Here is a 115343-nt window from a genome sequence, read left to right as displayed (position 1 = left end):
AATATCATCGATAAGCAGCGCATCTACCGAGCGGTAATAACGCTTAAATTCTTCTATAGCATTGTTTTGTAACGCTTTTACCATATCCTGTACAAAACGCTCGGAGTGCATGTAAATCACTTTAGCGTCCGGCTTCTTCGCCAGGATGCCGTTACCTACCGCATGTAATAAGTGGGTTTTACCTAAACCGGTGCCACCGTAGATAAACAGCGGGTTATAAGCGGTACCGGGATTATCGGCTACCTGACTGGCGGCAGCGCGGGCCAGTTGGTTTGACTTACCTTCAACAAAGTTAGTAAAGGTGTAGTTGGCGCGCACATTACTCGTAACGATGGTTTTCGGCGCCGGCTCCGGCGCTTCTCTTGGTACAGGCGCGGCCTGAGGCACGGCGGCTAAGGCCGGTGCCGGCGTAGTAGATCTGGCTTTATTGCTTTGACTGGAACCAACGTCAAACTTCAGCCTGGGGGCATCATCGCCACAGTAATCCTGGATCAGCTCTAAGATCCGGCTCAGGTATTTTTCGCGTACCCAATCCAGCACAAAGCGGTTTGGCGCGTACAAGGTCAGCCCTGTGTCAGAACTGTCGGCTTGCAACGGGCGGATCCACATACTGAAATGCTGCGCGGGCAATTCGGCTTGCAGCGCTTGCAGGCAATTTTGCCAAACGGACTGATACACCATATCTCCTGAAGCCTTAGTTATTCTGATTAAAAAGGCTGGCGTAAGTTAACGAAGCGCACATTATGGTACTATCTTATCCACAACTTCAATATTGACTTTTTCAAATTAGCACTCGGCGCAAAGAAATAGCCATAAGCAACTGTTTAAAATCAATATATTTCTCTTATACCATTTCATAATACCGCTGCTTTTTGCCCGACAAATTTGAACTAAAAGTAAAATAACCCACACTTTATTCAGTTAAACCACAGCGCCCTGTGGAAAACTTTAGCAAAAACAGGATCGGCAATGATCGCTGTACAATAAAACGCAGGATCAGATTGACTTTAGGCCGCAGACTACTTAAAATTCGCGCTCATTTTTGTCAGCTGCGTTTTGGTATATTTACTAAAACACAGAAACCTTTAGTAAATATTTCGACCGGACGGATGAGATTATGAGTAAAAGAACTTTTCAACCAAGCGTATTAAAGCGCAAGCGTAACCACGGTTTCCGTGCTCGTATGGCTACCAAAGGTGGTCGTCAGGTATTAGCGCGTCGCCGTGCTAAAGGCCGTCAGCGTTTATCTGCTTAATCAGCGGTTAGCCGCTGAGTTGGTCAGCTTGAAATTCGGCAGGGAGTTACGTCTGTTAACTCCCGGTCAATTCGATAACGTCTTCAAACTCCCTTTTCGGGTTTCTTCTCCTCTGTTCACCATTTTAGCCAAAGCCAATCAACTGCCTCATCCCCGATTAGGCCTTACTATCGCGAAAAAACGTGTTAAATTAGCCGTGCAACGCAACCGTATTAAGCGCTGCGTGCGTAACAGCTTTCGTTTGCATCAACATGAGTTGCCCGGTGTCGATTTGGTACTGATGGTAAAAGGTGATATTAGCAACACTGCTAATGATGAGTTACAACGGCAACTGGAAAAGTTATGGCGCAAGATCGCTCGCCAGTACACCGCTTCGCTGTCAGCATAGCGCTAACGCTGCTGCGCGGGTACCAGAGACTGATTAGTCCGCTGTTTGGACCAAGCTGCCGTTTTAATCCAACCTGCTCACATTATGCGATCACTGCGATAGAACGCTTTGGCGTGCTGAAAGGCTGTTGGTTAGCAGCGAAACGTATACTGAAATGTCACCCCTTACATGCTGGCGGTGATGATCCTGTTCCTGAAAAGCACAATGAGAAAAGCTAAGCCATGGAATCACAACGTAGTTTATTAGTTATTGGTCTGGCACTGGTCAGTTTTTTACTTTGGCAGCAGTGGAATATTGACACTGCCCCCAAACCGGCCACACCGGTAACCCAGCAAAGCAGCAACAATGCCGGCGGTTCTGCCGATTTACAGCTGACCACCGCCGATGCCGAGCAACCGGCACAGGTAGCCGCAACCGGCAATCGCACTATCAGTGTAAAAACTGATGTGCTGGATTTAGAAATCAGCACGCGGGGCGGCGATATCGTGGCGCTGCAATTACCGGCGTTCGAACTGAACAAAGGTGCCGGTGATGCCTATCCGTTAATGCGCCGCTTACCCGCTTTTGAGTATGTTGCACAGTCCGGCTTAATTGGCCGTGATGGCCCGGACGACAGCCGCAACGCGCGCCCGGTGTATAGCAGCACGCAAGAAAGCTATGCATTAGCAGAGGGCACTGAAAAATTAGTGGTGCCGTTACTGTTTAACCATAACGGTCTGCAAATTGAAAAACGCTTTACCTTTACTGCCGGCCAATATGATGTCCGGGTAGAATATTTTGTGCAAAACCAAAGCGGCGAAGTAAAAACTGTACAGCCTTATCAGCACCTGGTGCAAACCATCGATAACGGTGAAAGCAGCAGCATGATGATGCCGATATACCGTGGCGCAGCCTTTGGTACCAGCTCAGAGCGCTACAGCAAGTACGCCTTTGATGATATGGCGGAGAAAAATTTGCTGGAAGCCACCAACGGCGGCTGGGTGGCTATGCTGGAACACTACTTTGTGTCAGCTTGGGTGCCTGATGTACAAACAGATAATCAGCTTTATAGTTTAGTTCGCAATGGCCAGGGTGTAATTGGCGCGAAAGGCCCGGCAGTGAATATTGAACCGGGCAGCACTGTTACCTTAGGCAGTACTTTTTACGCCGGGCCGAAAACCCAGGACAATCTGGCCAAACTGGCTAATGGTTTAGACTTAACCGTAGATTACGGCTTCCTGTGGTTTATCTCGCAACCATTGTTCTGGTTACTCACCACCATTCAGGGCTTTGTGGTGAACTGGGGTCTGGCTATTATCTGTATCACGCTGATTGTTAAAGGCGCCATGTACCCGCTGACCAAAGTGCAGTACGAGTCTATGGCCAAGATGCGTAACTTAAAGCCGAAGATTGAAGAGCTGCAGGCACGCTACAAAGACGACAAGCAGAAGATGGGCCCGGCGATGATGGAACTGTATCGCAAAGAGAAAGTGAACCCTATGGGTGGCTGCTTGCCGATGCTGATCCAGATGCCGATTTTCCTTGCGCTGTACTGGGTATTTGTTGAAAGCGTTGAATTACGGCATGCTCCCTTTATGTTGTGGATTAACGACTTATCTGCGTTGGATCCGTACTATGTATTGCCGGTGTTGTTCGGTGCCAGCATGTTCTTAATGCAAAAGCTGACGCCAATGCAGGTTACCGACCCTATGCAGCAGAAGATTATGATGTGGATGCCGGTGGCGTTCTCGGTATTCTTCCTTTGGTTCCCAAGTGGCCTGGTACTGTACTGGTTTGTCAGTAACCTTATTTCACTGGCGCAGATGCTGTATATCTACCGCGGTATGGAAAAGAAAGGTTTGCATACTAAGAAGGCTTGACACCTGTACAACCAGGCAGGAACCGGGTGTTCCTGCGTAGCAGCGGCAGGGATGCCGCGCAGGCTGAGACAGTACAGGGATGTACTGTTGAAGGCGGCGAAGCAGGAATTTCCCGGTTCTGGCCAATAGCAACACCATCAGCCTGTCAGCATAGCGCGACAGGCTTTTTCAATTAAGAGGCAACAGCATGTTTACTACCGACACCATCGCCGCTTTAGCCACCGCCCCCGGCCGCGCCGGTGTCGGTATTATCCGCATATCCGGCCCCGACACCAAAGCCGTAGCTCAGGCGATACTGCATAAGCTGCCTAAACCACGCTACGCCGAGTATTTACCGTTTTTCGATAGCCAGGCCAAGGTACTGGACCAGGGCATAGCTCTGCTCTTCCCTGGGCCAAATTCCTTTACCGGCGAAGATGTACTGGAGCTGCAGGGCCACGGCGGCCCGGTATTACTCGATATGCTGTTAAAGCAGGTACTGGCGCTACCCAATGTGCGTATAGCCCGGCCAGGGGAGTTCTCAGAGCGCGCCTTTTTAAACGACAAGCTCGATTTAGCCCAGGCCGAAGCCATTGCCGACTTAATAGACGCCAGCAGCGAACAAGCTGCGCGCAGCGCCATGCAATCACTGCAGGGCGAGTTCTCAAACCGCATTCACCAGCTGGTCGAAAAAGTCATTCACCTGCGCATGTACGTTGAAGCGGCGATAGATTTCCCCGATGAGGAAATCGACTTTTTATCTGACGGCAAAGTCGCTGCTGATCTGGCTGAGATTATTGATTACCTGGCCACCGTTAAAAAACAGGCTACCCAGGGCAGCATTCTGCGCGAAGGCATGAAGGTAGTAATAGCCGGCCGGCCTAACGCCGGCAAATCCAGCTTATTAAATGCGTTGGCCGGGCGTGAAGCCGCTATTGTCACCGAAATAGCCGGCACCACCCGCGATGTGCTGCGCGAGCATATTCATATCGACGGCATGCCGCTGCATATTATCGACACCGCCGGTTTACGCGATGCTACCGATCAGGTCGAGCAAATTGGTATAGCCCGCGCCTGGCAGGAAATAGAGCAAGCTGACCGCGTATTATTTATGGTCGACGGCACCACCACTAACGCCACCGATCCACACGATATCTGGCCGGACTTTATTGACCGCTTACCGGCTAATCTTGGCGTAACGGTTATTCGCAATAAAGCCGATATTACCGGCGAGATGCTCACTCCAGAGTCGAGCGCAGACTTAAGCCAGAAAGCGCCGGTATACCGTTTATCGGCCAAAACCGGTGCCGGTATCGATGCGCTGCGCGAGCATTTAAAACAATGTATCGGCTTTGACGCCAGTACCGAGGGCAGCTTCCTCGCCCGCCGCCGCCATTTAGACGCGCTGGACCGTGCAGCAGAACACCTCAGCATCGGCCAAGAGCAACTGCACAGCTATATCGCCGGCGAAATACTCGCTGAGGAGCTGCGGCTAACCCAGCAGCACCTGAACGAAATAACCGGCGAGTTTAGCTCTGATGACTTACTCGGTAAGATTTTCAGCTCGTTTTGTATCGGGAAGTAATTACTTCAGCGCATCCAACTGCTGTGCAGTATTATCCATTGCTATTAACACTGCTATCAACAAAGCTCCCAGCGCAACAAAGCCGGCGGCCAGATATAAGCCAATATCATAGTGGCCGCTCACTTCCGCCAGATAGCCGGTTAATGCCGGGGCAAACACCTGAGCGCTGCCGTAAGCCAGAGTCATCTTACCCATTAATTTCGCCGGTTTACTCGGGTACAGGCGCCCTGCCATGGTTAATACCAAACTGACTACGCCGACAAAGGTCGCACCAAACAAGGCTGCGCTTAGCAACACCGGCGTTAACGAGCTAAACCACAACGGCAGTAAAATAGCGGCACTTTGCGCCAGTAACGCCAGCATAATGGCTTTCAGGTAGCCGGTTTTACGCGCGATTAAGTCCCACAACAATACCGCCGGCGCGGCCGCTAAGCCTAAAACGATAAAACTCAGATTACCGCTACCGCTTAAACCCGGCATCCGCTCAACAATGGTAACGATAAAGGTCGCGCTGATAACATAGCCATAACCGGCGCAAAAGTAGCTGGCCAGCATCAGGCGGTAAAAGCGTACAGACGGTGGGGTATCAGCTGAGCGGCTATGTGCGGCAGTGGTAACGGCTGCCGGCCGAGGCAGCCAGCGCCAGGCCGGAACAGCTAACAACACGCCGAACAAGGCTAAGTAGTGCCACTGCGCACGCCAATCCAGCTGCAGGCTTAACATTAGCTCTACCAATAATGCCGACATCGCAATACCCAAGCCCAGACCGGCAAAATGAATGCCCAGCTCGGCACGCTGTTTATGGCTTAACAGCCAATGCATAATCAGGCCGGAGGCTATCAACATAGAGCCGGCACTGCTTAAGCCTGCGACAAAGCGCCACAACGACCACAGCCAAACGTTAGTGGTTAACGCCATACCAAGGGTGCTCAGCACCGCTAAAATCAAGCCAAGCCGGTACAGGGTATCTTTTAGTTTAAGGTTGCTCAGGCTGGCTGCCAGCAAAGCCCCGGCCATATAGCCCAGATAGTTAACAGCAGCCAGATAACCACCACTGGCGTCATCCAGCACGCTTTGTTGCTGCATCAGCGGCAACAGCGGTGTATAGGCAAAGCGGGCCACACCCAGGCAGAGTAACTGGCTGAAAAACCCGGCCAGCAAGACATAGAAACGTGGCGACATAATATTAGCTGTGGTTGTCAGAGTAATAACCCCGCAAGGCAAAAGCTTAGCTTAGCGCAAGTAAAAAGGCCGCGGTATGCGGCCTTAGTCTGATGTACCTTTTTTAATGCTTAACGGGCATAAGTTGCTGTTAACGTGGCTTTGCCCAGCGCCATGGCATTCAGCATAAAGCCCACCACCGCCGCGCTTGCGCCATCAGCAACGGGTAGTGTTTCTTCCGCTAAGGCCCAGACAGTAAACTGATAACGGTGCATACCATGCCCCTCCGGCGGGCAGGCACCGCCAAAGTCTTTACTGCCGTAATCATTGTTAAAACTGCGGCTGCCCGGCGGCAAGCTGCCTTTACCGGCACCACGTGCCAGGCCTTTAGCGTCCTGCGGAATATCGGTTACCAGCCAGTGCCAGAAGCCTGAGCAAGTCGGTGCATCCGGGTCAAATACGGTAACAGCAAAGCTTTTTGTCCCCGCAGGGGCGTTAACCCAGTTCAGCTCGGGCGATATATTATTGCCGCTACAACCAAAGCCATCAAACTCGTGATCTTTGGCCATAAAATGGCCTTCTTTAATATCCGGGCTGCTAAGCGTAAAAACCTTAGTTGTCATAATGCCTCCGCATGTAAGTGAATGCTTACTTATTACTTGATAACCATTGATAAAAGGCTTGCTTGGGTAAAGCTCCTGCTTGTTGTGCGACAACATTACCCCGTTTAAACAGCATTAAAGTAGGAATAGAGCGGATATTAAACTGCGCCGCCAACTGCTGCTGTTGCTCAGTATTGATTTTACCAAAGCGGAAATCCGGTTCTAATTCCCGTGCTGCCAGGCTGAATATAGGTGCAAAACTCTGACAGGGGCCACACCAACTGGCCCAAAAATCCACCACCAGCGGCAGCTCAGCTTTTTGCGCATGAGCGGCAAAATTCGCTGCCGTTAGCTCTAAAGGTTGGCCAGCAAACAATGTCTGCTTACATTTACCACAACGCGCTTCAAGTGCCGGCTTATCAGCCGGCAAGCGGTTAAGACCATTACAATTCGGGCAGGCAACAATCATGACAAACTCCACACTATGGCTATAGCCTGCTATATGGCGGCGGTTCAGTTATATTTAAAGCCGGCGTTAAAAACTCAGCTGTTGCCAGCCGGTTTTATTGTCAAAGCTTAAGCTTTTAACCTCACCACGGCCCTCAATATTGACGGTATTTACCTGTGCCGGCCACAACGCCTGCAAAGCGCTGTGCTTAATGCGTAAGCCCTGCAGCTCCGGTGGGATCGGCGCTTCCTGATACACCCAGAAGAACCGGCCCTCCAGTTGCCCGCCAATCAACGTCAGGTCGATGGCGTCACCGCTTAGTGAGGTTAGGGCAAAATGCTCGCTAACATAGCGGCTGAAGGTTTGTTGGGTTTTCTCGCTGTTGAGTAAGTCAGCGCTTTTATCAAACAGTTGCTTTACGCCGTGCTCGGCGTCATGCACATAAAAGCGGTGCATCACTTCGATATTGCCACTGCGCTGGTTAAATACCAGCTTAGTCAGCGCAGCTTTCATTTCATGTGCCGCTAACTGGCCGCTGCATGCGGCCAGAAATATCACATACGCCAACAGCCGCATCAATTATTGCCCTTTTTTTCGCTGTCCGGCTTTTTCGCCGGATCTTTCAGCTCAGTTTTGCTGTCCTGCATAATATCGCGGCTGACTTTCGCTTTGCTCTTATCGGCTTTGTAGGCTTCAATGCGTGACGGAATAATACGGCGCGGATAAAAGTTATTTTCAATATCCACATCCGCCGTTTCCCACTTCGGATCTACCACCACATCCTGCAGTACCTTATCTTTGGCAGTAACAATCAGCTTATTCACCGCTTTGGGGCTACGGCGCCAAATCTCGGCCGGAATATACTGTTGCTCGCTGCTGCCGTCGGCATAGTTCAGCTGCAGCAAAATCGGCATTACCAGGCCGCCCTTGTTGCTAAACTGGAGTACGTAGTAATTTTTATCTTCTGCCACTGCGCGCTCAAAGGCCTTACGCTCCCACGGCTCTAACTCATGCACAAATTTGGTGTAGGCATTGCGCTCTTTATTGGTAACGGTAAAGCGATCGTTGTCGTCATAGAAATCACGCACATCCGGATTCTTGTCTATCCACAACACTTTGCCTTCAGCTTTGTTACGCTCAACAAACAGCGGCATCGGTTTATCCTGCTCCTGCTGGCGCTGACGCTCGAAATCAATGTCCGGGTTCTTGGTGTCTAAACGCAGCTGAAACACTTTATCCAGCGAGATATCGACATGATCGGTGCTGTAAAACCAGCCACGCCAGAACCAGTCCAGATCAACGCCACTGGCCTCTTCCATAGTACGGAAAAAGTCTGCCGGCGTTGGCCGCTTAAACTTCCAGCGCGTGGCATATTCTTTAAAGGCGAAATCGAACAGTTCACGGCCTAAAATCACTTCGCGCAGAATATTCAGCGCCGCCGCCGGCTTGGTATACGCATTAGGGCCCAGTTTTAATACGCTGTCAGACTGCGTCATAATAGGTACCTGCACGTCTGACTTCATATAGTCGACAATATCGCGCGGCTCTACGCCCCATGGAATGGTTGGGTCCCATTCGCGGCCGGCCACACCATCTAAAAAGCTGTTTAAGCCCTCATCCATCCAGGTCCATTGCCGCTCGTCGGAATTGACCACCATCGGAAAGTAAATATGACCAATTTCGTGGATCACCACGCCGATTAAAAAGCGCTTTTCCGCTTGGGAATAGGTGCGGCTGCCATCGTCCTGCAACTTAGTACGCGGGCCGTTAAAGGTGATCATCGGGTATTCCATGCCGCCTACCGGGCCATTAACCGACTGTGCCACCGGATACGGATAGTCAAACGAGAAGCGTGAATACACTTCCATGGTATGCACTATGGCTTCGGTGGAATATTTCTGCCACAGCTCACCGCCTTCTTTCGGGTAGAAAGACATTGCCATCACAAACGGCTGCTCGCTACCGCCCTGCTGATAGCCTTTGGCATCCCAGATAAATTTACGCGATGAAGCCCAGGCAAAATCGCGCACATTTTTTGCTTTAAAATGCCAGGTTTTGCTGCGGTCAGTGCCGTGTTTCTCGTTTTCCAGCGCTTCCTGTTCGGTAACTACAAACACCGGCCGTTTGGCGGTTTTTGCCTGCTCCAGCCGGGCTAATTGTTGTTTAGTCAGCACCTTGCTGCTGTTTTGTAACTCACCGGTGGACGATACGATATGGTCATCAGGGACTGTTAATTTGACATCGTAATCACCAAACTCCAGCGTAAACTCGCCGCGGCCTAAAAACTCTTTGTTGGTCCAGGCTTCGTAATCGGTGTAGGCCACCAGCCGTGGAAACCACTGCGCTAATAAGAAAATATCGTTACCGCCTTCGCGCGCGTCTTTCGGGAAGTGCTCATAACCGGAGCGGGCCGATACTGCGTCCTCTTCCACAATATTAAAGGCAAAATCGAGGCTGAAATCTGTGGCCTGGCCAGGCTTTAACGGCTTATCCAGATCGATACGCATTAAAGTACCCACCAGCGTTACCGGCAGCGCTTTGCCACTGCTGTTTTTTACGTTGCTGATCTCAAAGCCTAACTCGTTGTCGGCCATAAACTGCTGCCGGCGCAGCTCTTCCAGGCTTAGGCGCGCGGTAATGTCGCCATCACCAATTGATGTGGCAGGGCCGCGGCGGCCAATACCGCCAAAGTCGGTAGTCATTTCCGCCATTGAATCGTTTTTAAAGATGTTTTGATCCAGATGTAACCACAGGTACTTCAGCGTATAGGGTGAATTATTCTTGTAATGGATTTGCTGGTTGGTGCTAAGCCGGCGCCTGGTTTCATCCAGCACCACGTCCATTTTATAGTTAACCTGTTGCTGCCAGTATTGCTGGCCCGGTTCACCGGCGGCGTTACGATATACGTTCGGCGTCGGCAGCACTTCGTCTAATTGGCGAAACTTATCTTCAAAGTCACCTTTGGTTTGGCGAATAGCATCAGCATTTACAACCGTACTGCACAGCAGCGCTGTCAGCAGGCTAAACAACGGCAGGGGGTGGGAAAAAATGGTCGGCATAATCAGCTGCTCTCTTATTATTTTCAGTGTGTTAAGCAAGCCTTCTACAATAAGAAACTTCCGCTTGTCAGACAAGCGCTGTTTAACACGTGCAGTGGTTAATCTGTCGCCAATAAAAAACCCTGCCGTAGCAGGGTTTTCTCAGAACAGGCGAAACTTAGTCGCGCGGCTTGCGTGGTGCACGTGGTGCAGCACCCGGACGCGGGCCAGGTCCGTTAGACGGACGACGATCGCCTGATGGTGCAGCAACGGCACCGCTGTCTACGGTGATATTCAGCTTTTGCTTACGCACATACACCTTTTTCAGGTGCTGGAAAATTTCATTCGGAATCGTTGCCGGCAACTCTACCGTGCTGAAATGATCAAACAGCTTAATATTACCGATAAACTGGCTGTCAATATTAGCTTCGTTAGCAATGGCACCAACGATATCACCGGCACGTACGCCATGCTCTTTACCTACTTCAATACGATAAGTCTGGTAATCGCCTTTCATTTCACGCTTCACACGTGGACCGCGATCCGGACGCTCACCACTGCGTTCAGGGCGATCACTGCGCTCACGACGCGGGCGTTCTTCACGCTCACCACGGGCATGCGGCTCACGGATTTCCGGGAACTGGCTGGCCACGTTTAACGGCTGGTCTTTCTGCGCTAAAAACAGTAAAGCCGCAGCCAGATCATTCTCTGTAGTTTCAATCTTCTCGCGCCAATCGTTAATTAACGTTTGGAAGAAGCTTAAATCCTGCGTTTCAATGGTTTGCGCTAACTGCTCACGGAACGATTCAATACGACGCTGTTCAATCACACGACCGGTAGGCAGAGACATCTGCTCAATAGGCTGCTTGGTCGCATGTTCAATAGTGCGCAGTAAACGGCGCTCACGTGGCGAGACGAATAAAATCGCTTTACCTTCGCGACCGGCACGACCGGTGCGGCCGATACGGTGGACATAGGCTTCGCTGTCGTACGGAATGTCGTAGTTTACTACCAGGCTGATACGCTCTACGTCCAGACCCCGGGCCGCAACGTCGGTCGCCACAATAATATCCAGCTGATTAGCCTTCATTTTGCGGATAGTCAGTTCGCGGTGCGCCTGGTTCATATCACCGTTTAAGCAAGCCACGGCATAACCACGTGCGCCCAGTTTCTCGGCAATTTCTTCAGTGGCGCTTTTGGTGCGGACGAACACGATAGTGGCATCGTACTCTTCGCCTTCCAGTAAGCGGGTTAACGCATCCAGTTTCTGGTTGCCGTCTAACATCACATAACGTTGGGTAATACGCTCAACGGTGCTGGTTTTAGAGGCAATTTTAATTTCTTCAGCATTTTTTAAATGCTTCTGGGCAATAGCGCGGATAGGCGCAGGCATAGTGGCTGAGAACATGGCGACCTGACGGCCCGGCGGCGTAGCATCCATAATGGTTTGCACGTCGTCGATAAAACCCATACGCAGCATTTCGTCGGCTTCATCCAGCACGATAGCGCGCAGCTTATCCAGCTTTAAAGTGCCACGGTCTAAGTGATCAAGAATACGGCCCGGTGTACCAACAATAATCTGAGAACCACGCTTCAGTGATTTCAGCTGGTTGGTATAGCTCTGGCCACCGTATAACGGCAGTACATGAAACGCCGGCATATAACGGGCATAAGCCTGGAAGGCTTCAGCAACCTGAATCGCCAGTTCACGGGTTGGTGCCAATACCAGAATTTGTGGATCATTTTGCGCAGGGTCAAGCCGTGCTAACAAAGGCAGCGCGAAAGCACCGGTTTTACCGGTACCGGTTTGCGCCTGGCCTAATACATCCTCGCCAGCTAATAGTTTGGGGATAGCAGCAGCCTGGATAGGCGACGGCGTTTCATAGCCAAGTTCAGTAACAGCACGAACAATAGCTTCAGGCAGCATTAGCTGGGAAAATGACACAGTGTCAGACATACGTTGTTTAAACCTCAATAACACGCAGGCGTAGTGGTAGTGCTATTGTTGTTTTTACTTAGCCTGCAGAGCAGTAAAAACACGTAAATCAGACCAAAACATAGCTTTGACTGATTTTATTCCAGTAGTATAGCCAAACATTCTTATGACAAGAGGCATATCATGATAGACATCCTCGTTGGCAGCCAAATGGGCGCAGCGGAATATGTGGCAGAACAAGTTGCTGAAACACTGGTACAAGCGGGCTATGAAGCAACACTTCATCTGAAACCCGAACTGGATCACCTTAACCCTTCCGGGGTTTGGTTAGTGATCACATCCACCTATGGCGCAGGAGATCTGCCTGATAATATTCAACCCTTTGCGGATCAATTAGCACAAGATCGGTGTGATCTTACCACACTTTATTATGCCGTGATCACTTTAGGTGACTCCGAATACGATACTTTTTGTCAGGCCGGCCGAAAACTGGCCGCTTTGCTGTCTGCAAGGGGGGCTGTCAGCCTGCTTAATGCGTTGGAAATTGATGCGCAGCAACCTGAACTGCCGGAAGATATCGCTCTGGCCTGGTTGCCGCAGCTGATAAAAGTGCTGCCATAAAAAAAGCGGGTGGCAAACACCACCCGCAAACACAAGTATATCTCAGGAAGAACAGGATAACGTTAGTCTCTCCCGGGTTGGCCTCAGCAATAAAACCAACTTGCCGCTAATCTACTGCGACAACCGTAAATAGTCTTTATATCAGCATGATAAAGCGATGATAAAACTGCGATAACAGGTTAAACAGGGTTAATACCAACTTATACACATTAAACCAATATGTGGATGACTAATGTGTATAACTACAACTTTAACCGGTGATTAAGCTGTAGTTATCCTTAATATAAAAAATATTTTTTCTGGCCTTGTGGATAAAGTGGCACTTTGATCACTGGTTCAACCCCGATAGATCCTGGCTTGATCACAGGATCCGATCCTTCCTAAGCTTATGATCCTCATTTAAAAGATCCGCTTATGCACTGAAAACCCTCTGCTTAGTAGTAAACATAATAAAAAGATCTCTAAAAAGATCTTATTTAATTTAGAAGATCCTCAGGCGGCTGCAGCATTCCACTTGCATCCGGATCGCGCTACAATACGCACCCTGTTCGCATTTACCCGATTAACCTGAGGCAACTATGCTGTACCAAGAGATATTTGACGTAATCGTTGTCGGTGGTGGCCATGCCGGTACTGAAGCCGCACTGGCTGCTGCCCGTATGGGACGAAACACGTTATTACTTACGCATAATGTTGAAACCTTAGGCCAGATGTCTTGTAACCCTGCGATAGGTGGTATTGGCAAAGGCCATTTGGTTAAAGAAATTGATGCCTTAGGCGGTGCTATGGCAATAGCTGCTGACAAAGGTGGTATTCAGTTCAGAACACTGAACAGCTCCAAAGGGCCTGCGGTACGTGCTACCCGTGCTCAGGCTGACAGACAGCTGTATCGTGCCGCTATACGACAAATATTGGAAAACCAGCCGAATTTAAGTATTTTTCAGCAAGCCTGTGATGACCTGATTGTTGAAAATGATCAAGTCACCGGGGTAGTAACCCAGATGGGACTGAAATTTAAAGCTAAGTCGGTGGTACTTACCGTAGGCACTTTTTTAGGTGGCCAAATTCATATTGGTTTACAAAGCCATTCCGGTGGCCGCGCCGGCGATCCGCCCTCCATTGCATTGGCAAAACGCTTGCGTGAATTACCGTTTCGGGTAGACAGATTAAAAACCGGTACACCACCGCGTATTGATGCCCGCACTATCGATTTTTCGCTGATGCAGGCACAGCCTGGTGACAACCCCACACCGGTATTTTCGTTTATGGGCAAACAAGCTGATCACCCACAACAGATCGCCTGTTACATTACCTATACCAATGAAAACACCCATGAAGTGATCCGTAATAATCTGGACAGATCACCGATGTATACGGGGGTAATTGAAGGCATAGGCCCACGCTATTGTCCGTCTATTGAAGATAAAATTACCCGCTTCGCCGATAAAGACAAACATCAGATCTTTATTGAACCTGAGGGTTTAACCACGCATGAAGTATATCCGAACGGTATATCAACCAGTCTGCCGTTTGATGTACAGCTAAGCATAGTGCGCTCGATTAAAGGCATGGAAAATGCGCATATTACCCGGCCTGGTTATGCCATCGAGTATGACTTCTTTGATCCACGCGATCTGAAAAACAGCCTGGAAACCAAATTTATTAAGGGCTTGTTCTTTGCCGGCCAGATTAACGGCACTACAGGCTATGAAGAAGCCGGTGCTCAGGGCCTGTTAGCAGGCTTAAACGCCGCGCTGTTTAGTCAGGACAAAGACAGCTGGTCACCAGGTCGCGAACAAGCTTACCTTGGCGTTTTGGTCGACGACTTAACCACTATGGGCACCAAAGAGCCGTACCGCATGTTTACCAGCCGCGCTGAGTACCGTTTAATGCTGCGCGAAGACAACGCCGACTCGCGTTTAACTGAAAAAGGCCGTGAATTCGGTTTGGTTGACGATGCGCGCTGGGCCGCATTTAACGAAAAAATGGAACAGATTGCCATTGAGCGCCAACGCTTAAAGCAAAGCTGGATCCACCCGCAACATGGCGCACTGACAGCGGTTAATGCCTTGGTTAAAACGCCACTGAGCAAAGAAGCCAGCCTGGAAGAATTAGTACGCCGGCCGGAAGTTAGCTATGCACAGCTGATGCAAATTAGTGAATTGGGCCCGGGCCTTAACGATCAGGCTGCTGCCGAACAAGTCGAAATTCAGATTAAGTACGAAGGCTATATTCACCGCCAGCAAGATGAAATTGCCAAGCAGCAACGTAACGAACAAACCTTATTACCACAACAGTTTGATTATAAATCAGTTAAAGGTTTATCAAACGAAGTGATCGTTAAACTGAACCAAACCCAACCGCAAACTGTGGGCCAGGCATCGCGTATTTCCGGTATTACGCCGGCAGCGATTTCATTGTTACTGGTTTACTTAAAGAAACAAGGGTTACTGCGAAAATCAGCGTAAGCCAGTTTAAGGATCAACATGTTAGAACAATTACGGGCACTGGTAGCGCAAACCGGCCTGACGCTGTCAGAGCAGCAATTACAGCAGTGTATCGCCTATGTGCAGTTACTGGATAAATGGAACAGTGCTTATAACCTGACATCCGTACGCGATCCGAACGAGATGCTGATCAAACACGTGATGGACTCTTTGGTAATAGCGCCGTTTTTAACCGGCCAGCGTTTTATTGATGTCGGCACCGGCCCGGGTTTACCCGGCGTGCTGCTGGCGATTTATTACCCGGATAAACACTTCACTTTGCTCGACAGCCTGGGCAAACGGATCCGCTTTTTAAATCAGGTAAAGCTGCAATTGAAGCTGGATAATATTCAGCCGCTGCAAAGCCGGGTAGAAGATCACCAACCTGAACACGGCTATGACGGTGTAATAAGCCGCGCTTTTGCCTCAATCAATGATATGCTCAGCTGGTGCAAACACTTACCCGCAGAGAAAGGCCGCTTTTTCGCCATGAAGGGTGCTGCGGTACAAGAAGAAATTGCAGCTTTACCTGATTTTGTTAAAGTAGCCGCCGTGCAGCCACTTGTTGTGCCACAGTTGCAAGCACAACGGCATTTGGTAATACTGGACCCCTGCTAACTGATATCGAGGACATCTTGTGGCGAAAGTCATCGCAATAGCTAACCAGAAAGGTGGTGTTGGTAAAACCACTACAGCAGTGAATTTAGCTGCTTCGCTGGCAGCAACCAAACGCAAGGTGCTACTGATCGATTTGGATCCGCAAGGCAATGCCACTATGGGTAGCGGTGTCGATAAGTATGATTTACCGGCAACCGCCTATGAGCTGTTAGTCGACGAAAAACCTTTAGTCGATGTGGTGGTAAAAGAAACCAGCGGTGGTTATCACCTGGTGGCAGCAAATTCTGATCTGACGGCCGCTGAAGTGCGCTTAATGAACGTATTTGCCCGCGAGCTTCGTTTACGTAATGCCTTAAAAGATTACCGCAACAGCTACGATTTTATCTTTATCGATTGTCCGCCATCACTGAATATGCTCACCGTGAATGCTATGGCCGCCGCCGATACGGTGTTGGTGCCGATGCAATGCGAGTATTTTGCGTTGGAAGGGCTAACTGCACTGGTCGAAACCATTAATCAGCTGGCGGCTGCGGTTAATCCCCAGTTAAAGATCGAAGGTATATTAAGAACCATGTACGATCCGCGCAACCGGTTAGCAAACGATGTAGCGGAACAATTAAAACAGCATTTTGGTGACAAAGTGTACCGCGCGGTGATCCCGCGCAATGTGCGTCTGGCAGAGGCACCCAGTTTCGGTGCGCCGGTAATGTATTATGATAAAAACTCAACCGGGGCAAAAGCTTATCTGGCACTGGCCGGTGAAATGTTACGTCGGGCAGATAAGAAAACCGTAAACAGCCCAGCCGCTGTCTGAGTTAAGCAATTTTAGGGAAGCGATTTAGCATGTCGGTAAAGAAACGCGGCTTGGGCCGGGGTTTGGATGCCTTACTTACGTCCAACAGAACCAGCAACACCACCACCATAAGCAGCAGTGAACTGCAGCTGCTACCGGTAGAATTTCTGACGCCGGGCAAATATCAGCCACGCAAAGATATGTCACAGGAAGCACTGGAAGATTTAGCCAGTTCTATTCGTGCCCAGGGCATTATTCAACCGATAGTGGTGCGGCCGCTGGCGAAGGACAAGTTCGAGATCATCGCCGGTGAACGGCGTTGGCGTGCCAGCCAGCTGGCACAACTATCGGAAGTGCCGTGCATTGTTAAAGATGTACCGGATGAAGCTGCCGTTGCCATAGCGCTGATTGAAAATATTCAACGCGAAGATTTAAACGCGATGGAAGAAGCGGTAGCGTTGGATCGGTTACTGACTGAATTTGCTCTGACACACCAGCAAGTCGCCGATGCGGTAGGTAAATCCCGCGCTTCTGTTACCAACTTATTGCGGCTGAACCAGTTAAATGACGACGTTAAACTGTTGCTGGAGCATGGCGATATTGAAATGGGTCATGCCCGGGCGTTATTAGCATTAAAGGATAACGAGCAATCCGATGCGGCGCGTTTAGTGGCGGCAAAACAGCTTACGGTACGTGAAACTGAGAATTTAGTCCGGCGGATTTTGGAACCTAAACCGGCGGTAGCAGAAAAACCGCGTGATCCGGATGTATTGGCGCTGGAGCAACGGCTAAGCGAGCGCTTTGCGGCGCCGGTGCAGATCAGTTACAACAACAAAGGCAAAGGTAAGCTGGAAATAGCCTACAGCAGCCTGGATGAGTTAGACGGTATTATAAATAAGTTGAACGTTGCTGAGCATTAATGCACCAAATTGTACCAATTTTATGTACCAACCCTGTACTATCGCGGGGCAGCTGCCGCTTTTTGTTGCAAATTAAAGGCAGATAAGTATACTTTCGCAAGTTTTTCGACCCCCTTCACGGGCGATTTCAGGGGGACAAACAATGACTGATCAAAATGCGGCGTTGGCGCGCAAATCAGCTTATAAGCTGGTACTGTGCCAGCTTGCAGTAGCCGGGGTTATCGCACTGGCTTTTTTTTTAGCTGCCGATGCAGCAGCAGCCAAATCCGCCTTTAAAGGTGGCTTGGTTGCAGTAATACCAAATTGTGTATTTGTGTTTTTTGCGTTTCGTTTCAGTGCATTAAATAACGCAAATGCAGTACTGGCAGCCTTTATGCGGGGGCAGTCACTAAAACTAATATTAACCGCTGTGCTTTTGGCCGTCGTATTTACGCAGCAACAACCGGTACCAGAGATATTTTTAACCGGTTTTCTGCTTACGCTGTTAGCACAATGGACAGCACCGGTTTTTTTTAAACATTAACAATGGGATGAAACATGGCTGCAGGTGAAGAGTTAACTCTATCCAGCCATATTCAGCACCACCTTACTAACGCCAAAATGTGTACCGTTGATGGTAGCGTTGCATTTAACAAAGCGTGTAGTGAGGCCGGGTTCTGGACATGGCATGTCGATACATTAGCGTGGTCTATTGGCCTTGGTTTGTTGTTTCTGTGGATTTTCCGCAGTGCAGCAACTAAAGCCACTACCGGCGTTCCGGGTAAGTTTCAGTGCTTTATCGAAATGGTGGTCGAGCTGGTTGCCACCAACGTTAAAGACACTTATCACGGCAAAAGTAAATTAATCGCACCACTGGCACTGACTATCTTTGTCTGGGTGTTCCTGATGAACCTGATGGACTTAATCCCGGTGGATTTCCTGCCCGCCTTTGCCGGCGTAGTCGGCGAACAGGCCTTTGGCATGGACTCGCACGATGTGTACATGAAAATTGTACCCACCACTGATATTAACCTGACGGCTGCACTGGCCATCGGGGTATTTATTCTGATGATCGGGTATTCCATTCGCATTAAAGGCGTATTGGGCTTTATTAAAGAATTGACGCTGCACCCGTTCAGCAGCAAAAACGTACCACTGCAAATTATCCTGATCCCGGCCAACTTATTGCTGGAAACCATAGCCCTCGTGGCTAAGCCGTTTTCATTGGCGTTGCGGTTATTCGGCAACCTGTATGCCGGCGAGATGATCTTTATCTTGATTGGTGCCGTGGGATTAGCGCAGTTACCACTGCACTTTGTCTGGGCAGTATTCCATATTCTGGTAATAGTGTTGCAGGCGTTTGTATTTATGATGCTGACCATTGTTTACTTAAGCATGGCCAGTTCAGATAACCACTGATTTTTTTAAACTTTAACTTTAACTATTGAAATATCGGAGAGAAAAATGGAACTAGTATTAGGTCTTAAATTAATCGCAGTTGCTTTGTTAATCGGTTTCGGTGCTATCGGTACTGCACTGGGTTTCGGTAACATGGGCGGTAAATTCTTAGAAGCTTGTGCGCGTCAACCGGAACTGGCCCCTTCACTGCAAGTTAAAATGTTCATCCTGGCAGGTCTGATCGATGCCGTTGCGATGATTGGCGTTGGTATCGCCATGTACATGTTGTTCGCAATGTAATTGAAGGTTTGTGTTATTCCGAACAACTGTTAACTAAGGAGGAGCGGTCGTGAATTTAAACGCCACTCTGATCGGCGAATTAATCGCATTTGCGGTGTTCGTGCTGTTCTGTATGAAATTTGTATGGCCGCCGCTGATCAATGCGATCGAAGCGCGCCAGAAAAAAATTGCTGACGGTTTAGCGGCCTCTGATCGGGCAGAAAAAGACCTGGCATTAGCGCAGGACAAAGCCAAAGATCAGTTAAAAGACGCTAAAGCACAAGCAGCCGACATTATTGAGCAAGCGAAAAAACGCGAAGCCAAGATGCTGGATGAAGCCGTGCACAAAGCCAACGCTGAACGTGAAAACATTCTGGCAATTGGCAGAGCAGAATTGGAAGCGGAACGTAATCGTTTACGTGAAGAGCTGCGCAAACAAGTTGCTGCATTAGCGGTAGCCGGCGCAGAGAAAATTCTGCAACGTTCTATTGATGAAGCTGCTCACAGCGACATTCTGGAAAAACTGGTTCAAGAACTGTAATGAGGATGAGCTATGTCTGATTTGACTAATATTGCTCGTCCTTACGCCAAAGCGGCCTTTGATTTTGCTGTAGAGCAAAACGCACTGGACGCCTGGCTGCAGATGTTGGCCTTTGCTGCAGAAGTAGCAAAGCATGACCAGGTTGGCGCTTATATAGGCGCCAACGGTGCTGCTGACAAGCAGGCCGGTCTGTTTATTCAGGTATGTGGTGAGCAACTCAATGAGCACGGCCAGAACTTTATTAAAGTGATGGCAGAAAATCATCGCTTGTTGGCGTTGCCTGAAGTGTTAGCTGCCTATGTTGGGCTTAAAGCAGAGTTTGAAAAGGAAATCGACGTTACTGTGGTTTCTGCTACCAAGCTTTCCAAAGCACAACAAGACAAGCTGGCCACGGCATTATCGCAACGTTTGGCACGCAAAGTTAAATTGAACTGTAGCGAAGATCCTGCAGTGGTTGGCGGCATGCTGATCAAAGCAGGTGACATGGTAATTGATGGCTCGATCCGCGGTAAGCTGGATCGTTTAGCAACTGCGCTGCAGTCGTAATTGGGGAACAGAGAATGCAACTGAATTCCACTGAAATATCAGAACTGATCAAAAGTCGTATTGCTCAGTTTGAAGTGGTCAGTGAAGCTCGTAACGAAGGTACTATCGTTCAGGTAACAGACGGTATTATTCGTATCAATGGCCTTGCAGATTGTATGCAGGGCGAGATGATTGAGCTTCCTGGCAATCGCTACGCTATCGCGCTTAACTTAGAGCGCAACTCAGTTGGTGCTGTAGTTATGGGCCCGTACGCGGACTTAACCGAAGGCACTAAAGTAAAAAGCACCGGCCGTATCTTAGAAGTTCCGGTTGGCCCGGCGTTATTAGGTCGTGTGGTTAACACCTTAGGTGCACCTATAGACGGTAAAGGTCCGATTGAAGCCGCTGGCTTTGAGCCGGTAGAAAAAATCGCCCCAGGCGTTATCGACCGTCAATCGGTAGATCAGCCAATGCAGACCGGTTATAAGTCGGTTGATGCGATGATCCCTATCGGCCGTGGTCAGCGTGAGTTGCTGATCGGTGACCGTCAGACCGGTAAAACGGCGCTGGCAATTGATGCCATCATCAACCAGAAAGGCACCGGCGTTAAATGTATCTATGTTGCTATTGGTCAGAAAGCTTCTACCATCGCTAACGTAGTACGTAAGCTGGAAGAGCACGGCGCCCTGGCCCACACTATCGTGGTAGTGGCCTCAGCGTCTGAAGCGGCGGCACTGCAGTTCCTGGCGCCATATTCTGGCTGTACCATGGGCGAATACTTCCGTGACCGCGGTGAAGATGCGCTGATTGTATACGATGACTTGTCTAAGCAAGCTGTTGCTTACCGTCAAATCTCGTTACTGTTACGCCGTCCACCGGGCCGTGAAGCTTACCCTGGCGATGTATTCTATTTGCACTCACGTCTGCTGGAGCGCGCATCTCGCGTTAATGCTGACTACGTAGCACGGTTAACTAACGGCGAAGTAACAGGCAAAACCGGTTCTTTAACCGCGCTGCCTATTATTGAAACCCAGGCCGGTGACGTATCTGCGTTCGTACCTACTAACGTAATTTCGATTACTGATGGTCAGATCTTCTTAGAAACTGACTTATTCAACGCCGGTATCCGTCCTGCGGTTAACGCCGGTATTTCGGTATCGCGGGTAGGTGGTGCAGCACAAACCAAGATCATCAAGAAATTAGGTGGTGGTATTCGTCTGGCATTAGCCCAGTACTCAGAGCTGGCTGCGTTCGCGCAGTTCGCCTCTGATCTTGACGAAGCAACCCGCGCTCAGTTAGAGCACGGTCAGAAGGTAACTGAGCTGATGAAACAGCTGCAGTACAGCCCAATGAGCGTTGCCGAAATGGGTGTGTCTATTTTCGCTATCGAAAAAGGCTTTATGAAAGATGTTGAAGTGGCCAAAATCCTTGATTTTGAAGCCGGCTTAATCGCTTTTATGAAAGCTGAACACGCTGCGCTGATGGCTGATATCGATAAAACCGGTAACTACAACGACCAAATCGAGTCTACGTTCAAAGCTGCCATTGATAAATTCAAGGCAACGCAGACCTGGTAAGCAATGCGGGTGGCTTGCCACCCCATTCGTTGAATGAAACGGAGATACAGTCATGGCCGGTGGTAAAGAGATAAAAAGTAAGATCGGGAGTATTAATAATACTCGCAAGATCACCAGTGCTATGGAAAAGGTTGCGGTCAGCAAAATGCGCAAAGCGCAAGACCGTGTAGCTGCAACACGCCCATACGCTGAAGGTATGCGCAAAGTGATCGGTAACGTTGCCAATGGCAGCCTGGAATACCGCCATCCGTATTTAGCGGAGCGTGAGGTAAAACGGGTTGGCTATATTGTCATTTCTACTGATCGTGGTCTTTGCGGTGGCCTGAATACCAACGAGTTTAAGAAAGTTGCCCTTGAGCTGAAAAGCTGGAAAGACAAAGGTGTAGATGCGCAGTTTGCTGTTATCGGCAATAAAGCAACGGCCTTTTTCAAGCGTTTCGGTGGTAAGGTAGTAGCACAACAGGCGGGTTCAGGTGACGTACCACGTTTGGCTGATGTGATTGGTTCGGTTCAAGTAATGCTGCAAGCATTTAACGAAGGCCGGATTGACCGCTTATTCCTGGTGTACAACAAGTTTGTCAACACCATGAAGCAAGAGCCAGTGATCGATCAACTCTTACCTTTGCCAAAAGCAGATATTGCGCAAAAAGCACATAACTGGGATTACCTGTACGAGCCGGATCCACAACCTATCATCGATATGTTGTTAGACCGCTTCGTTGAATCGCAAGTGTATCAGGGCGTGGTAGAAAACTCTGCCAGTGAGCACGCGGCGCGGATGGTAGCGATGAAGGCTGCAACCGACAACGCCGGTAACCTGATGGACGACCTGAAGCTGGTGTACAACAAAGCACGTCAGGCCGCGATTACCCAGGAGCTTAGCGAGATCGTCGCAGGTGCGGCAGCTGTAGGCTAAGGTAAACAGTTTTGAGAAATTTGAGGAAACATCATGAGTCAAGGTAAGGTCGTCCAAATCATTGGCGCCGTTGTGGATATCGATTTTCCACAAGATGCGGTACCTGGTATCTATGACGCGTTAAACGTGACTGACGGTGATCTGGCTGGTTTAGTGCTGGAAGTGCAGCAGCAGCTGGGTGGCGGTACAGTGCGTACTATCGCGTTAGGTACAACAGACGGTTTACGTCGCGGCGCTGCCGTGACCAACACCGGTAAAGCAATTCACGTTCCGGTGGGTAAAGCCACACTGGGTCGTATTATGAACGTATTGGGCGAGCCAATCGACGAAGCAGGCCCAATCGGTGAAGAAGAGCGTATGCCTATTCACCGTGCCGCGCCAAGCTACGAAGATCAGGCCGCGTCTAACGCCCTGCTGGAAACCGGTATCAAGGTTATCGACCTGGTATGCCCGTTTGCTAAAGGCGGTAAAGTTGGTCTGTTCGGTGGTGCCGGTGTAGGTAAAACCGTAAACATGATGGAACTGATCCGTAACATCGCTATCGAGCACAGCGGCTATTCAGTATTTGCCGGTGTAGGTGAGCGTACGCGTGAAGGTAACGACTTCTATCACGAGATGAAAGACTCTAACGTACTGGATAAAGTATCGTTAGTGTACGGTCAGATGAACGAGCCACCAGGCAACCGTCTGCGCGTAGCGTTAACCGGCTTAACCATGGCGGAAAAATTCCGTGATGAAGGCCGTGACGTACTGTTCTTCGTTGATAACATTTACCGTTATACCCTGGCCGGTACTGAAGTGTCTGCACTTCTGGGCCGTATGCCATCAGCGGTAGGTTACCAGCCAACGCTGGCAGAAGAGATGGGCGCGCTGCAAGAGCGTATCACTTCTACCAAGACCGGTTCTATCACGTCAATCCAGGCCGTATACGTACCTGCGGATGACTTAACGGACCCGTCACCAGCTACCACGTTCTCGCACTTAGATGCGACCGTAGTACTGAGCCGTAACATTGCTTCACTGGGTATTTACCCGGCAATCGACCCACTGGATTCAACTTCCCGTCAGTTAGATCCACTGGTTATCGGTAAAGAGCATTATGAAGTGGCGCGCGGTGTGCAATCAGTTCTGCAGCGTTACAAAGAGCTGAAAGACATCATTGCAATCCTGGGTATGGACGAGCTGTCTGATGAAGACCGCACTACCGTATACCGGGCGCGTAAAATTCAGCGTTTCCTGTCACAGCCATTCTTCGTTGCTGAAGTATTCACCGGCTCACCAGGTAAATACGTACCGCTGAAAGAAACTATCCGTGGCTTTAAAGGCATCCTGGAAGGCGAGTTCGACCATATGCCGGAGCAAGCGTTCTACATGGTTGGTTCTATCGACGAAGCGATCGAAAAAGCGAAGAAACTGTAAGTTCAGGCTTTAGGAGAGCGGAGATGGCGATGACAGTGCAACTGGATGTAGTAAGTGCCGAAGAAAAAATCTTCTCCGGCCTTGTCGAATCCGTGCAGGTCACAGGCAGTGAGGGCGAGTTAGGTATTTTACCTTTTCACGCCCCGTTACTGACCACCCTGAAACCTGGCATGGTCCGTATCGTGAAACAATTTGGCGAAGAGCACGTGATTTACGTAGCCGGTGGTGTACTTGAAGTACAACCCGATACCATCACCGTACTGGCCGATGTTGCGGTACGCGGCGAAGACTTAGACGAGCAAGCCGCTTTAGACGCACAAAAACGTGCCGAAGAAGCGATGCAACACGCTGGCGCAGACTTCAACTATGCTGAAGCTGCCGCGCAACTGGCCGAGGCCATTGCACAGCTGCGCATTATTCAAAAAATGCGTAAAAAATAAGTTCGGGTTCCGAAGTATAAAAAGCCACCTTAGGGTGGCTTTTTTGTTGGTTTTGCTTTGGAGGTTCAGCAAAACTTCACCCTGGCCCTGTATTCTGTGGCGTTATCTATTAGAATAACGCCACTATCGATGACAAGCATGATTACAGGGATTCTTTTATGGCATTAAATGTAGTGATTCTGGCTGCCGGTAAAGGCACACGGATGAAATCAGATTTACCCAAGGTATTACACAAAGTGGCAGAGCGGCCGATGGTGCAGCATGTTATCGATACTGCCCGCGCCTTGGGTGCGGCTAAACCACAGTTGGTATATGGCTATGGCGCAGAGGCATTAAAAGCCGCCATGGCGGAGCAAAGTTTGCACTGGGTGCTGCAAGCCGAGCAACTGGGCACCGGCCATGCGGTAGCGCAGGCAATACCGAATATTGCTGATGATGACACTGTGCTGGTGTTATATGGCGATGTACCGTTAACCCGTTTAGAAACCCTGCAGCAATTGCTGGCAGTTAAACCGGCCAATGGCCTGGCGATTTTAACAGTCAACTTAGCCAACCCCACCGGCTATGGCCGTATAGTGCGGCAAAACGGTAAGGTAACCGGCATTGTTGAGCAAAAAGACGCTACGCCGGAGCAGCTGAAAATAGCTGAGGTAAACAGCGGTATTATGGCGCTACCCGGCAAACAGTTAAAAAGCTGGCTGGGCCGGCTGTCGAACAGCAATGCTCAGGGCGAGTATTACTTAACCGATATTATCGCTATGGCGCATAGCGAAGGCGTAGAGATTGCCACCGCGCAACCGCAAAACCCGATGGAAGTAGAAGGCGCTAATAACCGCGTGCAACTGGCGGCGTTGGAGCGCGCCTATCAGCTGCGTAAAGCCGAAGAGTTGATGCTCTCTGGTGCTAATTTGCGCGACCCTGCCCGACTTGATATTCGTGGCTCGGTAGAAGTCGGCAATGATGTGATGATCGACATAAACGTGATTTTTGAAGGCAAAGTAGTGCTGGGTAAAGGCGTAACAGTCGGCGCCAACTGTATATTAAAAGACTGTGTTATCGGCGATAACACACAAATTAAACCCAATTCAATGATTGAAAAGGCTACAGTCGGCAGCGATTGCTCGGTTGGTCCTTATGCCCGTCTGCGGCCGGACAGCGTGATGCTGGATGACAGTCATGTCGGTAACTTTGTTGAAATGAAAAAAACCACCCTGGGTAAAGGCTCTAAAGCCAACCATTTAACTTACCTTGGCGATGCGGTGATTGGTGCAAAGGTTAATGTCGGTGCCGGTACCATCACCTGTAATTATGATGGTGCGAATAAGTTTGTCACCACCATTAAAGACGGCGCCTTTATCGGCTCGAACAGTGCGTTAGTTGCGCCGGTTACCGTTGGCGTTAATGCTACTGTCGGTGCCGGTTCAGTATTAACCCGCGATGCTGCCGATGGCGAATTAGTGGTGGCGCGTGCTAAGCAGCGGCATATTGCTGATTGGCAACGGCCGGTAAAAATTAAAAAGTGAGCTAAAAAACAGCCCGCATTTGCGGGCTGTTTTATATCAGTAATACTACGGGGCTTCGGTTGCAACTCCCGCTTTGGCTCGTCACAGCAACTCGCCCTTATGCCTGCGGCAGGGCTCAAACACTCTGTGACGCCCAAATCGGGATTCCAACCTGCGCAATCTGATACTGCTTACTCTGCCTTATCCACCAGCACCGCAATAGCACCATCGCCGGTAACATTACAGGCGGTACCAAAGCTGTCTTGTGCCATATACAGCGCTATCATCAGGGCTACGGCGGCTTCGCCAAAACCCAGCATGGAGCCCAGCAGACCAACGGCCGACATTACAGCACCACCGGGTACGCCGGGCGCGGCCAGCATTACCACACCGAGCATAAAAATAAACGGCAGCATGGTTAGCAGGGATGGGATCTCAAGACCGTTTTGCATTGCCATTACTGCTACCGCGCAGCTAACGATGGTAATAGTAGAGCCGGATAAATGGATGGTAGCGCACAGTGGCACGGTAAAATCGGCGACATGCGGCTTTACACCGTTGGCTTTAGTGGCCTGCAGCGATACCGGAATAGTGGCAGCGCTGGACATGGTGCCCAATGCCGTAAAATAGGCCGGCAGCATGTTTTTAATTAACGCAAACGGCGAGCGGCCGGCTTTAATACCGGCAATGCTATACAGCGTGATAATCCATACCCAGTGCAGCACCACGGCCAGGATCAGCACTACGCCAAAGGTTTTCAGTGTGCCGAATACCGTACCGGCAGCCGCCATTTGCGCGAATACACCGGCGATATACAGCGGTAACAGCGGAATAATGATTTTGCTCAGTACCAGCTGAATAATATCACGGCCTTGATCCGACATCTGCTTGAGTTGCTGCGCCTGCGTTGCCGCTATGCCAAGGCCAAACACAAAGGCCAGTGTCAGGGCTGTCATCACGCTGAATACCGGTGGAATGTTCATTTCGACAAAGGGTGTCAGGCTGACACCGTTGGCCACTGGCGCCGCAGCGACGGCAGTGGTTAGCATCGGTACTATTATAGCGGCGACCACAAAGGCCAGCACACCGGCAACAATAGTCGACAGATAGGCAATGCCCAAAGTACGGCCCAGTAGTTTGCCCGAGTTACGTGGCAAGGCGGCGATACCGCTGGTAATAAAGAATAAAATCAGCAGCGGAATAATAAAGAACAGCAGCTGGCCAAACAGTGCTTTAAAGGTTAGCAGTAGCTGAGTCAGCCAATGTGGTGCGTACAGGCCGCATAAAATGCCCAGCACTATGCCGGCAATCAGTTTAATAATTAAAGCCATAGTTGTTTCTCGTTATAGTGTGAAAGTCCCCCGGGGAGACTGAGCATACCATAAGTTGTTTATGCTGGCTGCGCTTTGCTGGTCGGCTGTGTTTCACGTGGAGCATAGGCTAATTCAGCTAAAAGTCAGCAAACGCATACTATCGTCCGCTATTTGGTTACACTGGGTGTTGGTAGCAACTAGTTTAAACATAACAATGTGTTAATAAGGCTGATAAACAGATGAAAAAACTCATAGCTCTTGCGTGGTTAACCTTGCTGGTAAGTTGCAGCCAATTGCAGCAAATGTCGGCTTATACCGTCAGTGAGGCCGACGTTGAACAATTATTACGTGGCCAGGTATCTAAGCTGACACAGCAGGCAACGGTTGCCGGCATTCCGTTGAAAATGCAGGTTAACAGCATGCAGGTAGAGATAGGCCCGGATAATTCAGATTTAGTGCGGTTGAATACGTCGGCCAGTGCCGCTTTATCGTTATTTGGTTTAAGTTACCCGGCCAGTTTGCAGCTGCAGGTGGAAGGCGTGCCCTACTATGATGGCAGCGAAAAAGCCGTGTATTTGCGCTCGGTAAAGCTGTTGGATTCAACGATTGAAGCCTCCGGCTATCGCGGCAATCTGGCACCGGTAAGCAATGAGTTACTAAAACTGGTAAACAGCTTTTTAGCTGCGAATCCGGTGTACCGCTTAGATACAGCTAACCCTACGGTGAAATTGCTCACGGCAGTGCCGCTGAATATGGCGGTACAAAGCGGCCGTATCAGCTTTACGCCGGGTAAAAACTAGTACAAGTCGCGCCGGTAGCGCCCTTGCAAGCGTAACCGGTTTAGCTCGTTTTCACCTACGATATCGGTTAATACCTGATGCACGGCGCTGCCCATGCCTTGCAGGCTACCGCAAACATAGATAGCCGCGCCCTGCGCCAGCCATTGTTGCAACCGGTCGCGCTGTGCTGCCAGGGCATGTTGCACATAGTATTTGTCCGGCTGATCTTGTGAAAACGCCAGATCACAGTGCGTGATAAAGCCTTGTTGTTGCCACTGGCGGATATCTTTGGCGAAGAAAAAATCGGTATGTTGGCGCCGTTCACCAAATAACAACCAGTTTTGTTTATGCCCGCGCTTTACCCGTTGCGCCAATAAGGCGCGAATGCCGGCAATGCCGGTGCCGTTGGCAATAAAAATAACCGGTGGGTTGTCCGCCGGTAAGTAAAACGAACTGTGGCGGCGCAGTCGCAACTGCAGCGGTTGCTGCTCCATGGCCCAGGCCGTTAGCCAGCCGGAGCCGATACCTAAACTGCCGTTTGCTTGCTGCACCTGGCGCACCAACAGCATTAATTGCCCTTCTTCCGGTATCGACGCTATAGAATAGCTACGCAGCGGCAGCTTAGGCTGCGCCGCTAACCAGCCGGCTAAAGGCTCGCCGGTTGCCGGTGGTTGCACCTTGTCCAGTTGTAGCTCGGCCAGGGCCCAACACAAGGGTACGTGGCGGTCTTGATAATACACTGCCTGGCAGCCGTTAATCAGGTGCTTGGTCAGCCACAACGCCACGCTGCATTTACTGTTTTCCGGTTGCACTTCAAGCAAATCACCGGCCCGCCACTGCAGTGAGGTGGGCGCCTGCAGTTTAACGACATAGCAAGGCAAACCGCTACTGGCCGGGTTGGCAATATAACGGCTGCTCAGACCTGCGTTAAACCAAAGCGATTCGTCCGGTTCAACCGGCGCCTGTAAGGTAAGACTGCTGAGCAGCTGTTGCCACTGCGACAAGGCTTGCGGCTGGCGCTCAGTGCTGTCGAGTTCCAGCACCGGCTGCAGTGCTTTGGCTTCACGGCTGTGCAGCCATTGATCCAGCCAGTGGCCAAAGCCGCAAAATTGTTGATAGCTGCGATCACCCAGCGCCAATACCGCATATTGCAATTGACCTAACGATTGCTGCCATTGCTGCGCCAGTTGATAAAACCGGCTGGCATTATCCGGCGGCTCGCCTTCACCATAGGTGCTGACGACAAACAGCGCCTTTTGGTGTTGCTGTAATTGTTGTTGTGTCAGTTGATCCAACCCCGCCAGGGCTACCTGAAAGCCGGCCTGGCGCAGTTGCTGCGCACTGCGTTGGGCCAGCTGCTGCGCCATACCGGATTGGCTGGCATAGCCAACTAACCAGCTTTGCGTGTCGGCGGTATCAGGTGTATTGACGCGGGTTGTGCGGTAAACCCAATATAAACGCAGTATTAAGCCGGCTATCACCAGTTGGTTGCTCAGCCAGAGTAACTGCGCATCCCGGGTGCTAAACGGAGCCAGAGGTAAGTAAAGCCAATACAGCAGGGTAAGCAGCAACGCCAGCAATAAATGTTGCTCCAGCCAGGCGGCACCAGACAGCGATGGCAGTGGGCGGCAACCGGTTTTTAGCCGCCATGTCGCAACCAGCGCTGCCGCAGCGGGTAAATAAAGCAGCAGTAAAGTGTTGAGCGGCGCAGCGGTTGGCAAAGTGTAGCTGTAAAGCGGTAGTAGTATCAGTAGCGCTGCATTGAGCCATTCCAACGTATTTTGCCAGCGCTGTAACATAAAGCCTCAGAGAAAAAACAGGGGTGGCAAAACCCACCCCTTAATGTGCAAGACAAGTAAAACAACGACCAGAGAAGCCCATCCGGGGCCGGAACAACGTTCGTCCGTGAACGGTTAAGACTATAATACGAATAATTATCAAATGCAAATGGTTCTCATTAATCTTTTGCTGTTTGTCGCCACCTTGCGGCTGTTAACATTTGCGGCAATACTTCAATGATGGACGAACCGGATGCGGGTGTGATGTGAACACTGCAAGGAGCTGCTTAGCGCTGCTGATATGGCTGATTGTTTTGTCAGCGCCGTTGCATGCTGCCGCTGCTGCGGTATCTGCCGTGGCACCGGAGCCGGTTGCTTCTGTGTATAGCCGCTTTATTCACCTTTCTGCCCGACACAATATTTCACCTCTGGCCACGGCTATTGCTCAGGACAAGGCCGGTTTTCTCTGGCTGGGCACCCAACATGGCTTATACCGGTTTGATGGCGATAACGTGCAGGTGTTTCGGGCCGCCCCCGATGATGCCGGCAGTTTATCGGCAGATTGGGTGTCGTCCCTGCTGGTTGCCGCCGATGGCCGCTTATGGATAGGCACCCGTTACGGCGGCTTAAACCTGTATGACCCGGTAACCCAGCGGTTTAGCCGCCTGTCGCTGCCGCTATTACAGTCTGACAGCGGCACGGTGGAAATTTCGGCGTTACACCAGGACAGCAACGGTATTATCTGGCTGGGCAGCTATGGTGAGGGCGTGTTTCAGTGGCAGGCCGACAGCAATAGTATACAGCGGGTAGAGCTGCCGGCACAGGTTGACGGTGTCAGCAGCCGGTACATTAATGATATTTATCTGGCGCCCGATGGCCGGCTGTGGCTGGGTAGCGGCAATGCCCCCTTACGTACGGCAACAGAGCATACCGGCGGCTTAATCAGTTGGCAGCCGCAAAGCGGTCAGCTACGCGGCTATCACAGTGCTAATTCGGCATTACCGGCCGATTCTGTTAGCCGTATTCAGGCCGGCAGCGACAATACTATTTGGTTGGCTACTTATGGCGGTGGTATTGCACAAGTTAATCCGGATGACAGTGTAGTAGCGGTGGCGCAACCGGTGCTGTTTCAGCAGGCTCAGGTTGCCGATCTGCAGTTTGACAGCCAGGGCGGCATCTGGCTGGCAACTTATGGTCTTGGCTTGTGGCACCGGCCGGCGCACAGCGAACAGTGGCAGCATTTTGCCCGCCAGCCACAGCTGGCGTTCAGCCTGGCCGACAATAACCTGAGCCGGCTGCTGTTTGACCGCCAGGGCACGTTGTGGCTGTTAAGTCAGGCCGGCTTTAGCGGCTTAAGCCGTTTTGGTCGCGAAGTGCGTACTTTGCCGCATCTGGCAAACAACAGCGCTCTACTGCCTGCTGCCGACATCTTTGGTATCGATATTGTATCGCCGGAGCAGGTGTGGCTGGCAAACCGCCAGGGGGGCGTGCTGTGGTTTAATGCCATAACACACCGCTTGCAGCAGCATTTAGCCTTACCAGAGTTACCGCTGAACTCGCCAACCCTGGCTCGGGCCGTAAAGCAGGATAGCAATGGCCGGCTGTGGGTGGGCACTGATCAGGGCTTGTTTCTGCTGGCACCGGCGCAGCAACATTGGCAACGCCTGCCCCTGCTGAGCACAGATCGCCAGCCGCATATCAGCGTTATCTATCAGGATTCTGAACAACAGCTGTGGCTGGGGAGCCGCGGCGACGGTGTGTTTTTGCTCGGCGCAGACCGCCGTTTGCTGGCGCATTATCACCCTTTAGCCAGCGTAGCGCAGTACCAACTGCCGTTTGATGCGATTACCGCTATAACAGAAGATCATCTCGGTGCTATCTGGCTGGGCTCCACCGACAAAGGTCTGGTGCGGTTATCCGGCGCCGGCATTGATTATTGGCAGCAGCATACCGGCAGCAGCCACGGTTTATTATTTAACGGCATTCAGTTGCTGTACCAGCAAAACCGCCAACTGTGGGTGCGCGCCGGCAATGTGGATCACCGCCTGCTGCGCGACACGACGACACCAGCCCGTGTCAGCGGCTTTAAAGCCTACCGCAGCAGTGCCGATGACGATAACGCCTACCGCAGTGCCAATGATTTTCGTATGCTGTACCGTAACTACCTGTTGCCGCAGGGCGAAGGTTATCTGGAACTGGGTGAAGCGCATGGTTTGCAAAGTACCACCTGGATTGGCGCCTGGGCGTTAGCGCAGGGCTGGTTGTTTCGTGGCGGCCGCCAGGGGTTGGACTATTACCAACCCGGCCGGCTAAGTGGCACCACAGAGCCGGTAAGGGTGCAATTTACCGGGCTTAGCTTGTTTAATCAGCCGGTAACACCGGCCGGCGTGAACCACGACATACTGCCGGTTGCCCTGCCTTATCTGCCGCAGCTCAGCCTGAACTACCGCCAGGACATGTTTAGCCTGCACTTTGCTGCGCCCGACTTTGTCCAACCGCACTTGCGGCAATACCGCTACCGCCTGCAGGGCTTTGACCGCGACTGGTTGCAAACCGGTGCCGGCAATAAAGTCGCCACCTACACGCGGCTACCGCCGGGCAGTTATCAATTTTTGTTAGCCAGCCGCTTACCGCAGGGCTTGTGGCAGCATGAAATCAGCTTGCCGGTAACGGTATTACCGCCGTGGTGGATGAGTTGGTGGTTCCGCTTGCTGACGGTGCTCAGTGTATTGCTGGCATTAGGCTGGTGGCTGGCACACCGCATTCGCTGTGAACGGGCCATCCGTCTGCTGCTGAAGCAACAGGTCGCTGAACGCACTGCTGAGCTGGAAGAAAAGCATCAGGCGTTGCAGTTGTCATATCAGGATATGACGCTGTTGCAGCAACTGGGGCGCGAAATTACCGCCTCGCTGGACACTGACCAGGTATTGCGGCGCTGTCATCAGCATTTAAGCCGCATGCTCGACGCCCATGTGCTGATCATTGGCTTGTACCGCGAGCAGGAGCATAAATTGGAATTTGTGTTCTGGATGGAAAACAACAGCCTGGCGCCGGTGTTCGATATCAGCCTGAATTGCAGTGACGCCTTGCCGGTGGTGTGCTTTAGCCGGCAGCAGGAGCTGTTGGTAATGCAGCGGCCGGATTTTCTGCACTATATACCGCGTTTGCCGGAGCCGCTGTATGGCGAGCGGATGGAATCGGTACTGTATTTCCCGCTGGCAGTGGGGAATAAGCCGGTCGGGGTGTTATCGGTACAAAGCCCGCGGCCTTATGCATACAGCCAATCGCAAATCGCCTTGTTACGTATTCTGGCCAGCTATATTGCGATCGCGCTGGCCAATGCTGACTCTTACACCCGGTTGCAGGCGACACAGAAGCAGCTGGTCACGCAGGAAAAAATGGCCTCTTTGGGCAGTTTGGTTGCCGGGGTGGCGCATGAAATTAATACCCCGCTGGGTATCTGTGTTACTGCTGCCAGCCACCTGGAAACTGAACTTAACCTGCTAAAGGCCAACTATCAGCAGGGTGGCATGCAAAAAAGCCTGTTTGAACGCTTTTTGCTGCATTTCAGTGACGGCTTGCGCATTTTACAAAGCAATACCCGGCGGGCCGCCGATTTAGTGCAAAGCTTTAAGCAGATTTCAGTCGACCAATCGAACGACAGTGTGCGCGATATAGAATTGGTTAGCTATTTACGCGATGTGCTGCTGTCATTGCAACCGCAATTAAAAAAATACGGCTGCAGTGTCTCGCTCAAAGCGCCGGAGCAGCTGAAACTGCATACCGATCCCGGTGCTATTGCGCAAATTTTAACTAACCTGGTAATGAACAGCTTGCTGCATGGCCTTACCGATGTCGCAGAGCCGCAAATATATCTGCAGCTGCAAGCGGAGCAAACCGACTTACATTGGCACTACAGCGACAATGGTTGTGGCCTCGACGCCGCCAACCTGCAGCGCTTGTTCGACCCGTTTTTCACCACCAAACGCCATCAGGGCGGCACCGGCCTTGGCACTCATATCGTCTACAACCTGGTTACGGTACGGTTAAAAGGGCAAATTGATGTCAGCAGCCCGCCGGGATCCGGGTTGCATTACGTAATTCGCTTACCCGGCGTGGTGCCGGCTGGTAAAACACCGGCATAGCTTGCAAAAAATTTAAATGCCGCTAAAATATCTTTCGTTTCGAAACTTAAGCGAAAGAAATGAATAAACGCAATACCCAACAACGCCGGCATTTAATTGTCAGCCAACTGCAGCAACAGGGCGAACTGTCGGTAGAGCAGCTGGCTGTGCAGTTCAATACGTCGGAAGTAACCATTCGCAAAGACTTAACCGTGTTGGAGCAGGCCGGTTTACTGTTGCGCCGCTACGGCGGTGCCGTACCGGTGCCGCAGGATTTTGTCAGTGATTCCAGTTTAGAGAAGGTTTCAAAGCGAAAGCTGGCCATTGCCAAAGCCGCCGCCGGGCTGATTAAAGATCACTACCGCATTATTATCGACAGTGGCCGTACTACCGCCGCCTTATTGCCGGAATTGGCCGGCAAGCGTGGCCTGGTGGTTATGACCAACTCACTGGCGATTGCCAATGCGCTACGTGAGTTGGAGAACGAGCCCACCCTGCTGATGACCGGCGGCACCTGGGATCCGCAATCTGAAGCGTTTCAGGGCCAGTTAGCCGAACAAATGCTGCGCAACTATGATTTTGACCAGCTGTTTATCGGCGCCGATGGTATCGACCTCGCCCGCGGCACCACCACCTACAACGAGTTATACAGCTTAAGTCGGGTGATGGCGGAAGTGGCGCGCGAAGTCATTGTGATGCTGGAGTCCGACAAGCTGGGGCGTAAAATTCATAACCTGGAATTACCCTGGGCTATGGTCAAAGTGCTGATCACCGATGAAGGCTTATCGGTAGCCGACGCCAAACAAATTGAACAACAGGGTGTGAAGGTGATTCGGGTTCAGGCCTGATTCACTGCCACATTTTAACGTAACATCATAATAGTAAAGATTTTCGGAGAATAATTATGTGTGGAATAGTTGGCGCCGTAGCGCAACGTGATGTAGTGGATATTCTGGTAGAAGGCCTGCGTCGCCTCGAGTACCGTGGTTATGATTCGGCCGGTGTGGCAGTGGTTACCGAAGCCGGCGAGTTAACCAGGCTGCGCCGTTTAGGCAAAGTAAAAGAGCTGGCCGATGCTGTTGCCGAAAAGCCGGTGAGCGGCGGCACCGGTATTGCTCACACCCGCTGGGCTACCCATGGCGAGCCGAGCGAGCGCAACGCCCACCCGCATGTATCGAGCAATATTACTGTGGTGCACAACGGCATTATCGAAAACCACAGCCCGCTGCGTGATGCGTTAAAAGCCAAAGGTTATGTGTTCACCTCTGATACCGACACCGAAGTTATCGCGCATTTAGTCGAAGAAGAGCTGAAAAGCGCCGGCTCCTTGCTGGCAGCAGTACAAAAATCGGTTAAGCAACTGCACGGTGCTTACGGCACGGTATTACTGGATAAAACTGATAGCAGCCGTGTTGTAGTGGCCCGCTCCGGCAGCCCGTTGGTAATCGGCCTGGGTATTGGTGAGAACTTTATCGCCTCTGATCAGCTGGCGCTGCTGCCGGTTACCCGGCGCTTTATCTTCCTTGAAGAAGGCGATGTGGCTGAAATTACCCGCCACAGCGTCAGTATTTTTGATACTAACGGCAACGCCGTTGAGCGCGAAGTGCACGAGTCTAACGTAAGTTACGACGCCGGCGACAAAGGCCAGTACCGCCACTTTATGCTAAAAGAAATTTACGAGCAGCCAAACGCCATCAACAAAACGCTGGAAGGCCGTTTAAGCAGTGATTCCGTACTGGACGAAACCTTCGGTAACGGCGCAGCTGAGCTATTCAAAAAAGTAAAACACGTACAAATTGTGGCCTGTGGCACCAGTTATCACTCCGGTATGGTGGCGCGCTACTGGTTAGAATCGTTGGGCGGCATTTCCTGTAACGTTGAAATTGCCTCTGAATTTCGTTACCGCAAATCCTTTGTGCAGCCGGGCAGCCTGTTGGTCAGTATTTCTCAGTCCGGCGAAACCGCCGACACCTTAGCGGCACTGCGTCTGGCAAAAGACGCCGGTTACTTAGGCAGTTTAACTATTTGTAACGTGGCCGGTTCATCACTGGTGCGCGAATCAGACTTAGCCTTTATGACCCGCGCTGGCGCCGAAATCGGCGTGGCTTCCACCAAAGCCTTTACCACACAGTTGGTAGGCTTGGCCATGTTAACCCTGGCAATTGGTAAATATAACGGCTTAACTGGCGCGCAGCAGCGCGAGTTAACCGAAGCGCTGAAAAGCTTACCGGGTAAACTGGAGCAAGCCCTTACGCTGGCGCCACAAATTGAAGCCCTGGCGGAAGAGTTTGCCGATAAACACCACGCACTGTTTTTAGGCCGTGGCGATCAGTACCCTATCGCAATGGAAGGCGCGTTAAAGCTCAAAGAAATCTCTTACATTCACGCTGAAGCCTACGCCGCCGGCGAGTTAAAACACGGCCCGCTGGCGCTGATTGACGCCCAAATGCCAATTATCGTGGTAGCGCCAAACAACGATCTGCTGGAAAAGCTGAAATCCAACGTCGAAGAAGTACGCGCCCGTGGTGGTATTCTGTATGTATTCGCCGACGCCGATGCTAAGTTCCAGTCCGACGCCACTATGCGGGTCATCAACGTACCGCACGTCGCCGACATCCTCGCGCCTATCGTCTACACCCTGCCACTGCAGTTACTAAGCTACTACGTCGCCATTATCAAAGGTACCGACGTAGACCAGCCACGTAATTTGGCGAAGTCAGTTACAGTGGAGTAAGCCGCTACAATAAAGTTGCACTAAAAATGCCAAGGCCATCAACAGCTACTGTGATGGCCTTTTTTATTGTCGTTTTGCCAGCTTGGCTGAACTTACCAAACTGCTACAATCAAAATTCCAAAGCATTAAGGCGGCAGAAAATGACAACCTTAGTTCGAGCAAGTACTGGCAAGCAGAAAAAGCCTGAATGCAGACGAGCGGGCAAAACTGGCGCATGAGCTGATAACCAGCCTCGACCCACAGCATGGTTCCGATGTCGGGCAGCAATGGCAGGCGCTGCCCGAGCAGGGTGTGGACGAAATTGAAGCTGATTATGTTGCGGGTTTGTCGTGGCATGATATCAAGGCTAAGCTATCACTCTGATTGTTTTCCACGAGAATGCCCTCGTTCCTTTTAACTTACCGCAGTACAAAAAATTGCTTTGTTTTTTTACTGCGATTGGCTTAGTTTAAAGCCATAGCAAGGGAATGATAGTAAGGCAAATCGAAGTATGGAAATTAAGATCAAGACTACAGATGCTCTTAGTAATTTAGATATCGCTTATAAGTCTGTTAAAAGAGGGCTGTTAGCTACACTTGATCGAACGAGCGAACAGGGTAAAAAAGATTTTGAACGTTTAAAAAATGCGATTAGAAAATTTATACAAATTGATGATTTCTCTAATATTTATAATTTGGAAACGTCACATAATTTAGTTGTTTTTAATAAAATTTATGCTGTTTTTTCAATAGATGTACTATCTCATCAGCATGGGAAAATTTTTCTTATTTTCCCTACAGGCGCATTAAAAGAAGTTATTCCAACATATAGCAGTGAGGAGGGAGATAAGCATTTAAGCACATATAAAATGGAAGCCTCCGTGATAGGAATTGCTTTTCCAGTAAGGTCTGAAGTCCGAGAAATAGTACTAACACCGCTTTCAGATAAGGTTAACAATATTTATTCTTTGGTTAAAAAAGAAGAATCGACAAAAGCCAGAATTAATTTGATGGTTTCTGAAGAAAATAAACTGAGGCGCGATGTTGAATTAGTTCAAGGTAGGATTTCCACTTTAAAGAAAGAGTCGGAGGAGTTAGATAAAACCTTGAATTATTTGCAAGGGCAAATAGAAGAGAAGGAAGGCAAAGTATCAGTCTTGGACTCACAAATTTCTGCCCTTGTAAAAGAAAGAGGAGAGCAGGACAAATTACTTCAAGAAGTAAAAAGTGAAGTTGATAAAGCGGAAAAACAAAACATTTCAATGAATGAAAGCATAGATTTAAACAAGTCTACTATTACTGGTTTAGAAAAATCCGTCTCCACTTTGAAGCAGGAAATTACTGAGTTATCTCAACAAAAGAGCCTTTTTGATAATGAGTTGTCTGGTTTTAATGCAGAAGGTAAATCTCAATCAAACATTTATATTTTTATATCCTTCATTGTACTTTACTTACTTACCTATTCTGTATGCATCACGATTGATAGAGGATTGGATTTCCTTGATTATCCAAAGGACCAGAATATGTTGGATATCCTGATAAGCAGAATTCCTCTAACAGTCGGTATATCGCTGATAATATCGATGTGTTTTGGCTTTGCTTACTTCATGATTAATCAAGCAATTAAAATAAACTCCGACCGAATGAAGTTTATAAAAGCGTCGATTATCGCCAAGGATATGTGGATAGCTTCGGAGGGGGTTGATGAATTGTCAGCCTTCGAACGAGAAAAATTAAGACAGCAAGCAAAACTACAACTGATATCAAAGATATTTCATGATGTAAGTGGGCATAAAGAGCAGGATACGAAGTTACTGGATTTGTTAATTGAAACGTTGTCATCAAACAAAAAGTGATTGGTATAATGCTCGGTCAGTTTTGTCACCTTCCAGTTACCCAGCCAGATATCAACAATTTCCAGCGGCGCTATCCCTCAGGGGCAAGTCTTGCTTTTTGCCTGTAGCAGAGTCCTAGTATCGTTGTAAGAAGATCTGACTTAAAGTCCTTGGACGCTAACGAAGTCTATGCCTGAGAGAGCTCACTGCGGCTTGGACGTTTTGGGGTTGAGCTAACGAACAGTTCTGTAACGAAGAAATTGTGCTTGGATTAGCGGCTTTAAACTTGACAAAACTTGACGCTGGCTTACAATTCGTGCATGCAAAAAATACTCAATACTGATAACGCCGTTAAGGCGATGCAAACTGCTGGTCTGTCACAAACTGCTGTGGCGGAGCGACTTGGTGTGTCTAAAGAAGCGGTGTCGCAGTGGCTGAAAGCCAAGTCTTTCCCGCGGCCAGACAAGCTGTTGCAATTTGGCAAGTTGTTAAACCTGTCTTTTAGCGAGTTGGTAACCAAGCAAGACCCTTTTGCGCCTAAAGTGGCATTCAGAAAAATGAAGGGCACTAAAACCAAAGAGCACCATATTGAAAAGGCACAGGACATCGGCCGCTTTTTGCGTCATCTGGTGCCTTATGTGCCGTTTGATACGCTGGAAATGCCGCCGGTGCTTAAGGCACCGCAGAACGATTACGGTTATCTGCGTAGCGTAACCGCTAAGGTAAGAGAAGATATTCATTTAGGCCCGACAGATAGCGTTGATTTTACCCATCTGATACGCCGGTTTTCCGAGCTGCAAACTGTGGTGGTACCGGTAATGTGGGGTAATAAACAGCGACATGAAAATGCCGTACATATCTACCTGCCAGACTCGCAGACGACCTGGGTTTATCTGAACCTTGATACCAACATACATGACTTTAAGTTTTGGATGGCGCATGAGCTGGGCCACTGCCTGTCACCGAATTTAGACGGTGACGAGGCTGAAGATTTTGCTGACGCCTTTGCTGCCGCGCTGTTATACCCACATGAACTTGCAGAGCAGGCCTATGTGTCGATCACTGCACTGCCCTCCTCTGCAGCAAAAATAACTCATGTTCTTACTTTAGCGGATGATTTAACCATTTCGCCTTACACTGTTATGAAGCAGGTAAATAAGTATGCTGTTGCGACGAATAAGCCGGAGATTGAACTGAGCGAAAGAGCGTTTCCCGGCGCTGTTACTAACTTTAATAAAAAATATAAGAATCTGAGTGATGCTTTATTCGGCGATGCTGAACTGGATAAGCAAGGTAAGCTCAGTGCCCGTGAATATATCGCTAAAACCGAGGCTGCTTTTGAGACGCCATTTTTTGCTATGCTCAGAAAGTATCTGAAACAGCAAAACAAAGGTCCGGGGTTTGTCCAAACAGTATTGGATATGCCATTACTTGACGCACGGAGTATCCACTCAGAGCTAACCTGATGCCACAAGCAAAAATTCTGGTTGATACCAACGCCTACTTAAGGTTAGCCAAAACGATACGGCCCTTATTGTTTGTACCCTTCGGTGCCAACCAGTTTTGTTTGTACATTCTGCCCGAGTTAAATCAGGAGCTTGAAAACCGTAAACTGCAAAGCAAGTTTCCCTGGGTAGAAGAAGATGAATTTGCAGATAACCGTAAACACTTTCCTAAAATAAGCCGCAAGCAAAAGGCATCCATTCAACAAAACTTTGATTATATTTGGGATTATGTGCTGACTGAACATCCCGGCCCGTCCAGAGTAGATGTTTGGTATATCGCTTATGCATTAGAACTGGGCGTGCCGGTGGTAACAGATGATCAGGATATGACCGCGCTGGCTCACATTTTTGCCGCTGATGTTATGCCGACACTTGAGCTGCTGAAGATCATGTTAGATTGCGGCCATACCGATATGAAAACCATTAATGGCCTGTGCGATTACTGGCGCTATATTGCCGACCTGCCCGCCAACTTTAAAGCCGACTATCAGCGTTTATTTGGCGAACCGCAGTTATAACAAGGTGCTGTGCGCCAATTACAAAGCCTAAAAGTTGTAATTTTATAAAACAGCTTATACGCAGACCAGCCACGTAATTTGGCGAAGTCGGTTACGGTAGAATAACCTGCACCAAAACATAGCAAAGGGCCTGAGGGCCCTTTTTTATTGGTGCATGCTTATTATTTGAATTTTAATGAAAAAGCAATTTAGTTGACACATTTTGCCCTGCTTTGGTTCGGCTTTTTATAGCCAGGCTATTGACGGCTGAATTTTAATCATCTACCTTTTGTAAGCGCTTACATTTATGTTGCAGGTACCTTTATGGTATGGCGTTTCAGTCAGCAGGTAGCAAAGACCCAGGGGATGATAATAAAAATGAAACAGATTTCAACGTTTACCGCCTTGCTTATGGCGGCAGGCCTTGCCGGTTGTGGTGGTAGCTCTACCACTAACTCCGACTTTGCCTCAGTCGATATTGAACAGCCGGTGTCAGACTGGCAGTTAGTTTGGTCTGACGAATTTGATGGCGACAGTATTGATAACAGCAAATGGACACATGAAATTAATTGCTCCGGTGGCGGCAATAACGAGCAGCAATGTTATACCGACAGCGCGGATAACTCTTTTGTCGCAGATGGCAACTTAAATATTGTTGCGCTGCCGGCGGAAGACGGCGCCCCTCTGCCATACACTTCTGCGCGGTTAAACACGAAGCTGCAGGGCGATTTTAAATATGGCCGCTTTGAAATGCGCGCTAAGTTACCGCAAGGGCAAGGCTCATGGCCGGCATTCTGGATGCTGCCAACCGACGAAGTTTACGGGGGCTGGCCTAAGTCGGGTGAAATCGACATTATGGAAGCGGTGAACCTGAAAGTAGCGGACGCCGACGGCAACGAAGAAGCGCGGGTGCACGGTACTTTACATTATGGCCGCGATTGGCCGGACAACAGTTCTACCGGCAAAGAGTACAGCCTGCCGGACGGTGCCAACCCGGCCGATGACTTTCACACTTACGCTATAGAATGGCAGGAAGGTGAAATTCGCTGGTACGTTGACGGTTACCTTTTCCAAACTCAGATGGCGTCTGAAGTACGCTATAACAACAAAGATCAGGCAGCCGGCCTGATCCATCGCGGCTGGTTTTCTGAATATTTTGATATCGCCACTGGTGAGCTGGAAACCCATTGGGATGCTTCGCCATTTGATCAGCGCTTTCACCTGTTACTGAACCTGGCGGTAGGCGGCAACTGGCCGTCTAACGTGAATAATACCGGTATCGACGCCGCCGCTTTTGCTGAAGGACAAAGCTACATTATCGATTATGTGCGCGTGTATCAATGCAGCCTTAACCCGGAAACCGGCAAAGGCTGCGAAACTGTGCGCCAGGGTTACAAAGATGAAGAGACGCTAAGCATAGGTGCCGCACCTATTCCTGTTGCGCCCTCAGGCGTTGCGCAGAATCTGACTATTTTTGCTGATGAAGTAAATCCGGCATGGCCGGCGTGGGACTGCTGTGGTGGTACTACACCAACGGTTGAAACCGACGATGCAGAGCATGGCGCGGTAATGGAGTTCGTTATTGGCGCTGCTCCTACGGTAATGGGTTTTAATACTCTGCAAGCCGGTACACCGGCGCCGTTTGATGCCTCCCCCATGCTGACTACCGGCAGTGTGTCTTTTGATATGAAACTGGTTACGGCTCCGGCTAACCCGGCATCGGTATTTAAATTCAAAATTGAGTCCGGTGGCGCGTCAACTGCTGTAGAGGTTGATCTGAGCACTGGTAACGGAGGTTTGGAGCCGGTAGTGGGCGAATGGGCTACTTACACCTTTAGCTTGCAGTCACTGGCGGATGCCGGCCTGGAGCTTAGCGCTATCGATGTACTTATGGTCTTTCCGGCCTGGGATACCGGCAACGGTGCAGTGTACCGGCTGGATAATGTAGAAATTTCACAACCTTTGCCCTCTCTGGTGCTGTTTGAAGATCAAGCAAACGTTGATTGGCCGATGTGGGATTGCTGCGGCGGTACAGTGCCAACCGAAGAAATGGACGATGCCGATCACGGCCTGACAGCACAGTTTGTTATTGGTGCGACACCAACGGTTATGGGTTTTAAACCGGTTGATGGCTCCGGAATCCAGTTTGATGCCTCGTTATTACTTAGCGAAGGCGCGGTGCAGTTTGACATGAAACTGGTCACAGCGCCGGCTAACCCGGCATCGGTGTTTAAATTCAAAATTGAAGCAAATGGCGCCAGTTCTGCGGTGGAAGTTGACCTGAGCAGTGGTAATGGCGGCCTTGAGCCGGTGGTAGGTGAATGGGCGACCTATACCTTTAGCCTGCAATCACTGGCTGATGCCGGGCTGGATATAAGTGCTATCGACGTAATTATGGTGTTCCCGGCCTGGGATACCGGTAATGGCGCAGTGTATCGCATTGATAACGCGAAGATCACCGCACTGTAAACATAACGAATTTCAGCCGGAGGATTTGCCGGGCCGTTCAGGCGCAGCACAGGCAGCAATAAGTAGTACTGTGCCCGGTAAATCAAAGGACCAAGAATAATAAGCAGGGTTACTATGAAACAGATCACCTTTAACAAAACCAGGCTGGCGGCAACGATATCCATGCTGTTATCTGCCGGCACTATGCTGCCGGCACAAGCGCAGCAGCAGGATGAAACCGCCGCACCGGAAAAAGCGATAGAAATTATTGAAGTAAAAGGTATTCGCGGCAGCCTGGCCCGCTCGATGGACATCAAGCGTGAAGGCACCGGTGTGGTGGATGCTATTTCTGCCGAGGAAATGGGCAAGTTCCCCGATACCAACCTGGCGGAATCTTTGCAGCGCATCACCGGGGTATCGGTCAGCCGTGCCAATGGTGAAGGCAGCCAGATCACAGTGCGTGGCTTTGGCCCGGATTTTAACCTGATCACGCTAAACGGCCGGCAGATGCCGGGTACCGGTAATACCCGCTCTTATAACCTGGAAGATTTATCGTCAGAAGGCGTGAGTGCGCTGGAAGTGTATAAAACCGCGCGCTCGGAAAACCCCAGTGGTGGCTTAGGTGCTACGGTAAATATTATTACCGCCAAGCCGCTGGCCTCGCCCGGACTAAAGTACTCAGTGTCAGCAAAAGGCATAATGGATACGTCGAATAAAAAAGGTGACGATGTTACGCCGGAAGTCGCGGCCATTTTCAGCAACACCTTTGCCGATAATACCTTTGGTGTGTCGCTGTCATTGTCACATCAGGAGCGTGATTTCCAGCAGCAAAGCGCGACTATTGATGGCTGGCAGGCGAACCAGAGTTTGGGTAATGCAACCGGTGATAACGCCATTGACCGCCGGCCGGTAGATGCCGATGGCAATAAAATCGGCAATACGTTTTTACCACGCAACCTCGGCTATGGCGTCAATGATGTAGAGCGTTCGCGCAGTAACGGCCAACTGACATTACAGTATGCGCCGACAGAGAATCTGACTGCAACGCTGGATTACACCCGGTCTGAATCAACCACTGCACAGGAAAGCATGTCTTTTGGTGTGTGGTTTAACTTTGGCGGTAATATTAACTCTTACGAGTTGGACGAACGCGGTACCGCGGTGCGTTTTAATGAAGCCGCGAACGACTTTGCTCACACCGCGCGTAAGAGTACTACCCTGGTTGAGGCTGAGTCCGTTGGCTTAAACCTGGATTGGCAAGTAACGCCCGATATCAATCTAACCCTGGATTACCATGATTCCAGCAATGCTATTGATTTTGGTGCCGACAAAGGCAGTAAAAGTGCGCCCTTTATTATCGTTGGGCCAAACAATCTGGAATCAAAAACCTACGATTTTACCTCCGGTGAGATTCCGCAAATGCAGCTGTTTTGGCCAAATGGTGCGGATGAGACCAGCCCGGCTGATTTTGACCCGCTGTTTGCCCGCTTTGATACCAGTGCCGGTGAAGCCACGGTTAAGCAATTGCAGCTGGACTCTGAATGGATAAACCCGAACAACAGCATTCTGGCCAACATTAAGTTTGGTGTAGCACATACTAAACAAACTATGGGTGGCTATGGTGCCGGTGTAGATCAACAAGGCCCGAATGGCTATAACGGCAATATGGCCATTTACCCCGACAGCATGTTTACCCGCAACAGCACCGGTGATTTTCTTGACCAGTTTGACGGTGGTGGCAGTGATTTACTAACCAACTACTACTACACCTACGACTTTGATGAGGCGATCAGCCGCGCTGCCGCATATTTCGACGGTTTCCTGACCGACCCGTTCGCTACCGGCGGCATTGATTCTCAAGCTGAAGTGGAAGAGAAAACCAGCAGTGCCTATTTGCAATCAGCCTTTGCCTTTGATATTGCCGATATGCCGGTAGATGTAAACATTGGTGTGCGTTATGAGAAAACCGATGTTACCAGTACGGTAAAACAGCGGGTAGAAGATGTGTTGGTGTGGTTAAACCCAACCGAATGGAACCTGCGTTATCGCGACGAAGAAGCCGGCTTTGTCACCACTACCGGCGATCACGACTTGTGGTTACCTAATCTGGATATCAAAATGGAAGTGATGCCGGATGTAATAGCACGCTTCTCGGCTGGTAAAACCATTACCCGCGCACCGCTGGGTAACTTAGCCGGTATCCGCACCTTGTCGGCTAACCCGAAACCGGGCAGCCGTAACGGCAGTTCAGGCAATACTAATCTGCTACCGTTTGAATCCTTTAACCTGGATTTGTCATTTGAGTATTACTATGACGAGGGCAGCTACGTTGCACTGGGCTTATTTAATAAGCGGGTGAAGAACTTTATCCAAACCGACTTCTCCACCATCACTGTCGATGGCTTGCGCGATCCCTTTATTGGCCCGCGCGCGCAGGAAGCAGAAGCCCAGGTTATTGCCCGTGGCGACCAGGCAACAGTGGGGGCTATTTTCGAGCAGATTATTGCCAACGGCGGCGGTAATGCCGATGGTCAGGTGATCCAGAATGATGATGACCCGCTGGTAGAGTGGCTGGTTAGCCAGCCAACTAACGGTGAAACCAAAGAAGTACGGGGTCTGGAGTTTGCTGTACAGCATTTATTCGGCGCCAGCGGCTTTGGTGCGGCGTTTAACGCCACCATGGTAGATGGTGATGTCGAATTCGATGTTAACAGCCTGGAATCGCAGGCACCGCTCAGTGGGTTAAGTGATTCTGCTAACCTGCAGTTGTTTTTTGAAGACGACAAATGGTCGGTGCGGGTAACGTACGCCTGGCGTGATGCTTACCTGATTGGTGTGGGCCAGGCTCAGGGCTCATCAGATGCGCCGCCGCAGTTTGCCAAAGAGTTTGGACAGATTGACCTGAGCGTAAACTACGACTTTACTGACAACCTGACGGTGTTCTTTGAAGGGATTAACCTGAACAACGAAACCGAGCAATCATACGGTCGTTATGAAGAGCAGTTCTTAAGTGCGCGCCAGTATGGCCCGCGTTACAGCCTGGGCGCGCGTTATACGTTTTAATGGCGTACTATAATAAAGCCGCTTTTTAGCGGCTTTATTTTATTGTTGCAGCAGTGATCCGGAGAGATGGCGCGTGGACAAAGCAATACGCAAAGTAATCATTGTCGGCGGCGGTACGGCAGGCTGGTTAACTGCCGGCACGCTTGCCGCTGAACATCTGGCCAATACCGAGAGCGGTATCGAAGTTTGTTTAATTGAATCACCCGATGTTGCCATTATCGGCGTAGGCGAAGGTACCTGGCCGACGATGCGCGCGACACTGAAAAAAATGGGCATCAGTGAGACCGAATTTATCTGCCACTGTGATGCCAGCTTTAAACAAGGAGCCAAGTTTGCCAAATGGGTTACCGGTGCCGAAGATGATGCTTATTATCATCCGTTAGTGCTGCCGCAGGGCTATGCGGAAATTAACCTGGCACCGTTTTGGCAGCAGCATAAAACCGATATGCCCTTTGCCGATGCCGTCAGTTTTCAAGGCTATTTGTGTGACCAGGGCCTGGCGCCGAAGCAAAATACCACCCCGGAATATGCCCATGTGGCTAACTATGCCTACCATTTGGATGCCGGTAAATTCGCGGCTTTTTTGCAGCAGCACTGCACGCAAAAACTGGGGGTAAAGCATATTCTGGATCATGTTACGGCAGTAAATGCAGCAGCGGATGGCGATATTGCTTCAGTAGCCACGCGGCAGCACGGCGATATCAGCGGCGACTTATTTATCGACTGCAGTGGCTTTAAATCCTTGCTGCTGGGCCAGCATTACCAAATTCCGTTTATCTGTAAAAAACATATTCTGTTTAACGATCGCGCGCTGGCGGTGCAACTACCCTATGCCGATGAGCACAGCGCCATTGCCTCGCACACCATTTCCACCGCGCAAAGCGCCGGCTGGATCTGGGATATCGGCCTGCCGACCAGGCGTGGCGTGGGCTATGTTTATTCCTCCGCCCATATCGACGATGCCGCAGCAGAGCAGGAGCTACGCCAGTATATCCGCCCGGCGCTGGGGCCGCAGGGCGATAGCGTGGCACTGCGTAAAATCAATATCGTGCCCGGCCATCGTCAGCTGTTTTGGCATAAAAACTGTGTCGCTGTTGGTTTAGCCGCCGGCTTTTTAGAGCCGCTGGAGGCCTCTGCGCTGGTGTTGGTCGAGTTGTCTGCCGCCATGATCAGCGAACAGTTGCCGGCTAACCGCGCGGTAATGGATATTGTAGCCAAACGCTTTAACGATAAGTTTTTATATCGTTGGGAGCGGATTATCGATTTTCTTAAGCTGCACTATGTGCTGACACAGCGCACGGACACCGCCTACTGGCGCGATAACTGCAATGCCGATACTATTCCTGCTGAATTGCAGGCGCTGCTGCAGTTATGGCGCTACGAGCCGCCATGGCACCGCGATTTCAGCCAGGTAGATGAAGTATTTCCGTCGGCCAGTTATCAGTATGTGCTTTATGGTATGGGCTTTAAAACCCAAACCAGGCCCACCGCCAGACGGGCAGATAACAGCGCACTGGCGCAGCAGCATTTTGCTAAAAACGCAGAGCTGACAGCGAAACTGCTGCGCGGCTTGCCGGCTAACCGCGAGCTGCTGAATAAGATCCGTCAGTTTGGTCTGCCAAAAATTTAAATATCGCTGATTGCGGTTTATTATCAGGAAAGTTTATGCCTAATCATCAGTTACTGGACAATATTACCCATAAAGATTTACGTGTGATCAGCAGCCATCACCCGCGCTTTGGTGACACTGCCAGCTACACCAACATTTTTTGCAGTGAGTTGCGTCAGGTGCAGGGCTGTTACCCGATATTTTTCCGTAAAAATACCGACAGCGCCCAGTTTGAAACCATAGCGTTGTTTGGTTTTGCCAGCGAGGAAAACTTGTTTCTGGACGAGACCGGCTGGCATGCGCCTTATATTCCGCTGACGATCCAGCGCCGGCCGTTTCTGATTGGCTTTACACAGCAGGATGGCAATGAAGCCGATGCGCAGGCACTGGTGCATATCGATATGGACAGCCCGCGCGTAAGCCTGACAGAGGGCGAGGCGGTGTTTTTAGCCCAGGGCGGCCAAAGCCCGCTATTGCAGCAGGCCAGCGCCATCTTACAGGCAGTGTATCAGGGCCATCAGCAAACCCGGGCGTTTATCGACAGCCTGTTGCAGTATGATTTAATTGAAGCGGTGACCTTGCAGGTAACACTGGATGATGGCAGCCGCAACGAATTGGGGCATTTATACACCATTAACGAGGACCAACTGGCAGCGCTGGATAGCAATGTGCTGGGCCAATTGCATCAGCAGGGCTATCTGCAGCATATTTATATGATTTTGGCGTCAATGGCAGCTATGCCGCAGTTGATTGAGAAAAAGAACCGGCGGCTGTAACAGGCAATATATGCAAAGCATGCGCGAAATTCATCAGGCCACGGAGGCCGATCTGACCCCTGAGCTGCTAAGCTCAGTGACGCCGGTAGTACTGCGGGGTTTGGTAGCACACTGGCCGCTGGTGCAGGCGGCGCAACAGTCTGACAGCGCTACTGCCGCTTATCTGCAGCCCTTTATTACACCCAAGCCGGTGCAGGCGTTTTTATCGCCGCCACCGCAGCGTGGGTTATACAGCTATAATGCTGATTTAACTGAATTTAACTTTCAGCGTAAGCTAATGCCAATAGCCGGCGTGTTGGAGCATATCAGCCAAAATGCCGATGCTGCTGAGCCGGAAGGCATTTATGTTGGTTCTACCTCCGTCAACCATATATTGCCCGGTTTACGCCACAGTAACGATATTGCTGTGCTGCAAGACAAGCCGCTGGTCAGTATTTGGCTGAGTAACCCCTCCCGCATTCCGGCGCATTACGATGTGACCGATAATATTGCCTGTGTCGCTGCCGGCCGGCGTCGTTTTACGTTGTTTGCCCCGGATCAACTGGATAACCTGTACGTGGGGCCGCTGGATTTTACCCCGGCCGGACAACCGGTTAGTCTGGTGGATATTCAGCAGCCGGATTTTGCCCGCTTTCCGAAATACCGCCAGGCACTGCAGCAGGCACAAGTTGCTGAACTGGCGCCGGGCGATGCGATTTTTATTCCAGCGATGTGGTGGCACAGCGTTGAAGCGCTGGGCCGGTTAAATATCTTGATCAATTACTGGTGGCGCCAGGTCGACGCGTTTTATGGCGCGCCAGGCGATGCCTTGCAGCATGCGCTGCTCAGTATCCGCGATTTGCCGGCGGCGCAGCGCCAGGTGTGGTGTGAGTTGTTTGATTACTACGTATTTTCCCCGCAACCCCAGAGCCATATTCCGCCACAGGCACAGGGCGTGCTGCAGCAACTGGACGAGCTGCAGGCGCGTAAACTTCGCGCCCTGTTGCTGAATAAACTTAATCGCTGATTACAGCTGCAACAACGAATAAAACGGCCGCGCTGTTACACAACGCGGCCTGAAGTCTATTCACTGCATTGCACTGTGGCACTTTGTGCCAGCGCCGGTGTCAGCCGGATGTCGGCAAAGCTAAGTTGCAGTGGCGCTGCAGTGGTCAGCGACAGCGGGGTAAAAATCTGACTGAAATCAGCACCCTGCTGTGCAAAACAAGCCAGATCTATACTGAGTGTGTGCCAGCCGTCAGCAGCCATTGCCTTGAGCTGTGGTGCGATATTAATACTACTGTTACAGCTTTGCGCGCAATCCATGCCTATTAACACGCTGTCCGGTACGTTGCCGTTATGCTGCAACTCGACCATCAGAGCGCTACCGGCCTCGGCGTACGATCGCAGATCGGCCGGGAAGGCACTGGTTAAGCTGACCTTAGCCGCGCCGCTGAAGGTTAAGCGGCGCGCATCTTCCTGCACGGCTTTATCGAAGGTGCGCACGGCGATATTGCCCAGCTGTGCCACGCTGCTGTCCATGGTTTTGCTGCTGTCGCCGCTATGCAGTACCAACTGGTACGGCGGCTTTATGGCGCGTTCAAACAGTACTAAGTCATCCAGGCTGTTATCGATAGCCACCTGCTCATTCAGGCTGTTACTTAGTGTACTTTGTTCGCCATAGCGCAAGCCAAAACCATAGGGTAGCAGTGGTTGGTAATCTGCGTCGCCAACATTAGCCTGCTGTTGCGGTGTGGCCGGCCAACTGAATGATAACTTGCCGCGAAAATCGACATTTACACTGCCATCGGCTTTGGCCATGATAACATCAGCGACGCCGGCGCCCTCACTGCCGGGCAGCCAAACGGCAACAAAGGCGTCGGAGGCATTCAGTTCAGGGTTGACCCACAGTGGCCGGCCGCTGATAAATAACGACACCACTTTAATGCCGTCGGCCTTCAGCTTTTTCAGCAAAGCTAAATCGGTTTTATTGCCGCGCTGGTATTCCAGATTATCCAAATCGCCATTGCCCTCTGCGTAGGGCTGCTCGCCAAATACCACTACGGCGACATCCGGCTTAGTGCCGTAGCTGCCATCTGCGCTTAACTCAATCCGGCCACCGGCAGCATCGACCGCCTGCTGAATACCGCTGTAAATGGAGCTGCCGCCCGGGAAGTCGCTGTTCGTGTTACCGGTGCCCTGCCAGCTGATGGTCCAGCCGCCGGATTGCATACCGATATTGTCGGCACCTTCGCCGGTGACCAAAATACGCTGTGCCGGATTAAGCGGTAGCAGCTTGGCGTTGTTTTTCAGCAATACCAGAGATTGCTGCACGGCGTCGCGCGCTACGGCTCTGTGCTCTGCTGAGCCAATCAGCCCGGTTTTGCCCGACAACGGCCGCTTGGCCGGGCCTGGTTTATCAAATAACCCGGCGCGCAGCTTAACGCGCAAAATGCGCCGCACGGCATCATCAATCCGGCTTAACGGGATCACGCCGCTTTCTGCCTGGGCAATAAGGTTGTGATACAGCGGTTTCCAGGCAGACGTCGGCACCATATACACATCTAACCCGGCCAACGCAGCCTGAGCACAATTGTCATTAGTACAACCCGGGATCTGGCCGTGACCGTTCCAGTCGCCCACCACAAAGCCATCAAAACCCATGCGGTCTTTTAACACATCCGTCAGCAGGTATTTATCGCCGTGAATTTTGCTGCCGTGCCAGCTGTTAAACGATGCCATTACACTTTGTGCACCGGCCTGTAAGCCACCTACATAGCCCTGAGCATGAATGTCGAACAACTGTTTTTCGCTGGCAATATTGTCGCCCTGGTCGTCACCACCAACGGTGCCGCCATCACCAACAAAGTGCTTCACGGTGCTGATCACCCGCTCCGCGCCGAGGAAATCTTTACCGGCAGCGCCCTGTAACCCGGTCACAATGGCGGCGGCGTAGTCGTGCACTATGGCCGGATCTTCCGAGTAGCCCTCATAAGTGCGGCCCCAACGGTCATCACGCACCACTGCTACAGTAGGGGCAAACACCCAGTCGATGCCGGTTACCATTACTTCGCGCGCGGTTACCGCGGCAATTTGCTCAATCAGTGCCGGGTTGTTGGCCGCGCCCAGGCCGATATTGTGCGGAAATAACGTAGCGCCAATCACGTTGTTGTGGCCATGTACCGCGTCGGTGCCCCACATCGTCGGAATAGTGCTGCCGTCGAGGCTGTCATCAACAGATGCCTGATACATCGCTTCGGCCAAGGCTATCCAGTCGGCCGGGGTGGCGTGCTTGTTATCGTTCGGGAAGGCGCCGCCGCCGTTTAAATAAGAACCAAAGCCGTATTGGCGCATATCGTCAACGCTGATATCGCGGATTTCCGGCTGGATCATCTGCGCCACCTTTTGCGGCAGTGTCATTGTGGCCAGCATATCGCTGATGCGTTGTTCCATCGCGGCGTCTTGTGCCACCGGCAAGGCCAGCTGCGGCCAGACAGCGGCAGCTTTATTGGCATTTTCTGCGTGGTCTGGCGGGGTAACCGGTGCCTTGGAACAGGCCGCCAGCACCAGCGTGCAGCTGATGCTGAGTAAAGAAAGTTGCAGGCGAAATGTCATCTGGTCGCTCCTTAAACTACGCTGCGCGGTTTGCTGCCAACCGCGCCATACCAGGCGATAAATACATAACACAGTAGCGGAATAATAAAGGCCAGCTGCACGCTGAAGCTGTCGGCCAGCGCGGCTTGAGCCAATGGCAATACCGCGCCGCCGACAATCGCCAGGCATAAAATACCCGAGCCCTGGCTGGTATGTTGTTTTAAGCCGGCAATGGCCAGGCTGAATATAGTGGGGAACATAATAGAATTACACAGGCCGACCAATAGCAGTGACCACATGGCCAGGCTGCCGCTGCTGGCGATGGTGACGGCCAGCAGCACTACGGCACAGACAGCGTTAAATGCCAGCACTTTGCCGGGCGCAATATACTGCATTACCACCGCACCGATAAAACGGCCGGCCATGGCGCCGCCAAAGTACCAGGCAATATAGTGCGACGCGGTTTTAGCTTCCAGCGCACCGATATCCGGTTGCGTAATAAAGCTGACTAAAAAGCTGCCAATACCTACTTCAGCGCCAACATACACAAAAATACCCAAAGCGCCCAGCACCAGGTGGCGGTACTGCCAGGCGGCGCCGGTTACGGTGATATTGGCATCTTTTTTACCCAGCTTCGGCAAGCGCAGAAAGGCAAAAATCAGCGCCATAATAATCAGTGCTGCTGCCAACAATAAATAAGGTAATTGCACGGTGGATTCGGTTACTTCGCCCGGTTTAGGTGCGTCCATACCACCAAAGATCAGCCAGGCACCAAAAAACGGCGCTACCGTGGTGCCTAAAGAGTTAAAGGCCTGGGTCATGGTTAAACGGCTGGAGGCGGTTTCCGGCTTGCCCAGCACACTAACATAGGGGTTAGCGGCTACCTGCAAAATGGTAATGCCGGCGGCCAGTACAAACAACGCCAGTAAAAACAGCGGGTAATAATGTGCCGCCGCGGCCGGATAAAACAGCAAACAGCCGGCGCCGGCAATCAGCAAGCCGGTGACAATACCCGACTGATAACCAATACGGCTGACCAGTATGCCGGCCGGTACCGACACCACAAAGTAAGCACTGAAAAAACAGAACTGGATCAGCAGCGCCTGAGTGTAGTTCAGGTCAAACAAGCCTTTCAGGTAGGGCACCAGGATGTCGTTCAGGCAGGTAATAAAGCCCCAGATAAAAAACAATGTGGTTAAAGACGACAGCGCAAAACGGTAGCTGCTGTTGCCTGACGCGGCCTGTGGCGCGGCGTCGCTGATTATTGGTGTTGCTGCCATCTTGTCCCCCGGCGATTTATGTTTTTAATTGACGGCGGCAATAGTGCCGTCTAGTATAATGTAAGCGCTTTCATTTATAGCATATATCACGCTGTTGGCAATAATTTTGTTGCTACGCAGCTAACAACAGCACGTTCGGAAGATAGTAGAACTGATGAAGATAACTTTAGCCAAAACGTCACCCCTGCTGCAGCGCGACTTTGTGTTTGGTGTCGCTACAGCGTCGTTTCAGATAGAAGGTGCAGCCGACAGCCGTGAAGCCTGTATCTGGGATACTTTTTGCGCCACGCCCGGCCGGATTAAAGATGGCTCCGACGGTTTGGTTGCCTGTGACCATGTGAACCGCTGGCGCGACGACATTGAGCTGATAGCAGCGTTGGGCGTAGATGCGTATCGTTTTTCCATCGCCTGGGGCCGGGTTATCCGCGCCGATGGCAGTATTAATCAGGCCGGGCTGGATTTTTACATTCAGCTGCTGGATGCGCTAAAGGCCCGTAATATTAAAGCCTTTGTTACGCTGTATCACTGGGATTTACCGCAATATCTGCAAGACGAAGGCGGTTGGTTAAACCGTGGTATTGCCTACAAGTTTGCTGAGTATGCTGACGTGGTCAGCCGTGCTTTTGGCGACAGGGTGTACTCGTATGCCACCTTAAATGAGCCATTTTGCAGCGCTTATCTGGGCTACGAAGCCGGTATTCATGCGCCCGGCGTGCAAAACCGGCAACAGGGTCGCCAGGTAGCGCACCATTTATTGCTGGCGCACGGTTTGGCGATGCAAGTGCTGCAGCGAAATGCGCCGCAGGCGCTGAACGGCATAGTGCTGAATTTCAGCCCCTGCCATCCGGCCAGCAGCAGCGCAGCCGATATCCGTGCAGCTGACATGGCCGATCAGTACCATAACCAGTGGTATATTCAGCCGCTACTCGAAGGCTGTTACCCTGACTTGCTTACGCAATTACCGGCGGCAGAGCAGCCACAAATTACTGCCGGCGATATGGCGATTATTGCCCAGCCGCTGGATTTTATCGGCGTTAACTATTACACCCGCACCGTATACCGGGCCAACAGCAAAGGCTGGTTTAGTGATGTGCCGCCAACCGCGCCGCCGCTTACCGACATGGGCTGGGAAATATACCCGCAGGGCTTAACCGAAGTGCTGCTGGCAATGCACCGGCGTTATAACTTGCCGCCGGTGTATATTACCGAAAACGGTGCCGCTATGCCGGATACCTTATTGCATAATCAGGTAGCCGACGCAGAACGGGTGAGTTATTTTCAGCAGCATTTACAAGCTACCGAAGCTGCCATAACGGCCGGTATGCGCATAGACGGCTACTTTGCCTGGAGCCTGATGGATAATTTTGAATGGGCCGAGGGTTATGCCAAGCGTTTTGGTATAGTCTATGTTGATTACGCTACACAGCAACGCACACTGAAAACCAGTGCCATAGCGCTGCGTGAGCTGTTTGCCGGGCGGCAAAAATAACAATAAATAATACAGGGTTGCGGCACATGCTGACAAAACGGGAAAAAGTGGCCTATGGCCTTGGCGATACCGCCAGTAATATTGTGTTCCAGACGGTAATGCTGTTTCTTACCTTTTTTTACACCGATATTTTTGGTATCTCCCCGGCGGTAGTCGGCAGCATGTTTTTGCTGGTACGTATTATCGATGCGGTAACCGATCCGCTAATGGGCGCACTGGCCGATAAAACCCAAAGCCGGCATGGTAAGTACCGGCCCTATTTACTCTGGCTGGCACTGCCGTTTGCGCTGTGCAGCGTGCTGGCCTTTACCACGCCGGATTTGTCGGCCAACGGCAAGGTGATTTATGCCTTTGCCACCTATACCTTATTAATGCTGGCCTACACTGCGATTAATATTCCTTACTCGGCGCTGGGCGGCGTGTTAACGGCAGATCCCACAGAGCGGGTATCGGTGCAGTCGTACCGCTTTGTGTTTGGTATGCTCGGCGGTTTATTAGTCACGGCCTGCACCCTGCCACTGGTAAACTTTTTTGGTAACGGCGACAACGCCAAAGGCTATCAGCTGACCATAGCCGCGATGAGTGCGCTGGGTTTAGTGCTGTTTCTGCTGTGTTTTGCCGGCACGCGCGAGCGGGTAACGGCACCGGTGGATCAACAACTTACGCTGCGCAGCAGCTTTGCATCCTTGTGGCAAAATGATCAGTGGCGTATTTTGTGTGTGGCGGCGTTTTTCCTGCTTACCGGCATGGTATTACGCACTACCCTGGCTATTTACTACGTGAAGTATTTTCTCGGCCGCGAAGATTTAATCACCGCCTTTGTCACCTTGGGCATGATTGGTAATATTGCCGGTTGCGCGGTAGCACAGTGGCTTAGCCGTTATGTCGATAAAGTAAAAGCCTATATTGGCTTGCAGCTGATCGCTGCCGTGATTTGCGTAGTCAGTTTCTTTATCGGCAGCGAACAGCTGGTACTGGCATTTGCGTTGTATTTTCTCTGGGGCTTCTTTTTACAAATGGCCACGCCGCTGTTGTGGGCCAAGATGGCCGACACTGTCGACTACGGCCACTATAAAACCGGTATCCGTATTACCGGCCTGGTGTACTCCTCTATCGTATTCTTTATTAAACTTGGCCTGGCGCTGGGCGGTGCTTTGGCCGGCTGGTTACTGGCCGGTTATGGCTATCAGGCTGATGTGCCGCAAACTGCAGATACACAGCAGGGCATTTTACTCAGCTTTACGCTGTTACCTGCCATCGGCTCGGTGCTGGTCGCCATAGTAATGAGCCGCTACCGCTTAACCGGCGCCAGGGTGCTTGATATCCACCGCCAGCTGGCGCTGCAAGCCGGGTAAAACCGGCTATTTCTGTAGCTGTACAGTAAGTGTTTATTTATTAAACAAACTATGGAACCAAGGTAGAGACAAGCGCGTATACTGGTGCGGTTAACGTACATGTCGTGCGTTTGCAGTACCCGGGTGGTGTTATGCAGGATAAAAAATCGATGACAGTCGCGATGCGGCTGGGTTTGGGTTTTGGCGTGATCTTATTGCTGATGGTAGCACTGACGTTGTTTGGTGTGCAGCGGGTTAATCAAATTAATCACACACTTACCGAAATTACCGAAGTTAATTCTGTAAAACAGCGCTATGCCATCAATTTTCGTGGCAGCGTGCATGACAGGGCGATAGCACTGCGTGATGTTACGCTGGTACCTGATGTGTCGGCATTATCACCGATACTGGCCGACATTAACCGGTTACAAGCGTTTTACCAGGACTCCCGCCGGCCAATGGACCAACTGTTCCTGCGCGGTAGCGATATAAACCCTGCCGAACAGCGGTTACTCGAAGCGATCCATCAGGTAGAACAACGCGCCCAACCATTAGCGGCAGACGTTATCCGCCTGCGCCAGCAAGGTCAGCAGGCTGCAGCTCAGCAGATACTGTTGCAAAAAATGAGTCCGGCCTATGTTGACTGGCTGGCCAGCATCAATGCTTTTATTGATTATCAGGAGCAGAAGAATCAGCAGGCCACGGAGTATGCCCGCAATGTGGCGGCTAACTTTGCCTGGTCGATGGTGTTATTGACTTTATTTGCCATTTTTATCGGTGTAGTAACGGCTTGGTATATCAGTCGCTACTTGCGCAGTGCTCTGGGTGGTGAGCCGGCGCAAGCGGCTGATATTGTCAGCCGGATTGCCGGTGGTGACCTGACAACGCCGATCAAATCAAGTCAGCCAAACAGCATGTTGGCGGCGGTGGCCAGTATGCAGAGTCAGTTACGCCAAACGTTAAAAGAAGTTATTGCGGCTGCACATACTGTTTCAACCCGGGCAACCGAACTGGATTTAGCCTCAAAAGAAGCGTTACAGGCTTCAGAATTGCAGGCATCTTCTTCTACCGCTTCAGCTGCCAGCATTGAACAGATGACAGTAAGCCTGAGCGCGGTAGCTAACACTGTGCAATTGACCGAGCAAAACTCAGAAAAAACCGCTGAGCTGTCGGCACAGGGCGCTAAGTTGGTAAAAGACGCTGCTGCTGAAATAGCATTGGTGGCAGAAACCGTTCAGCAATCTGCTACGCAAATCGGTAGTTTGCAACAACGTTCAAAAGACATTGCCGGTATTGCCGGCGTGATCCGCAGCATCGCCGAACAAACTAACTTACTGGCACTTAATGCCGCTATTGAGGCCGCCCGCGCCGGCGAGTCTGGTCGCGGTTTTGCTGTAGTCGCCGACGAAGTACGGCAACTGGCCGAACGTACCAGTAAAGCCACCACAGAAATTGCCGGTATGATCCAACTGGTGCAGGATGAAACCCAACAAGCAGTGCAAGGTATGGAAACATCAGCACCGCGGGTTAGCCAGGGCTTAGCGTTGGCCAATCAGGCCGCGGTTATGCTGGAGCAGATAAGGTTACAAGCCGAAGACTCATTGCATAATGTGCGTGATGTTTCCCGCTCTACCAACGAGCAGTCGGCTGCTGTTACTGAGTTGGCTCAGCATATTGAGCAAATAGCGACGATGTCTCGCGAAACCACCATCGTTATGCAGCAGAACCGCGGTGCGGTGGCCGCGTTGCAGCAGGTTGCTGCCGGGTTGAGCGGACAAGTAAGCCGGTTTAAAACAGATTAGCTCCGGCCTATTGCGGCGCTTGCTGGTTGCAAGCCGCTGCAAGCTGGTTAAACAGCGGCACTGCATGCTAGAGTAGATGCCTGAACCTTATTTCACAGGCAGGCCATGGCAACTATTTATCAAGTATCAGAGCTGGCCGGCGTTTCACTGGCCACCGTATCACGGGTAATGAATAACAATGCCCGGGTTAGTGAAGCTACGCGCAATAAAGTATTGGCAGCAATGGCGCAATTGGGCTACAGGCCCAATTCGATTGCGCAGTCGCTGGCGTCAAACCGCTCTAACAGTGTCGGTATTCTGGTCTCTGAATTACACGGCCCGTTTTACGGCGAAATGCTCAGCGGTATTGAAAACGAATGCCGCGCTGCCGGTAAGCACGTGATTATTGCCGCCGGCCACAGTGAAGAGGCCAGCGAAAAAGACGGTATCGAATTTTTAATCAGTCGCAGCTGCGATGCGCTGATTTTGCATGTTGAGGCGGTATCCGACGACTATCTGATCAAGCTGGCCGCCGGTAGCCTGCCGATAGTGCTGATCAATCGCTTTATTCCGCAGTTAGCGGATAACTGTATCAGCCTTGACAATGAGCTGGGCGGTTATCTGGCAACCAAAAAACTGCTGCAACAAGGCCACACACAATTAGCCTATATGGCCGGCCCGATGTGGAAAAGTGATGCTAAAGACCGTTATGCCGGCCATTTACGTGCCATGGCGGAACACGGCTTGCATTTTGATACAGCATTATTGGCCGAAGGCGACTTTCAGGACAGTAGCGGCAGTCGCTGTATGCAGCAGTTACTGGCCAAAGGTATGCCCTTTAGTGCGCTGGTATGTGCCAACGATGAAATGGCTGCCGGTGCGATGGAAGTGGCACGCGAACACGGCTTACAGGTACCGCAGGACTTATCGATAGTCGGTTTTGATAACCTGATCCTGGCACGTTATATCTACCCCAAACTCACTACCATCGATTACCCGATTGGTGAAATGGGCCGCATGGCCGCGCGTTGGGTATTAAAAAATATCTATCAGCAACAAGCACTGCAACTGAAAAATGTCTTCGAGCCGGCGTTAGTAAGCCGCGACTCGGCCAGCCGTTTATTGAGCTGATTAGCCGCTTGCATTGACAAAATGACTGCCGGTCACTAACCTCAGAACTTAAATGACTGCCAGTCACTTTTGAGGTTAGCTATGCACCATACTCCGTCCGATACCGTTGCAGATACATCAACACAGCACCCGGCTTTTGCACCGTTCGCCGATTGTCTGGCGCTGCAACGTTTGGCGTACCATGCTAACCCGGTACCGGCGCTGCAACAGCGGTTGGCAGACTTAGATGCACTAAAGGCGTTAGTTCGCGACAACGAGACGGCTTTAGTTGACGCAGTTAATGCCGATTATGGCAGCCGCTGCCGCTTTGAAACGCGCTTTTCGGAAATTTTAATGGTGCTGGAAGATATTACCCGCACGAAAAAGCAGCTGAAAAAATGGTTGAAGCCACAAAAACGCCATATTGACCGTTTGTTGTTTCCGACCTCCGGCTGTAAGGTGCTGCCACAGCCATTGGGCGTGGTCGGCGTTATAGTGCCGTGGAACTTCCCGATTATGTTGTCACTCTCGCCATTGGTGGCAATTTTTGCTGCCGGCAACCGCGCTATGGTGAAAATGTCAGAAAACTCTGAACAGCTGGCGCAGTTGCTGATTAAACTTGTACCGCAGTATTTCCCCGCCGACAAACTGCAGATTTTTGCCGATCAGGGCGGCAGCGGCGCGGCATTTTCGGCCCAGCCGTTTGACCATTTGTTCTTTACCGGCTCAGCACAAACCGGCCGCGCGGTAATGGCCAATGCGGCGAAAAACCTGACGCCGGTAACGCTGGAGCTGGGCGGTAAATCGCCGGCAGTGGTGGCGCCGGATTTTCCGCTGGCCAAAGCTGCTGAGCGTATTTTGTGGGCCAAGGCATTTAATGCCGGCCAAATTTGCACCAATGTTGATTACCTGTTTTTACCGCACGGCAGCGAGCAGCCGTTCACAGAATTGGCGCGTAAGTTGGTGGCACAGTACTACCCCGATATCAACCATAACGACTACACCGCCATCATCGACGACCGCTCCTACAACCGCTTACAACAAACGCTGGACGATGCCGTTGCTAAAGGCGCCACCGCAGTAAACCTGATGCCGGGCCAAACGCCGGACAAGGCGCTGCGCAAATTTCCGCTTACGTTGCTGTTTAATGTCACTGACGACATGCTGGTAATGCAGCGCGAAATTTTTGGCCCGCTGCTGCCGGTAAAAAGCTATAGCGCGGCCGCTGAGGTGATTAGCTACATTAACAGTAAGCCCCGGCCGTTGGCTTTTTACCCCTTTACGTATGATAAAACGCTGCAACAGCTTTACCTGGAGCAGGTGATGTCCGGCGGTGTGACAGTTAACCACGCCATTTTGCATGTTGGCCAGCACGACTTGCCGTTTGGCGGCATTGGCCAAAGCGGTATGGGGCATTATCACGGCTATGAGGGCTTTTTAACCTTTAGTAAACTGCGGCCGGTGTTTTACCAGGGCGCTTATAACAGCGTTAGCATGCTACTGCCGCCATACGGCAAGTTCGCGCATAAACTGACCGACTGGCTGATCAAATTTAAGGGCTGAGTATGAAGCAAAATGCTATCAGCGCAGAGGCCAAACAACAGCGGCGCGCCGACTTTATTGCTTCGGCGCGGCGCTTGTTTTTACAGCAACAACGTTTACCGGCGGTTGCCGATATTGCCGCCGACACCGGGCTGGCTAAGGGCACCGTGTACCGCTATTTTCAGAGTAAAGAGCAGATTTTTCTTGCCCTGTTAACGCAAGACTTTGCAGAGTTGTTCACAGCGCTGGAACGGTTGATTGAGCAGCTGCCGCAGCCGTTGTCAGAGGCGGCAGAGCCGTTCGCCGATGGTTACCTTAAACTGCTGCAACAGTCGGCAACCTTGCTGCCGCTGCTGGCACTGCTAAACGCTGTGCTGGAGCAAAACCTGCCGCAGCCGCAGTTGTTGGCGTTTAAGCAGCAATTGGCTCAGGCGCTGGATACGCTGGGCGGCAAACTGGCAGTGCGTTTTACGCAGTTAAGCCCGGCCAGCGCCAGCCAGCTTCTGTTGCACAGCTATGCGTTAACCCTGGGCCTGTATCAAAGTACGCAGCTGCCCGCTGCGGTGCAAACGTTGTTGCAGCAAGCCGGGCTGGCGCAATTGCAGTGGGATTTTACTGCTGAGCTGACCGCGGCGCTGTGCCGGTTATGGTGGGGCGCTGCACAAGAATAAACCACTAGGGTAAAGCGCGGCCGCGCGCGGCCAGATACAGCGCATACCAATGTTCACGGCTTAGCTGCACCCTGGTGGCCTGAGTACAGGCGTTAATACGCTGAATATTAGTGGTGCCGATTACCGGCTGAATATTGGCCGGGTGGCGCATTAGCCAGGCTAATACTATGGCCTCCTTGCTTACCTGATATTCTGCCGCCAGTTGCGCCACCAGGTCAGCCGTAACACGAATATTTGCCGCTGCATCAGTCACATCTTTGCCGCTGAACAAGCCCTGGCTTAAGCTGCCCCAGGCTTGCAACTGTACCTTGTTACGCCGGCAGTATTCGATAGTGCCGCTGCCAAAGTTAACGCCCGGCTCGCCGCTGCAACCGGCCGTGGTGCCCTCATCCAGCCAGGCCAGATGGCTTAAGCTCAGCTCCAGCTGATTGGCCACCAATGGCGTGGCCAATGCATCTTGCAACAGCGCCATTTGGTGCTGTTGCATATTCGATACACCAAAGTGCTTTACCTTACCGGCCTGTTGCAACTGCGCAAAAGCTGCTGCCACTTCTTCCGGTTGCATCAAAGGGTCCGGCCGGTGTAACAACAGCACATCCAGCTGCTCAATGTTAAGCCGCGATAAAATATTATCCACCGACTGCAATATCCAGCCGGACGAGAAATCATAGCGCTGCGGAGTATTGGCATCAGCAAAGCGAATGCCGCATTTAGATTGCAGGCTGATTTGCTCACGCAGCTGTGGCCGCTGTTGCAGCACCTTGCCAAATACTTGCTCGGCTTTGCCGTGGGTATAAATATCAGCATGGTCGAACAGGCAAATACCGGCGTCCAGCGCGGCATCGATCACCGTATGTGCCTGCTGTATATCAGCGTTGCTGGTCGGCTCGCGGCTCCAGCCACCGCCTAAACTCATACAGCCGAATATCAACGCACTATTGTGGTTGACGTAATGCGCCAGTGGATACTTGTTATCGGACATAATAATTCCTGCAGTAGTAAGGCAACACGACCTGTCGTCAGGCCGGTATGGTGGGGCTGAGTGTGCCAAATTTGTATTGCAACAGCAACGAATCCGCTCTAACGCGACAGCGGCAAACGATAAATATCGCCCTGGACCCCGTTGTGACGCACAAACACTGTCTGGTTGTGGCGCACGTTGAAATGCCGGATAAACCGGCCGGGCTCAGTCAGGTGCAGTGTATTGTCGCCGTTTGCCGGGTTCAGCCGGTAAATACCCTGGCCGGGCGTGTAGTAATACAATTGTCCCTGATCAATATGCCAGTTCAGCCAGTTTATCTTGTCAAACTGTGCCAGCAGCAACTGTTCGTTGCCGGAACGTAAATCCTTGTACCACAGACCGTCGTGATGAAACTTGCTGAAATATAATCCTCCCTGCCAAATACGGCCGCTATAGCCTCCCTGCTGCGTCAGTTTTTTCTCTGTCTTGCTGAGTATGTCATACAGCCATAACTGCCAGTCGCCATCGCGCTGGCTGCTGTACAGCAGGCTATTGCTGTCTGGCCCCCAATTTACCACGCCAACCTGTTTATCTGCTGTCAGCAGCGTTTGCAACTTAGCATTGGCAATGTTCACGCTGTAGGCGGCACCGTCTTTGCTGAACAGCAACTGTTTGTCATCTGCCGACCACTCCGGCCGGATAAAACCTGGCTGTCCGGGCAGCTCAGTCAGCAACCGCTCGGTGCCGTCCGGTTGTTGCAGCCACAACTGCTCGTGGCCATGGCGGGTGCTGAGAAAAGCCAGCTGTGTAGCGTCATGCGACAGACGCGGCATGGTATCCAGCCGCGAGCTGTTAATGCGCACCGCTTGGGTCCCCTGGCTGTCAGTCTGCCAGATATCGGCGCTCAGCTCAGTGCTGCTGAAATACAATGAGTTACCGGCGACGACAAACGAGTTGATAGGGTCGGCAGCGTGATACAAGGGGCTGAGGCTGGCATCGGCAATATGATATTGGTACAGGGTCTGGCCAGCGCTGAGCAGCAACATGGTATCGCTATACCAAGCCAGCGCATTAGCCCGAACCGGCAGTGGTTGTGTATGCATAATTTCGCCGCTGTTGCTGTTCAGTATCTGAAGTTCACTGGCGTTGGTTGAAATATAACGCAGTAGTGCCAACTTACCTGGGGTAGCTGATGGTGCCAGGGCAACATCACCAAGGCCGGAATAATTGGTTGGCATTAATGTTAACTGGTGTAAAACTCCGCTACCCATACTCAGCCGGTGCAACTGATAAGGTTGGGTTTTGTCGGGCCGCTGGCGGAAAAACAACGCCTGACCGTCGGCTTGCCAACTTAGCTGCGGATCGTTATCTGCCGGGCATTGGTGTAATACGCGGCGGTTATCTTCAGTTGTAATAAGCGCCGGCATGGTTATTTGCTGCAGCACCAGTTGGCACTTGTTGCCGGCCGTGTAGCGCACAAAGGCAAACTGGCTGCCGTCAGGGCTTAACGCCGGATAACGGCTGTCTTCGTTATCCTTGGTCAATTGGTGGTGTTGGCTATCCGCCAACGTATTGAGCCAGATTTGATAGTTCCCATTAGCAGTTTGACGCTGGTACAACAACGCAGTTGCTGCGAGGTTGCTGCTAAGCTGGCTTTCCCGGCCGTTAAAGCCGGTGTGCGGCTCTGCATTACCGGCGCTAAGCGACGGCAGCGTTTTGCTAAGCAGAAACCAGGCCGCCAGGCTGCATAACAATATTGCCAACCCGCTCAGCCTAAACCAGCGTTGGTGTGGAATGGCTCCGGTGGCAGCCGGGCGGGAGGCGGGTAAGCCCGTGGCGATAATAGTTGCTGCCGGCAGCAAGCGGTAACCGAGCTTAGGCAATGTTTCAATGTAGTTTGTCTGTGGATCGAGGCTGGCAAAGGCTTTTCGCAGCATCGACACCGCGCGGTTGATAGCTCCCTCGCTGACTATACGGCCATCCCAGACGCTGCTGATAAGTTGCTCGCGGCTGACTACCTGAGACGCATGTTGTAGTAACACCAACAACAATTTATGTTGGCGTGGCTCCAGGTACAGTTGTTGTTCACCCTGTTGCAACTGACGATTCTGGCTTTCGTAAATTATGCGTCCTAACTGCCAGCTTGCTGTGTGCTCGGTATTTATCTCTGGGTTCATTTCGGGTCCGGTAAGCTTTTCATCATATAAACATCAGCTCGAAGGCCGCGGCAAAACTGTATTGCAGGCGTAAGCTTGGCCGGCATTCAGGTTAACAGGACATTAATATGAAACAACAAATAAAAACAATAGGCTGGGCAATAACGCTGCTGATTGGCCTGACGGCCTGCCAGTCTTCTGATAAGCAGCAGGACTCTGCTCAGCAGCTACAGCAGGTAGAGCTGGGTAGCCGTAGCTACTGGCTGGCGCTGCCACAACAGTATCAGCCGGCAAATAGTTATAAATTATTGCTGGCATTTCATCCTTCCGGGGGCAGTGGTAATGGGATGCAGTCACTCAGTCATTTTGAGCAAATGAGTGATGACTATATTGTCGCTTATCCGGATTCTGAGCAGGTAGAATGGAATGAAGGCTGTAACTGCAACATTGCTCATCGTCTGGGCGCAGATGACTTAGGCTTTACCGCCGATATGATTGCCGATATCAGCAACCGTTACACTGTGACGCCGGGTGAAGTATATGCCGCAGGCTATTCTCAGGGCGGGTTATTCGTACAGAATTTGGCCTGTAATCTGCCTCATCTATTCAAAGCTGTTGCTGTGGTGGCCGCATCGATGTCAACCCAGCTGGCATCGGATTGTTCGCCTGAGGCTGCGGTATCGCTGATGATGATACATGGCACCGCGGACACCGTTCTGCCTTATACAGGTGTGGAGCACAATAATTTCGGTCTGATCAGCTCACCGGATGCTATTGCCTTAATGGCGGAAAAAAACGGCGCATTACCTTATGCATTGCACAAAGCGTCGGTAGCACCAGATACCAACCTGACCAGTTACCATAATGGTACGCAAAAGTTCCAGTTGTATAGCGTAGAGGATGGCGGGCATAACTGGCAGTTTACCGGTTTTGATACCAGCCGTCGGATCATGACATTTTTTGCGGAACTGGATCAGCCGGAGTTACCTGAGCATTCAAAACTGGTAACCACTGAGCAGGGGCAGTTTCATGTCCGTGCTATGGGGCTGGACAATCCGGGACCAGCTGTAGTGCTGTTGGCCGGGCCGAATTATAACTATCATAGCGACAGCGCTTGGTTTGCCGCGCTGCAGCCACTGTTGGCACAGCAGTATCGGGTCTACAGCATCGACCGGTTGGGCAATGCTTATAGCAGCAAAGCGGACGAGCTGTCTTACCGCCGTTTTGCTGATGATCTGGCGGCAGTGCTACAACAGTTACAGGAAACACAACTGGCGTTGGTCAGCTTTTCCAGCAGCAGTATCAGTGCGCGCTGGTTTTATCAGCAGCATCAGCAGCAGTTTGATATTAAAGCCATGTTGTATATTGATCCCGACATTCCGTTGCCGCATTCGCTAAGTTTGTATCAGGGTTACCCTGCAGATTGGTATCTGGCGAACTTACCGGCTTTGCTGCCCCACCTTGCTGCCGGTAACTGGACAGAAAGAACCAAAGATAAGCTCAATGTTGAATATCAGGAAGTGCAGCAGTTAGTGGCACAGCATAATGTGCAACTGGACTGGAGCTACTTTGAACAAATTATACAGCAACGCTTACTTATTCCTCAGCAACAGGCCCGGGCCATAGAAATTGCCGGTTATATTGCAGACCTTGACGGCTATGCCGCCTTACCAATGCTTTCAGCAATACCGATCAGTGTGATTGACAGTGATTTTGAACAGCAGCAGATAGATTCAGTGCAAGAGGATGAACCTGAACTGGCTGAAGCACTGCGTCTGTGGCAACAGGAAGGCAGTGCCTGGAGTGCAGAGCAGGCTTCGTTATCTAACGGTCAATATATTGCTCTGAGTAACAGTGATCACTTAGTACCGGTGCAGCAACCAGAGCAAATAAAGCAGGCGCTGGATTGGCTGTTCGGGCAATTACAATTACCGTAATCAATGTAACCATAAGGCAGCAACTCATGCATCCGGCTCACAGCCGGATGCTTCTTATTGGCTGTGGCAGTTAACCAGGGTTTGGTACTCGTCGAACGCAAAATGGTCGGTCATGCCGCTGATAAAGTCCTGCAGCAAACGACAGCGATAATACAGCTCCGGGGCGTTATCGCTCGCGGCCATATCCGCCACGGCTAACTGGTATGCCGCGACATGCTTATTTGGCAAGCGATGCGCCAGCCGTTGCTGTTGGGCTAGATGGTAGGCCTGGTTTTGCAACACCGCGGCAAATTCAGCGCGCGACAACAGCAACAGTGGCTGATAGCTGCTAAGCAAACCGGCAATAATGCGAAAACCTTGCAACTCCAGTGTTTCTACCTCGGGCTGGTTAAACACAAACTGGCGGGCAACCTGCTTAAAGGTGCTGGTAATGGCATGGTACTGGCTGCTATCTTCCAGCAAAGCGCGGTTCAGAGTGCCGTGATATACCGCGTCGATGTTACTGATAAACTGCTGCGCCGCATGGCGCACCAACGGGTGGATCATGCCTACGCGCAACTTAATAAAAAACTCTGAGGTTTTGTTAATCGGTTCATCCGTCGCCTTATCCAGCGCGGCCTTTACCAGGGCGGCAAAGCTCTCGCTGGCACCACTGTGAGTGCTGATTAACCGGCTTTGCGGTTCCAGCTCAACAAAGGTGGTATTAAGCTGCTGCGCCAGTTCAGTTAAGCTCAGCAGGCCTTTTTCTACCGCATCTTCAAGATCTGCCAGACAGTAAGAAATATCGTCGGCGGCTTCCATAATATAGGTCAGCGGATGGCGGCAATGCGCGGCGGTTTGCATTTCCTGCCACAGGGCCTCAACTAATTTTTGCTCGGAGTAATAGTAACCGGGTTTCTTCTGTAAATAGCTTTGACTGTGGCTGTTATCCGGTTTGGCGGCAGTGCCCTGGCGGGTGTATTTTAAAATACAGGCAATTTGCGAGTAGGTCAGGTTCATCCGCTGCAGGCTGTGTACCAGCCGTATGGCCTGGGCGTTGCCTTCAAACCGGGCCAGCTCGATGCACAGTGTCTGCCATAAAGCGTTATCCTGCAGCTGATGCTGTGCGGTCAGTGTCGGCAACGTTGTACTAAACCAGGCATTGATGGCACTTTCGCCACTGTGGCCAAACGGCGGGTTACCGACATCGTGCAGCAGGCAGGCCATTTCTACCAGCGATTCGATGGGCCGCTCCAGCCCGGTTAAGCCATACTCTGCTTGCTCTGCATCTGATAACAAGCGGAATATGGATTGCACAATAAAACGGCCGCTTTGCTGCACTTCCAACGAGTGTGTTAAGCGGCTGCGCACGGCAGCATTGCGCTCCAGCGGAAATACCTGGGTTTTTTGTTGTAAGCGTCGTACTGCTGCCGAGTTAATAATGCGGCCCCGGTCACTTTCCAGCGCGCTGTGTAAATCGCCGCTGCGGCTTTGCAGTACGCGATCTGCTTTGATTTTATTGCGAAAATCCATAGCTTAGTCTCAGGTTATGCTCAGCTGAGCAATGCCGGCAGTTGCCGGTAGTCAAACTCAGTAAAGCAGCGGATTTTATGATCGGCGATATCAAATTTGCTGTGCTGCCATTCATGCGCGGCCGGTATCGCAACCACTGTCATGCCGGCGGCTTTAGCGGCAGTAACGCCGGCAAAGGAGTCTTCGAACACTAAACAATGCCGCGGTGCTACGCCCAGCTTTTCTGCGGCTAACAGGTAAATATCCGGCGCCGGTTTACCCTGTGTTACCAGCTCTATATGGCAACGGGCATGGAAATAATGCGCGATATTCAGTCGCTGCAAGGTGGTATCAAGCAGCAGTTGCGGCGAGTTAGTGGCCACGGCGATTTTTAGCGCCGCTTGCTCCAGTTGCTGTAGCAGTGCAGGCAAACCGGTTTTGGCCACACCGCCTTGCCTTACGCCGTTGGCAACAAACTGAATAATCTGTTGCTCTACCTGCAGTGGTGTAAGCGTTGGCCAGGGCTGATGCTGATACCAATGCGCAACCACGCTGGCGGTAGTCAACCCGGTGCTTTGCAACTGCGGTGGTTTAGTGAAATCCACCCCCAAGCCGCCCAGAATGGCCTGCTCGGCCTGATGCCATAACGGCTCAGAGTCGATCAGCACACCGTCCATATCGAAAATAACTGCCTGAAACACCGCGCCTCCGGATTTGCTACGCTAAAGCAGCAGCATAACATGCAGTAATTTACTTTGCTGCTACAGCCAACCTTTTTGCCGGGGTACCACCGCTACTGAATCTTTGCCAAGATTGTGGGAAAGCTATACCGATAACATAAACAAACCTGTGCTTTACTTAACATTAAACTAAGTGCTGCCAGCCTCTAAACCTTAGGGGTTAAAGACAGGCTGTGCGTCCGGGGCTTCTGCGTGGTATTTATCGTCGCTGAACAGCAGCGGATAATAAAAATGACGCAGTTGAGCGTGAAAATCTCTTACTTTTTGTTCATAGCGCCAGGCCGCTTTCGCGTCTGTTTGCGCCCAATCGGTAAGGGTTCTTTGCAGTAAGGTTGCCGGTGATAACCATGCTACACAACCAGCCGCCCGATATTTATCTTCTGCGGTTTGCTGATAAGCTTGCGCTAATGGCCAGGCCGCTTCATCCCCCAATTGCTGAAAGGCGTAATACCATTTCCATTCAAACAGCGATTTTACCTGGGTTTTGCCAGCCCACTCAGGATGAGATACCACAAAAGCGTGCATGGTTGTTTCAATAGGAATATCCCAGGCATCATTTACCGCTTCACGCTGGGTCAGCAGAATATCGCCGCCTTGCGGGCCATGAAAGCCTTTATCAATCGCGACATTGGCGACAGCAGGAATAATAAAGGTGGTTAATAACCAAAAGCCGATTAAAAACGAGGCCAGTACCGGGGCAGAAAAGCTAAAACGTGCCACCCAATAACACAGTAATGCCCACAGCAGAATATAAACCAGTGCTATGGCTATAACCGACAGCATTAACCCGGCAGAGACGCCATTAAATATAGCGCCGGCGATAAAAGGCAGCATAAGCGCTAGCCACAGCGTTAGTAAAACAACTACGGCCCGTAACGGCCACAAGCTATACGCCGTGCGCGCAGTAATAGATAAAAAGTCTAACCGGCCGGCAGCCCGCTCGCTGGCCCGCAAATCATGCAGTAACAATATAAGCAGTAAGGGCGCAATAACGGCGATAACAAAAGTAAAATCAATACGGCCAACCAGTGCCAGCTCAGGGTTTTGGGTATCGGACTCATGAATTTGCCCTTCAAGTGCCAGCATACGGATACGATGCTTCCATGGATAAACATCACGTACGCCTAAAGCGGCAAAGGCCAGTGAAGATGGCGGCGCATAAGTCAGGTGAAAAGTATAATAAGCAAGGGAGCCATAATCATCGTAGCGTTTTGTTACATCGGCTTGATCCTGTTGATCTGCTTTTTGCATACGCTCTATGGTGGCATGTTGCTGCGCGACTTCCACGCTGCCGGTCCACACAGAAAATAAAGCCAGTAAAAAACCAACCAAAAGCACTAAAGCTATGCTCTTCTTGCGTAAAACAAATCGGCTTTCACGGCAAATGTCTAACCAACTCATATACGTTTACCTGCGAATAAAATAAATCCCAACACGACAGCCATGGCACAAAATAGCTGTAACAACGCCATAAGACTGTTGGCAAACAGTTGCTTTGGCGCTAACGGTGTAAAATGAAAATCATCCAGTATTTGCCAGTTAGCTGAGCTGACAGTCGCCTCTTTCTGCGCTTGTTGGCTGCTATATCTGTTTGCATCTTGCGCGTAGCTAAGCCCTTCAGCGTGCAGCGTATTCAGCGATTGCACAAAGTCATAGCGTATTGTTTCTGCCTCGCGCAGGAAACGCTGGTAGTTTTCCAAATCGGTACCGGCAAGCTTCATCGAGGCAGTCTGGATCGCAATAGCGGGTGACAACCAGCCAAATTTGCGGGCAATATCAGCCTGAGCTTGCTCGCTTTGCATTTTTCGTTCGGCAAATTTGTTCAACACTTCCGTATGATGCGCCTCTGAATAGCGTGATACCACGCCTCTGAAATTAACCGGTAGCTCTTCCACTGTCGCAACATTATATTGCGCTAAAAGATTGTCTTTAAGCGCTTTAAAAGCAGGATCGTTAGCATTGTGCCCGTCCCCTGTGTTACGAATACTTTGTAGCACAGCAAAATCGGTTTCCAGTTTCCCCTGCGAGGCCAGAGCAACACTGGCAGTGTTGCCGGCAATTCTGGGCAGGATAAGACACATGAGGATCCAAACAGCCATTAAGCCACTAAAGCTGGTGCTGTTAGCGGATGCCAGAGCAGAAACGGCCAGCACGATGCCGCACCAAATAGCCAAATACAGCAGATAGGCAATTACAAAAGCCACCACAGGTAACACCGCAGCACCGTTTAACAGCGTCAGCAGTGCCCCCACAACAAGCGGGGCAAGTATTAACAGGCCCGCACCGGCCAGCGCCACAGCTTTACCCAGCATAAGCGTTAGCGCTGACACCCCCTGCACCTTAAGAAAATCTAAGGTGCCGGCCTCACGCTCACGGGTCATAACACCGAAGCCCAGTACAATGAGCAGCAGCGGGGTGAGTACTTGCATGACATAGGCCGGGGTGAGTTTACCGAGCCAGTTTAAGCCACTGCTTTGCTTTTGCCCGGCAAAGGTCGCGCTGTTTTGCTGGTGCCCTTCAAGAAAAATGGCATTACCGGTAAACGCATCGATACCCGGATCTAACGCACTTAAAGGCGGCGGAGCACGAAATAAATAATGACCATAGTGGATCATCCGGTGGGGATGGCGGTCTGGTTGTGCCTCAAACACCTGCTTCGCCTCAGATTGCATATGCTGACGCTTTTCAGCCGTTGCCGTAATGGCGGCTTGCGTTACCCAAACCGAGGCAATTGCCAGCACCAGCGCAATCAGCAACACGGTTTGCGCCAAACTGGAACGTCGCCAGTAGCGCCACTCGTCTCTGGCGATTGCCATTACAGTACTGCTCATTGCAGCGCTACTCATTCCGCGCCCCTGCAGTGAACGCTTTGTGTACGACCTCAGAGTCGATATTGCCGTGTTCGGGCGCGTCGAACATGCCAACAATTTCTCCGTTATGCAGTAAGCCAATGCGGTCAGCTACATGACAGGCGCCATAAACATCGTGGGTTACCATAAAAATAGTAGAGCCCTGCGCAGCCAACTGTTTTACTAAACGGTTGAAATCATCAATAGCAACAGGGTCCAGGCCAGATGTGGGTTCATCTAAAAACAAAATGGGTGCTTCACGCAGCAATGCCAGGGCAATGGCGGTCTTTTGCCGCATGCCTTTTGAATAACCCGCCAGTGCTGAATTCCAGGATGCTTCCTGCAATGCAACACGCTGTAAAGCTTCAGCAATATCGCCAGATGTTTTCTGCTTGCCAGACAATGATAAAAAATATTTTATATTTTCAACTGCCGTTAAATGGCCGTACAACATGACAGACTCCGGCAAGTAAGCGACTTTTTGCCGAACGACATCCGGTTGCTGGTGCACATTAACCCCTGCCAATGACACAGAGCCGGATGATGGCGTCATAAGACCAAGAAAGGTTTTAATGGTTGTAGATTTACCTGCGCCATTACCGCCCAGCAGCGCCATAACTTCGCCTTTCCGGGCACTAAAGGAAACATTCTTCAATATTTGCTTTTCTTTTACGTTAACGCATAAATTTGAAGCACTTATAACCAGTTCCTGCATTTTAAATCATCCCGAAATTCAATAAAAAATATTACATGTAGTGGGGGAAGCCTTAACTTCAGAACTGATATTTCACACTAACACTGTAGTTTACCGGCGAGCCCGGAAGGTTCCATAACTTATGGTACGAGTTCTCAATGTACGCTTCATTAAACAGGTTGTTTACATCAAACTTCAGGCTAAGCTGTTGGCTCAAATCGACAGACGCTGCCAGGTTAACCAAGGTGTACGCAGGCAAAATGTAGTTCGCATCTGTTGTTTCACCCACGCGGTCACCAACGTGGCGTACCGTTACAGCAAAAAAAGCGTCTTTCGCTAATACCTGAGCAAAGTGGTTCACAGAGATATAGCCAGAGTGTTTAGCGATGTTTATTAACCGCGAGCCTTTAGGAATAGGCACACCCCAATCAAGATTGGTTGCGTCTTTAGCTGTTTTTGCGTCAACGTAGGCATAGCCCAGGTCGATACTGGTGCTTGTCGTCAGGCTGGTCGTCAGTTGAAATTCAATTCCCTGGCTTGCTACTTCACCTAAAGTTGCTGAAAAATTGGTGTTTGGTACAGCCGTTAACATATTGGTTTTTTCTGCATCGAAAATAGCAGCACTACCTGAGAAACGTCCGGCGAGATTTTGCCATTTAGCACCGATTTCAAAAGAGGTGGTTTCTTCAGGAGCAAAGGCATTTCTGTCAGAATCCAGCCCCGGGTTTGGTCTGAAGCCTTCAGCATAACTGGTGTACAAATTCACACTGTCGTTAATTTGATAAACAAAGCCGGCCCGTGGTGTAAACTGTGTTTTGTCCTGACTTTGAGATATTTCACTGACTCTATTGAAAATATCTTGCTCAAACCGATCTACGCGAAACCCGAGTAGTAACTTCGTTTTCTCTGTCAGTTCAATTAAGTCCTGCGCATAAAAACCTAAGCCTTGCTGTTTTTCATTCGTCAGTGTTGTCGGTAACACGTCCGGGCGAAAGATGGTGTAATCAGGATTATTCGGGTCAATGCTATAGGTTGTATCGCCCGCTCCCCAAGCTGTTCGCCACAATCTGTAATCAGTGTCCAGGTGATAGTTGTAATAATCCAGGCCGACCAATACATTGTTAACAAAACCTGCAAGTTCGGTGTTACCACTTAACTCAAAACGTAAAGATAGATCCCGTGCCTGATAATCGCGCTCTCTGCGTTGTCTTGATAAACGATTAGGATCAGTTAACAGCAACTGTCTGCCATCTGATAGCTCTGTATCTGAAGATTGCCCCTTCATTGATGAATCTCTGTAGGCAAAACCGGTTAAAAGGTGCCAATCCTGACTCAGAGTATGATTTAAGATCACTTGATGACCAAGGGCTTTCACTTCATGGGCACGGTCCCGAAGATCACCATAAAAATCTTCAGGACTGGCTGCGTCGAAATCGTTATCTAAAATATAAACACCGCGATCCAGTGGTTTTTCCTGCTCAAGAATTTCCATCTCGTAACTGAGACTGGTCTGGTCAGAAATATTCCAGATAAAAGATGGGTTTAAGTTCAGATTCTTAAAGAAAACATGATCCCGGTGTGTATCAGAATCTTCATAACTACCCGTAATACGGTAAGCGCTGGCATCGTTAAGGCCGTTGCTGTAGTCAAATTCCAGTACTTTCTTGTTGTAATTTCCTACTGTTGCCTGAAGGTAACCCTGCTCATCAAACAGGGGTTTCTTGGTAATAACATTGATGGTACCACCAGGCTCACCCTGGCCGTATAGCGCAGAGCCGGGCCCTTTCATCACTTCAATGGTTTCAATATTTACCGTACTTCTGTTGCCGCTGTAGCCGCGTACGTTAAAACCATTGATTAAGTAGCCTGTTGGGTTGGATTCATCGCCCGAAAAACCGCGGATAGCAAAGCTATCAAACATACCACCAGAGCTGTTTTGTCTAACGATAGATGCTGAAAAGTCTAAGGCGTCACTAAGACGGCTAATGCCTTCGTTTTCTAATTTATCAACACCAATGCGATCTATGGCTTGTGGTGTATCAATAAGTGGTACATTGCCACGATAAGGTTGCCAGTGTTTTTTAACTTCAATATGCTCAATACCGGCATTAGCCTCTTGAGGTTGCATAGCATTATTGCCGGTATTTTGTGCTGCTGCACTGGTAGATATGGCGAGTAACGAGAATAAAAACCGCTTTTTCATGAGTTTTACATTGCTTGGGTGAAATGATTAGCTGATGTTATAACATAACAATATTCATCGCAACGAAGGCGCGTAAAACTTGAGACATGAAGTAGGTACTAAGCGTTGAATGCGTTATAGCCTGCGATATCAGGCAGCAAACTGCAGGCCGTACTGGTTGCCTTTTTTCCACACGCATTGCGCGGTATTTTTGCCAAAGCGCTCGCTTTCAATGTCGATGCTGTCGCCCTTTTTCAACTCGCCGTTGTATTGAATGCGGGCGCCGCCGCCCTGGCTGAAATTCAGCAGCTGACAATTGGCGGCAAACTCTTTTAATGTCAGTTGCGCCAGCGGTGTATCAGTTGCCATATAGCGGATTTTACTGCGCCGGTCGGCCAGTTTGTCGGCTACGGGGAAATCCGGGTTTTTTGGCCGGTAGCTGCCTTCGGCTATACGTTGATATACGCTGTCGTGGATACTGACATTAATCGGCGGGTTGGCAGGGTCGCCATAAATGCGCCGCATCGGCTCACCTGCGCCCATTTTTTCCAGCAATTTATAACTGATGGAATAGGAGTCGTGCGGCTGCATATACAGATCCGGCTGGCACAGGGTGAGTAAATAATCATCATTAAACTGCAGCCCCAATGCACAGGCTTTAATTAACATCCACTGCAAGGCAATATCAGACAGTCCGCATTTTTCATAGCCACCACCAATGTCGGAATGCACGCCGGCAAACCAGCATTGCTCCATAAATTGATCGTCGTTCAGGCTGCCGGTCCACAGGTTCGGTGTAAAAGGTTCGCGGCGCTCATCCAGCGCCAGGGCGTGGTAAGCGTGTTTTACCATCGGGCTGATATGAGTATTGTAAAAGCCCACCCAAGGCCGGGTTAGTTTACCCAGTAATCGGGTTGGAGCCCCCAATGCGCCGACAGTATCGAATACGCCCACCATGTGAATATCGGGTTTGTAATTGTCGTCATACTGAGATGCCGGCCGTTTTTCCGGTGCGGTACGGTAGTACTGATAGGCTTTTCTCAATTGATCCAAACCGTGTTTTTCGATCAGACCAACGCTGCTAATCAGCCCAACTAACGCCCTGGCAGTAAAGGCGCCGCGGCTGAAACCAAAAAAGTACAGCTCATCACCCAACTGATAGTTGTGCACCAAAAAGCGATAAGCATCCAGCACGTTTTGTTCCATACCGTAGCCAAAGGCGCCGCCGATATATTTATCTATCGCATCGCCGGTTCCAATGCCTTGATCGTAATACACCACCTGATGCACGCCGTCGCTGTCCGTCGGTCTGATGCTGCGTACCAGTTTGGTCACATTAGTCGGAATTTCATCCGGCTCATTCCAGGTGCCATCACAACAAATAATAATGCGTTTTGCCACGGCCATAGCTGTGCTCCTTCGCTTAAAACAACACCGTCCCGCAAAGCGATAACGGCGTTAGTTGGAGCTCAAGTATAGCTTATGATTGGTTAAAAAATGTACAGTAAGGCGGGTTTAGCGGCTGGCGCCTGGTTCTGCGCTGATGCTGACGTCCAGCAAGCCGGCCTGGTGCAGAAACAACAGCAGCAGTGCTGACAATAACTTGGTAAAAATCACTATCCAGACGCTGTCTTTAAAATCGGCATTGGTGGCGCGCATCAGCAGATAAATATAGGCCACGATAGCCAGTAACCAGCCGTAGACCGGAATAAGCGAGATTAACGACACAACAAACACCACTGCCAGCAGCACTTTTAACTCTGCCGTTACAAAGGCCAAGCGGCTGGCCAGATAGACACAGCAGGACGTTAACAGCACATCCAGTGCAAAAATAATCGCTGTAACGCCCATGCGGTAATCCTTTTACTACAGTAAACCGGCGTTCAGGCTAATACATCCGGCCGGTGATGGCAATTTACTGCAGTAACTCTGCCGGTAAGCTCCAACTGGTGGTGAGTATTTCGCCCTGCCAGGTTTGCAGTGTCAGCCACATTTTATCTGTGCTGCTAAACTGCTGTGGCGCTATGGCATGCACATGCTGGCCGTGGCGGCTGCCATGTAAAATACCTTCTTCGCCCTGTTGCAGCTGCGCCAAAGGCAAGGCAGCAGGGCCAATATTTAAATAGCCCTGGCGTATGCTGCTGATATCGCCTTTGCTGAACATCAGCATAAAGTCTTTCACGTATTCGTCGTGGTGCGCGTAGGGTGGCTCCAGGTTTAACGGCATAGGCGAAATTTCAAATTCGCTCACTTGCTGTGCCGGCCAGGCTGCGGGGAACTCGGGCGTCAGTGACTGATATAAAAACCAAAACGGTAATACCAACACCAGGCCATTCAGTTTGTATTTGTGTCGCTGCCAAAAACTGTTACTACGCGCCATGGTTAATCTCCTGCAACGCGGCGGCTTTGCGGCTTTCACGCACAGCTTTTACCGTACGGCTGTCCCAAATCATAAAACCGGTGATCGACATGCCGGACAAAATTAAGCCAAACAAAAACCAAATAGCCTTGGTCCAGATGCCGCCAAGGGTGCCGTAGTGCAACGGGTCGGCAATATGCATTACGGTTTGTAATGCGGTCATCGACTGCGGCGACTTCTCGTGGGCAATATCACCGGTCCAGGGGTTAATGCTCAGGTTGTAAGATTGCTCGTCATAAAAAATATGGTCGCCGCCGCCCATCAGCGTGTACATGCCGCGGTTGTGCTCGGGCAGCATCAGGTAACCGGGGCGAAAATCCGGGAAGCGCTGTTGCGCAATTTGCATCGCGTCGGCAAAGCTGACCGGTGGAGTTTGTTGCGTTGCCGGCAGTTGCTCTACGGCTACCAGCGGCGCATGCGGTTCTATATCAATATCCGCATGCCACATTACCGCCTGCACCAAATACCACAGACCGGTAGCGCTCATCAGCATTAAAAACCAGATAGACCAAACGCCGGCCAGCCGGTGTAAGTCAGTCAGGATGGTTTTTTTGCCCTGATTAAAACGAATTTTCGGTTGGGTAAAACTGCGCCAGAAGTTTTTATAGATCACCAGCCCGGTGATTAACGCGCCCAGCATTACCAGCGCCATTGCCGATACCAGGTAATAACCTACGCTATAGCTGCCCGGCCAGGGAAACAGCAACCAGCCGTGCAGGCTGCGCATAAAACCAATAAAGGTAATGCCTTCATTTATTTGCTGAATTTCGCCGCTGTACTGGTTTACGTAAGCAATAGCATAGGGCTTATCATGATCGGTAAAAATCACCGCATTGACCAGGTAAGGCTCAAATACCATTACCGTACCCACATCGGCAGTTGGGTAGGCTTGTTGCACCCTTGCCACCAATTCGGCAACCGGTTTCACCGGTAGATTATCCGGGTTAGTGGCGCGCGAGGCCGGGTTGGTCAGCCAGGTCAGTTCATGGCTAAATACGGCAATAGTGCCGCTAAGGCAGACAAAACAGAAAATCAGCCAGATCGGCAGGGAAAACCAACCATGTAACTGAAACCAAAAACGATTGCTGAGCTTTGCCATAGTGCTGTGCCTGTGTACCTGACTTCTGGGCAACTATATTAATGTTAATAAGAATCCTTATCAACCGCTATTGTGATTGATACTAATTATCATTTGTACTGTTGTGCTTGCTAAACGCCGTTACAGGGCCATCAGCGCCATGCGTTTTGCTATAACCGCTATTTGTTTTCTAATAAAAAAGGCCGCAAGCGCGGCCATTTTTATCAGAGGCTAATTTAGAATGACCAGGTCGCGCCCAGGCTGAAGTTACGTGGTGCACCGTAGTTATACTGCTGGGTTAAGCCGCTATAGTAGGTTTCATCCAGCAGGTTGTGTACGTTCAACTGTAGCGAAAACTGCTGGTTGATCTCATAACGTGCCATCAGGCTGGCCAGCACAAAGCTGTCTTGTTCAACCTGGTATGGCAAACCAGTTACCGGTAGCGCCATTACATCACTGTACGACTCGCTCTCCCAGCTTAAACCACCGCCAACCGTCAGGCCCGCCAGCATGTCGCTAAACTCATAGGTGGAAAACAGGTTCAGCTTCTTGCGCGGGTGGTTTACATTAATATCTGCGCCATCGCGATCTTCAGCAGTAAACTGCGAATAGCCGGCACTGATATTCCAGCTTTCGTTAACGCGGCCGATTACTTCCAGCTCAAAGCCTTTACTTTCTGAACCTCTGGCGGCAAACGACGGGAAAAAGTTATTCGCCGGATCATTGTAGTCACTGTCTGCCTGCGCCAGATTATCTTGCTCGATGCGGAACACGGCAACAGCAGTTTGCAGTGCGCCATCGAGGAAGCTGCTCTTCACGCCGATTTCCTGATTACTGCCGACGATGGCATCGAGGAAATTGCCGTTACGGTCATAAGCATTTTGCGGTGTAAAAATTTCAGTATGGCTGGCGTACAACATATGGTTGTCGGCCACCTGATAGGTCAGGCCAACATAGGGCACAAACTTATCGTCGCCAAAATCCAGTGCTGCACCGTAGTTTATGCCGGCACGTTGCCACTCAGTGTAGCGGCCACCAGCAATCAGCTTAAGTTGTTCAGTGATGGCAAAGCGCGTTGCTGCATAGATGCCAAGCTGATCGGTATCCAGATCAACCGCCTGTTCCGCCGTTGTGGCCCAACCCGGCTCAGCCACGCTTCCGTCCCACTGATAAAAGTTACCGCTATCAGGCCATACCAGGGCGGCATAGGTTTGCACTTCAGATTGCTGTCTGCTGTCCAGGGCGCCAACAACAAACTCATGCTCACGGCCCAACAAGCTGTAACTGCCCTGTAACTGAATATCGACGCTGGTTTGTTTACTGAAGCCTTCACTGTTGTACGGCCAGGCGATCAGGCCTTCACCGCTGTCTTTGTCCGCCGCACCATAGATATACAACAGCCGGGTGTCGGCGGTGTTTTTATTATGGTTCAGGTTAACTTTCAGTTGCCAGCCGTTATTAAACTGCTGGGTTAAACTGATAAAGTGGTTTTTGCTGGTCGAATCCCAGCGCGTCCAATCTGCGGCTGTGGTGGTACCTCTGTCCCAATCGGTTGGCGTATCGTCAGCAAACAGCGGTGGCAGTGCACCCCAGGTCGAGGCGGTTGGGTCATTATCCTGATAGCTGCTGCCGAGGCTTAATGTCATGCTGTTGCTCAAATCGGCATCCAGCACGCCGTACAATACGGTTTTATCTTCTTGCGCCAAATCACGGAAGCTGTCGCTGAGCTCTTTTTTCGCCACAATACGGGCGCGCACATTGCCATCGGCTGTCAGCGGCGTGGTCACATCAGTAGTGACAAAGCGCTTATTCCAACTGCCAATACCGCCGTTGACGCTGCCGGTCAGCTCACGGGCATTAGCATGCTTGCGTACTAAGTTAATTGATGCTGACGGCTCACCGACGCCGGTTAACAGACCGGTAGCGCCACGTACTACTTCTATGCGCTCGTAAATGGCGACATCGGTAATGGTTTCGCCGGAGTCACCGGCCAGGCTCCAGGCCATAGGCACGCCGTCGAGCTGAAATTTATCAATATCAAAACCACGGGCGCTGAACGTATTACGCGTGCTGTCAAAGGATTTGGATGATAATCCCGGCGTTTGGATTACTGCATCTGCAATAGAGCTGATGTCTAAGTCTTTAATGCGTTGGGCCGTCATCACACTAACAGACTGCGGCGTTTCCAGCAGGGTTAAGCCCAAGCCTGTAGCAGTATCAATGGTTTCATTTACCGTGTATTGGCCGCGTACGGTAATGGTTTCCACTGCTTTTTCGTCATTTTTCTGCGTATCAGCCGCAATAGCGGCGGCCGGTAAACACGCCAGCTGCACTGCCAGCGCCAGTTTTAGTTTTTTCATTGAATACTGCATGACCACCTCCAAAAAGTTCCGATGATCATACATTAATGATAACCATTATCAATAGTGTTAAGTTTAGCTTGCGGTGGACACCGGTTGCACATCGTTAGTTTTACTGCCGGCGGAAAATGATGTTGGCCAGCTTTGCCGGTGAACAATGCTACTCACCTGAGGGTAAAGTTTCGTTTAGCCTCAGTTAGCCGCAGTTAACATTTACTTGTATCAGTTAAGGCTGCTATGCCGTTTTTCTGTGTTTGTTGTTTGCCATACTGCTTAGCACTGTTAACAGTGTTGCAACTGATGCTGCCTGAGTGGTTGTCGGTATTGGTTGTTTAAAAGGAACCTTAAAGCGGAGTGTAAAATATGAGCCGGAACAACCACTGCAATACAAATGCATACAACAGACTAAAACAGAGTTGTGTATCAGCTACTGCATTGTTACTGACAGCTTGCATGTCGACCAGCCCGCAAATGGGTAATTCTAAAGGCAATGTGGTGACCGGCGGTGCCGGAGGGGCAAACAGCGCCGGGGCTAACAGCGCGCTGGAAAACTGCGATGCGGCGCTGGGTACCTTGTCGGTGTTTGAAGATACCAGCTTACCCTGGTGGCACGAATATCGCGGCCGTTATCCCACTTTAGGCAGTACCTTGCCGGTAATCCGCTTGATGATCCAGCAATCTAACTGTTTTGTGGTGGTGGAACGCGGCCAGGCCATGAACGCAATGAACCGCGAACGCGAACTGATGCAATCCGGTCAGTTGCGCCAGCACAGCAACGTTGGTGGCGGCCAGATGGTAGCTGCTGATTACACGCTAAGCCCGGAAATTCAGTTTGCCGCCAAAGGCACCCAAGGTGTGCGGGCTTTAGGTGGCGCCTTGCTGGGGTCTTTTGGTAGCTTAGTTGGTGGTGGCGTTAGCAAAAATGAAGCCGCTACCACTTTGCTGCTAATTGACAACCGCTCGGGTGTGCAGGTATCGGCTGCTGTGGGTAATGCCGGTAATTACGATTTCAGTATTCTCGGAGGTTTATTTGGCGGCGGTATGGCCGGTGGAGCCAGTGGCTTTTCCAATACGCCGGAGGGCAAAGTCATTACTGCTGCTTTTGCCGACTCTTATAATCAAATGGTTAAAGCTTTACGCAATTATAAAGCCCAGCAGGTAGACGGTGGCCCAGGTAAAGGCGGCAAATTGACAGTTGGCGGTGCGGCCGATGCCACGCCGCAGGCTACAGCCAACTACACTGTGCCCTCGCCAGCAACCACCCGGCCGGTGGTAGTACAACAAACGGTATCGTCGGTCACGGTGTCTGATCGCAAACAGTATAATTTTGAAGTTACTCAGTACGATGAGCAGGCATTGGATAAATATTACGATCAACTGAAAAATGCTTCTACCTGGGTATCGGGGCTGGCTACCGCCGTGACGCTGGACGATAAACATCGCAGTAGTTTAGTCATGGCGATGAATATGTTCAGCGGCCAGTTGGAGTCACACCGTATTGAGCTGGAGTCCTGGCCGCTGCCAGCCAGGCAAAAAGCCTGGGCCACGCTGGGCAAACGTATAGAGCAGCATAATTCGTTATTTGAGCGCCACCGCCAGGCGGCGCTGAAAAATACGGTTTTGGGCAATGACATAACCGCTATGTTGAGTACTATTCAGCTGGTAACCAAAGCGAGTTTACTGGGCGAATAACTGCCACTTCTGCTATGTAACACAACGTTGTGCTGCGCAACGTTGTGTTTTATTACGCGCCGATAAAAATTTTTGAACAAATCACTATTATTACGTTACTCTGCTAACCTGATTGTCTCTCGTTGTATGCATAGACAGCTTTCCGTCTCTCAAGAGGATTTGTTGATGGAACCGGTTGCAGACAAAAACAACGGTCATTCTAAACGTGCGCGCGGAGTGCAGGCATCACCGGCCAAATTACGGGCGGCGCAGCTCTCGGCCGGGATAAAATCGCAGGCTGAACTGGCCAAACGCATCCAACAACTCGAAGGCCTGGATAAACCGCCGCGCTCTTTAGTTAACCGTGTCTGCAGTGGCGAACAGGTAGATTTACTTAGCCTGGAGCGGGTAGCGAAAGCGCTGAACACAGAAGCCTGGACGCTGTATTTAAGCTCTGACGACACGGCGCCAACTGAGCAAATAGCAACGGCAGAACAAGCCCCCGCTGTCAGCGGCTATACCAAACATCCCGGCCGGTTTATTCTGCTACTTACTGTGGTGTTACTGCTGGTTGCGGGGTTTTGGTATCAGTCTGCAAGCCGCATTCAAGTTGCCGAACCGGCTTCACCGCCGGCACCGGCCCTAAAATTAGCACGCAAAGTGATCACTGTGCTGCCGTTTCAGGGAGAGCACAGCCAACAGCTAACACCCTTACTGGAGCAAGCTTTAGCCGGCTATAGCAGCAGTCTGCCCGGCAGTGCCGCCCGCTTTGCCAGCGCTAACCCACTGCAATTGTTGGCCGACAAACAAGCCGATATGGTATTTACCGGTGAAAGCCGGCAATTTGGCCGGCAGCTAGCCATCAGATTATTCGTTTATCAGCGCCATGGTATGCAGCAAATTTGGGCCGGTACTGTGGCCGTCTCTTCGTCGGCAGAGCTGTTGCAAAGCTATTTTTCTACTGCGATTGCGCAGGCGCAGCAGAGCTTTACGTTGGTGCAAAACCCGGACTGGGATTTAGTATTGCGTTATACCGACAGCCTGGCCTATCTGGAAGCAGATCGTACTGAGCAAAATTTACTGCGTCTGGTTAGTGAGCTGTCTGCCATTATCAGACTGGATGCCGGTTACACCGACGCCCATGCAGCGTTATGCTCTGCTTTAGTTCAGGAAAGTATCCTCAGTGGTAACCCGGATAAACTACATGAAGCCCGGCAGGCATGCAGTACCGCAGCTACGCTGAATGCAGATGCGATCAGCGTGTTGCAAGCGCAGGCAAATTTGGCACGCAAACAAGGTGATGCAGAGCAGGCCGCGCAACTGCTGCAGCAAATACTTCGTCGTGACAGCGACAATGTTACCGCTAAATTTGTGCTGGCCGAAGTGCAACTGCTGCAGTTCAGAAAAGCCGGCGATAGCAGCTACATTCAGCAAGCTGTTAATCTGTTGAGCGAAGCCTTTGCTACCGAGCCGGATAACTGGAAATTACCTTACACCCTGGGCAGAGCACACTATTTCGGCGGCAACGTTGATGAGGCGATTGCCTGGTCTGCCAGAGCTGCTGAGTTGCGGCCGGAGTTTCAAACCTATAACAACCTGGGCACGCTGCAATTTTGCAAAGGCGATCTGATCGCCGCGAAACAGCATTACCTGGCAGCACTGAATTATCAGCCCGGCCAGGATGTCGTACTGGCCAATGTAGCTACAGTGCATTATTACCTGCAGGAGTATCAGCAAGCGATAGCCATATTTGAACTGCGCTTACAGGCACTGGAGCAACAAGGCTCGGATCAGCAATACAATATCTGGATGAACCTGGCCAATTCATATCGTCATACAGGTGCAGTTGATAAGGCGGTGGCCGCTTATCAAAAGTCACTGCATTTTATTGAGCATGCTATTGCTAAAGGCGAAGCCAACCATTTGCAACGTGCGATCCGGGTGGCAATTTATCTGGATTTAGCCCTGTTGCAGCCAGAGCTGGTTTCTGCGCAATTGAATTTATCGCTACGCGAAGAGGCTCTGGCACTGGATGCTGCGGCAGAGCCTGCTTCCCTGCATATTATGGCGCTGGTATGGATGTACCTGGGCGATATGGACAAGGCCACGCAGCTAAAACAGCGCCTCGCCGGCAATTGCCCTGGCTTTGTTGCCTCGCCTGATTTTGCCCCGTTAAATGCTTATCTTAACGCGGCAAAATCCGCCGGCTAGCGTTTGTATTCCGGGCAACACTCAGGTAAAGGCAAAGCTCAGCACCAGGCTGATAATTACCCCGGTAACAATCAGCTGTAGCAGGCAAAAGCCCATAATGTCTTTGGCTTTTAAACCGGCGATAGCCAGTACCGGCAAGGCCCAAAACGGTTGTATAAGATTGGTCCAGGCGTCGCCCCAGGCCACGGCCATGGCAATACGGCTAACGTCAGCCCCCAGCTCCAATGCCGCCGGTAGCATTACCGGTGCCTGCACTGCCCACTGACCGCCACCGGAGGGCACAAAAATATTCACAATACCGGCGCTGATAAAGCTCCAAAAAGCTAAGCTTTCGGCACTGGCAAAGCTGATAAACCACTGCGACATACTCTGCGCCAGGCCGGATTGCACCATAATGGCCATAATGCCGGCATAAAACGGAAACTGGATCACAATGCCGGCGCCGCCCTGTATCGCCTGCTGCAGGCTGTGCAATAAACGCCTGGGCGTGCCATGCAGCACTATGGCGAGAAATAAAAACAAGAAGTTAACGATATTCAGGTTTAAGCTGCCGCCTTTAACAAAGTACTGCACTAAATAGCCAATACCGGCAAAGCCGACCAACAAGGCCAGCACCAGGCTGTTCTCCAGCTTGTCGGCCGGCCGCGCACTGCCGGTGTCTAACGGCTGAGCAGGCTGCAGTTTGGCCGGGTCAACATACACGCTGTCGCCTTTTGCCGGTAACATCAGATAATTCACCAGCGGTACGGCAATAAACAGCAGCGCGACTAACAACAGGTTGAAGCCGGCAAAAATGGTTTCGCTGGTGGGAATAATGCCGATTTGGGCCTCGCTGAAATGGTTGGGTGTAGCAATAGTTAGCGGCACTGAGCCCGCCAGGCCACCATGCCACACTACAAAACCGGAATAGGCGCTGGCCACCAGCAGGCGGTAATCGACCTTAATGCGCCGTGCTAAGGCTTTAGCAAATAACGCGCCGACTACTAAGCCAAAACCCCAGTTCAACCAACTGGCGATGAGTGAGATCACCGTAACCAGAATAATGGCGTGGCCGGCCGTTTTTGCCAGTGCGGCAAGGCGGTTTAATATGGCAGTGATCAATGGCGTATTGGCCAGCATAAAGCCGGTAATCAGCACCAGCAGCATCTGCATGGAAAAACTGAGTAAGCCCCAAAAGCCATCACCCCAATAGCCTATCACGGCCAGCGGGCTGTGCTGCTCAAACAGTACTGCAGCGGCAAACACCACTATGCTGAGTAATAATACAAAGATGTAGGGATCGGGCAGGTAGCGTTCAACCAGTTTAACGAGGGGTTTGGCAGCGGCGTTTAGCATAACAACTCACTGTATTAGCGACGGTTATGCTTAGCCTAACGTGAAAAGTGCAAGGTTGCCAGCCAGTCGGATCAGCTCCGGCCAGGCTGGCAGGTTTACCCACGGGGTCTGAGAGGCTTAGCCCTTATCAGCAGGGGTTTTTGCCATCGCCAGAATTTTGTTGCGCAGGGCTTCGTCTTGCTGCGCTTGTTGCGCTATCGCATTGTATTGCTCTGCGGTTAAACCGGCTGATTGCACTGCTTTTACCATTTCACCCTGTGCTTCCTGTTGCACTTGCTGTGCCTGCTCCGGGGTTTCAGCCGCTTTAAATTTACTTTCATATTTGGTGCCTACCTGTTGGATCGAATCCATTGCCACGCTGAATTTCAGCAGGTTGGCATCGGTAAGCTCTACCGTGGTTTGTTGTTGCGCTGGAGCTGCAGCCTGAGTTTGCGCCTGAGGCTGAGCAGCGGTTTGCTGTGCTACGGCAGCACCAGACAAGGTAAGGCTGGCCAGAATAGCGGCTAAGTATGTTTTACGCATAATAATTCTCCTTTGATAACAATTCACAGTAGCTATTGCCAGTTGCATGCCAGTTTTTAACTGGTTGTTTTTATTAACTTATATTTTAACCGTGGTTAGCGGTGAGGATAGCGGCGTGATTTTGTGTATACTTATGACACAGTAAAGGAGGTGTTGTGACAAAATTATCCGGTTTCTGGCGTTGGCCGCAAAGCAGTTTACAGCGCAGCTTATTTTGTTATGTGGTGTTGCCCATGTTGCTGCTATCCGGGCTGGCTATACGCTTTGGCCTTAGCTTTACCCATGAATTGGTCAGCCAAAGTTTGCGCAGCGATCTGGCGCTGATAGGTCGGGCTATTCGCACCCCGGTCAGTGACGCCCTGCTGAGCGGTGATGGTAATGCCATATTGGCGAATTTAGAATCGGTATTTGCTATTAACGAAATATACGGTGCAGCCGTATACGACACCAGCGGCCGGCTGGTGGCATCAACCGGGTTGGCAGAGACTGACCTCACCCGCTCATTGGCGGTATCTGAAGCGGTGCGCACCGGTAAGCAGCAGGAGTCGTACCGCGTGGTGGCCGGCTGGCAGCTGTATTCGCAATTTTTACCGGTTACAGATCGCAGTGGCCGTATTCATGGCTTACTGCAAATTACCCGTCGCGCCAGTGATTTCGAGCAATCGCTGACACGGTTGTCGCGTATAGCCTGGTTCAGTTGGGGGGCGCTGGCTCTGCTGAGCTTTGTTATCATCCGTTTTGGCCACAATAAAGCTATTGGCCGTTATTTATGGCAGTTGCTGGGTAGCATGCGCCGCGTGGCGCAGGGCGAACTGCAACACCGGGCTGTGTTGTCCGGCCCGGCCGAGCTGCAAGAGGTAAGCCGCGGTTTAAATACCATGCTCGACGCCATGCAACAAACTGAACAACAGCTGCGGCAGCAGCAATTACAACAGCAACAACTGACACAGCAATTAAAAGAGCAGGAAAAAATGGCGGTAATAGGCCAGCTGGTAAGTGGTGTGGCGCACGAGCTGGGAGCGCCGTTAACGGTAATAGATGGCCGCGTGCAGCGCGTACTGCGCACGCACAACGATGCAGACACAGAGCGCCAGCTGCAGGCGGTACGTAACCAGGTATCGCGCTTAAGCACCCTGGTGCGGCAGTTACAGGCATTTGCTTACACCCCGGTAGCCCAGCGCCAGCCGCTGTCTGTGGCAGAGCTGTTGCAACAAGCTATACACAGCCTGAGCTTTGAACTACAAGCCGAAGACCCGCAGCCGCATCTGCTGCAACCCTGCCCTGCAGTTACCTTATACGGTGACGCTGCGCGGCTGGAGCTGGCGTTAGTGAATTTGCTGCGCAATGCAGTACAGGCGGCAAGCAGCAATGTCACCGTGCAGGTTGCGGTAAGCGTCGGTGAGCTGACCATCAGTGTGCTGGATGATGGTGCCGGCTTGCCGGTACAATTTAGTACTGAGCAGCTGTTATCGCCTTTTGTGTCAACTAAAGCCCAGGGCCGTGGCACCGGGCTGGGGCTGGCAATAGTGCAGCAAATTGTGCTGGAGCACCAGGGTAAGCTGTTATTATCGAACCGGCCACAGGGCGGCTGTTGTGTACGGATAACCTTGCCGCTGGAGGCGAAAAGATGAAATCTGCCTCACCGTACCGTATAGCCGTAGTAGAAGATGACCCGGCGCTGCTGGAGTTATTACAGGAAGAGCTGACCAGCCATGGTTATCAGGTAGCGGCTTGCGACAGCGCCGAAGCTTTACTGGCACAGTTAGACGATTTAGCGCCGGATTTAGTGGTAAGTGACATCCGCCTGCCGGGCATTGACGGTATGGCGCTGCTGCAGCGCTTGCGTCAGCAACCTAAAACACCGGCGTTATTGCTGATCACCGCCTTTGGTACCGTACGCCAGGCCGTGGCGGCGTTAAAGCAGGGCGCGGATGACTTTTTAACCAAGCCGCTGGATTTAGAACACTTATTGCTCAGTGTAGAGCGTTTATTGGCACACAAAGCGCTGCAGCAAGAGGTGCAGCAGTACCGGCAAACAACAGCACGCGGGCCAGGTGGCATGATAGGCCAAAGCCGGGCCATGCGGCGCTTATATCAGCAAACAGAACGCATCGCCAAAGCACAGGGCGCCGTGTTAATTCTGGGCGAAAGCGGCAGCGGTAAAGAGCTGGTAGCGCGGGCACTACACCAGCAAAGTGAGCGCGCAACCAGACCCTTTATTGCGGTAAATTGCGCCGGTATTCCGGCCGAATTGATGGAAAGTGAATTCTTCGGTCATGCCGCCGGGGCTTACACCGGCGCCAGAGGCAGCCGCGCCGGCTTGTTTAAACAAGCCGATGGCGGCACCCTGCTGCTGGACGAAATAGCCGAAATGCCGTTGCTATTGCAGGCTAAATTGTTGCGCGTAATACAGGAAGGCCGGATCCGACCGGTAGGGGGCGATGACGAAGTGGCGGTAGATGTGCGTATTATCGCTGCCACCCACCAAAACTTAGAGCAGCTGGTGGAAACCAGCCAATTCCGTGCCGATTTATTCTTCCGGCTGGAAACCTTTACCTTGCAGATACCGCCCCTGCGGGAACGTGCCGACGACCTGGAGCTGCTGGCACAGCATTTTCTGGCGCAGTTAAAGCAAAAACAGCCGGCGAATGTGCACAGTATCAGCAGCGATGCATTGGATTGCCTGTACCGTTATCCGTTTCCGGGTAATGTGCGTGAGCTGCAAAATGCGCTGGAGCGGGCCTATACTTTCGCCGCCAGCCACGAAATAGCAGCGGAAGATTTACCGGAACGCATTATCAGCTATCAGGGCGCAGCGGACGTGCAGCAACATGCCAGCGACACCAGCTGGCCAAGCCTGCAGCAGGTACAACACAACTATATGCGCCAGGTATTGCAACACACTAACGGCAATAAGCAGCAGGCGGCAGAAATACTCGGTATTACCAGGCGTACACTGTATCGTTGGTTGGAAGAACAACAGGCAGAGCACTAATGAACCAACCCAACCTGCTGTTACAGCCGCTGCAGCTTAACGCGGCAGCAGAGCAAGCGTATCGGCAATTGCTGCAGCAGTTGTTCAGCACGCTGCAAAGCCTGCCCCGTCCGCTGGTTGTTGGTATTAGCGGTGCTCAGGGTAGCGGCAAAAGCACATTGGCTAACCTGCTGGCAGCCGTGAGCCGGGCAGAGGGCTTAGGTGCGGCCGCAGTATCATTAGATGATTACTATTTGAGTCAAGCGCAACGCCAACAATTGGCGCTGGATATTCATCCGCTATTGACGCAGCGTGGTGTGCCGGGAACCCATAACATTGAGCAGGCTATTAGTGATGCCAAAGCGGTGCTGGCCGGCCAGCCGGTGGCGTTACCGCAGTTTGATAAAGCGTCGGACGAGCCGGTTGCAGCTTTGCCGGCACAACAGCTGGATGTGTTGATAGCGGAAGGCTGGTGCCTGGGCGTTACGCCACAAACCGCAGCTGAACTGACCACACCGGTAAACACATTGGAAGCCGGCGAAGATAGTGACGGCCGCTGGCGTCATTATATTAATACGCAACTAGCCGGGTCTTATGCAGAGTATTGGCGCTTACTTAAACCGCTAATTTGGTTGCAAGCACCCAACTGGGATTGTGTCTGCCGCTGGCGCGCCAAACAAGAGCAACAGTTGTGGCAACAGCGCGGTGCAGGCATGAGCGATACTGAACTGGCCCGCTTTATGTTGCCGTTTCAGCGCCTCACGCAAGCCAGCTGGCAGCAATTACCGCAGCGGGCGGATTGCATTATCACGTTGGATCAACAACATAACTTTGCGTCAATCAGCGGCAAGTAATTCACCCCACTTCCGGTTAAGGTATCAAAATAGCAATTGACAGCGTTGTCATTTTGCCGTTAGGCTGTTTTTCAAACAATAAACGGGGAAATACTATGCGCTATTCATCACTTGCGATGTTACTGCTGCTGGCCGGCTGCGAGCCCGCTGCTACGGTTACAAGTTCAAGCCAAACTGCAGCGGCACCTGAGCAGGCCGGCTTAATGTTTGACGACTTTAACTATGCCGATGCTGAGGCCTTATTTGCCAACGGCTGGACTGCGCGCACGGAAACCGGTCATCCCGGCATTGCCGGCGCTGCCTGGTCGGCAGAAGGCATTAGTACTCACGATGCGCCAGACGGTGCTCAGTTCGGTATTGCCCGCATGAGCTCAATCACCGATGGTAGCGGTGCCGGCACCCGGCATACGCAAATTTGCCATGCGCGTAAATACCTATATGGCACCTATGCTGCGCGGGTGTTTTTTCGCAACGAACCCACTTATGGCCCGGATGGCGATGAAGTGATCCAGACCTTTTATGCCATAAGCCCGCTGCCCGCCCCACTGGATCCGGACTATAGCGAAGTGGATTTTGAGTACCTGCCCAACGGCGGCTGGGGTGAAAACAGCGACAGCGCGATGTGGACCACCACTTGGGAAACCTTTCAGCTGGAGCCCTGGACCAAGGTTAACGAATACAGCCGGGTACCGGGTGATTATGCCGGCTGGCATACGCTGGTGATGAATGTTACCGCTGATGCGGTGCGTTACTATGTTGACGGTAACTTAGTCGGCGATCACAGCGCAGCCGTAGCGCCGGAAGTGCCAATGTCGATGAATTTTAATCTGTGGTTTATGCCCAAAGGCGCTGATGGCTCGATTGGCCCGATTGACTCACCGGAAGCAAGACAGTACCAGCAGGATATTGACTGGGTGCTGCATGTCGAAGACAAGCTGCTTAACACTGCTGAAGTTGAAGCCAAAGTTGCTGCGCTACGTGCCGGCGCATTGCACGCAGTTGATGCTGTTGCCGACAAGGGCTTAGCGGCTTACTGTGGTTTGTAATTCGTTACGCTTGACGTTTTTTGCCGGCAGGTTAGAGTGCGTTCACTGCCTTCTTTGGTGAACCACTATGCCGGCCATTCGTTTGCTGTTGTCCCGCTTAACTGAAGACTTTTTGCTACTGGCGTTATTACTAATGCTGCCGCTGCTACTATGGCTCCAGCCTACAGCAGTGCCTGGCATAATTGCGCTGGTAGATTGGCATACGGTAACGGCGCTGGCCGGATTAATGCTGCTCAGCCGGGCGTTGGAAGATAGCGGTTATCTGGCCCGCTTTGCTGCCTGGTTGCTGCCGCGCTGCCACTCTGAGCGCCTGTTAGCGCTGCTGCTGTTGCTGTTTGCCGCCTTGTTATCGGCTGTGATCACTAACGATGTGGCGTTATTTATTTTACTGCCCATCACACTCAGCATTGGCCGTTTAACCGGCTTGCCGGTGGGTCGGTTGATTATTTTTCTCGCGCTGGCGGTCAATGCCGGCTCGGCTTTAACGCCGATTGGCAACCCGCAAAACCTGTTGTTGTGGCAAGCCTCCGGCTACAGCTTCTGGCAATTTACGCTGATGATGGCGCCGTTAGCGCTGAGCTTATTGCTGCTAATTTTGTTACTAAGCGCCCTGGCTTTTGGCTCCCGCAAGCTCAGTATCGCGGTGCCGCATAATAACCGTGCGGATAACTGCCGTTTATTTGGCTGGTCGCTGGCCGGCTATCCGCTATTTATCCTCGCAATGGAATATCAGCTGGCGCCCTATGCCGCACTTGTCTTACTGGCGGCATATTTTTTACTCAAACGCAGTGTAGTGAGCGGCATTGACTGGCTGCTACTGTTGGTATTTATGCTGATGTTTATCGATTTAAGCTTGCTGGCGCAATTGCCCTTGTTGCAACAGCTGGCGGCACAGTTAGTTGCAATGCCAAATGGCAGTTACCTGGGTTCAGCACTGCTGTCGCAGCTGATTTCCAATGTGCCGGCGGCGATTTTTCTGCAGCACTTTACCGATGATTGGCGCGCACTTAGCTGGGGCGTCAGTGTTGGCGGCTTTGGTTTAGCGGTTGGCTCGCTGGCGAATTTAATTGCCCTGCGTTTAGCGAAGCAACCGGGGTTGTGGCGCGAGTTTCATTACTGGTCGCTGCCGGTGTTTGCCGGCAGCTTAGCGTTGGGCTGGCTGCTTAGCTAAAGTCGTCTGCCAATCTGTTCAAGTGCACTAACTCGGCGCTTTTTTGCCGTATTTTTTGCTGTAACCGGTACATGCCGAATAAGCATAACGGCGATACAATCAGGCTGTAAAACAGCAGCAGGGTGGTTGATGTTGCAGCCAACTGCCACCAATCCAGCAACCATAATGCGGCGGTAAACACTAGCAGTGCCGCACAGCTAAGCTGAGTGTAACGATAGTAACGCAAACTGAGCTGGCAGGCGCGGTGGCGAAATTGCAGCAGCCCGCTGCTGCTCCAGTTGTCGTAAGCCAGTATTGGCCGGTGTATATGCCAGCTAACATACAAGGTGCCCAGCGCACCCAGCGCCAAAAACGCAGCGGCTAAGTACCCCTGCGCATCCGGCATCGCCAATACCAGCCAGCAGGCGGCAGCGGCCATTACCAGCGCACCCAGCCACTCGGCATACATCAGCAGCTTTTGTTCACGCTGGCGCTGACTGGCCTGAGCTAAATCTGCGCTGGTTGGCGCATCTTCTGTAGGCGTAATCTGCTGCTGCCAGCTTTTTGCCAGGGCGGAAAAATCAAAATTATCGGCCATTTTGCATTAACTCCATCAATTCGGTTTTGGCGCGGTTTAAGCGCACCCTAACGGCACCGTGGCTAATCTGCAGAATCTCTGCGATCTCCGGTGCATCTAAATCTTCCATCGCCAGCAAAATCACCTGGCGGTTCGCCGCCGATAAGCGCCTTACCGCCTGCATTAACTGCTGGCTTTGTTGCTGCTCATCCAGCTGCTCTGACGGGCAAGCATCCAGCAGATTTTGTTGTATCTCATCATCTAACGGTTGCCACTTGTGGCGCTGCGCCCGGGCAATATGGTCTACCGTCACATTATGTAGGATGCGAAACAAGTAAGCCCTTGGCAATTCAGCTGCTTGTAGACGCTCTGCCGCCTGGTGCAGGGCAAGAAAAATATCTTGTTTTAAATCCTGCCGCGCCGCCGGATCGGCTTCGTTGGCCAATAATGCGCGGCTAATGGCGCCCTGATGCTGTTGCCATAGCTGCAATACAAAATCGATAGCGCTTTGCGCGCTGTTAAGTCCTGTTGTCAAACGATGCGGCCCTGCTGTTGAGTTTTGGTTCGGGTGACGCCGCTTTTTACTGCGCCTGCCAGTTAAGTCTGTTTGTTGCCACTAAGTGTTACATAAAAAAATAAAAAATAATCTGTAACAGCTTGAGAGCAATCAATGACTTAACTGATGACGACTTTATAACAATGAGGATATGCAAATGGAAACCCTACAACACTTTTTAACGCAGCTTACGTCGACTTGGTTGCAGGTAGAGACAAGCGAACTGATATCATTCGGCATTTTTTTTGGCGCAATGTGGCTGATTGCCATGGCAGCAGAAGCGGCAATAGAAAAAGTCACCAGTGGAGTTAAGTCATGGATACAGTAAATCAATTTATCACTGCGTTTGGCAGTGCCTGGCAACAAGCTGATCTGCTGTTTTTACTGGGCTTTGGCTTGTTCTTTTTAGCTGTGTGGTTTTTACCCGGCTTGCTGGCACTGGCGTTTAACCGCCAGCATGCCGGTAAAATTGCCCTGCTTAATATTCCGGCCGGCTTTTCCTGGATCGCCTGGCTGGCATTACTGGTGTGGGCAGTTACCGGCAAGCTGAGTGATAAACTGGCGGCGAAAGCCCGGTTAAAGCCGGTAGCCTGATACTTTATAAGGCCACGCTATCGCCTTCATTTAAAATCAGCAGCGGCACCTGGCTATCCAGTTGCTGCTGCATATGCAGCAAACGCAGCAGTGGCGAGTGCGAGCTGATATCACCCATCTGCCAGCTGGCATTGCCATACCCCCAGGGGATCATCACCTTACAGCCAAGTTCGTCAGCCACCACCAAGGCGTCTTCCGGCGTCATATGCACGGCGCGGTAATTCGGTCCATGGTAAGAGGCTATCGGTAGCAAGCAAATATCTATAGCCCCATGTTTTTGTCGAATGTCGTTAAAGTGCTGCGAATAGCCGGTATCACCGGCGAAAAATAACGTTGTATCACCATGCTGAATAAGCCAGCTGGCCCAGAGCGCCTGGTTTTCGTCACGCAAGGTGCGGCTGTTAAAGTGTCGCGCTGGCAGAGCATGAATGGTAAGCCCGTCTTGTTTTGCGCTACTGTACCAGGCCATTTCAGTCGCGTTATAGCCGTTAGCAGGCATATAGGCCGCCATACCATACGGCAGGTAGTAATGGGCCGCAGTGCCAATACGCTTGATATCGCGGGTACTGAAATGGTCGTAGTGTAAATGCGAATACAGCACAGCGTCAGTGGCCGCTAGCTGCTGTGAGCTTAACGTTGGCGTGCTGCGCCGCGCCTTGGTGCCGACTAAATGCGCAGCCCAGCTTACCGGCCAGTCAAATTGTCCGGTTACCGGGTCCAGCAGCAATTGCTGGCCATCCGGTGTGTTGATACGGAAGCTGGCATGGCCGAGCCAGTGCACAGTAAAACCACTTTTTAACTCTGCTACGTGCTGAGCACCGGTATAGCGGCATTGCTCAGCAGGGGTTTGGCACGCCACCAAGGGGTGTGGCTGGTAACAATCCTGCTCACAATGAGCAGGATAGGGAATATTACCGCGATAGATGTTCTGAAAGTAACCGCCGTTTTGCACGATATCAGCGGCGTTATCCGGAACACCACTAAGCTGCTGCACGCTGTTGGGCGTACTGCAAGCGCTGAGTAACAGCGCGCTGCTAAACAGCAGCGCCGGGAATACAGCGTCCCGACCTGAGCTGTCAGGCATCTGAAGCTTTACTGAGCTTTTTCTCCAGTTTCTCGATTTTTTCCTGCGCTTGTTCACGATAACGGGTTAAGCGCTCAATGGTGGCGGCAGCGTTATCTTTAACAAAGCTAACTTGTTGCTCTAATTGATTTTTTTGCTTGGCAAGCTTATCCTGTTCCAGTTGCATATCATGCACCTTGTCGCGCTGCTGTTGCAGTTCTTCACGCAGTTGCTTGATGGTTTCGCGCTGTTCGGCCTGATGGTTCGCGGTAATAGCGCTTTGCTCTTTCAGCATGGCGTTATTTGATTTCAGCTGTGCCAGGGTAGCGTGAATATCAGCCTCATCGGCCTCGTCACTAACCTGGGCTTTTTGCATCGCGTCCAGCTGTTCCTGCACTTTTAATGCGGCATCACGTTGTTCTGCAGCTTCGCGTTTTGCGGTTTCGCGCTCTTTTTGCAGCGCAGATATTTGTTTCTCATACTCGTCCAGCTGCTGTTGCAACTTCTCAAGTTCAGCAGATGTGTCGGCAGATGGAACTTGTTGCAACTGAGCGCCGTCAACAACGTCTTGTTTAGCTTGTTCAAGCTGCTCAAGGGCGGTGTCACGCTCTTTCATCAACGCTTCTGTGCGTTTTTGCGACTCTGCCAGCTGTGCCAATGCAGCATCGCGCTCTTCCAGCAAAGCGTTGTGCTGATCTGCCATCCCGGCCTGATCTGCTATTACACTGCCCTGATCATTGGATGATTTTTGTAATTGATCCAGTTGTGCCTGCAACCGCTTGGTTAACGCGATGGCCTGAGTTTCAGTTTTAGTGGCTTGCTGCAGTTTGCTTTCAAACTCATCCAGCATCGCTTGCAGCTCGGTAACATCATGCTCGCGGGTTTGCAGGTCCTGTAACGCTTTCTTGCTGGTTTGTTGCGCGGCTTCCAGCTCAGCTTTTACCTTAGCTTCTGATTGTTGCAGCGTTTTTATTTGCTGCTCTGCCTGCTCAGCCGTTTTTAACTTTTGTTGTAGCGGCTCCAGCTCTTGCTCAGCAGCGGCCAGCTCGGTTTGCAATTGCTGCAGTTTTTGCTGGTTAAGCTGCTGTTCGTTTTGCAGTTGCTCTTCCAGTTCATCCTGAGCTTGTTGCAGGCTAATGACTTTCAGCTGGATCTCTTCTGCAGCTTTCTTAGCTTGTTCTGCGTCTTGTTGGGCGGTCTTTAATTCAGCTTGCAGTGCAACCAATGCTTGTTGGTTGCTTTGCAACTCTTGCTCAGCTTTTGCTAAGGCTTTTTGTTGCTCATCCAACAGCTTCTTCGTACTGTCCAGTTCCTGCTGCTGGTTTTGGCTCAGTTTAACGGCGTGGTCACGTTCTTCGTTCAGCGCGGCGTACTTTTCTGCCTGAGTGGACAGTTGTTGCTGTTGTTGCTGCAAGCTGTTTTCCAACTCGGCTTTGCGTTGCTCTAATTGCTCAGCTTGCTGTTGCAGTTCGCGATTGTGCTCGGCGGCCAGCACTTCAGCCTGCATCGCTTGTTGTAGTTGCTGGTTTAGTTGATCGGTCAGTTTTTTAGCATATTGCTCAGACTCACGCTGGAAGGCGCCGATAAAGTCGGCACTAAACATGCTGTCTTTCGGTGTTTCAGTGGGAACCGGTGCGCGGTTTGCCTGCTCATTACGCCATTTCTGGTAATGTACCACCAGGCTGGCCTGGGCGCCGGGCACCTGAGAAATTAAATAATCTAATGAAACGGGTTTGCCTGTTTTATGCAGTTCATCACAGATTTTCTTAACTTCACTATATTGCATGGTTTGTTTATCCAACTGAACTGAATGGAAGTACTAAAAAATACCGCTTTGTTATCGGCAACATTTTAAGCACTTTTAGCGTAAAACCAAATTTAAATTACATTTTCTTTGCAACCTGGTCGCTTCAGGACTAGATTACTGTATATAAAAACAGTTGAGTGCCACTATGATCCTGTATATTGCAGAAAAGCCGGCATTAGCCCGGGCCATTGCTGCTGTGTTGCCAAAGCCGCAGTATAAAGACAACGGTTTTATCCGCCTTGCCAATGGTGATGTAGTGAGTTGGTGCATTGGCCATTTATTAGAACAGGCCGAACCGGAAGACTATAACCCCGACTACAAACGCTGGCAAACCACGCATTTACCCATAGTACCGCAGAAATGGGTGTTAAAGGTACGTAAGTCAGCTGAACAGCAGCTTAACGTACTTAAAAAACTGTTAAAACAAGCGGATAGCCTCGTGCATGCCGGCGACCCCGACCGCGAAGGTCAGCTGCTGGTCGATGAAGTGCTGGCCTACTGCGGAGTGAATGGTGCCAGGTTAGCCAATACGCAGCGGCTGCTGATCAGCGATCTGAACCCGCCGGCAGTTAAGCGGGCTCTGACTCAGTTAAAGCCGAATAAAGACTTTGTGCCTTTATCCACGTCGGCATTGGCCCGCAGCCGTGCTGATTGGTTATATGGTTTGAATATGACGCGTGCTTATACCTTGCAGGGGCAAAAAGCCGGCTATCAGGGCGTATTGTCGGTTGGCCGCGTACAAACACCGTTGCTGGGGTTAGTGGTAAGGCGGGATCTGGAGATTGCAAATTTTGTCGCCAAGCCGTTTTACCAGGTTGTGGCAGAGGTAGAAACTGCGGACAAGCAAGGTTTCACAGCATTATGGCAACCCAGTGCAGCCTGCGCGCCATGGCAGGATGAAGAAGGCAGGGTATTGCTGAAGGCATTAGCGGAAAAGGTACAGCAGAAAATTACCGGTCAGCCGGCAGTAGTCAGTAAGTTGCAACACAAAGATGGTAAGCAGGCTGCGCCACTGCCGTATAATCTGTCAGCATTACAGATAGACGCCGGCAAGCGTTACGGTATGACAGCACAGCAAGTGCTGGATAGCTGCCAACAATTGTACGAGCGGCACAAGTTAATTACCTATCCGCGTTCTGACAGCCGGTATCTGCCACGGGAACAACTGAAACAGGCTGTTAAGGTATGTGGCGCTATAGCAGCCAACGACCCTGACCTCGCCGGCGCGGTGCAGGGCGCAAACACAACGCTTATCAGCAAAGCTTGGAATGATAGCAAAGTAGAGGCGCATCATGCCATTATTCCAACTGAGAAACGCCAGCCGCTCAGCCGCTTGAGTGTGGCGGAGCAGCGGCTGTATCAACTGATTGCCAGGCAGTATCTGGCGCAGTTTTATCCGCCATTTTGTTACAACGATGCCGTGGTAGAGTTAACTATTGCCGGCGGCAACTTTATCGCCAAAGCCCGCACGGAACAGGCAGCCGGCTGGAAGCAGTTATTTCGTCGCGACGCAGAGCCAAAGCCGTTGGATGAGCAAACCGACCCCGCACTGCAGCAAACCGCCTTACCGCCATTAACACACGGCCAGCAATTACTCTGCACAGCTGCGCAGCTGTTGGAGAAACAGACGCGGCCGGCGCCGGCTTTTACCGATGCAAGTTTGTTAGCCGCGATGACCGGCATCAGCCGTTATGTCAAAGATGAAGCGGTGCGTAAAATTTTGCGCGATACCGATGGCTTGGGTACGGATGCAACCCGCGCCGGCATTATTGAATTGTTATTTAAGCGTGGCTTTTTACAGCGCTGCGGCAAAGTGATTAATGCCACCGATACCGGCAAGGCACTTATCGCCGCCTTGCCGGAGCAAGCTTCGTTGCCGGATATGACGGCACGTTGGGAGGCGGCGTTAAATGCTATATGTCAGCGTGAGCAAAGCTATCAGGCTTTTATGCAGCCTTTAGTTACCGAGTTATCACAGTTGGTACATCAGGCCGCCAACGTTACGCCAACCGGTTTGCCGGTACAGAATACCCGGCGCTGGCGTGGTGGCAAAGCTGCGGTTAAAGCTAAAAGCAGCACCGCCAGGCGTAAAGCCGGTAACCGCAAAGCCGTTAACCGTACAGCAGCAAAGCGTAATTAATTGTTATCCTGCTGGATTTTTTTTTGTAGCTTGCCTTATGCTGCAGCACAAATAACCAAACAGGAAACAATACAATGGCTACAAAGCTGTTAAAAACGCTGCTGGCAGCATCGCTGCTAAGTTGCGGCGGTCTGGCACAGGCAACCATAGTAGAAGTAACGACTAACTTGGGTAAGTTTGAAATTAATCTGTATGACGAAAGCACGCCGGTAACAGTACAAAACTTCCTTAACTATGTCAGTGCAGAGCGCTACAACGGCACGGTGATTCATCGCTCAGTGCCTGGCTTTGTGATTCAGGGTGGTGGGTTTGAATTTGACCAGCAATTACCACTCAAAGCCAGACCCGCCAACCCGGCTATTATTAACGAGCCGAAATGGTCTAATGTGCGCGCTACCATTGCTATGGCAAAACAAGCTGGCAACCCAAACAGTGCAACAAATCAGTGGTTTATAAGTCTCGTAAACAACGCAGCTAATTTAGATGCGCAGAACAGTGGTTTTACTGTGTTTGGTCAGATAAGTTCAGCTGATATGGCAGTAGTTGATGCCATAGCTGCGTTACCGCGGTTTAGTTTTAACGGCATTAGTGATTTACCTTTGCGCAGCTATAGTACCGCCGATCGCGACGATAATAAGCCATTGGCAGCTGACAACTTTGTAGTTGTTGAGTCGATGGTTGTGGTTGATGCCAGAGTGAATACGGTCGCCGGTTTAACCCTGGTGCCGAATAATGCGCCACCACCGGCAAACAATGACAGCAGTGGCGGCAGCTTTGGTTGGTTTTTGCTACCGTTAGGCTTGCTGGCATTCAGACGGCGCGGCTAATCAGCGTTGTAACCCGGAACGGAGCTTAGGCTCCGTTTTTGTTTTGGCTGCAATTATTCCGTTTTAAAGCATTTGGTTAGATAAATTCTTTATATTGTTTCGCTGGTCATATCAGCGATGTCATCTACACTTAATCCACAGTACGTATGCCACAGAATAGGCGGCGCGGTAAGCGCTACTGTACAGATGAGGGTAGCCTGATGATTTTGTTAGTTGGTGGAGAAAAAGGTGGTAGCGGCAAAAGCTGCCTGGCACAAAATATCGCAGTATATTTTTCGCGCGAAAAAAACGCTAACGTCATGCTGGTAGATTGTGACCCGCAAAGAACCTCGTCGGATTGGGTGCAGGAGCGGCATCTGGACCCTGCTTTGCCGTGGATTAATTGCGTGCAGATGTACGGCAAGATCCGTTACGAATTAAAAAGCCTCGAAATGCACTACGACGTGGTTATTGTGGACTGCGGTGGCCAGGACAGTGTGGCCTTGCGTTCGGCTATGGTAGTGGCAACTCACGTATTGCTGCCACTGCGGCCGAAACGTCGCGATTTGAAAACCTTAGAACATTTGGAAGACTTAGTCAGCGCTTGTAATGTGGTGAATCCGGACATGATTGTCGGCTGTGTTATTACCCAGGCACCGTCGCTGCCAAACCAGGCCGGACGTATTCTGGACGCGAAAGAAGTATGTAAGTCTTTTAATATCCGCGTGTTAAATGCCATTACCTATAACCGTAATACTTACGATGACAGTGAAGAGAAAGGGCTGTCGGTCATGGATGTCGAGCCTGACGGCAAAGCCGCGCAGGAAATACGTGATATAGTGACTGAGCTACTGGCTATGAAGGCGATACAAGACGATGGCGCTGACAGATCTGAAGAAAAAGTCGCAGCCGCCCGGTAAGCCCGGCTTTACGGCAGACGAGTTTATTGACGACGCAAACAACTATGCGATGGGTATGCCGCGTATTGTCAGTTTGCGCCGCCAGTTACCCCAGGAGGACGACAGCAGCCGCTTGCCAATGCGGCATGCTACTTTTACGCTGAGCCAGGAAGCGATAGACGCGCTGAATGAGTTAAGCAGGGTAACCGGCGAGGCGAAGTCTAAGCTGATCCGGCAACTTATTTTACAAGCCGGCAAAGCGGTAACAGTGGATTTAACGGACTACAACAGCCGCCATCCAACCTCAGAGCAGGATAAATAGCGGCAGTTCGGTATTACTTTGCCAGAAAGGCATAGGCGGTTAAAAAAGCGGTTTCCTGGAAGGCTTTCAGGCCGGTAGCTTTAAAATCTACCGGTATCGGATGGCGCTTCAATTTCTCTTTCAATTCGGTAGAACTGATAATACTGCATTGGCAACCGGCAATCAGTTGCAACGCCGTTTCTATTTTAAAGCCAACTGCGCCGCCGGCAAATTTGCCTTTTTGCGGCCGGTCTTTAATCACCAACTGGGTAATTTGATAATCTTCGATAAATTTGGCAAAGGTGAACTGAAAATGGCGCATCTGCTGTTGTTCCTGATCTTTGCTCAGGGCAAAGCGGGTTTGGCGGCAATCCGGCAGTTCAAATAAACCATCTTTTAGTGTCATCAGGCAAATAATGGCTTCACTGCCTTTAATTTCGATTCCGCATGTGCGCATGGGCAGTCCTCTGTTTAAGGTTGGTTTAAATTGTCGTAATGGCTTTCGATGATCTTGCAGCTTTCTTTGAGTGGCTCACCGTACAGGATCGGATTAAAGTCTTTATTTACACAATAATCACGGCGGAATTTTTTCAGGCTGTCGATACTGACTGCCGCTTTTTCTAACTGTGCCCGCTGCCCGTCACCCCATTGCTCTGCCAGGGCGGTCAGTTGTTTACGCGTGCTACGCAGCGCTGCTTCTTTACTGTCTCCGGCAATGGCGGCTTTATCCATTACCAACTCAAACAGTTGCTCCTTATACGGCCTGATCAGATCATGATCGGAAAAGGTAATAACTAACAACACCACTACGACCAACCAGAAGAACTTTTTCATCAGCTTACGCACTCCGCTAGAACAACGGCGCCATTGTAGCGGATTGTGTAACAATCTGCATCGTAACGACGATGATATCTGCAATACTGTCAACTTAGTTTGCAATATGTATTGCTGTTGTCATCTTAGTTTACGTTTTCAGGCGATTTTCCAGCGTAAAGCTACCTGGCCGGCAGGCATAGATATTGCTTTGTTACAGGTCAAAAAATCCGTTGTCCAAGCTGTTATACTCTGCAGCGGGTACAACAAGCAGTAAACGGAGTCATTGGTGGATCAGCAAAAGATAGATATCAGAAATATTCCGGTGCATGTTGAGGTGCATCAGCCTGCTGCAACCGGGCAATATAATCCGCGTGACCGTATTTATGTGCGTGCAGTTAAAGGCCTGCATCAGGCGATCCGCCGTTATATGGGTTTTGTGTTTATGGGGCTGTTTATGTTGTTGCCCTGGCTGCGCTATGACGGCCATCAAGCCATTTTGCTTGATATTACCGAACAGAAATTTAATATCTTTGCACTGACCCTATGGCCACAGGATTTCACTATCCTGGCGTGGATTTTTATTATCGCCGCCTATGCGCTGTTTTTTATTACTGCCTTTTATGGCCGGGTCTGGTGTGGTTATTTGTGCCCGCAGTCGGTGTGGACCTTTATCTTTATCTGGTTTGAAGAAAAAATTCAGGGCACGCGCAATCAACGCATGAAGCTGGATGCTGAGCCCTGGTCTGGCAGTAAATTTGTTAAAAAGGCGGCTACCCATTTTTGCTGGCTGGCATTCTCGTTGCTGACAGCGCTTATTTTTGTTGGATATTTTACCCCGGTCGGGCCCTTGTTTGCTGAATTCTTTACGCTGCAAGCCGGATTTTGGGCGGTGGTGTCAGTATTGTTTTTTACCCTTTGTACCTATGGTAACGCCGGCTGGATGCGTGAAATTATGTGTACGCACATCTGTCCGTACGCCCGCTTTCAGTCTGCCATGTTTGATAAAGACACTTTTACTGTAACCTATGATGAAAAGCGCGGCGAAAACCGTGGCCCGCGCAGCCGCAAAGACAAAGACTATAAAGATAAAGGCTTAGGGGATTGTATCGACTGTAACCTTTGTGTGCAGGTGTGCCCCACCGGTATCGACATCCGTAATGGCTTGCAGTACGAATGTATTAACTGCGGCGCCTGTATTGATGCTTGTGATGATACTATGACAAAAATGGGCTACCCGACCGGGCTTATCAGTTACACTACCGAGCACAGCTTAAACGGCAAGCCGACCAAAGTATTGCGGCCGAAGTTACTGGGCTATCTGCTGGTACTGATAGTGGTATGCGGCGCCTTTGCCTGGACACTGTACAGCCGGGTGCCGTTTGAAATGAACATTATTCGTGATCGCGGTGCGCTGTTTCGCGAAACCAACGAAGGCCTGGTTGAAAACACCTATACGCTGAGCATCTCGAACAAGTCGCAGCAAGCGGTGCAGTTTGATCTGAGTGTGGCCGGTGGCGCAAACTTCAACTGGATAGGGCCGCATCAGGCCAGCCTGAGTGGTGGTGAAACACGCAGTGTCACCATCAGTTTAGCGTTAGACCCTTACGCCACTGAGCAGCGCAGTTTGGAAATCAGTTTTACCGTGCAGCAAACTGACAATCCGGACATTAAACTTGAGCAAGCCACCAAATTCTTTGTTGGCCGTTAAGGAGCCCTATGACGGCCTTTGATTTTTCCACGCTGCAACCTGATTTGATTATTGACGCATTGCAGCAGTTAGGGCTGGATGTCAGTTCCGGTTTGCTGGCACTGAACAGCTACGAAAACCGCGTCTATCAATTTAGTGCCTATCGTGCGGATGCGCTGCGGCCGGAAAAATTTGTGGTGAAGTTCTACCGGCCACAACGCTGGACTGCACTGCAGTTACAGGAAGAGCATGATTTTGCTTTTGAGCTGGCGGCGGCAGATATTCCGGTGGTAGCGCCGCTGAAAATAGCCGGGCAATCATTACTGCAATACGGCGGCTATCACTTTGCGGTGTTTCCAAGCCGCGGCGGCAGAACGCTGGAAATCGACAATGATGAGCAGCTTGCTATGTTGGGCCGTTTTCTCGGCCGTATGCATCAGGTAGGTAAGGCGAAGGCATTTACGCAGCGCCCGGCATTCAGTGTGCAAAGCCATCTGTTACAAAGCCGCGAAGTATTGCATGCACTGGAGTTCATTCCGCCGTACTTACGCCCGGCCTTTGATACCGCACTTAACCAGGTTATTGAATTGGCAGCGCAACAGTACCAGCCCAGTCAGCTGATCCGGTTGCATGGTGATTGCCACGCCGGTAATTTATTCTACGTCGATGAAGGTCCGTTTTTTGTTGATTTGGATGATTGCCGTAGCGGCCCGGCGATCCAGGATATCTGGATGATGCTCTCCGGTGAGCGTTTGCAACAGCGTGACACCCTTGAGCTTATGCTGGAAGAATATGAGCAATACTGTGAGTTTGACCCGGCCGAACTAAAGTTGATTGAGCCCCTGCGTGCTATGCGCATGGTGCATTATATGGCGTGGTTAGCCAGGCGCTGGCAAGATCCTGCCTTTCCAATGAACTTTCCGTGGTTTGCGACAGACAAATACTGGGAACAACAATGCGTGGCGTTAAAAGAACAGTTGTTTTGCTTACAACAAGCACCGCTTTCACTGGTGCCATACTACTGAGTTTTTGTTAAGCTGTGGCTTAATTGCCTACCAAAGGACATTACCCAAGATGAAAAAGCTGTTATCTGTATGTGTATTTGCGTTGTTGCTGCCGCTGGCGGCGTCTGCCAACAGTAAGTTTCAACAGGGCAAACATTATGATGTTATTGCCGAGCAAGCTACGCCTAAAGCTGAAGTAAAAGAGTATTTTTCGTTTTACTGCGGCGGCTGTAATGCGTTTGAGCCGATAGCCCAAAGCCTGGCAAAAAAACTGCCGGCCGATGCTGAGTTTAAGAAAGTCCATGTCGACTTTATCCGTGCGGCATCGCCTGAGCTGCAAAACGTGCTGGCCCGTGCTTACCTGGTAGCAAAAAGCCAGGGCAAAGGCGATCAGGTCGCCAGTGCTATTTTTAATCAGATCCACCGTAACCGCGCGCCTTTTGCCAATGAAAACGATATCCGTAATCTGGTACTGATTCACGATATTGATGGCGATACCTATGACAAGGCAATGAAGAGCTTTTCTGTGCGTGGGGCGGCTAATCAGATGAAGAAAGAGCAGGATGAGTTATCTGAAAAACGCATTTTAACCGGCGTGCCTATGCTGGTAGTAAACGGTAAGTATAAAATTAACAATGCGGCGCTGGATAAGAGAAATATGGAAGCCGAATTGCAGGAGCTGGTTAACTACCTGCTGCAAAAAGACGCTTAAACCGGTTTATGTATACCAGGGCAGCTATAAGCTGCCTTTTGTTTATGCAGAACTCAGCGCGGTACCTCAATGCGTTGTTTTACGTATTTCAGCTGTGCCACTATGGTAAAGGTCATAATCACCAGCAGCGACCATGAACTCCACTTACCCAAGTGCACCACAGACCAGGCACCGAGCTGGTTCGGATAACTCCATAGCCCCATAAAAGTGCTGATATTTTCTGCCAGCCAGATAAAAAAGCCCACCAGCACAAAGCCCAGCAACAGCGGCATGCTGCGTTCGCGATCCAGCGGCGTAAAGTACACCACAGTGCGGGCATATAGCCCCAGGGTGGCGGCCGCAATGTACCAGCGGTAATCCCCGATATAGTGATGGCTGAAAAAATTAGCGTAAATTAACAGCGCCACCAGCACCGCCATCCAATACGGCGGATGATGCACCACCCGCTGCTGCATTAAGCGCCAGCTCTGAATAATATAACTGCCCACCGCGGCATACATAAAACCGGCAAACAGTGGTACGCCAAACACCTTACTGTAAGCAAAGTCGGGGTAACTCCAGGACTGAATGACCCCCGAGGTTTTAAACACCTCCAGCGCGAAACCCACCAGATGAAACAAGCAGATGGCTTTTAGCTCATCGACGGTTTCCAGCTTGCTCCACACCATCCAGTACTGAATTAGCAGCGCCAATATCAGCAGTACATCATAACGCGGTATCGCCAGAATACCGCTGCGCGGCACCAGCAGCACACAAGCAAAAAATAACGCGACAAACAAACAGGCCCGCGCCTGCTTTAAGCCAAAAAACCAAAATTCCCAGCAAAAGCGGCGAAAGCCGCGCGTATCAGCCGGTGGAGTAACCTGCATTAACCAGTTATCCACACGGTTGAAGGCAGCAACAGAAAAAGATGACATAAGCAGTCCATGGCAAAGTGATAACTAAAATTAACCTGCCGTAACGCCGCAGGCAAGCGCTTATATTAAAGCTTATGTTAGAGTAGTCAGCTGAATTACCGCTGAGCAACACTATGAAAACCCTACCGATATCAGCTTCAGGCTTTGGTGATGTCGCTGCTTGCATTCGCGTATATATCGCTAACCGGCCACCCATGGCGGAGTATGCCGGCTTAAAGGCAGTGCAAGCACTGTGCAGTGGCGAGATAGAGCTTATAAACCGGGCTTGTGGTAACGGCTGGCGAAAGGTATTTAATGTGTATGCCAAACTACTGTTTGTGCTGGATGCTAAGCAATTTGCTTTTTCGCAACAGGCGGTAAGCTGGCAGCAATATCGTGAGCAATGTTTATTGCAGGCCGGTAGCAATACGGCGTTAATGTTTAGTGCGCCTGATCTTAAGTCAAAAACGAAAACCGTGCATGTTATTGCCGGCCGTACTCATGCCAAAGCATTGCTGGAGGCCGGTTTACCGGCACAGCTTAGCTGGCTGAATAATGAATTTGCCGCGGATAAACACAACAGGCTGTTAGTCTGTCCTTACTTTGACTATCGTCAGCTGAATAACGAAAAGTTGGCTTTTTTGGCACAGATGATTAAGGCATTAGATGAATAACAACCCTTTAACGGTACAACTACAGCAACTGTGTACTATGCTGCAACCCTTGCAGTTTGGCATCGGCGGCAGTTGCCTGTTGTGGCAGCTTGGTTTGGAAAATACACCAAATGATATTGATATTGTTTGCATAGAGCAGGATTTTGCCCGGATATGCCAGCTGTTGCAGCCGCAGTTTTCGTTGCAGGTAGCCACTGCACATGCGGAATATGTTTCTGCGCACTTTGCCCGCTTCAGCCGTGAGGGCTGGCCCGATATTGAACTAATGGCCGGTATCGCCGTAAAGCAAAACAATGCTGTGGTTAGCTGGGCATTTAAGCCGCAGCATTGCCATTGGCAAGACGGCATCTGCTGGATGCCGCCGGCAGATTGGCTGCAACTGTATCAGCTGTTTAACCGGCCGCAGCGGGTAGCGCAGCTAAGGCGTTATCTGCTGCAGTTGACTTTGCAAAGCTTGGACAAAGGCTAAGGCTATCAGGCTGCGTTAGTACAGATGCTGTTGTCCTGCCGCCGGGCTCTGCGCTTGGTGGCGCGCGCCAGTAACCAGAATAACCATGCCAGCAATAGGGCGGTTCCTTCAACAGCCGGGCGCAATATAGTGCCTTGCAACAAGGCTGTCAGAAAAGAAGCACCACTGCTATACCAGGCTGCAAATGGGATCAGTAGCGTCAGTAACGCACAGGCATACAACAATTCAACACCGGCCTTAGCCGGCCGACGAATAACAGCCCACAGCAGCGCAGCAAAAAACACACTGACATACACCTTACTGTGCCAGGCTTCTGCCAGCACTGAGCCGGCAATAAACAGCGCAGAAATCCCGGCTACAGCCCCCAGGCAGACGCCAAGGGTAAGGGAGGCCATAACCCGAACTTTAGCCGGTTGTGCCCCGCTGTTGCGCCGGCGTACCTCCAGCCAGAGTAAATTACCGCTGTAAAATAATAAAGCGCCGGCCAGCCCCAACACAAAGTACAGCCATTTTGACGCATAACCGGCAAAATCACCGTAGTGCAGGTTTTGTAAACCGCGTAGGAAAGTGGTGCCCGGCCTGAATTGCTCCGGGCTTAGCGTGCCGGCAAGCTCACCTGTTGCGGCATTTAATACCACTGCCGCATTCTGCGTTAAGGTAGCCGATGGCAAGTGGCCATAAATTGTCACAGTGCCTTGAGTATCACCTGCATCGTGGTAGTACAGCATTTCTGCCTGCATTGCCGGTTGATGTTCCGCCGCGATTGTCAGCAGTTGCGCCGGCGGCAATATGTCAGCCGGTACGCCGGACGGCTCGACGTGGGCGACGACCTCAAAATCAGGCTCCAGAATCTCCAGCAGTTCGCCGTCAAATACCAGAAACTGAAATGGCGCCAGCATTAAAAAGCCAATGGTGAGTACGGCACCACTCCAGGCAAAAATGACATGGAACGGTAACGACAGCACGCCGATAACATTGTGCAGATCCAGCCACTGTCGTTTGGCCCCCTGGCCTATGCGTAAGGCAAATAAGTCTTTAACAAACACCGGCGCATAAATGACGATACCGCTGAGCAGCGCCAGGCCATATAAAATGCAGGCGATGCCAAACAAATACAGCCCGGTTTGCCGTGGCAGACCGGCTGTAAAATGCAGATCATAAATCAGGCTGATAAAATCCTGCCGTGCCACCTGCTGCAGGGGGGGGCTGATATCTTCAGCGACGAACTTATACTGCGTGCCGCTGGCGTTGTCGTACCACATTAAGGTCAGGTTGGGGCCATGTGCCCCGGGCAACACCAGATTAAAGCCGTGAGCTGCCTGCGGATGCAGCTCTAATACATGATCAATCAATGGCTGGGCTTGTGCAAGCGAAACGGGCGCACTGCGCTGTTGCACGACACCATGCCATTGCTGCAGCTCATGTACAAATACCGAAATAGCGCCGGCGTAGAAGGCAATAAACAGTAACAGGCCGGTGAGCAGGCCGGTCCAGGTGTGCAGGTTGCGAAAACTTTTCTGGGTACTGACTTTCATTTATGCCGCCACTATTGAGGTTTTTATCAGCCATAACAGGCCATAGCTGAGCGCTGTCAGCACGGCCAGTATCAGCCATAGCCGCTTATTGCTGCGGCTTAGGTACATCAACGCCATCTGCACTACCCAAACCGGAAAAGTAAACAGCAACCAGGGCAGTACAGCTTGCTGCTCATTGCCCGGAAACAGCAGCGCCAGTATGCCAATCAAAGCTATAGTCAGCGGCAGACCAAATAGCAGTGCAGCCCAGTGTTTAGACGCCATCAGTGGCTCCTTTACGCCGGATCAGCAATGGTAGCGTGACCCAGTACAGCATCAGCAGTGTTAGCGCCAGATAAAAACCCGGCCAAAAACCATAGCCCGACGCCAGTAACCGCAGCGCCAGCGACGCAGTAAACACTGCTATCAAAAGCAGCCATAGGGCGGGCAGCTTTTTCTGTAGCAGCTGCTGCTGTGGTGCTAGCAAATATACCGCTAGCGCACAGATAGCCAAACTTAGCACGGCCAGAATAAGCATCATAAAACCGTTACCACTGCCACTGTAAACCGGCGCCAACTACCCGCGGCGCACCGAAAATAGCAACAGGTTCACCGGCCCAGCGATACTGCGTATAACCTTTGTCAAACAGGTTGTTGACGAAAAGGTAGGCCGACCAGTTGGTGCTGTCGTAGCTTAGCCGGGTATTAAACAATGCTCTGGACGATAACCATAAAGTGCTGTCGCGCGGTCCGGTACTGACTTTACTGCGAAAGTTACCATTAACGTTCAGCGCCCAGTTATCAGCCAGATACCAGTTTGCCCCCAACGCTGCGGTATGGCGCGGTGCGTAAGCAAATGGCTGACCGGAGAAATTGCTGATCATGGCACCGGCAATAGCATCAAATTCGTCATACTGGGTTTTCGAATACGCATAAGAACCGTACCAGTCCAGCTGATTATTCAGGCGTTGGCGCAGTTCAAATTCAGCACCATACAAATGCGATTTACCCGCGTTGACGGTGTGCGAGTCAAAGCTGTTAATACCAAAATTGGCGATAACCTGTTTATCGGTCCAGTCGATGTAATACACATTGCTGTTGATGGTCAGATTTTGCGTCGGCCAGTCGCTGCGCCAGGCCAGTTCGTAATTAGTGGTAAACTCCGGCTCGTAGGCAAACACTTCACCGCGGGCAACGTTGTATGAGCTGCCGCCGGAGCGGTAGCCGCGCTGCACAGTAAAAGCCAGCGATTGTTCCGCACTGTACTGCCAGCGAGCACCTAATTTAGGTAAAAAAGCGTTAAAATTACGGCTGTTCGCCGGTACGTTGCTGGCCGCATCATTAACCATCGCCAGTACGGCGTTATTTATACCGGTAAAGGCTGCGTATAGTGGCGAGTCCGGAGCGCCAAAATTAGCCGGGTCTGGCAAGGTGCCGGCGAACACTGCAGTGGTATCCGACTGGTAGTCATATTGCTCGGTATCAAAGCGGGCGCCGGCAAGTAACGTCCACTGTGGTGACAGTTGATATTCCAGATCGAAAAACGCCGCCAGGTTTTCTGACGTGGTTGGTGTCAGGCTGTTATAATCAACCGGGATTATCGGCAGCACACTGCCGTACAATGCGGCCAGCTGCTGTGCTGTTGCAGCATCCAGACCACTGCCCTGTAATACAGCAGCGATAGTTTCAATTGGTGTGACCACATTGGTTAGGGTCGTTGTTAGGCTATCCATCTCGCGTCTGGACCAGTAAATACCGGCCAGTGCACGCCACGTTTCACCACTGTAGTGCAGGCGCAGTTCTTGCGATAAAGTGTCAAAGACACCATCAGTCAGGCCATAGGCTAAATTCTGCTCTGTCTGGTCATTATCATAACTGCGAAAAGCATCAGAGCGGGTTTTGGCAGTTATGGCGGAGGCCGCCCAATGTTCATTCAACTGGTAGTTCAGCTCCAGTGTCGTTACATCGGTAGTAATATCGGTTTTACTTTCGGCATCTGAGCGGTTAATACGGTTGTTGTAATAATCGTCCTGATCAATGGCACTGTACACATACATGTAAGGCCCTTCAGAATCATCACGCAGATGGGTCAGTCTGGCACTGAAACCCGGCAAGGCTTTCGGCGTCCACAGCAGTTTTATCCGCGCCGATAGTGCATCTACCGCGTCTTCCGCTTCATTGCGGGTAATATTGTGTACATAACCATCAAAATCACGTTTTTCCACCGCGACGCGAAATGCCAGCTCTTCTTCAATCAGTGGCCCGCCACCGGCAAAGGCGATACGGCGGTCAGACGGGTCGGAAAACTGCACTCTGGCTTTAGCCGCCCAGTCCATTGTTGGGTCGGCCGAGCGCATAACAATAGCGCCGGCCAGCGCGTTTTCACCCTGAATGGTCGACTGTGGCCCGCGCATCACTTCCACTTGGGCTATGTCCCACAGGTCAGTCGGGCCGGCATCGGCAATCTGGCTTGGCAGCGCGGCACCGTCTAAATAGATGGTGGCCAGCGGGTTGGATGCCCCGGCTTCATCAGCAATGCCGCGAATAGTAAAGCCACGGCTGCCATACATAGCCGACACATTGGCGGTTCGGTTTAAAATATCATCCAGGCTTTGCAGGTTTTCCTGTTCAATTTTAAGTGCTGTAGTAACGGCTACGCTACTAGTGGTGTCTTGTAACGAGCGTGCTGTTTTCTCGCCACGAACAGTTATCTTTTCTATCTGTTGGTCCTGATCGGGCTGCCCTTCGCTCTGGGCTGCCAGCGGCAGACTTAAGCCTAAACTAATAGCCAATATGGATGGTTTAAAGCATTTAATACGCGAGTACATCAGGATCCCTGTCAATTTAATTGGGTACAAATGAATATTAACGCAAATGATAATTGATCTCAATTGTGTTGGTGTGCAAAGCGACAGGATTTTATAAAATCTATTGCGGCGGTGTTTGATTATTGTTTAAAGCAGGGCGCAGTATCGCCCCTGCAATCCGGGGGCAGTTTTAAGCTAATCGGTTATTTCCACTGAGGTAGGCACCAGCTGATACAGCGTTACCGGCTCTGTAACTTTTGTCGGGTCAAATACGCTACCGTTTTTTTCTGCCTGTTCTGCCAGATAATCAATACTGGCCTGCAAGTTCATCGGTAGCGGTTGAATGCGGCCATGTGCATAGGCAGTTTTGCCCATACTGCTTAGCGGAAATACCATATCGCCATCGCGTACTTTGATACGAAAAGCCGGCTCGTCTTCAGCTGCTGCCAGCGTCATCCAGCAGCCTTGTTTTTTACACACTGCCTGAATTTTGCCGCTAACGGTAATCTCCTGCTGCAGATAACCTGCCGGGTTGGCAAGCACATCAGCTACCGTCACCACTTTGGTTTTATCAAATGCCGGACCATAGCTCAGCGGCGCCGCTTGCAGCGTAAATACGGCGCCTGCCAGCAACATAGTAAAAAGGGTTTTACCCATATCATCTCTCCTTGTTGATTAGCACTATTGTCGGCCCGGGAAGGCACAAAGGCAAGTTTGCTTGCATGATCTATATTTATTATAAAATTGTAAACTATTATTTTTAAGTTAGCTTTTTTGCGTTATAACTAAACGAAGCGATACATTCATCCAATGTGGAGGCGTTATGACGACCCTTGATGAAGACGGCATGTTGATTGACGATAAAATCTCATTGAAACGTTATACCAGCATTGAACACGGTAAAGGCTGAAGCAAAAGGAGCAAACTGGTAATGAGGGTGCTTATAGTATGCAGTTTATCGTTGTGGTTACTGGCCTGTGGCAGCCAGCAACAGTCATTTGATTCTAACCAAATCGGTTCGCTGTATATTGCCGACTTTGTTTCAGATGCGCCTGAGCAGTGCGGTCCAACGGATGTTGATCTCAGCAATATAGAGGTAAAGCAGTTTTTTCAGCAGGCACGTGAGGTAGCGCATAAAACACTGCATGATCATTATAACTATGCTCCTTGCGCCATTGAAGGCACGCTAAAGTACGGGCCGCAAAGCTGTAACTGGCAGGTGCGGGCCGGCGCGACCGGGCATATTCAGTGTGGTGAAGAATATCGCTATTTTGCCTGTGACGATTGTGCTGCGCTGTTTAATACAGGTGAAACAACAGAGTAAACCAGAGCAGTGCAATAAGCTCAGAAACAATAAGGGCGCAATCCTGCGGAGTGCGCCCTTTTCACTTTTACCAGCCTGGTAGCCCTTATTGCCAATTCTTTTGCTGAATTTATCGCCAGTTCTTGCTTTAAAAGTAATCAAACGGTGTGTGTTTGTGAATTTTAATTGAACTTTAATTTACATTTAAATTTCCTGCCGCTAGTATGCGCGCCGCAATGACCAAACTTAGGGAAATAAAACAATGACGTTAAAGTATGTATTACCTGTAATCGCACTGACTGCCTCTGCTGCACTGTCTGCGGAAGAATATCAATTATTCACCGGCCTGACTGCAGATCACGTGCGTGTTAGTGGTGATAACGAAACCAACTGGAACCTGGACGGTACTTATTTCTTCGATAAGAAACAAACCTTAGGCCCGTTGGATCAATTTGAATACATCAATAAAGTCAGCAATGTAGATGCTGGCTTTAAGCGCAGCTACGATCGTAACTTCTGGAATGTTGGCGGCGAATACTTTGCTGATAACAAATTAGTGTTTTCTGCAGAACACAGCCGTACCAGCGGCTTTTACAGCAATAAAGTAGGTATTGGTTACCTGATTTCTGACGATATTATTGTACGTGCAGAAGCAACTAAGCCAAAAGATGGCAGCACCTCTTACCTGTTCTCAGGTAGCTACAACCACCAGTTGCAAGGCAACGACTATGTTGGTTTTACTGCCACTGTTGACGACGAGTTTGATTTCTTCACTTTAAGCAGCAAATACTTTGCCGCCTTGGGCGAAGATCGCTATATCGCTGTAGGCGTGTTATTAGCTGACAACGACGGCAGCTCAACCTGGGGCGCAGCAGCTGACTACTACTTCTCTCAAATGACTTCAGTGGGCGTTAGCTACAATAAAGCGGACGACTACAGCCTGAATGCGAAACACTTCTTTAACCGTAACTGGGCATTAGTGGCTGGCTTTGGCAGCAACACTGACAGCTCTGATACTAAAGTTTACAGCTTAGGCGTAAACGGCCAGTTCTAATTTCCTTGGTAGCTACATGAGTGTTTTGGGGCAACAATAGTTGCCCCTTTTTTATGCTTGTTATCCCAACAAAGGCTTTAGGTACTTGCCGGCGGTTTAATCAGCGATTCTGCCGGAATACCCAGACCTTCGTGCAGACGCCAAATCATTTTTAAGGTTAGTGAGCGTTTGTAATTTAAAATCTCATAAACCCGGTTACTTTTGCCGATCATTGGTTCCAGATCTTTTACCGTTAAACCTTTGCGCTCCATTTCAAACTTAATGGCCTCAACAGGGTCTGGAAAGTCCATAGGGAAGTGCTTTGCTTCGTAGGCTTCAATCAGCGTAACCATTACATCCAGCTTCTCGCCTTCTGGCGTATCCGGCTGTGCCAGCATCAGTTGTTCAACTTCCTGCAACGCCGCCCGGTAGTCGGCTTCATTTCTGATAGGTTTAATATCCATCATTGCTGCTCCGGCAGTTATATGGTTTGCACATCAATCTGATCATACTGGCTGTGAGTACCAACAAACCGCACATAAACGACTTTGTAGGCATAGTTAATCCAAACCACCAGCCGGTATTTATTACCGGCTATGTTGAATACCACTCTGCCGTCTTTGAGAATACTGGCATGTCTGAAATCCTGTTTTACATCTACAGGCGAATGCCAGTCTGCTTTTAATACGTGGCGATGCCAGGCAAGAATAGGCTCCTTGGCATCGCTATATTCCGGCTTATCCTGCCAGAACGCTTTTAACGTAGAGAGTGCAATGATTCTCATAGCGCAATCATAGTCCCATTATGGGACTTTTGCAATTGTGTATTTTTTGCCCGCCACTCAGATAGCACCTTAAACCAACAGCGGTTTCAGGTAATGCCCGGTATAGGACTTGTCACAAGCTGCTACCTGCTCCGGTGTGCCGGCGATCAGAATTTCACCACCGCCGCTGCCACCTTCCGGACCGAGGTCGATAATCCAATCGGCGGTTTTGATCACATCCAGGTTATGTTCAATAACGACGATACTGTTACCGTGATCGCGCAGCCGGTGCAGTACGTTCAGCAGTTGCTGAATGTCGTAAAAATGCAGGCCGGTGGTGGGCTCGTCCAGTATGTACAGCGTTTTACCGGTATCGCGTTTGCTCAGCTCACGCGCCAGTTTTACCCTTTGCGCTTCACCGCCGGACAACGTCGTCGCCGACTGGCCCAGTTTTATATACGACAAGCCAACATCCATCAGCGTTTGCAGCTTGCGGTTAATCGCCGGTATGGCTTCAAAGTAAGCCAACGCATCTTCCACTGTCATATCCAGCACTTCATGGATACTTTTGCCTTTGTATTTTATCTCCAGCGTTTCGCGGTTATAGCGTTTGCTTTTACACACATCGCACGGCACGTACACGTCAGGTAAAAAGTGCATTTCTACCTTAATAACGCCATCACCCTGGCAGGCTTCGCAGCGGCCGCCTTTAACGTTAAAGCTAAAACGCCCGACCTGATAACCGCGTGAGCGCGATTCCTGAGTAGCGGCAAACAGCTCGCGCACCGCAGTAAAAATACCTGTGTAG

Annotated in this window: 101 protein-coding genes (2 of these 101 running past the window's edge); 60 read left to right on the top strand and 41 right to left on the bottom strand. The window is 50.9% G+C overall.

What is annotated here, in order from left to right:
• A protein-coding gene (dnaA, locus tag Q8O77_RS19845; protein WP_305557553.1) for a chromosomal replication initiator protein DnaA crosses the window boundary here: on the bottom strand, positions 1–678 show its 5' end (the start). The gene continues 693 nt to the left of window position 1, outside the view; 678 of the gene's 1371 nt are visible here — the first part of the coding sequence; the start codon lies at positions 676–678; its stop codon lies off the left edge, out of view.
• Between the two features lie 439 nt (positions 679–1117).
• On the opposite strand from dnaA, the gene rpmH reads away from it, so the two are divergent.
• From rpmH to mnmE, 5 genes are all read left to right on the top strand, one after another.
• The gene (gene rpmH, locus Q8O77_RS19840) at positions 1118–1255 is read left to right on the top strand and encodes a 50S ribosomal protein L34 (RefSeq protein ID WP_068237138.1); all 138 of its coding nucleotides are present in this window, start codon (positions 1118–1120) and stop codon (positions 1253–1255) included.
• Positions 1224–1643, top strand: a complete 420-nt coding sequence (gene rnpA, locus Q8O77_RS19835) for a ribonuclease P protein component (protein ID WP_305557443.1) — start codon at positions 1224–1226, stop codon at positions 1641–1643. The genes rpmH and rnpA overlap by 32 nt, the downstream gene beginning before the upstream one ends.
• The gene (gene yidD, locus Q8O77_RS19830) at positions 1598–1861 is read left to right on the top strand and encodes a membrane protein insertion efficiency factor YidD (RefSeq protein ID WP_173502568.1); all 264 of its coding nucleotides are present in this window, start codon (positions 1598–1600) and stop codon (positions 1859–1861) included. Before rnpA ends, yidD begins: the two co-directional genes overlap by 46 nt.
• Before the next feature lie 3 nt (positions 1862–1864).
• Positions 1865–3502, top strand: coding sequence for a membrane protein insertase YidC (gene yidC, locus Q8O77_RS19825; protein WP_305557440.1), 1638 nt, complete (start codon positions 1865–1867; stop codon positions 3500–3502).
• 187 nt (positions 3503–3689) lie between these two features.
• Positions 3690–5066, top strand: a complete 1377-nt coding sequence (gene mnmE / locus Q8O77_RS19820; RefSeq protein WP_305557438.1) for a tRNA uridine-5-carboxymethylaminomethyl(34) synthesis GTPase MnmE — start codon at positions 3690–3692, stop codon at positions 5064–5066.
• Here mnmE and Q8O77_RS19815 read toward each other — a convergent pair whose 3' ends face one another.
• From Q8O77_RS19815 to Q8O77_RS19790, 6 genes are all read right to left on the bottom strand, one after another.
• Positions 5067–6248 (bottom strand): YbfB/YjiJ family MFS transporter, encoded by a 1182-nt coding sequence (locus tag Q8O77_RS19815; protein ID WP_305557435.1) that lies wholly within the window; start codon positions 6246–6248, stop codon positions 5067–5069.
• A gap of 110 nt (positions 6249–6358) precedes the next feature.
• Positions 6359–6850, bottom strand: a complete 492-nt coding sequence (locus Q8O77_RS19810; RefSeq protein WP_305557432.1) for a YbhB/YbcL family Raf kinase inhibitor-like protein — start codon at positions 6848–6850, stop codon at positions 6359–6361.
• 25 nt (positions 6851–6875) lie between these two features.
• Positions 6876–7298, bottom strand: a complete 423-nt coding sequence (gene trxC / locus Q8O77_RS19805) for a thioredoxin TrxC (protein ID WP_371133519.1) — start codon at positions 7296–7298, stop codon at positions 6876–6878.
• 66 nt (positions 7299–7364) lie between these two features.
• A complete protein-coding gene (locus tag Q8O77_RS19800; RefSeq protein ID WP_371133518.1) occupies positions 7365–7853 on the bottom strand; it encodes a DUF6702 family protein in 489 nt (162 codons plus the stop codon).
• The gene (locus Q8O77_RS19795) at positions 7853–10336 is read right to left on the bottom strand and encodes a M1 family metallopeptidase (protein WP_305557424.1); all 2484 of its coding nucleotides are present in this window, start codon (positions 10334–10336) and stop codon (positions 7853–7855) included. The genes Q8O77_RS19800 and Q8O77_RS19795 overlap by 1 nt, the downstream gene beginning before the upstream one ends.
• A 157-nt stretch (positions 10337–10493) precedes the next feature.
• Positions 10494–12272: a DEAD/DEAH box helicase gene (locus Q8O77_RS19790; protein WP_305557421.1), complete on the bottom strand. Its 1779-nt coding sequence runs from the start codon at positions 12270–12272 to the stop codon at positions 10494–10496.
• Positions 12273–12434: 162 nt separating this feature from the next.
• On the opposite strand from Q8O77_RS19790, the gene mioC reads away from it, so the two are divergent.
• The 15 genes from mioC to glmU all read left to right on the top strand — a co-directional run bounded on the left by mioC (position 12435) and on the right by glmU (position 26286).
• Positions 12435–12872 carry an FMN-binding protein MioC gene (gene mioC / locus Q8O77_RS19785; RefSeq protein WP_305557418.1) on the top strand — a complete coding sequence of 146 codons (438 nt, stop codon included), beginning with the start codon at positions 12435–12437 and terminating at the stop codon, positions 12870–12872.
• 578 nt (positions 12873–13450) lie between these two features.
• Positions 13451–15340, top strand: coding sequence for a tRNA uridine-5-carboxymethylaminomethyl(34) synthesis enzyme MnmG (gene mnmG, locus Q8O77_RS19780; RefSeq protein ID WP_305557415.1), 1890 nt, complete (start codon positions 13451–13453; stop codon positions 15338–15340).
• An 18-nt stretch (positions 15341–15358) separates the two neighbouring features.
• Positions 15359–15976, top strand: coding sequence for a 16S rRNA (guanine(527)-N(7))-methyltransferase RsmG (gene rsmG / locus Q8O77_RS19775; protein WP_305557412.1), 618 nt, complete (start codon positions 15359–15361; stop codon positions 15974–15976).
• Positions 15977–15995: 19 nt separating this feature from the next.
• Positions 15996–16790: a ParA family protein gene (locus tag Q8O77_RS19770; RefSeq protein ID WP_305557409.1), complete on the top strand. Its 795-nt coding sequence runs from the start codon at positions 15996–15998 to the stop codon at positions 16788–16790.
• A 29-nt stretch (positions 16791–16819) separates the two neighbouring features.
• On the top strand, positions 16820–17689 hold the full coding sequence (locus tag Q8O77_RS19765; protein WP_305557406.1) for a ParB/RepB/Spo0J family partition protein: 870 nt from the start codon (positions 16820–16822) through the stop codon (positions 17687–17689).
• A 142-nt stretch (positions 17690–17831) separates the two neighbouring features.
• Complete coding sequence (locus Q8O77_RS19760) at positions 17832–18212, top strand: ATP synthase subunit I (RefSeq protein ID WP_305557403.1); 381 nt, start codon at positions 17832–17834, stop codon at positions 18210–18212.
• A gap of 14 nt (positions 18213–18226) precedes the next feature.
• Positions 18227–19087 (top strand): F0F1 ATP synthase subunit A, encoded by an 861-nt coding sequence (atpB, locus tag Q8O77_RS19755; protein WP_305557400.1) that lies wholly within the window; start codon positions 18227–18229, stop codon positions 19085–19087.
• A 45-nt stretch (positions 19088–19132) separates the two neighbouring features.
• Positions 19133–19366, top strand: coding sequence for a F0F1 ATP synthase subunit C (gene atpE / locus Q8O77_RS19750; protein ID WP_008985017.1), 234 nt, complete (start codon positions 19133–19135; stop codon positions 19364–19366).
• 49 nt (positions 19367–19415) lie between these two features.
• Positions 19416–19886 (top strand): F0F1 ATP synthase subunit B, encoded by a 471-nt coding sequence (atpF, locus tag Q8O77_RS19745; protein ID WP_240224873.1) that lies wholly within the window; start codon positions 19416–19418, stop codon positions 19884–19886.
• 12 nt (positions 19887–19898) lie between these two features.
• Entirely contained in the window at positions 19899–20432 is a 534-nt protein-coding gene (gene atpH, locus Q8O77_RS19740) for a F0F1 ATP synthase subunit delta (protein WP_305557390.1), read from the top strand.
• A 14-nt stretch (positions 20433–20446) separates the two neighbouring features.
• A complete protein-coding gene (gene atpA / locus Q8O77_RS19735) occupies positions 20447–21988 on the top strand; it encodes a F0F1 ATP synthase subunit alpha (protein ID WP_305557387.1) in 1542 nt (513 codons plus the stop codon).
• Between the two features lie 52 nt (positions 21989–22040).
• On the top strand, positions 22041–22904 hold the full coding sequence (atpG, locus tag Q8O77_RS19730; protein ID WP_305557384.1) for a F0F1 ATP synthase subunit gamma: 864 nt from the start codon (positions 22041–22043) through the stop codon (positions 22902–22904).
• Positions 22905–22937: 33 nt separating this feature from the next.
• Positions 22938–24323: a F0F1 ATP synthase subunit beta gene (atpD, locus tag Q8O77_RS19725; RefSeq protein ID WP_305557381.1), complete on the top strand. Its 1386-nt coding sequence runs from the start codon at positions 22938–22940 to the stop codon at positions 24321–24323.
• A gap of 23 nt (positions 24324–24346) precedes the next feature.
• Positions 24347–24763: a F0F1 ATP synthase subunit epsilon gene (locus tag Q8O77_RS19720; RefSeq protein ID WP_027670541.1), complete on the top strand. Its 417-nt coding sequence runs from the start codon at positions 24347–24349 to the stop codon at positions 24761–24763.
• A gap of 158 nt (positions 24764–24921) precedes the next feature.
• Complete coding sequence (gene glmU / locus Q8O77_RS19715) at positions 24922–26286, top strand: bifunctional UDP-N-acetylglucosamine diphosphorylase/glucosamine-1-phosphate N-acetyltransferase GlmU (RefSeq protein ID WP_305557374.1); 1365 nt, start codon at positions 24922–24924, stop codon at positions 26284–26286.
• Positions 26287–26456: 170 nt separating this feature from the next.
• Here glmU and Q8O77_RS19710 read toward each other — a convergent pair whose 3' ends face one another.
• Positions 26457–27596 (bottom strand): dicarboxylate/amino acid:cation symporter, encoded by a 1140-nt coding sequence (locus tag Q8O77_RS19710; RefSeq protein ID WP_305557371.1) that lies wholly within the window; start codon positions 27594–27596, stop codon positions 26457–26459.
• 221 nt (positions 27597–27817) lie between these two features.
• Between Q8O77_RS19710 and Q8O77_RS19705 the strand changes: the two genes are divergently transcribed.
• Positions 27818–28378, top strand: coding sequence for a DUF1439 domain-containing protein (locus Q8O77_RS19705; protein ID WP_305557368.1), 561 nt, complete (start codon positions 27818–27820; stop codon positions 28376–28378).
• On the opposite strand, the gene Q8O77_RS19700 is transcribed toward Q8O77_RS19705, so the two are convergent.
• On the bottom strand, positions 28375–30156 hold the full coding sequence (locus Q8O77_RS19700) for a sulfite reductase flavoprotein subunit alpha (RefSeq protein WP_305557365.1): 1782 nt from the start codon (positions 30154–30156) through the stop codon (positions 28375–28377). The genes Q8O77_RS19705 and Q8O77_RS19700 overlap by 4 nt on opposite strands.
• A gap of 293 nt (positions 30157–30449) precedes the next feature.
• Here Q8O77_RS19700 and Q8O77_RS19695 point away from each other — a divergent pair, with 293 nt between their 5' ends.
• The 12 genes from Q8O77_RS19695 to Q8O77_RS19640 all read left to right on the top strand — a co-directional run bounded on the left by Q8O77_RS19695 (position 30450) and on the right by Q8O77_RS19640 (position 49710).
• Positions 30450–34280 carry a sensor histidine kinase gene (locus tag Q8O77_RS19695; protein WP_305557362.1) on the top strand — a complete coding sequence of 1277 codons (3831 nt, stop codon included), beginning with the start codon at positions 30450–30452 and terminating at the stop codon, positions 34278–34280.
• 59 nt (positions 34281–34339) lie between these two features.
• Positions 34340–35107 carry a DeoR/GlpR family DNA-binding transcription regulator gene (locus tag Q8O77_RS19690; protein ID WP_305557359.1) on the top strand — a complete coding sequence of 256 codons (768 nt, stop codon included), beginning with the start codon at positions 34340–34342 and terminating at the stop codon, positions 35105–35107.
• A gap of 56 nt (positions 35108–35163) precedes the next feature.
• The gene (glmS, locus tag Q8O77_RS19685) at positions 35164–36993 is read left to right on the top strand and encodes a glutamine--fructose-6-phosphate transaminase (isomerizing) (protein ID WP_305557356.1); all 1830 of its coding nucleotides are present in this window, start codon (positions 35164–35166) and stop codon (positions 36991–36993) included.
• A gap of 165 nt (positions 36994–37158) precedes the next feature.
• A complete protein-coding gene (locus Q8O77_RS20125; protein WP_371133520.1) occupies positions 37159–37356 on the top strand; it encodes an addiction module protein in 198 nt (65 codons plus the stop codon).
• Between the two features lie 127 nt (positions 37357–37483).
• Positions 37484–38827, top strand: a complete 1344-nt coding sequence (locus tag Q8O77_RS19675; protein WP_305557351.1) for a hypothetical protein — start codon at positions 37484–37486, stop codon at positions 38825–38827.
• Between the two features lie 299 nt (positions 38828–39126).
• Complete coding sequence (locus Q8O77_RS19670; RefSeq protein ID WP_305557348.1) at positions 39127–40272, top strand: helix-turn-helix domain-containing protein; 1146 nt, start codon at positions 39127–39129, stop codon at positions 40270–40272.
• Complete coding sequence (locus Q8O77_RS19665) at positions 40272–40829, top strand: DNA-binding protein (protein ID WP_305557346.1); 558 nt, start codon at positions 40272–40274, stop codon at positions 40827–40829. Before Q8O77_RS19670 ends, Q8O77_RS19665 begins: the two co-directional genes overlap by 1 nt.
• 357 nt (positions 40830–41186) lie before the next feature.
• On the top strand, positions 41187–43277 hold the full coding sequence (locus tag Q8O77_RS19660) for a glycoside hydrolase family 16 protein (protein ID WP_305557343.1): 2091 nt from the start codon (positions 41187–41189) through the stop codon (positions 43275–43277).
• A gap of 114 nt (positions 43278–43391) precedes the next feature.
• On the top strand, positions 43392–46319 hold the full coding sequence (locus tag Q8O77_RS19655; RefSeq protein ID WP_305557339.1) for a TonB-dependent receptor: 2928 nt from the start codon (positions 43392–43394) through the stop codon (positions 46317–46319).
• A 73-nt stretch (positions 46320–46392) separates the two neighbouring features.
• The gene (locus tag Q8O77_RS19650; RefSeq protein ID WP_305557337.1) at positions 46393–47949 is read left to right on the top strand and encodes a tryptophan halogenase family protein; all 1557 of its coding nucleotides are present in this window, start codon (positions 46393–46395) and stop codon (positions 47947–47949) included.
• A gap of 35 nt (positions 47950–47984) precedes the next feature.
• On the top strand, positions 47985–48704 hold the full coding sequence (locus Q8O77_RS19645) for a SapC family protein (RefSeq protein ID WP_305557334.1): 720 nt from the start codon (positions 47985–47987) through the stop codon (positions 48702–48704).
• A 10-nt stretch (positions 48705–48714) separates the two neighbouring features.
• Positions 48715–49710 carry a cupin-like domain-containing protein gene (locus Q8O77_RS19640; RefSeq protein ID WP_305557332.1) on the top strand — a complete coding sequence of 332 codons (996 nt, stop codon included), beginning with the start codon at positions 48715–48717 and terminating at the stop codon, positions 49708–49710.
• Positions 49711–49766: 56 nt separating this feature from the next.
• Here Q8O77_RS19640 and Q8O77_RS19635 read toward each other — a convergent pair whose 3' ends face one another.
• Positions 49767–52298: an exo 1,3/1,4-beta-D-glucan glucohydrolase gene (locus Q8O77_RS19635; protein ID WP_305557330.1), complete on the bottom strand. Its 2532-nt coding sequence runs from the start codon at positions 52296–52298 to the stop codon at positions 49767–49769.
• A gap of 11 nt (positions 52299–52309) precedes the next feature.
• Complete coding sequence (locus tag Q8O77_RS19630) at positions 52310–53557, bottom strand: sugar MFS transporter (RefSeq protein ID WP_305557328.1); 1248 nt, start codon at positions 53555–53557, stop codon at positions 52310–52312.
• A 154-nt stretch (positions 53558–53711) separates the two neighbouring features.
• Between Q8O77_RS19630 and Q8O77_RS19625 the strand changes: the two genes are divergently transcribed.
• From Q8O77_RS19625 to Q8O77_RS19600, 6 genes are all read left to right on the top strand, one after another.
• Positions 53712–55046 carry a GH1 family beta-glucosidase gene (locus Q8O77_RS19625; protein WP_305557325.1) on the top strand — a complete coding sequence of 445 codons (1335 nt, stop codon included), beginning with the start codon at positions 53712–53714 and terminating at the stop codon, positions 55044–55046.
• A 26-nt stretch (positions 55047–55072) separates the two neighbouring features.
• Positions 55073–56401, top strand: coding sequence for a glycoside-pentoside-hexuronide (GPH):cation symporter (locus Q8O77_RS19620; RefSeq protein WP_305557322.1), 1329 nt, complete (start codon positions 55073–55075; stop codon positions 56399–56401).
• A gap of 131 nt (positions 56402–56532) precedes the next feature.
• Positions 56533–58182, top strand: coding sequence for a methyl-accepting chemotaxis protein (locus Q8O77_RS19615; protein WP_305557319.1), 1650 nt, complete (start codon positions 56533–56535; stop codon positions 58180–58182).
• A gap of 105 nt (positions 58183–58287) precedes the next feature.
• On the top strand, positions 58288–59292 hold the full coding sequence (locus tag Q8O77_RS19610; protein WP_305557315.1) for a LacI family DNA-binding transcriptional regulator: 1005 nt from the start codon (positions 58288–58290) through the stop codon (positions 59290–59292).
• Positions 59293–59373: 81 nt separating this feature from the next.
• Positions 59374–60834 (top strand): coniferyl aldehyde dehydrogenase, encoded by a 1461-nt coding sequence (locus Q8O77_RS19605; protein ID WP_305557312.1) that lies wholly within the window; start codon positions 59374–59376, stop codon positions 60832–60834.
• A gap of 2 nt (positions 60835–60836) precedes the next feature.
• Positions 60837–61484 carry a TetR family transcriptional regulator gene (locus tag Q8O77_RS19600; RefSeq protein WP_305557309.1) on the top strand — a complete coding sequence of 216 codons (648 nt, stop codon included), beginning with the start codon at positions 60837–60839 and terminating at the stop codon, positions 61482–61484.
• Between the two features lie 4 nt (positions 61485–61488).
• On the opposite strand, the gene Q8O77_RS19595 is transcribed toward Q8O77_RS19600, so the two are convergent.
• Both Q8O77_RS19595 and Q8O77_RS19590 read right to left on the bottom strand, forming a co-directional pair.
• The gene (locus Q8O77_RS19595) at positions 61489–62466 is read right to left on the bottom strand and encodes an aldo/keto reductase family oxidoreductase (RefSeq protein WP_305557306.1); all 978 of its coding nucleotides are present in this window, start codon (positions 62464–62466) and stop codon (positions 61489–61491) included.
• Positions 62467–62564: 98 nt separating this feature from the next.
• The gene (locus Q8O77_RS19590; protein ID WP_305557303.1) at positions 62565–64622 is read right to left on the bottom strand and encodes a winged helix-turn-helix domain-containing protein; all 2058 of its coding nucleotides are present in this window, start codon (positions 64620–64622) and stop codon (positions 62565–62567) included.
• A gap of 107 nt (positions 64623–64729) precedes the next feature.
• Here Q8O77_RS19590 and Q8O77_RS19585 point away from each other — a divergent pair, with 107 nt between their 5' ends.
• Positions 64730–66538 carry an alpha/beta hydrolase gene (locus Q8O77_RS19585; RefSeq protein ID WP_305557300.1) on the top strand — a complete coding sequence of 603 codons (1809 nt, stop codon included), beginning with the start codon at positions 64730–64732 and terminating at the stop codon, positions 66536–66538.
• A gap of 54 nt (positions 66539–66592) precedes the next feature.
• Here Q8O77_RS19585 and dgt read toward each other — a convergent pair whose 3' ends face one another.
• The 11 genes from dgt to Q8O77_RS19530 all read right to left on the bottom strand — a co-directional run bounded on the left by dgt (position 66593) and on the right by Q8O77_RS19530 (position 80351).
• Entirely contained in the window at positions 66593–68050 is a 1458-nt protein-coding gene (gene dgt, locus Q8O77_RS19580) for a dGTPase (protein WP_305557297.1), read from the bottom strand.
• A gap of 20 nt (positions 68051–68070) precedes the next feature.
• Entirely contained in the window at positions 68071–68730 is a 660-nt protein-coding gene (hxpB, locus tag Q8O77_RS19575; RefSeq protein WP_305557294.1) for a hexitol phosphatase HxpB, read from the bottom strand.
• Positions 68731–68922: 192 nt separating this feature from the next.
• Complete coding sequence (locus tag Q8O77_RS19570) at positions 68923–70170, bottom strand: DUF3526 domain-containing protein (protein WP_305557291.1); 1248 nt, start codon at positions 70168–70170, stop codon at positions 68923–68925.
• Positions 70167–71615, bottom strand: a complete 1449-nt coding sequence (locus Q8O77_RS19565) for a DUF3526 domain-containing protein (protein ID WP_305557288.1) — start codon at positions 71613–71615, stop codon at positions 70167–70169. Before Q8O77_RS19565 ends, Q8O77_RS19570 begins: the two co-directional genes overlap by 4 nt.
• The gene (locus tag Q8O77_RS19560) at positions 71608–72333 is read right to left on the bottom strand and encodes an ABC transporter ATP-binding protein (RefSeq protein WP_305557285.1); all 726 of its coding nucleotides are present in this window, start codon (positions 72331–72333) and stop codon (positions 71608–71610) included. Before Q8O77_RS19560 ends, Q8O77_RS19565 begins: the two co-directional genes overlap by 8 nt.
• A 58-nt stretch (positions 72334–72391) precedes the next feature.
• Positions 72392–74515 carry a TonB-dependent siderophore receptor gene (locus Q8O77_RS19555; protein ID WP_305557282.1) on the bottom strand — a complete coding sequence of 708 codons (2124 nt, stop codon included), beginning with the start codon at positions 74513–74515 and terminating at the stop codon, positions 72392–72394.
• 129 nt (positions 74516–74644) lie between these two features.
• Positions 74645–75901, bottom strand: coding sequence for a DUF2235 domain-containing protein (locus tag Q8O77_RS19550; RefSeq protein WP_305557279.1), 1257 nt, complete (start codon positions 75899–75901; stop codon positions 74645–74647).
• Between the two features lie 108 nt (positions 75902–76009).
• Positions 76010–76345, bottom strand: coding sequence for a hypothetical protein (locus Q8O77_RS19545; protein ID WP_305557276.1), 336 nt, complete (start codon positions 76343–76345; stop codon positions 76010–76012).
• A 64-nt stretch (positions 76346–76409) separates the two neighbouring features.
• Positions 76410–76874, bottom strand: coding sequence for a hypothetical protein (locus Q8O77_RS19540; RefSeq protein WP_305557273.1), 465 nt, complete (start codon positions 76872–76874; stop codon positions 76410–76412).
• The gene (locus Q8O77_RS19535; RefSeq protein WP_305557270.1) at positions 76864–78012 is read right to left on the bottom strand and encodes a PepSY domain-containing protein; all 1149 of its coding nucleotides are present in this window, start codon (positions 78010–78012) and stop codon (positions 76864–76866) included. The genes Q8O77_RS19540 and Q8O77_RS19535 overlap by 11 nt, the downstream gene beginning before the upstream one ends.
• Positions 78013–78227: 215 nt before the next feature.
• Complete coding sequence (locus Q8O77_RS19530) at positions 78228–80351, bottom strand: TonB-dependent siderophore receptor (RefSeq protein WP_305557267.1); 2124 nt, start codon at positions 80349–80351, stop codon at positions 78228–78230.
• 453 nt (positions 80352–80804) lie between these two features.
• Between Q8O77_RS19530 and Q8O77_RS19525 the strand changes: the two genes are divergently transcribed.
• Both Q8O77_RS19525 and Q8O77_RS19520 read left to right on the top strand, forming a co-directional pair.
• A complete protein-coding gene (locus tag Q8O77_RS19525; protein ID WP_305557265.1) occupies positions 80805–82043 on the top strand; it encodes a CsgG/HfaB family protein in 1239 nt (412 codons plus the stop codon).
• Positions 82044–82208: 165 nt separating this feature from the next.
• Complete coding sequence (locus Q8O77_RS19520; RefSeq protein WP_305557262.1) at positions 82209–84233, top strand: lipopolysaccharide assembly protein LapB; 2025 nt, start codon at positions 82209–82211, stop codon at positions 84231–84233.
• A gap of 21 nt (positions 84234–84254) precedes the next feature.
• Here Q8O77_RS19520 and Q8O77_RS19515 read toward each other — a convergent pair whose 3' ends face one another.
• Positions 84255–85568: a short-chain fatty acid transporter gene (locus tag Q8O77_RS19515; RefSeq protein ID WP_305557259.1), complete on the bottom strand. Its 1314-nt coding sequence runs from the start codon at positions 85566–85568 to the stop codon at positions 84255–84257.
• Positions 85569–85685: 117 nt separating this feature from the next.
• Positions 85686–86090: a DUF4168 domain-containing protein gene (locus tag Q8O77_RS19510; RefSeq protein ID WP_305557256.1), complete on the bottom strand. Its 405-nt coding sequence runs from the start codon at positions 86088–86090 to the stop codon at positions 85686–85688.
• A gap of 155 nt (positions 86091–86245) precedes the next feature.
• Between Q8O77_RS19510 and Q8O77_RS19505 the strand changes: the two genes are divergently transcribed.
• The 5 genes from Q8O77_RS19505 to Q8O77_RS19485 all read left to right on the top strand — a co-directional run bounded on the left by Q8O77_RS19505 (position 86246) and on the right by Q8O77_RS19485 (position 92135).
• Complete coding sequence (locus Q8O77_RS19505) at positions 86246–87721, top strand: HAMP domain-containing sensor histidine kinase (RefSeq protein ID WP_305557253.1); 1476 nt, start codon at positions 86246–86248, stop codon at positions 87719–87721.
• The gene (locus tag Q8O77_RS19500) at positions 87718–89085 is read left to right on the top strand and encodes a sigma-54 dependent transcriptional regulator (protein WP_305557250.1); all 1368 of its coding nucleotides are present in this window, start codon (positions 87718–87720) and stop codon (positions 89083–89085) included. The genes Q8O77_RS19505 and Q8O77_RS19500 overlap by 4 nt, the downstream gene beginning before the upstream one ends.
• The gene (locus tag Q8O77_RS19495) at positions 89085–89918 is read left to right on the top strand and encodes a kinase (protein WP_305557246.1); all 834 of its coding nucleotides are present in this window, start codon (positions 89085–89087) and stop codon (positions 89916–89918) included. The genes Q8O77_RS19500 and Q8O77_RS19495 overlap by 1 nt, the downstream gene beginning before the upstream one ends.
• A gap of 95 nt (positions 89919–90013) precedes the next feature.
• Positions 90014–90964, top strand: coding sequence for a glycoside hydrolase family 16 protein (locus Q8O77_RS19490; RefSeq protein WP_305557244.1), 951 nt, complete (start codon positions 90014–90016; stop codon positions 90962–90964).
• Between the two features lie 67 nt (positions 90965–91031).
• A complete protein-coding gene (locus Q8O77_RS19485) occupies positions 91032–92135 on the top strand; it encodes an SLC13 family permease (RefSeq protein ID WP_305557242.1) in 1104 nt (367 codons plus the stop codon).
• Here Q8O77_RS19485 and Q8O77_RS19480 read toward each other — a convergent pair.
• Both Q8O77_RS19480 and Q8O77_RS19475 read right to left on the bottom strand, forming a co-directional pair.
• Positions 92128–92712: a hypothetical protein gene (locus Q8O77_RS19480; protein ID WP_305557239.1), complete on the bottom strand. Its 585-nt coding sequence runs from the start codon at positions 92710–92712 to the stop codon at positions 92128–92130. The two genes, Q8O77_RS19485 and Q8O77_RS19480, sit on opposite strands and share 8 nt — an antisense overlap.
• Entirely contained in the window at positions 92702–93226 is a 525-nt protein-coding gene (locus Q8O77_RS19475; protein ID WP_305557236.1) for an RNA polymerase sigma factor, read from the bottom strand. The genes Q8O77_RS19480 and Q8O77_RS19475 overlap by 11 nt, the downstream gene beginning before the upstream one ends.
• Before the next feature lie 178 nt (positions 93227–93404).
• Here Q8O77_RS19475 and Q8O77_RS19470 point away from each other — a divergent pair, with 178 nt between their 5' ends.
• Together Q8O77_RS19470 and Q8O77_RS19465 are read left to right on the top strand one after the other, a co-directional pair.
• Positions 93405–93575: a hypothetical protein gene (locus Q8O77_RS19470; protein WP_305557233.1), complete on the top strand. Its 171-nt coding sequence runs from the start codon at positions 93405–93407 to the stop codon at positions 93573–93575.
• Entirely contained in the window at positions 93563–93841 is a 279-nt protein-coding gene (locus tag Q8O77_RS19465; RefSeq protein ID WP_305557230.1) for a superinfection immunity protein, read from the top strand. Before Q8O77_RS19470 ends, Q8O77_RS19465 begins: the two co-directional genes overlap by 13 nt.
• 4 nt (positions 93842–93845) lie before the next feature.
• On the opposite strand, the gene Q8O77_RS19460 is transcribed toward Q8O77_RS19465, so the two are convergent.
• Both Q8O77_RS19460 and Q8O77_RS19455 read right to left on the bottom strand, forming a co-directional pair.
• A complete protein-coding gene (locus Q8O77_RS19460) occupies positions 93846–94925 on the bottom strand; it encodes an MBL fold metallo-hydrolase (protein WP_305557227.1) in 1080 nt (359 codons plus the stop codon).
• Positions 94918–96690 (bottom strand): hypothetical protein, encoded by a 1773-nt coding sequence (locus Q8O77_RS19455; RefSeq protein ID WP_305557224.1) that lies wholly within the window; start codon positions 96688–96690, stop codon positions 94918–94920. Before Q8O77_RS19455 ends, Q8O77_RS19460 begins: the two co-directional genes overlap by 8 nt.
• Positions 96691–96856: 166 nt before the next feature.
• On the opposite strand from Q8O77_RS19455, the gene Q8O77_RS19450 reads away from it, so the two are divergent.
• From Q8O77_RS19450 to Q8O77_RS19435, 4 genes are all read left to right on the top strand, one after another.
• Positions 96857–98851, top strand: a complete 1995-nt coding sequence (locus Q8O77_RS19450) for a DNA topoisomerase III (protein WP_305557221.1) — start codon at positions 96857–96859, stop codon at positions 98849–98851.
• Between the two features lie 74 nt (positions 98852–98925).
• Positions 98926–99678: a peptidylprolyl isomerase gene (locus Q8O77_RS19445; RefSeq protein WP_305557218.1), complete on the top strand. Its 753-nt coding sequence runs from the start codon at positions 98926–98928 to the stop codon at positions 99676–99678.
• 200 nt (positions 99679–99878) lie between these two features.
• Positions 99879–100577 (top strand): AAA family ATPase, encoded by a 699-nt coding sequence (locus Q8O77_RS19440; protein WP_305557215.1) that lies wholly within the window; start codon positions 99879–99881, stop codon positions 100575–100577.
• Positions 100534–100878 carry a ribbon-helix-helix protein, CopG family gene (locus Q8O77_RS19435; protein WP_305557212.1) on the top strand — a complete coding sequence of 115 codons (345 nt, stop codon included), beginning with the start codon at positions 100534–100536 and terminating at the stop codon, positions 100876–100878. Before Q8O77_RS19440 ends, Q8O77_RS19435 begins: the two co-directional genes overlap by 44 nt.
• A 13-nt stretch (positions 100879–100891) precedes the next feature.
• Here Q8O77_RS19435 and Q8O77_RS19430 read toward each other — a convergent pair whose 3' ends face one another.
• Entirely contained in the window at positions 100892–101314 is a 423-nt protein-coding gene (locus Q8O77_RS19430; protein ID WP_305557209.1) for a DUF3010 family protein, read from the bottom strand.
• 14 nt (positions 101315–101328) lie between these two features.
• A complete protein-coding gene (locus Q8O77_RS19425; RefSeq protein ID WP_305557207.1) occupies positions 101329–101691 on the bottom strand; it encodes a hypothetical protein in 363 nt (120 codons plus the stop codon).
• Between the two features lie 268 nt (positions 101692–101959).
• On the opposite strand from Q8O77_RS19425, the gene ccoG reads away from it, so the two are divergent.
• From ccoG to Q8O77_RS19410, 3 genes are read left to right on the top strand one after another with little or no spacing between them, the layout of a single operon-like run.
• Positions 101960–103381 carry a cytochrome c oxidase accessory protein CcoG gene (gene ccoG, locus Q8O77_RS19420; RefSeq protein WP_305557203.1) on the top strand — a complete coding sequence of 474 codons (1422 nt, stop codon included), beginning with the start codon at positions 101960–101962 and terminating at the stop codon, positions 103379–103381.
• 8 nt (positions 103382–103389) lie between these two features.
• Positions 103390–104385, top strand: a complete 996-nt coding sequence (locus Q8O77_RS19415) for a serine/threonine protein kinase (protein WP_305557201.1) — start codon at positions 103390–103392, stop codon at positions 104383–104385.
• 49 nt (positions 104386–104434) lie between these two features.
• Positions 104435–105076 (top strand): thiol:disulfide interchange protein DsbA/DsbL, encoded by a 642-nt coding sequence (locus tag Q8O77_RS19410; protein WP_305557199.1) that lies wholly within the window; start codon positions 104435–104437, stop codon positions 105074–105076.
• A gap of 53 nt (positions 105077–105129) precedes the next feature.
• Here the strand turns inward: Q8O77_RS19410 and Q8O77_RS19405 are convergent, their stop codons facing one another.
• Complete coding sequence (locus tag Q8O77_RS19405) at positions 105130–105993, bottom strand: DUF817 domain-containing protein (RefSeq protein WP_305557197.1); 864 nt, start codon at positions 105991–105993, stop codon at positions 105130–105132.
• A gap of 113 nt (positions 105994–106106) precedes the next feature.
• On the opposite strand from Q8O77_RS19405, the gene Q8O77_RS19400 reads away from it, so the two are divergent.
• Together Q8O77_RS19400 and Q8O77_RS19395 are read left to right on the top strand one after the other, a co-directional pair.
• Positions 106107–106646 carry a hypothetical protein gene (locus Q8O77_RS19400; RefSeq protein ID WP_305557195.1) on the top strand — a complete coding sequence of 180 codons (540 nt, stop codon included), beginning with the start codon at positions 106107–106109 and terminating at the stop codon, positions 106644–106646.
• The gene (locus Q8O77_RS19395; protein WP_305557193.1) at positions 106639–107115 is read left to right on the top strand and encodes a hypothetical protein; all 477 of its coding nucleotides are present in this window, start codon (positions 106639–106641) and stop codon (positions 107113–107115) included. The genes Q8O77_RS19400 and Q8O77_RS19395 overlap by 8 nt, the downstream gene beginning before the upstream one ends.
• 5 nt (positions 107116–107120) lie before the next feature.
• Here Q8O77_RS19395 and Q8O77_RS19390 read toward each other — a convergent pair whose 3' ends face one another.
• The 5 genes from Q8O77_RS19390 to Q8O77_RS19370 all read right to left on the bottom strand — a co-directional run bounded on the left by Q8O77_RS19390 (position 107121) and on the right by Q8O77_RS19370 (position 112093).
• A complete protein-coding gene (locus Q8O77_RS19390) occupies positions 107121–108650 on the bottom strand; it encodes a PepSY domain-containing protein (RefSeq protein ID WP_305557191.1) in 1530 nt (509 codons plus the stop codon).
• The gene (locus Q8O77_RS19385; protein WP_305557188.1) at positions 108651–108914 is read right to left on the bottom strand and encodes a hypothetical protein; all 264 of its coding nucleotides are present in this window, start codon (positions 108912–108914) and stop codon (positions 108651–108653) included.
• Positions 108904–109170, bottom strand: a complete 267-nt coding sequence (locus Q8O77_RS19380) for a hypothetical protein (RefSeq protein ID WP_305557185.1) — start codon at positions 109168–109170, stop codon at positions 108904–108906. The genes Q8O77_RS19385 and Q8O77_RS19380 overlap by 11 nt, the downstream gene beginning before the upstream one ends.
• 7 nt (positions 109171–109177) lie before the next feature.
• Positions 109178–111457, bottom strand: a complete 2280-nt coding sequence (locus Q8O77_RS19375) for a TonB-dependent receptor (RefSeq protein WP_305557182.1) — start codon at positions 111455–111457, stop codon at positions 109178–109180.
• A 174-nt stretch (positions 111458–111631) separates the two neighbouring features.
• A complete protein-coding gene (locus tag Q8O77_RS19370; RefSeq protein ID WP_305557179.1) occupies positions 111632–112093 on the bottom strand; it encodes a DUF4920 domain-containing protein in 462 nt (153 codons plus the stop codon).
• A gap of 274 nt (positions 112094–112367) precedes the next feature.
• Between Q8O77_RS19370 and Q8O77_RS19365 the strand changes: the two genes are divergently transcribed.
• Both Q8O77_RS19365 and Q8O77_RS19360 read left to right on the top strand, forming a co-directional pair.
• Positions 112368–112760 (top strand): hypothetical protein, encoded by a 393-nt coding sequence (locus Q8O77_RS19365; RefSeq protein WP_305557176.1) that lies wholly within the window; start codon positions 112368–112370, stop codon positions 112758–112760.
• Positions 112761–113001: 241 nt separating this feature from the next.
• Complete coding sequence (locus Q8O77_RS19360) at positions 113002–113793, top strand: putative porin (protein ID WP_305557173.1); 792 nt, start codon at positions 113002–113004, stop codon at positions 113791–113793.
• A 77-nt stretch (positions 113794–113870) separates the two neighbouring features.
• Here Q8O77_RS19360 and Q8O77_RS19355 read toward each other — a convergent pair whose 3' ends face one another.
• The 3 genes from Q8O77_RS19355 to uvrA form a co-directional block, all read right to left on the bottom strand.
• Positions 113871–114236, bottom strand: a complete 366-nt coding sequence (locus Q8O77_RS19355; RefSeq protein ID WP_305557550.1) for a type II toxin-antitoxin system HigA family antitoxin — start codon at positions 114234–114236, stop codon at positions 113871–113873.
• 17 nt (positions 114237–114253) lie between these two features.
• Positions 114254–114556, bottom strand: coding sequence for a type II toxin-antitoxin system HigB family toxin (locus Q8O77_RS19350; protein WP_305557170.1), 303 nt, complete (start codon positions 114554–114556; stop codon positions 114254–114256).
• 69 nt (positions 114557–114625) lie between these two features.
• Positions 114626–115343, bottom strand: partial view of an excinuclease ABC subunit UvrA gene (uvrA, locus tag Q8O77_RS19345; RefSeq protein ID WP_305557167.1) — the end only. It continues 2105 nt past the right edge of the window; the window shows 718 of its 2823 coding nt (coding positions 2106–2823); the start codon falls outside the window, past its right edge; it ends in the stop codon at positions 114626–114628.

Source organism: Rheinheimera sp. (assembly GCF_030690345.1).
GTDB lineage: Bacteria > Pseudomonadota > Gammaproteobacteria > Enterobacterales > Alteromonadaceae > Alishewanella.
The sequence above is the reverse complement of the archived record's forward strand: the minus strand, read 5'-3'. Positions and strand labels throughout refer to the sequence as shown.

Bases quoted from the DNA above. Each gene is read 5' to 3' on its own strand.
- Q8O77_RS19425 (WP_305557207.1), bottom strand. From the start codon at position 101,691: ATGAAAAAGTTCTTCTGGTTGGTCGTAGTGGTGTTGTTAGTTATTACC.
- Q8O77_RS19675 (WP_305557351.1), top strand. From the start codon at position 37,484: ATGGAAATTAAGATCAAGACTACAGATGCTCTTAGTAATTTAGATATC.
- atpD (WP_305557381.1), top strand. From the start codon at position 22,938: ATGAGTCAAGGTAAGGTCGTCCAAATCATTGGCGCCGTTGTGGATATC.
- atpA (WP_305557387.1), top strand. From the start codon at position 20,447: ATGCAACTGAATTCCACTGAAATATCAGAACTGATCAAAAGTCGTATT.
- Q8O77_RS19665 (WP_305557346.1), top strand. From the start codon at position 40,272: ATGCCACAAGCAAAAATTCTGGTTGATACCAACGCCTACTTAAGGTTA.
- Q8O77_RS19470 (WP_305557233.1), top strand. From the start codon at position 93,405: ATGGAAACCCTACAACACTTTTTAACGCAGCTTACGTCGACTTGGTTG.
- Q8O77_RS19585 (WP_305557300.1), top strand. From the start codon at position 64,730: ATGAAACAACAAATAAAAACAATAGGCTGGGCAATAACGCTGCTGATT.
- glmS (WP_305557356.1), top strand. From the start codon at position 35,164: ATGTGTGGAATAGTTGGCGCCGTAGCGCAACGTGATGTAGTGGATATT.
- Q8O77_RS19635 (WP_305557330.1), bottom strand. From the start codon at position 52,298: ATGACATTTCGCCTGCAACTTTCTTTACTCAGCATCAGCTGCACGCTG.
- Q8O77_RS19395 (WP_305557193.1), top strand. From the start codon at position 106,639: ATGAATAACAACCCTTTAACGGTACAACTACAGCAACTGTGTACTATG.
- Q8O77_RS19365 (WP_305557176.1), top strand. From the start codon at position 112,368: ATGAGGGTGCTTATAGTATGCAGTTTATCGTTGTGGTTACTGGCCTGT.
- Q8O77_RS19655 (WP_305557339.1), top strand. From the start codon at position 43,392: ATGAAACAGATCACCTTTAACAAAACCAGGCTGGCGGCAACGATATCC.
- Q8O77_RS19760 (WP_305557403.1), top strand. From the start codon at position 17,832: ATGACTGATCAAAATGCGGCGTTGGCGCGCAAATCAGCTTATAAGCTG.
- Q8O77_RS19530 (WP_305557267.1), bottom strand. From the start codon at position 80,351: ATGAAAAAACTAAAACTGGCGCTGGCAGTGCAGCTGGCGTGTTTACCG.
- Q8O77_RS19370 (WP_305557179.1), bottom strand. From the start codon at position 112,093: ATGGGTAAAACCCTTTTTACTATGTTGCTGGCAGGCGCCGTATTTACG.
- mnmE (WP_305557438.1), top strand. From the start codon at position 3,690: ATGTTTACTACCGACACCATCGCCGCTTTAGCCACCGCCCCCGGCCGC.
- Q8O77_RS19620 (WP_305557322.1), top strand. From the start codon at position 55,073: ATGCTGACAAAACGGGAAAAAGTGGCCTATGGCCTTGGCGATACCGCC.
- Q8O77_RS19510 (WP_305557256.1), bottom strand. From the start codon at position 86,090: ATGCGTAAAACATACTTAGCCGCTATTCTGGCCAGCCTTACCTTGTCT.
- Q8O77_RS19705 (WP_305557368.1), top strand. From the start codon at position 27,818: ATGAAAAAACTCATAGCTCTTGCGTGGTTAACCTTGCTGGTAAGTTGC.
- rsmG (WP_305557412.1), top strand. From the start codon at position 15,359: ATGTTAGAACAATTACGGGCACTGGTAGCGCAAACCGGCCTGACGCTG.
- Q8O77_RS19555 (WP_305557282.1), bottom strand. From the start codon at position 74,515: ATGAAAAAGCGGTTTTTATTCTCGTTACTCGCCATATCTACCAGTGCA.
- Q8O77_RS19625 (WP_305557325.1), top strand. From the start codon at position 53,712: ATGAAGATAACTTTAGCCAAAACGTCACCCCTGCTGCAGCGCGACTTT.
- Q8O77_RS19800 (WP_371133518.1), bottom strand. From the start codon at position 7,853: ATGCGGCTGTTGGCGTATGTGATATTTCTGGCCGCATGCAGCGGCCAG.
- Q8O77_RS19405 (WP_305557197.1), bottom strand. From the start codon at position 105,993: ATGTCATCTTTTTCTGTTGCTGCCTTCAACCGTGTGGATAACTGGTTA.
- Q8O77_RS19480 (WP_305557239.1), bottom strand. From the start codon at position 92,712: ATGGCCGATAATTTTGATTTTTCCGCCCTGGCAAAAAGCTGGCAGCAG.
- atpG (WP_305557384.1), top strand. From the start codon at position 22,041: ATGGCCGGTGGTAAAGAGATAAAAAGTAAGATCGGGAGTATTAATAAT.
- Q8O77_RS19765 (WP_305557406.1), top strand. From the start codon at position 16,820: ATGTCGGTAAAGAAACGCGGCTTGGGCCGGGGTTTGGATGCCTTACTT.
- Q8O77_RS19595 (WP_305557306.1), bottom strand. From the start codon at position 62,466: ATGTCCGATAACAAGTATCCACTGGCGCATTACGTCAACCACAATAGT.
- Q8O77_RS19700 (WP_305557365.1), bottom strand. From the start codon at position 30,156: ATGTTACAGCGCTGGCAAAATACGTTGGAATGGCTCAATGCAGCGCTA.
- Q8O77_RS19430 (WP_305557209.1), bottom strand. From the start codon at position 101,314: ATGCGCACATGCGGAATCGAAATTAAAGGCAGTGAAGCCATTATTTGC.
- mioC (WP_305557418.1), top strand. From the start codon at position 12,435: ATGATAGACATCCTCGTTGGCAGCCAAATGGGCGCAGCGGAATATGTG.
- Q8O77_RS19355 (WP_305557550.1), bottom strand. From the start codon at position 114,236: ATGGATATTAAACCTATCAGAAATGAAGCCGACTACCGGGCGGCGTTG.
- Q8O77_RS19415 (WP_305557201.1), top strand. From the start codon at position 103,390: ATGACGGCCTTTGATTTTTCCACGCTGCAACCTGATTTGATTATTGAC.
- Q8O77_RS19495 (WP_305557246.1), top strand. From the start codon at position 89,085: ATGAACCAACCCAACCTGCTGTTACAGCCGCTGCAGCTTAACGCGGCA.
- Q8O77_RS19490 (WP_305557244.1), top strand. From the start codon at position 90,014: ATGCGCTATTCATCACTTGCGATGTTACTGCTGCTGGCCGGCTGCGAG.
- Q8O77_RS19525 (WP_305557265.1), top strand. From the start codon at position 80,805: ATGTCGACCAGCCCGCAAATGGGTAATTCTAAAGGCAATGTGGTGACC.
- Q8O77_RS19690 (WP_305557359.1), top strand. From the start codon at position 34,340: ATGAATAAACGCAATACCCAACAACGCCGGCATTTAATTGTCAGCCAA.
- Q8O77_RS19500 (WP_305557250.1), top strand. From the start codon at position 87,718: ATGAAATCTGCCTCACCGTACCGTATAGCCGTAGTAGAAGATGACCCG.
- Q8O77_RS19560 (WP_305557285.1), bottom strand. From the start codon at position 72,333: ATGCAGGAACTGGTTATAAGTGCTTCAAATTTATGCGTTAACGTAAAA.
- Q8O77_RS19390 (WP_305557191.1), bottom strand. From the start codon at position 108,650: ATGAAAGTCAGTACCCAGAAAAGTTTTCGCAACCTGCACACCTGGACC.
- Q8O77_RS19400 (WP_305557195.1), top strand. From the start codon at position 106,107: ATGAAAACCCTACCGATATCAGCTTCAGGCTTTGGTGATGTCGCTGCT.
- Q8O77_RS19375 (WP_305557182.1), bottom strand. From the start codon at position 111,457: ATGTACTCGCGTATTAAATGCTTTAAACCATCCATATTGGCTATTAGT.
- Q8O77_RS19670 (WP_305557348.1), top strand. From the start codon at position 39,127: ATGCAAAAAATACTCAATACTGATAACGCCGTTAAGGCGATGCAAACT.
- Q8O77_RS19550 (WP_305557279.1), bottom strand. From the start codon at position 75,901: ATGGCCGTGGCAAAACGCATTATTATTTGTTGTGATGGCACCTGGAAT.
- Q8O77_RS19450 (WP_305557221.1), top strand. From the start codon at position 96,857: ATGATCCTGTATATTGCAGAAAAGCCGGCATTAGCCCGGGCCATTGCT.
- Q8O77_RS19385 (WP_305557188.1), bottom strand. From the start codon at position 108,914: ATGGCGTCTAAACACTGGGCTGCACTGCTATTTGGTCTGCCGCTGACT.
- Q8O77_RS19640 (WP_305557332.1), top strand. From the start codon at position 48,715: ATGCAAAGCATGCGCGAAATTCATCAGGCCACGGAGGCCGATCTGACC.
- Q8O77_RS19795 (WP_305557424.1), bottom strand. From the start codon at position 10,336: ATGCCGACCATTTTTTCCCACCCCCTGCCGTTGTTTAGCCTGCTGACA.
- Q8O77_RS19810 (WP_305557432.1), bottom strand. From the start codon at position 6,850: ATGACAACTAAGGTTTTTACGCTTAGCAGCCCGGATATTAAAGAAGGC.
- Q8O77_RS19610 (WP_305557315.1), top strand. From the start codon at position 58,288: ATGGCAACTATTTATCAAGTATCAGAGCTGGCCGGCGTTTCACTGGCC.
- Q8O77_RS19710 (WP_305557371.1), bottom strand. From the start codon at position 27,596: ATGGCTTTAATTATTAAACTGATTGCCGGCATAGTGCTGGGCATTTTA.
- Q8O77_RS19540 (WP_305557273.1), bottom strand. From the start codon at position 76,874: ATGGCGCGTAGTAACAGTTTTTGGCAGCGACACAAATACAAACTGAAT.
- dgt (WP_305557297.1), bottom strand. From the start codon at position 68,050: ATGGATTTTCGCAATAAAATCAAAGCAGATCGCGTACTGCAAAGCCGC.
- Q8O77_RS19380 (WP_305557185.1), bottom strand. From the start codon at position 109,170: ATGATGCTTATTCTGGCCGTGCTAAGTTTGGCTATCTGTGCGCTAGCG.
- Q8O77_RS19460 (WP_305557227.1), bottom strand. From the start codon at position 94,925: ATGCCTGACAGCTCAGGTCGGGACGCTGTATTCCCGGCGCTGCTGTTT.
- Q8O77_RS19615 (WP_305557319.1), top strand. From the start codon at position 56,533: ATGCAGGATAAAAAATCGATGACAGTCGCGATGCGGCTGGGTTTGGGT.
- Q8O77_RS19520 (WP_305557262.1), top strand. From the start codon at position 82,209: ATGGAACCGGTTGCAGACAAAAACAACGGTCATTCTAAACGTGCGCGC.
- trxC (WP_371133519.1), bottom strand. From the start codon at position 7,298: ATGATTGTTGCCTGCCCGAATTGTAATGGTCTTAACCGCTTGCCGGCT.
- Q8O77_RS19515 (WP_305557259.1), bottom strand. From the start codon at position 85,568: ATGCTAAACGCCGCTGCCAAACCCCTCGTTAAACTGGTTGAACGCTAC.
- Q8O77_RS19440 (WP_305557215.1), top strand. From the start codon at position 99,879: ATGATTTTGTTAGTTGGTGGAGAAAAAGGTGGTAGCGGCAAAAGCTGC.
- Q8O77_RS19605 (WP_305557312.1), top strand. From the start codon at position 59,374: ATGCACCATACTCCGTCCGATACCGTTGCAGATACATCAACACAGCAC.
- glmU (WP_305557374.1), top strand. From the start codon at position 24,922: ATGGCATTAAATGTAGTGATTCTGGCTGCCGGTAAAGGCACACGGATG.
- Q8O77_RS19600 (WP_305557309.1), top strand. From the start codon at position 60,837: ATGAAGCAAAATGCTATCAGCGCAGAGGCCAAACAACAGCGGCGCGCC.
- Q8O77_RS19410 (WP_305557199.1), top strand. From the start codon at position 104,435: ATGAAAAAGCTGTTATCTGTATGTGTATTTGCGTTGTTGCTGCCGCTG.
- Q8O77_RS19455 (WP_305557224.1), bottom strand. From the start codon at position 96,690: ATGCAATATAGTGAAGTTAAGAAAATCTGTGATGAACTGCATAAAACA.
- rpmH (WP_068237138.1), top strand. From the start codon at position 1,118: ATGAGTAAAAGAACTTTTCAACCAAGCGTATTAAAGCGCAAGCGTAAC.
- Q8O77_RS19465 (WP_305557230.1), top strand. From the start codon at position 93,563: ATGGATACAGTAAATCAATTTATCACTGCGTTTGGCAGTGCCTGGCAA.
- Q8O77_RS19660 (WP_305557343.1), top strand. From the start codon at position 41,187: ATGAAACAGATTTCAACGTTTACCGCCTTGCTTATGGCGGCAGGCCTT.
- Q8O77_RS19485 (WP_305557242.1), top strand. From the start codon at position 91,032: ATGCCGGCCATTCGTTTGCTGTTGTCCCGCTTAACTGAAGACTTTTTG.
- Q8O77_RS19630 (WP_305557328.1), bottom strand. From the start codon at position 53,557: ATGGCAGCAACACCAATAATCAGCGACGCCGCGCCACAGGCCGCGTCA.
- atpE (WP_008985017.1), top strand. From the start codon at position 19,133: ATGGAACTAGTATTAGGTCTTAAATTAATCGCAGTTGCTTTGTTAATC.
- Q8O77_RS19790 (WP_305557421.1), bottom strand. From the start codon at position 12,272: ATGTCTGACACTGTGTCATTTTCCCAGCTAATGCTGCCTGAAGCTATT.
- atpB (WP_305557400.1), top strand. From the start codon at position 18,227: ATGGCTGCAGGTGAAGAGTTAACTCTATCCAGCCATATTCAGCACCAC.
- yidD (WP_173502568.1), top strand. From the start codon at position 1,598: ATGGCGCAAGATCGCTCGCCAGTACACCGCTTCGCTGTCAGCATAGCG.
- Q8O77_RS19535 (WP_305557270.1), bottom strand. From the start codon at position 78,012: ATGGCAAAGCTCAGCAATCGTTTTTGGTTTCAGTTACATGGTTGGTTT.
- Q8O77_RS19545 (WP_305557276.1), bottom strand. From the start codon at position 76,345: ATGGGCGTTACAGCGATTATTTTTGCACTGGATGTGCTGTTAACGTCC.
- Q8O77_RS19565 (WP_305557288.1), bottom strand. From the start codon at position 71,615: ATGAGTAGCGCTGCAATGAGCAGTACTGTAATGGCAATCGCCAGAGAC.
- Q8O77_RS19720 (WP_027670541.1), top strand. From the start codon at position 24,347: ATGGCGATGACAGTGCAACTGGATGTAGTAAGTGCCGAAGAAAAAATC.
- Q8O77_RS19445 (WP_305557218.1), top strand. From the start codon at position 98,926: ATGGCTACAAAGCTGTTAAAAACGCTGCTGGCAGCATCGCTGCTAAGT.
- Q8O77_RS19590 (WP_305557303.1), bottom strand. From the start codon at position 64,622: ATGAACCCAGAGATAAATACCGAGCACACAGCAAGCTGGCAGTTAGGA.
- atpH (WP_305557390.1), top strand. From the start codon at position 19,899: ATGTCTGATTTGACTAATATTGCTCGTCCTTACGCCAAAGCGGCCTTT.
- Q8O77_RS19350 (WP_305557170.1), bottom strand. From the start codon at position 114,556: ATGAGAATCATTGCACTCTCTACGTTAAAAGCGTTCTGGCAGGATAAG.
- Q8O77_RS19360 (WP_305557173.1), top strand. From the start codon at position 113,002: ATGACGTTAAAGTATGTATTACCTGTAATCGCACTGACTGCCTCTGCT.
- Q8O77_RS19570 (WP_305557291.1), bottom strand. From the start codon at position 70,170: ATGAGTTGGTTAGACATTTGCCGTGAAAGCCGATTTGTTTTACGCAAG.
- yidC (WP_305557440.1), top strand. From the start codon at position 1,865: ATGGAATCACAACGTAGTTTATTAGTTATTGGTCTGGCACTGGTCAGT.
- Q8O77_RS19645 (WP_305557334.1), top strand. From the start codon at position 47,985: ATGCCTAATCATCAGTTACTGGACAATATTACCCATAAAGATTTACGT.
- Q8O77_RS19435 (WP_305557212.1), top strand. From the start codon at position 100,534: ATGGCGCTGACAGATCTGAAGAAAAAGTCGCAGCCGCCCGGTAAGCCC.
- mnmG (WP_305557415.1), top strand. From the start codon at position 13,451: ATGCTGTACCAAGAGATATTTGACGTAATCGTTGTCGGTGGTGGCCAT.
- Q8O77_RS19815 (WP_305557435.1), bottom strand. From the start codon at position 6,248: ATGTCGCCACGTTTCTATGTCTTGCTGGCCGGGTTTTTCAGCCAGTTA.